The sequence below is a fragment of the Aerococcus mictus genome (assembly GCF_003286595.3).
Lineage (GTDB): Bacteria > Bacillota > Bacilli > Lactobacillales > Aerococcaceae > Aerococcus > Aerococcus mictus.
This window is the reverse complement of the sequence record NZ_CP132985.1, coordinates 1-115,343: the sequence shown is the minus strand read 5'-3', so window position 1 is coordinate 115,343 and position 115,343 is coordinate 1. Positions and strand designations below refer to the sequence as shown.

Below are 115,343 nucleotides of genomic sequence, written 5' to 3'. Positions count from 1 at the left end.
AGCATTTTCATTTGGATAGGGGTTGACACCAAAAGTGAAGCCAAAATTACCACTATTTAATAATTGTTTATCTGTATCTAAATTATTTATATTATATTTATCCCTAAAGGAAATAGTAGTTTCTTTATTATTTACATTATTAATATGTTTTAGGTCTTCTTGACTCAAAGTAGAGTTAATATTTCTCTGAGGTCCATTAGCGTCAATCCTAGCACCTTCAGTTGGTTTATAATCGACATTTTTACCATTTAAAGCTGTAGAAGACCCCACATTTTCAAATTCTACAGTTCTATTAGTTCTAACTGGTGCATTCAGTTTAGAATCAGTGAAAGAAACATGATTATAAGTCCTCTCAGAATCATTCCGGTCAAATGAGATATCAATCCCATAAGTTCTCTTATCATCTGAACTTGCTGAAGGATTGGTAACGACATGGCTTACCCCTTCAGTCTTACCAGATTGTTCCGTAGCAGTATGAGTAATCCCATTATTAGCCATTTCTGACTGCCGGTAGGTACCAACATTTTTCTCATCTTCCGAATAGTTTACATTGTCTGGATTCGTCACACTCGCTGGCACAATCGGCATATTGACAGTATCCGCAGGTAGGCCGGACGTGCTAGCGGCATCACCGGAAGCGGGTTGGTCAGTGTTGACTGCTGCCCCTTCTGCGGCGTAGAAGCCAGCTTGGTCAGCTGGATTCACTGCATCAACTGCCAGGGCCGAACTTGGCTGACTAGGCTGTTCTGCAGCTTGCACTTCTTGGCCTTGACCAGCTAAGAAGGCAGCAATGGCGACACTTCCCACCCCCAAGGTGGTTTTTCTTATTGCATATCTATAATTCTTCTCCATTGTTCTCCTCCATGCAATCGAAGACTTTAACTTATACAATATTACACTAATGATATAAGTTAATTTAGTTAAACTATATATTAACATCTTAAAAGCATAATTAAATTCTTTTTTTATTTATATTAAAGCTACAGTGGTTCCACTGTATAATTAGCCCTAATAATACCCCAAATAATACTAAGAAAACAATTTTTTAGCTTAAGTTGACAGTAAATAAACAATATTTGTTCTAGTCAGTCTTTTATTACATCTTTTTCAGGAACAAAGGCAAAGAATCCAACAAAAAATGCCACACCCAAGCGGATGTGACATTGTTGTTATCTACCGATAAAGTACATTAACGTTTATCTAATTCTTGTTTTAAGAGTTTATTCAAGACTTGTGGGTTAGCTTGACCCTTGGTTTGTTTCATTAATTGGCCAACTAAGTAACCCATGGCTTTCTTCTTACCAGCCCGGTAGTCTTCGAGGGATTGTGGGTTGTTGTCAATGACTTCGTTAATCATTGGTAGCAAGGTTTCTGGGTCAGAAATTTGCACCAGACCTTCTTTTTCCACATATTCCTTGGCAGAGCCGCCATTTTCGGCTAGGTGCTTGAAGACTTTCTTACCAATTTTTGAAGAAATGGTTCCGTTGGCAATCAAGTCGATCATTTCGGTCAAGTTTTCTGGGGTAAGACCAATTTCATCTAAGGTCTTTTCATTGTCATTCATGTAGGCGGACACTTCACCCATCAACCAGTTGGAGACTTGCTTAGGATCGCCACCCAGTTTAACCGCTTCATCGAAGAAGTCGGACATGACTAGGGTTTGGGTTAAGACCATAGCGTCATAGTCTGGTAAGTCGTATTCTTCTACATAACGTTTCCGACGTTCAGCCGGCATTTCTGGGATAGATTTTCTAATTTCGTCCAACCATTCTTCACTGACGGTAAATTCAGGAAGGTCAGGTTCTGGGAAATAACGGTAGTCAGCTTCCCCTTCTTTCACCCGCATGAGGACGGTTTTTTGGTTATCCTTGTCCCAACGGAGGGTGGACTGAACGACCCGGTCACCACGGTTTAAGACTTGGGCTTGGCGTTTTTCTTCATAAGCTAAACCACGACGGACGTTGGAGAAGGAGTTAAGGTTCTTAATTTCGGTTTTGGTTCCGAATTCTTCTTGGCCATAAGGGCGCAAGGAGATGTTGGCGTCACAACGCATGGACCCTTCTTCCATCTTCACGTCAGAAACATCGATAAACATCATGGTTTCGCGGATTTTTTCCAGGTAAGCGTAGGCTTCTTCTGGTGAACGCATGTCAGCTTCAGAAACGATTTCCACGAGCGGAGTCCCTTGGCGGTTTAAGTCCACTAAGGTATCGCCTTCATCGTGGATACTCTTCCCAGCGTCTTCTTCCAAGTGGATCCGTTCAATGCGGATACGTTTGGTTTCCCCGTTTTCGAGTTCAATATCCACATAGCCGTGTTCCCCTAAAGGGCGGTCTAATTGGGTAATTTGGTAGGCCTTAGGGTTGTCAGGATAGAAGTAATTCTTCCGGTCAAAGCTTTGGACCGGGTTCACTTCACAGTTCAAAGCCAAAGCAGCCCGTAAGCCAAATTCAACGGCGTGGTGGTTGGTTACTGGTAGGACACCTGGGTAACCCCAGTCAATAACGTTGGTTTGGGTATTAGGATCGGCACCAAAACTGGTGGGTGTTGGGGAGAAAACTTTGGATTGAGTTTTTAATTCCACGTGGATCTCTAAGCCAATAACTGATTCATAATTCATGTAATAATCTCCCTTCTACTCTGGATGTTTGGTATGGTGGTCGGTAGCTTGTTCGTAGGCATAAGCGGTCTTGTACAAGGTCGCTTCATCGAAGTAGTTACCAATTAATTGTAGACCAATTGGTAAGTTATCGCTGTCAAAGCCACAAGGCACCGAAATACTTGGTAGGCCGGCCAAGTTCACAGGAACAGTTAAGAGGTCAGCTAAGTACATTTCGATTGGGTCGTCGGATTTTTCGCCGAATTTGAAGGCGGTTGAAGTGGTTACTGGACCAGCAACAACATCATATTTTTCAAAGAGTTCTTCAAATTCTTGACGGATCATGGTACGGACCTTACCGGCTTTCTTGAAGTAAGCATCATAGTAACCTGATGATAGGGAGAAGGTCCCTAACATAATCCGCATTTTCACTTCGTCACCGAAGCCTTCTGAACGGCTGCGGACATAGAGGTCTTCCAAGTCTTGGATATCGTCAGCGCGGTAGCCGTAGCGAACGCCGTCAAAACGTTGCAAGTTGGAAGAAGCTTCTGAAGAAGCCACAATGTAGTAAACTGGAATCCCGTATTTTAAGAGTGGGAAGTGAACTTTTTCCACGATGGCTCCCATGGATTCAAGTTGGTCAATGGCTTTTTCTACGCGGTCTTGGACGTCAGCTTCGATCCCGTTGGTGAAGAATTCTTCAGGAACAGCGATCCGTAAACCTTCGATACTGTCGCCTAATTGGGCGGTGAAGTCAGGCACTTCAATGTCGGCTGTGGTGGAGTCACGGTGGTCATGGCCGGCAATAGCATTAAGCACTAAGGCGTTATCTTCAACGGTTCTAGTCATTGGCCCAATTTGGTCTAAGGAAGACCCGAAGGCAATTAAACCCCAGCGTGATACCCGACCATAAGTAGGTTTCATCCCTACAATCCCGTTATAGGCGGCTGGTTGGCGGATAGAACCACCGGTATCAGAACCTAGGGAAGCAACGACTTCACCACTGGCCACAGCGGCTGCAGAACCACCGGAAGAACCACCTGGTACCCGGCTGGTGTCCCAAGGGTTTTTACTTGGTCCAAAGTATGAAGTTTCCGTAGAAGACCCCATAGCAAATTCGTCCAAGTTTAGCTTACCAATAGTAATGGCTCCAGCGGCTTCTAAGGCTTCCACCACAGCAGATTGGTAAACGGGGACGAAGCCTTCCAAGATATGGGAAGAAGCGGTCGTTTCAATCCCTTCGGTAATGATGTTATCCTTAATCCCGATCGGAATCCCTTGTAGGGGACGGTCGGTGGAATAACCTTTTTCATCACTGGCTTTTGCAGCTGCAAGAGCGCCTTCTTCGTCTAAGCAAAGAAAGGCCTTGTAAGTTTCATCAAGTTCCTTAATACGGTCAATGGTAGACTGTACCAATTCAACGGCAGTGATTTCTCCATCGACCAATTGTTGGTTTAAGCCTTTAATGCTTTCATCAAATCGACTCATATGGATTAATCCTCACTTTCATCAAAACTGGCTGGTACGACGATAAAGCCATCCCGTTTGGTTGGCGCATTTTTTAACATTAAGTCGCGATCGGTACCTGCTTCAGCTTGGTCATCACGCATAATATTTTTTAAGTTAATGCCGTGGGTCATGACTTCAACCCCTTCGGTATCCACTTCAGAGAGTTGTTCAACCATGTCGAGGATTTCAGTAAAGCGGTCGTTCATGGGACCTACCTCTTCGTCAGAAAAGGATAGTTTTGCAAGTTGTGCCACGTGTTTAAAGTCTTGTTCGCTGATAGACATAATGGCCTCCTTTTTTCTTTTTCAAAATATTTACTGTTCTATTTTAACATAAGTTCTTAGGGCATTTTTACTGACTTACTTATTCTTGTAAAAAAATCTCACAAATTAAGGGTGGAGTGTGACTGTCGCACTCTATTCAAACCTGCTCCAGTCACAGGACGAACGTCCGCTTCAAAAACTGGTAACGCTCAGCTTAGCTGAGCTCGTACGCCAGCCTTGAAGTCACTTCAGAAAATTCCAACGCACAGTCTTGCTGTGCTTATGGTATTTTCTTCCAGTGATTCAAGTCTTTAACGGCGTCCTCACATCCTTATCACTGAGCTTATCCCAGTTTTCTCCAGCGGTTTCGTCCTTTATTGTGACTGTCGCACTCTATTAATACACTGTATATTGAAACTTACCTTGGCCAGACAAGCGGGTGATGTTGGCGGTCATTCGGCTTGGGCCTTCGACGGTTACCTGCATTTGCACGTCTTTGGGATAGATGGCATCCAGACTAGCGATGACGTGTTGGACCAGGGCGATGTTTTCGGTATAACCGTCAAATGGGGTGTTGATATGGAAGTCAATCCCATTGAGCTTGCCGTTATCGTATTGGCCAACACCCACAATCCCGCTCAATTCTGGGAAGAAGGACTCGATTTCACCACGGAAACGGCTGAATGAGGTATTATCTTCCTCGCGTGGGGCTTGGTCGACCCCGTAGACCACGTATTGGCGGTTGTATTCCTTCCACTTACCTAGGCCCGCTCCGGGTTCAGCAATAGCTTCTGCCATATAAGCCCCGCCCCCGAGACTGTTCTGCTTATCATTATAGAAAAGGGCGATTTGAATCGGTGTTTGGCCGTATTTGCCTTCTTGGCGGATACGCTCCACGATAGTTTGGGCCATGGCCTTGCCTTCTTGGAGGGCTTGGTCCCGGCTAATTTCTATGGTTTCTTCACTATCTTTGTTTTGGAAGCGGTCTTCGGCATTCATGGCCAGGCCGAGACTGATGACTTTCAGGTCATAGTCATCCCCATTTTCTTGCATTAAATTATATTCCAAGATGGAATTCAGGTAACGGGGTTGGAATTGATCGCGGTCGCTCGCGGCGCTGGCTTCGGGGTTAAGCCCTTCAGGATTGTCATTTGACTTGGGCTTGAGCCAGGAAGTGATCTTGTCTTTGGATAGGACCTGGCCTTCCGCCAAGGAATACTCATCGGTCGGATAGGCATTCTTCATTAATTCATAGAGGCCCCGTTCCATATTTTCCAGGTTGGCCTGGCTGGTTCGACTAGACAGGGTCCCCCGGCTGTTACTCAAGGGATAGCTGCCATCTTTGATAGCGGCAGGATAGTAAGCCTCGGTAAGGGTATTCTTCTTACCACTTTCTTCCTCTTCACTACTTGATTCTTCCGTGGTTTGGGTTTGCCCAGCGGTTGATTTGGGTTGGGCGTCCCTCCCACAAGCTACTAAAAGGCTCAGTGACGCTAAGCCAATCACGATCATATGTTGGATGCGTTTTTTCACGGTATGCTCTCCTTTATCACGATATCTGTAGAGTCCATACTATTCTAACACGAAATCAAGTGACTAAGCATCTTCTAGGTGACTCAACATCTCTTCTTCATCAAAAATTAAAATATCTAGGTCTTGGGCCTTGGTCAATTTACTGCCGGCATCTTCACCGGCCACGACCACATCGGTATTCTTGGAAACTGATCCGGTGACTTTTCCGCCCTGACCTTCAATGAGGGCCTTGGCTTCTTGTCGGCTATAGTGAGTCAGTTTACCGGTTAAGACCACGGTTTTGCCTTGCCAGAAGGAATCCACATTGGCCAAAGTTTGCGGGCTAGCGCCGAGGTAGGTCATATTAACCCCCCGCTCACTCAGGCAGTTGACTAAGGCAGTCACTTCATCGTTGGCAAAGTATTCCTCCACACTATCGGCAATGATTTCACCAATCCCATCAATGGCTGAAATCGCCTCCCGTTCAGCGGCTTGGATAGCTTCCATGGAGCCAAAAGTCATGGCAATGTCACGAGCTGCCTTGACGCCCACATGGCGAATACCTAATCCAAAGAGGAGCCGTTCCAAGGAATTTTCCCGGCTTTGGTCGATAGCTTGGAGGATGTTTTGGGCCGATTTTTCCTTAACCTTATCTAAGGTCAGCAAGGTATCTTCATCTAATTGGTAGAGATCACTAGGGTCTTTAACATAGCCCTTCTCGTACAATTGGGTAATGACCGCTGGCCCCACCCCGGTAATATCCATGGCATTACGGGAAACAAAGTGGAAAAGTTTCTCCTTGGCCTGGGCCGGACAGGCGGGATTGACGCAACGGAGGGCCACTTCATCTTCTAAGTGGACGAGGTCACTGTGACAAATTGGACAGGTCTCAGGTTCTGGATAGGGCTCACTATTAGCGTCCCGGTCTTCTGTCACCACGCTAACTACTTCAGGGATAATGTCCCCAGCCTTATGAATCATCACGGTGTCATTAAGGCGGATATCCTTGGCTTGGATCAAGTCCATATTATGGAGGGAAGCCCGTTGCACGGTCGACCCAGCCACTAGGACAGGATCCATGACGGCGGTAGGGGTCACTACCCCAGTCCGCCCCACGGTCCATTCAATATCACGGATGGTGGTATTGGCTTGTTCAGCGGGGAACTTATAGGCAATGGCCCAGCGTGGCGCCTTAACGGTATAGCCTAATTCTTCCTGTTGGTCGAAATCATTGACCTTGATCACAATCCCGTCAATATCATAGGCCAGGTCATGGCGGACCTGACTGACGTGTTCGACATAGTCCCAAATTTCTTCCTTACTGTGGGTCAACTTAAATTCTGGGTTCACTCGAAGGCCCCATTGAGGATAGCTGGTCAACAGTTCCGCTTGGCTATTGACCCCAGCCTCGGCGGGTAGGACACCGGTATAGAGAAAGACGTTCAAGTTTCTCTTGGCGGTCACTTTGGGGTCTAATTGGCGGACTGAACCCGCGGCTGAGTTACGCGGATTAGCAAAAGTCGCCAGCCCGGCAGCCTCCCGTTCTTCATTCAACTTGGCAAAGGAAGCCTTGGGCATATAAATTTCTCCCCGAACTTCCACATTTAGGGGTTCTTGTAAGCGGAGGGGAATGGAGGCGATGGTTTTAATGTTATTGGTAATATTTTCTCCTGTACTACCGTCGCCCCGGGTCGCTCCCCTGACCAAACGGCCGTCTTGGTAGAGGAGAGAAACAGACAAGCCGTCAATTTTCATCTCACAGACAAATTCAGTATCTGTTCCAAATTCCTTTTGGACCCCATCTACCCAGGCCATCAATTCTTCCTGGCTAAAGACATCGCCCAAGGACAGCATGGGATGGTCAAAGTGGACCTTGTCAAACTTTTCATTTAAGACATCCCCAACCCTTTGCGTGGGGGAGTCGCTTTGAATTAAGTCGGGATGGCTGGCTTCCAGTTCTTCGAGTTGGCGGTAGGTCTTGTCATAGAGGTCATCACTGACACTGGGTTGGTCTAAGACATAGTACTCATGGGCATAGTGGTTTAACTGGTCAACCAGTTCTGTCATTCTTTCCTGGACCGCTTGGCTATTTTCCTGAGCTTGCTCTTCTTTTGTCACAGCAAAACCTCCTAATCTTCTTTACTAATGGGTGCAAAGGCCGCTAACAAGCGCTTAATCCCCTGCCCCTTAAAGGCGATATCTAATTCTTGGTCATTGTCACTGCCGGTCACCTTGACCACAGTACCCACGCCCCAAACCTTATGGCGGGCCTTATCACCCACCTGCCATTCTACTTCTTCACTACTCTTGCCTTGAGACTGGCTGGGTCCCTTAGCAAAGATAGAACGTTTTTCTTGGGCTTTGGCAGCAGACTTGGAGACCCGACTTCTTTGATTATAGTAGGCCGGTCGGCTGGAAGAGAAGCTCCCCATTGAGAGCGGGCTATGGTCTTCCTTGGCTAAGAGATCATCGTCAATCTCCGTGATAAAACGCGATTCTGGATGGCTCTTATGTTGGCCGTAGAGCATGCGGGAGTAACTATTGGTGAGATAGAGCTCCTTTTCAGCCCGAGTAATGCCCACATAGGCTAGGCGGCGCTCTTCTTCTAATTCCTCATCGTCTTCACTAGCCCGAGAAAGAGGGAAGATGCCCTCTTCCATACCAATGATAAAGACGATGGGAAACTCCAGCCCCTTAGCGGCGTGGAGGGTCATGAGGTTAACTTGTCCCTCTTCTTCATTGGACTCACTATCATCCAAGTCAGAAACTAGGGAGAGGTCGGTAATAAAGGCCAAGAGAGCATCATCACTAGCATCCGCACCCGGATCTAAACCCAGCAAGGCTGCTTGACCAAGTCCGGCATCTAATTCTTCGGGGCTCAAGAGCGACACTTCCCCTGCTTGGTCAGCTTGGCTAGAATCCTCCATGATGTTCACCGGTTCAACAGGGTTGCCTGCTTGGTCAGTCTGGGTAATCTCCGCTAGGGCTTGGCGTTGGTCGGCTTCCTTCTCCCAGCGTTCGTCAAAGGCTCTAGTTACAGACAGGAATTCTTCAATATTTTCAATCCGGGCCGTTGCTTCCAAGGTCTTTTGGGCCTTGAGGTCGGCTAAATAACCCGACTTATCTAAGACCTCTTCAGTAAGATCGGTGATGGTGAGGAATTCTCTTTGTTTTTGCAGGTTAGTCATCATATCCGCAAATTTCTTGAGCGACTTGGCCCCTTTTCCTGAAATGGGCGCATAGTCTACCTTTTGAGCGGCCTGTAAGAGGGTTAGGCCGTGCTCACTAGCAAAGTAGCGTAACTTATCCAGGGTCCCTGGTCCTATCCCCCGTTTCGGGACATTAATAATCCGGGTGAAAGACAGATTATCTTGGGGATTAGTTAACAGACGCAAGTAAGCCAGGACGTCCTTAATTTCCTTACGGTCATAGAACTTGAGTCCGCCGACAATCCGGTAAGGGATATTAGCCTTGACCAGAGCTTCTTCCATGGTCCGTGACTGGGCATTGGTCCGGTAGAGAATGGCAATGTCCTTGTATTGGTAGTTCTTGTCAGTCGTGGCTTGACGGATCTTATCCAAGACATAGTGGCTCTCATCTTGTTCGTTTTGGGCCCGGTAATAGTTAATCTTGCCACCGTCCTGGTTATCGGTCCAGAGTTTCTTGGCTTGGCGGTGGACATTATTTTGAATCACTTCATTGGCCGCCTTGAGGATGGTCTTGGTGGACCGGTAGTTTTGTTCGAGGAGAATCACCTTGGCTTGGGGGTAGTCTTTTTCAAAGTTAAGGATGTTCTCCATATTGGCTCCCCGCCAGCCGTAGATACTTTGGTCAGCGTCCCCCACCACACAGATATTCTTGAAGTAATCCGCTAAAAGTTTGACCAAGCGGTATTGGGCTTCATTGGTATCTTGGTATTCATCCACGTGAATATAGTGGAATTTTTGTTGGTAGTAGGAAAGAATCTCTGGTTGTTCCTTAAATAAGCGGACCGTCAACATAATCAAATCATCAAAGTCCAAGGACTGGGCGGCTTGGAGGCCAGCTTGGTAGTCTTCATAGAGGTCAGCCACAATATTCTCAATAAAACCGGTATATTCTTGGCGGTATTCCTTGGGCCCTAAGAGATTATTCTTGGCGTCAGAAATTTTGCCTAGGATCATCTTGGGCTTGAATTGCGTGGTATCGAGATTATGGTCCTTCATGATCCGTTTAATTAAACTTTGTTGTTCGGCCGGATCAGCAATAGTAAAAGACCGAGAGAGACCGATAGCTTCTGCTTCCCGGCGTAAAATCCGCACACACATGGAGTGGAAGGTACTTACCCACATGGTATCTGCGGCTTCGCCGACTAGGTTTTTCACCCGTTCTTTCATTTCATTGGCAGCCTTATTGGTAAAGGTAATGGCCAGGATATTCCAAGGCCGGACCGATTTTTCTTCTAATAAGTAGGCCATGCGGTGGGTGAGGACCCGGGTTTTTCCTGATCCCGCCCCGGCCATGATTAAGAGGGGACCTTCTGTATATTGAACTGCTGCTTTTTGTTGTGGATTGAGACCGTCGATTAATTGATTAATATTGGTCATACCAAACCTCCGTTCTGATATTCTTTAATAGTCTATCACTTCTATAACCCACCATCAAACAGTTTAGATATATAGTGTGAGCTGACGACAAAAAAGTGAAACGCTGGAAGAAATATGAGGTAATCCTTGAAAAGGATTGCCAAATATTTCTGAAGCGGAGTTCACTTTTGTCAGCGAGCAGGTTTGAATAGAGTGTGACGGGTGCGCCAAAGATCGATAGAGCTACACATACTATATCTGTAACTCGCTCTTCGCTTCGAACAGCTATGGCAATTGGAGCACGTTTAAGCTAGATGCATTAAAATGGAAAAAGGCTGGATTTGAGTCCAACCTCTCTTGTATTTTGTTTAACTTGTTTACTAAATCGTCTTAGTGAGCATTAAAAGCTATGACGAGATGAACACTCTAATCAAAACGTGCTCCAGTCACAGGGCGAACGTCCGCTTCAAAAACTGGTAACGCTCAGCTTCACTGAGCTTATCCCAGTTTTCTCCAGCGATTTCGTCCTTTGGTGTGACTGTCGCACTCTGTCTTAATAATTAATTTGTTGCAGGATCAGTTTATTAATCCACATGCGGATATACTTGTTAGCCTGTGGGTAGTCGCCGTCTTTGAGGGCCTGGATGAAGGGTGGGTAGATATTCTGCATGTCTTCTAACTCCGCTAAGAAGCGTTCTTCCCGTTTCTTGGCTTCGTTAATATAGAGTTCATGCAGGTTTAAGACTGTATCCAAGGTTACCCGGCGGAAGTAAGCATTGGAATGATAAGAAACCAAGAGCTGAAAGAGCTTGGCTTCGGCATCATAATAGTCATTAATCTGGTCAATGGTCTTATCCCACTTTAAATGGTGGGCGATTTCGTCTAACTGCTTGGTATTTACCGTGATGCCCTTGTTTTCCATTTGCTTAAAGAGGGCCGTCACTAAGAGCTCAATAAATTGAAGCCGTTCCACAATCGCCTTGGAATTAAGGGTATTCTTACAAACCACGGCCCCCTTATAGGGCTCAATCCGGACATATTTTTCCTTGGCCAGTTGGTCCAAGGCCTTGCGAATGGGGGTGCGCGACATATCCAATTGTTTAGCTAAATCATTTTCTTTTAAATGAGTTCCTGCTAACAACACGTTATTATCAATTTGTTCTTTCAAATAGCGATAAGCTTTCTCCTTATAACTCATAGACTTAGCCATTCTTGCTTCCTCCCTCGCAAACGTTAAATTTCTTTTTAATGATACCAAAAATTATTAGCTAAATATATTCCTTTTTTTGCTTAGGGATCAAATTGCATGAGACCGTAACTTTCAATTAAGTGGTTCAATTTGTCCGCATAGCCTGGATCTGTCGCATAACCCGCCTCAGCCAAAGCCTTGGTCGCCTGACGATAATGACGCGCTTGTCTGACACCTAAGTAGAGGTCGGGGTTCCAATCGGTGCCATTAACCATTAAATTGCCATGGTCAATCACCGCACTCTGCCAGTCGGGATAGACCTTAAAGTGATCGGTAATGGTTACCCAGCCCCCTGGACCATATTCCTGAGTCGACAGGGCCACACTGGGTTCCCCTGCACCGGCCTTACGCCCAAAGAGATTCCCATACTGGCTGGCCAACTGGCTCTTGCCAAAATCCGATTCCAGAATGGCTTGGGCAATGACTACACTAGGTAGGACTTGGGACTGTGGGTAATTGAGGGTGGCATAATTACCGATTTGGTTGATAAAAGCCGCCTCTTGATCACTCATTTCCTTATCCTTCCATTGGTAGGCAGAAAAATTAAAATAAGGCAAGTAGTGATTGGCACAGTAGGTCAAACCAAGTAAAGAGAGGGCCACTAAGATCATCACAGCCACTCGCTGCCTTTTTTTCTTGGGCCAAAAGCGCTTTTTAAGTCTTACTTTAGGCCGTTTCTTTCTTTTACGCGCCACCGGGCCTCCCCTTTCACTTTTTAAGTCGAGTGGTTGATTTTTTTAGCCACGACTTATTGATCTATCTTTAATTGTATCATTTTCCCCAGCCTAAGCCCATTAATTTCCCAAGAAGATCAAAATCGTCAAGAAAAGGGCTTTTTATTAAATGACATTAATAAGCATTCGTTCTGCTTTTTGAAATTGGGGCGTTTAAACTTTGAGGGTCAATAACGGCTACCGCCGTTTTGTACTTTATCCGTAAGTCGCTAAAGCTCCAACGGCTAAAACAGCACCGGTTCGGGCAGCTATAGCTCTTAGAGCAAAGCGACCTAGAGATATAGTTCAAGGTTGCGCATGCAACGTTGCTCCCTTTTCCTTCCCTCGCCTAGCGAGCTTCAAACGGCTTGTATAGCTAATCGCCTACAAGCCGTAATTCACATCGAGTTGAGTTCGGTCTGGCAGCTTTCGTGTCACTTCACAAGTCCCCTCTACAGTCTTGCAGACTGCTTTGGTGACTTGCTCCAGTGAACGAAAGCTAAGCACCAGCCCTCACACCCTGATGCTTGCTTGTTCATGGCTAATGCCCCATTTCAAAGCGCCACTACTGCTCAAATCCATTTACAAAATAAGTTTTATTAAACAACTATTCTTAATAGTAAAAATCACAGAATCTAAAAAGGGCTGTGTTTGATCACAGTCCCTTTTCGTAAACTAATATGTTTTAACCTTCATTGCTCTTCCTTGAGGTATTCAATAATTTCAGCGCCACTTTCTTCAATGGACTTGTACTCAATATCAATGACATGGGCACCTAATTCCCGGTACAAGTCATTGGCGGTCACCAATTCATATTTTATCCGTTCCAACTGGCTATACTTAGCGGTTGATGTGAGTCCCAAATATTTCAAGCGGTTGGTTCGGATATTCATAATGTATTGGGGTGACGCCATGAGGCCAAAGACCTTATTAGGGTCAAGCTGGTAGAGTTCTTCTGGATAGCGGACCTCTGGAATCAAGGGATAGTTAGCCACCCGGTAACCCCGGTTAGCCAAATAGAGCGACAACGGGGTTTTTGATGACCGTGACACGCCCAGGATAACAATATCCGCTTGGGCGAAGGCCTTCTTGGGATAGTTCCCATCGTCATACTTAATGGCAAATTCCACTGCCGACATCCGGGCCAGGTAAGCGTCATCTACCTTACGTAAGCCCCCAGCCTGTTCCTTAGGGCTTAGACCAGTGGCTTGGCCAATCCCCTGGATCAGCTCCTGGAGGAAGTTAATGTAGGTGAGCTGGTGGTCCTTGGCATATTGGCGGGCAAAGCGGTCCAAGTCGTCATTGACAAAGGTCGCTGCCACAATGGCTTTTTCTGCCTGGGCATCACGAAGAATTTCGCCTAATTCCTCCTGGGTCTTCACAAAGGGATAGCGGCGCAAGTCGCTCTTCAAGTCGGGAGCGAATTGAGCTAAAGCCGCCCGAGTGACCTGCCGGGCTGTTTCTCCAACAGCGTCCGATATGATAAAAAATACTTGCTTGGCTTGTGTCATAAGTCTCCCTCACTCGCTAAGGTATTAACAAAAAATTCGACTAAATGGCTTTTGGTGATCTTACCAAGAACTTGGTATTCCTCACGGTTATTGACGACCGGTAGGGAATCCACCTTATGGTCTACTAGGAGCTTACCCGCTTCCAGGACTAGGGTCTCTTTTTCCACGACCACAATGTTGGGCATCCGGGTCATGATCAAGGCCACCGCAGGAGATTCACTTTGACCCTTAGTCGCCAAGGACCGCAATAAGTCTTTTCTAGAAACTAGGCCTTGGAGGTGTTGATCATCGTCGGTCACATACAAGGACCCATTATCATAGAGAAACATGGTGGTAATGGCCTCGTAAACCGTGGTCTTGGCTGAAATATTGACTGGACTGGCCATAAGTTCTGCCACCTTGACCTCGCTCAGTTTCTGATCTAATAAGGGATCAAAACCCAGGCCGGTATAAAAGTAGCCCACTTTAGGACGGGCATCCAAGATCCCAGTCATGGTCAGTAAGGCCAAGTCACTTCTTAGGGTCGATTTAGACAGGCCAAATTGCTTGGCAATGGCCTCCCCACTAATGGGTTCTTGGTCTTTGACAATGGCAATGATTTCTTTTTGTCGGTCAGTGAATTGCATAGCATACCTCTATTCTGCCAATGAACTTAGCCCCTGATCCTATTTTTTCTAATGACTTCTTTCCGCTTGCCTAATAGCGGATTGGGCGGCTGCTAATTGAGCCAGGGGCACCCGGTAAGGCGAACAGGAGACATAGTCCAAGCCCACTTGGTCAAAGAAGTGAATCGAAGCTGGATCGCCACCGAGTTCCCCACAGACCCCAATCTTGAGCCCGGCTTTAGCCTGGCGGGCCTTGTCGACCGCAATTTTGACTAGGGCGCCTACTCCTTCAGGATCGATGGTTTGGAAGGGATCTTGTTTTAGGGTACCGTCTTCTAGGTACTGGTTAATGAATTTCCCGGCATCATCCCGTGAAAAGCCATAGGTCATTTGGGTCAGGTCATTGGTTCCAAAACTGAAGAAATCCGCCTCTTGGGCTAATTGATCGGCAATGAAACAGGCTCTAGGAATCTCTATCATTGTACCAATTGTATAAGCGATTGTCACATTTTCCTGGGCTAGGAGCCGGTCAATGACTTGGCTGAGGCGCTTACGTAAGCGATTTAACTCGGGCTCTACACTCACCAAAGGAATCATGATCTCTACTTGAGGATCCAAACCCTCTGATCTAGCGGCAATGGCCCCGTAAATAATGGCTTCCACTTGGCGGTCGTAGAGCTCAGGATAGGTCATAGCTAAGCGGCATCCCCGGTGGCCCAACATGGGGTTGACTTCAGCCAGTTGCACCATCCGGCTGCGTAACTCCGCTTCACTGATGCCTTGGTCAGCCGCCACTTCGGCCACTTCACGGTCACTTTTGGGCATAAATTCGTGGAGCGGTGGGTCCAGTAGGCGAATTACCGCGGGAGCCTCTTGTGACAATTGGAAAATCTTAGTAAAGTCTTCCACCTGGTAGTCACGGATCTTCTCCAGGGCAGCCTGACGTTGGTCTTCATCGACTGAGAGAATAAAGCGGCGGATCTCCCGCAGGCGCTCGGTCTTAAAGAACATGTGCTCAGTCCGAACTAAACCAATCCCATCCGCTCCAAAGCTAAAGCCAGTTTGAATATCTTCAGGGGTTTCAGCATTCATCCGCACCTTGAGCCGGCTATATTTTCTCGCCCATGCCATCATTTTTTGATAGTTTTCATCAGTGTTAGAGAGAGCGGTAGGGATTTCTCCCAGGTAGAGTTTCCCTTGACTGCCGTCCACTGAGATGGTGTCACCTTCCTGCAATTGACCAGTGGGATAATGAACCACCTTAGCCGCTTCATCAATAGTCAAGTCACTACAGCCACTAACGCAGCATTTTCCCATCCCCCGAGCGACCACGGCAGCATGGGAGGTCATCCCTCCATGGGCAGTAACGATGGCTTCTGCTGCAGACATGCCTTCGATGTCTTCTGGCGAGGTTTCATTGCGCATCAGAATGACTTTTTTACCAGATGCCTGCCACTCTTTGGCCTTTTGAGCACTGAAGACAATTTGTCCTGACCCAGCGCCCGGGCTAGCCGCCAAACCTAGACTTGAGAAGGCCTCTGCCTGGGCCAGGGCTTTGGGGTCAAAGGAAGGATGGAGCAATTGGTCAATCATGGATGGTTCAATCCGCAAGAGGGCCTCTTTTTCCTCGATCAGACCTTCTTCCACCATGTCGACAGCAATCTTAACGGCAGCCTTCGCCGTCCGTTTCCCATTCCGAGTTTGTAGGAAGTAGAGTTTGCCTTTTTCAACGGTAAATTCAATGTCCTGCATATCATGGTAGTAGCCTTCCAATTGTTTGGCCAGGTCATGGATTTCTTGGTAAATTTCAGGCATATCTGCTTTCAAATCTTCAATAACCGCTGGGGTACGAATACCAGCAACCACATCTTCCCCTTGGGCATTGACCAGATATTCACCAAAGAGCTTGCTTTCCCCAGTAGCGGGATTACGGGTGAAGAGGACCCCAGTCCCACTTTCTTGACCGCTATTACCAAAGACCATTTCCTGAATATTGACGGCGGTTCCTAGGTCATGGGGAATATGGTTCATCTCCCGGTAGACCCGGGCCCGGTGGTTGTTCCAGGATTTGAAAACAGCCTTGACTGCTTCATAAATTTGTGTCTTAACCTCTTGGGGGAAGTCAAAACCTAGTTGATCTTGGTAAACCTTTTTATAGGCAGCCACTAATTCTTTCAATTGGTCTACCTTTAATTCATGGTCAAAGCGCACTTGAGCCTTGTTTTTTTCTTGGGCCAAGTGCTCTTCAAAGAGTTGACTATCTAAGCCGTAGACCACATTGCCATACATTTGCAAGAGACGGCGGTAGCAGTCATAGGCGAAGCGGTCATCTTGAGTGATTTGGGCCAGACTTTCCACATTGCGGTCGTTCAGACCCACATTGAGGATGGTATCCATCATCCCAGGCATAGATTCTCTGGCTCCGGACCGCACCGACACCAAGAGTAAGTTCTCAGGATCATTAAAGGCCTTGTCAGTAGCGGCTTCCAAGTCAGCTAGCGCTTGGTCGATGGCCTCTATGACGGGATCACTTAATTCTTCACTATCTTCCTGGGCTAAGTAATCTAAGCAAGCCTCAGTTGTCAGGGTAAACCCCTTAGGAACCGGAAAACCTAGTCGGGTCATTTCCGACAGGTTAGCGCCCTTGCCTCCCAAGAGATCACGCATCTTGGCAGACCCCTGGTTAAAAGCATAAATCACTTGTTTCATTGGACTTCCTCCTTTTATAAGACGGCTTATTAAGATATATAGTGTGTACTATTAGATTATATAGTGCATCATATATAATTAGCAAGCGCTTGCTTATTAAGGAATCCTTAATTTGGGTCTGTAAAATAAATTTTAACAAATAGCTTTATGAGCATTCGTTCTGCTTTTACATTTGGTCATTGAAAAGCCATGGCACCGGCTCGAGCACAAGGTCTCTCGCCTAGCGAGCTTCAAACGGCTAGTACGGCTAATGCCTACTATCCGGCTACGCATACTGAATCCGTAACTCGCTTCGCTTCGAACGGTTTCAGCATATTTCACATCGCTTGCTTATTCATGGCTAATGACCAATTTCAAAGCGCCACTCCTGCTCAAAGTTGCCTATTAAAATTAGTTTTGATTAATAACTAGTCATCAAGAAAAGATTATAGAAAGAATAACAAAACCCTTAGTCACTGTGAGGATTGCCACAGCGGCTAAGGGTTTTATGCTAGGTCTATATTATTTAGCTCAGGAAGGTTTTAAGCTCCCAGGTATGCTTTTTGAACCACTTCAGAAGACAGGAGTTCTTTCCCAGTTCCGGAAGCGGTAATTTTACCCACTTCGAGGACGTGGGCGTGGTCAGAGATTTCTAAGGCCGCCTTAGCGTTCTGTTCGATCAGTAAGACGGTGGTATTCAACTCACTATTAATGGTTTGAATAATTTCAAAAATTTGTTGGATGTAAATCGGCGCTAAACCCATAGAAGGTTCATCTAAGAGCAAGAGCTTAGGACGTGCCATGAGAGCCCGAGCCATAGCCAGCATCTGTTGCTCCCCACCGGATAAAGTCGCCGCGTCCTGGTTGAAACGTTCTTTCAGAATCGGGAAATAATCAAAGTAACGTTCCATATCGCTGGCTAAGTTGTCCCGGTCCTTACGGGTATAAGCTCCCATCAGTAGATTTTCCTTGACGGACATGCCACTGAAGACATGACGGCCTTCAGGAACTTGGGAGACCCCGGCTTGGACAATTTGGGCACAGGACTTGGTTTGTAAAGGTTCATGGTTGTAGAGAATTTCCCCTTGGGTCGGTTTCAAGAGTCCAGAAATCGTCTTTAGAATGGTTGACTTTCCGGCCCCATTGGCCCCAATCAGAGAAACAATTTCCCCTTCATTAACGGTAAAGGAAATGCCCTTGATGGCTTGGATCATCCCATAGGCAACCTTGATATTTTTGATTTCTAACATGGACTAGGCACCTCCTAGGTAGGCTTCGATAACTTTCGGATTGCTTTGAATTTCGCTTGGTGTCCCTTCAGCGATTACTTTTCCATATTCCAAAACATAGATCCGCTCACAAATATCCATCACCAAAGACATATCGTGTTCGATCAGAACGACAGAAATCCCAAACTCTTTTTGGATCTTACGGATGGTCTGTTTCAAGTCCGTGGTTTCATTAGGGTTCATCCCGGCAGCGGGTTCATCCAAGAAAAGGATCTTAGGTTCAGTCGCCAAGGCCCGAACGATCTCCAAGGCCCGTTGTTGGCCATAAGGCAGGTTCTTGGCTTTTTCGTTGGCGTAGCCTTCCAGACCGAAGATGGCCAATAATTCCATCCCCTTAGCATGGAGGGCGTCCCGGTTTTGGTAGTACTTGGGCGTTCTTAGGAGACTGTGCCAAACTCCTACTCCGCGTTTGTTGTGCATAGCAATAAGCACATTGTCCAAGACCGAACGGTTGGCAAAGAGGCGGATATTTTGGAAGGTCCGGGCCACCCCCATTTCATTAATCTTATCTGGACGTTGACCTGCTAGAGACTGACTGCCTTGGTCGGTTTCTAATTCAATCGAGCCAGAAGTCGGTGTATAAACCCCAGTAATCAAGTTAAATAGGGTGGTTTTCCCGGCCCCATTAGGACCAATCAAACCGATCAATTCATCCGCTTCCACATGGATACTGACATCGGAAACGGCGGTTAGGCCCCCAAAGGACTTGCTGAGATGGCTTAAGCTTAAGATACTCATACTATTGGTCCTCACTTTCTTCTTTGGCTACGGCTTGTGATTGCCCTCGTTTGCGGTTAAAGAGCTTGGAGAATTGGAATTCATATTCACCCATTAATCCCGAAGGCTTGAAGATCATAATTAAGATCAAAGCGGCGGCATAGAGGATGGGACGCACTTGACCAAAAGGCGCTAGGAAGGTATTCAATAGTCCCAATAAGATCGAAGCCACGAAACTCCCGGAAATAGATCCAATCCCTCCGAAAACCACGATCACTAAGATGTCGATCGATTTTTGGAAGGTAAACTGACTAGGGTTAATCACACCAAAGTAGCAGGCATAGAGGGTACCAGCAATACTTGCGGTTACCGCCCCGATCACAAAGGCCAAGGTCTTGTAAGTGGTGGTGTGAATCCCCACTGATTCGGCCGCAATCTCATCTTCACGTACCGCAATAGTCGCCCGACCAGGACTGGAGTAAATGTAGTTAACCACTAATAAGGTAGTAATCACCACAAAGACATACATGGTAATCCAGGTCACATGACGGGGAACACCAGAAATCCCGGCAGCCCCATTGGTAATCTCTAAGTTCATAATGGTAATTCGGATAATTTCAGAAACCCCAAGGGTGGCGATAGCTAGGTAGTCCCCCCGTAAACGCAGGGTAGGAATCCCCACGATCAAGGCCACTACGGCGGTCACTACCATACCAGCTAGTAAACCGGCTAAGAAACCGGCTTGGCCAGGAATTTCTTGGGAAACGATGGCTCCCACATAAGCCCCGATCGCCATAAAACCAGCATGGCCTAGGGAGAACTGGCCGGCATAACCAACCACTAAGTTAAGCCCTACGGAAAGAATAATATTAATGGCAATATTCATAATAATGTTTTGGGTGTAGGCCGAAACTAAACCGGCAATGTAGGACGCTGCCATTAAGACAAAGCCGAGCACGATGACTCCAATCCAAGCTAAAGTGGTCTTGGTGAAAAACTGATTGAACCAAGAAGTTTTGTTTTCTTTCATCTTTGCCACCTACACTTTCTCTACTTGTGGTTTACCGAGCAAGCCGGTTGGTTTGACCAGTAAAATAATAATCAAAATAATATAAACTGCGGCGTCTTTCCAAGTGGAGAGACCAATCATGGAGACGAAGGTTTCTACAATACCGATAATTAAGCCCCCGAGAACGGCACCAGGGATCGATCCAATCCCGCCGACCACAGCTGCAACAAAGGTCTTAGTCCCAATATTGACACCCATTAATGGTGAAATGGAATTATAGTAAATCCCTACTAACACCCCTGCTGCACCTGCTAAGGCTGAACCAATTAAGAAGGTAAAGGAAATAATGGTGTTGGCATTAATCCCCATCAATTGAGCCGCATCTGGGTCAACCGAAACCGCCCGCATGGCTTGGCCTAACTTGGTCTTTTGTACGATCACTTGTAAGGCAATCATTAAAACAATAGTTACCGCTAAGATCAGAATTTGTTGGGAGTTAATGGTAAAGGCTCCCAATTGTAAGGACCAGTCAGGCAGATCTGCTGGAAAAGCTCGTACTTCAGGCCCTCTGAGGAAGATCATCACATTTTGTAGGAGCATGGATACCCCGATCGCGGTAATCAAAGCGGCAATCCGGGTCGCCCCACGCAAGGGTTTATAAGCCACCCGCTCAATAATAACCCCTAATACTGCAGTAAATAACATAGCTAAAATTAAAGCCGGGAAAACACCCATTCCGACATTAGTAATCAAGGTGAAACCGACAAAGGCCCCCACCATATAAATATCCCCATGGGCAAAGTTAATCAAACCAATAATCCCATAAACCATGGTATAACCCAAGGCCATCAAGGCATAGATGCTTCCTAGCGCCACGCCATTGATTAATTGTTGAATGACATTATTCACACTTCTCACTCCATCCTATTTCAATAATTTTTAGACCTAGATATAAACATTTTTTGCTTTAAAGCCCTTACATCCTATTAACAAACAGTAAGCAGAGTCATCCCCTGGACAACTCTGCTTGCTTTAATTTTTAAATATTAAACTTTTTCACTATTTAGCCGCTTCAATGGCTTGAGAACCAACCACTTGGCCGTCTTTTACCTCTTGGATAAAGACAGTCTTAGAAGGATTGTGTTTTTCATCCATGGAGAAGTTCCCAGTGACTCCGGTAAAGTCCTTGGTTTCAGCCAGAGCTTTTTGGACCGCTTCACCATCTGTAGTGCCTGCACGCTCGATCGCGTCAAAGGCCAGGTTAGCCGCATCATAAGCTAGAGCTGCGAACATATCTGGTTCAGATTGGTAGGTCTCCCGGTACTTGGCTAAGAAGTCTTTGACTTCTTGAGGAGAGTCTTCGTTTTCAACGAAGTGGGCAGCATAGTAAATGTTATCCCAGTTTTCTTCCCCTGCTAAGTTAATAATTTCCTTATTCCCAAAGCCGTCTGGACCAAGAATTGGCAGGTCAATGCCCATTTCGCGCGCTTGTTTAATAATTGGACCAGCTTCTTCATAATAACCAGCAACGAAGATCACTTGGGCATCTGAATTCTTAATATTGCTCAAAATACTGTTAAAGTCAGATTCCTTAGCCACATAGGATTCTTCCCGAACCACTTCACCATCAAAGTGCTTGTGGAATTCGTCAGATAGGTTTTGACCATAGTCAGAAGAATTATCCTTGATGATCGCTGCCTTAGTATAGCCTTCCTTGTTAGAGAATTCCGCTAAGGAGCCTCCTTGCAAGGAATCTTGGAAGCAGATTCTAAAGATATAATCCAAGACATTGCCCTCTTGGTCAAGGGTAATATTATCAGCAGTGGCAGTGGCTGAAATCAAAGGGGTCTTGGCCCGGGTTACCGTTGAAATCGTCGCTTCCGTATTATTGGTGGTAGAAGGCCCAATAATTACTGCCGCGTTTTCATCAACGAGTTTTTCCGCACCAGAAACCGCTTCTTCAGTCGTGGATTTATTATCATATTCTAAGTAGTTGATCTTCTTATCGAGAAGGCCGCCAGCTTGATTTTTTTCATCTACGGCGAGCTTGATCGCATTGTTCTGTACAACACCATAAGCAGAAACATTGCCCGATAACTCCCAGTTCCCCCCAATACGAATTTCATCTGCATTTTCAGCGGATTGATTAGTCGTTTCAGTCAAGGAACCCGAACCGCAGCCGGCTAAGGCCATGACACTCCCCAATGTCACAAAGGCTTTCAACCATTTCTTATTCATGCTAACTCCTCCTCATTAAAATTTGACAAAAGAATAAGTATTCAATTGCTGATACTCAATATTCTAAAATAGTCTGACAATTCTGTCAAACACTTTTTTATTTTTTTGGAATTATTTATCAAACTTTGGTGAGGGTCAATAAACTTAGTAATATAACAAAGAGTCTTTAGGTCAATTTTCAATGAACAAAGTCTAATTTAAAAATTCTTGGATTAAAAGGATTATTTAACTACTTCAGTATCGACCACTTGGCCACCTTGAAGTTCTTGGACAAAGACTTCTTTGACTGGGTTATGGTCTTTATCAAAGGAGAATTTACCAGTCACCCCTTGGAAGTCCTTGGTTTCAGCTAAGGCTTTTTGAACCGCTTCGCTATCTGTTGAACCAGCTTTTTCCATAGCTTGGGCGATGAGGTTGGTTGCATCATAAGCTAGAGCAGCAAAGTGGTCAGGTGAAGTCCCGTAAGCATCTTCATATTTCTTGATGAATTCTTTGACGTTTTCAGGTGAGTCTTCATTATGGGAGAAGTGGGTCACGAAGAAGACATCGTGGGCATTTTCTGGGCCAGCTAAATCGATGAGTTTTTGGTTACCGAAGCCGTCAGGTCCTAAGACCGCTGCGTTCACGCCCATTTCCCGTAATTGTTTGATGATTAAGCCACCTTCTTGGTAGTAACCAGCGATAAAGACAACATCCGGTGAATTTTGTTTTAAGTTGGTTAAGAGAGCCTTAAAGTCGGTATCTCCACTGGTGTAAGACTCTTCGCCAACCACTTGACCGCCATGTTCTTCAAAGGAAGCCTTGAAGTCATTGGCCACGTTTTGACCGTAGTCAGAGGAATTGTCTTTTAAGACGGCAACCTTCTTCCAACCTTTTTGAGCGGCATACTTTCCTAATTCCTTACTTTGGTAAGCATCTTCGAAACAAGTTCTAAAGACGTAGTCGTAGAGGTTACCGTTATCGTCGAGGGTCAAGCCATTCCCAGTAGCTGCAGGAGCGACCATAGGCACCTTAAATTGTTGAGCGACTGGAATTTGCGCTTCACAGTTCCCTGTGGTGTCTGAACCTACCAGAACATTAACACCTTCTTGTTCCACTAAGCGGGTGGCTTGGGAAGTCGATTCAGCGTTGTCGGATTTGTTATCGGCACTGACGTATTCCACTTTCTTGCCTAAGACCCCACCATTATCGTTGAGGTTTTGAACGGCAACTTTGACCCCGTTGTCGTGAGGAGTTCCGTAGGCAGAATATTGCCCAGACAAGGACCAGTTCCCACCAATCTTCACTACATCACTGTTAGCAGAATCATTCTTAGCGGTCTCGGTCATCGATCCACAGGCCCCTAGCATCATAGCAGTTCCAAATAAGGCGGCTAATTTCTTCATTTTTTTCTTCATTTTTAAAACCCTTTCTCAAGTATTGCTCACGGCAATTTCCTTAGAATCATCAAACGCTGATTTGTTGGCCAACAGAGAAGCGTTACATAACAATTATTTCAAGTCAGTAGCCATAGAAAAAGCCACCCATCTTAGAATGAATGGGTGGCTTTATTGTTTATCCAAGTCCCATTCATTTAACAAGCACGAATAGGACTTAGTCTGTTTTTTATTGAAACAGCGTTAAGCCCTGGTATTAATAATAATAATAATTGCTTGATGAGAGCTAAACATGGATAAACTTCCTTTCGAAATAATCTTGAACTTATTCTAGCAGGGCTTTCCATAGAAAGCAAGCCCTTTTGTGATAATTGTCTGAATTTTTAAAATGTTGGCTAATTAAAAGATATAAAGAATATTTAAAATAGACTGCGACAAGAGCGTTAAAGCCCCCTTAATCAATAGTTCTGAGCTTTCTTTTTGCGATTAAATTTAGGGATAAAAAAAGCCACGACAAAAGTCATGGCTTCAGCGTGCTAATCCTTTAAGGTTCAATTGGGGTGGTGTCAACAATTTCCCCGTGGTCCACCTTTTGCACATAGGCAGTCTTAATCGGATTATGTTGGTCGTTAATGGTAAAGTTCCCGGTAATCCCTGAGAAGTCCTTGGTATCTGCTAGGGCTTGGTTGATAGCCTTACTATCCACCGATTGGGCCCGTTCAATGGCATCAAAGGCTAGACGCGCCCCATCATAGGCCAAGGCAGCAAACATATCAGGAGCATGGCCAAATTTCTCTTGGTAGGCCTCCATAAACTTCTTGAGTTCAGGACTAGGATCATTAGTGGTGTAGTGGGCCGTGTAATAGACATTGGTCATATTGTCCTTACCAGCAAGATCAATAATCTCTTGGTTACCAAAACCATCCGGCCCCAGAATCGCTGCCTTAACCCCTTGTTCACGAGCTTGCTTAATCAGGGGACCGGCTTCCTCATAGTAACCGGCCACAAAAATCACATCGGGTTCCTTGGCCTTCAAGCGGGTAACCAGGGAGTTGAAGTCGGTATCCTTAGCATTATAAGCTAATTCATCAACAACCTCACCTTGGAAATACTTCTTAAATTCATTGGTCAAGTTTTGCCCATAGTCGGTCGAATTGTCCCGGATTAAAACGGCTTTCTTGAACTGGTTATCGTTAGAAAACTTAGCCAAAGCTTGCCCTTGGAAGGCGTCTTGGAAACAAACCCGGAAGACATTGTTTAAGACTTTGCCGGAGCTATCAGTAGTCAAGCTGTCGCCGGTTGCCATAGGCGCAATCACGGGCAGGGAGGAGGCGCTAGAGATCTGCGCTTCCATTAAGCCGGTGGTAGCTGGACCAATGATTAAGGATACTTGGTCATTAGAGATTAACCGCGAAGTATTGGCCGTGGTTTCTTCACTAGTAGACTTATTGTCCAAAGATACGTATTCCACTTGTTTGCCAAGTATTCCGCCCGCCTGGTTGACCTGGTCGACGGCTAATTCCACCCCTTCATTTCCTGGGCTACCATAGCCTGCTGTGGCACCAGAGAGTTCCCAGTTGCCGCCAATCTTAATCACATCTGCTTGGTCGTTAGACTTTTCCTGAGTTTGGGTTAAAGACCCGCAAGCAGTCATCATTAAGCAGCTGACGACGAGGGCCAACCCCTTTATATTGTGCTTGATCTTCATAGCTCATCCTCCTTTTCTCTACTAATTGATTAATAAATATCAGACAATTCTGTCTTTAATTTATTTTTTATTGTATTTTATTTATCTATCCCTGTCAATCATATTTTATGACTTAAAGAATGGAATAAAAAAGAGCCGAGACAAAAATCTCAGCTCTTAAGGTCTGACTGTCGCACTCTCTAGTTGAGCTCGAACGCCAGCCTTGAAGTCGCTTCAGAAAATTCCAACGCACAGTTTCCTGTGCTTATGGAATTTTCTTCCAGCGATTCAAGTCTCTGACGGCGTCCTCACATCCTTACTAAACCTGCTCCAAGCGCGAGGTGAGCTCCATTTCAGAAGTCCTTACAAATCCTCTATGAGGATTTACTGCGCACTTCTTCAAATTGCTATAGCTGTTCGAAGCGAAGCGAGTTACAGATATAGTATGCGTAGCTCTCTCCCCTCTTTTTGCGCTTGTCGCACTCTTTTCTTTTATTCCACACCTTTCAGGGCTTCTACCATGTCGACGTGTTTGAGTTTGACATGCATGATTCCCATGACTATCAGGGTAAAGAGATAGGTTAGGGCAATGGAATAGAGGTAGGAGGTCCAGTGGATAGTGTGTGGGAAGATTAAATTATCTACTTCCACGGTTTTTAAGATATACCCAGTCAAACCGTAGCCCATCAAGAGGCCAAAGAGAATGCCTGCTGTAGTCAGCAGTAGGGTCTCCCTAAAGATGTACATGGTCACTTCATTAGGATAGGCACCGAGGACCTTGATGGTGGATAATTCCCGTATCCGTTCAGACACATTAATATTGGTTAAACTATAGAGCACAATAAAGGCGAGTAGGGCGGCGGCAATAATAAGAATTAAAGTCACCACATTTAAACTTTCAATGGTGTCATTAAAGGCGTCACGGAGACTTTGACTAGCGTAGGCAGCCAGGACATGGTCGGTATTTTGTAAGTCTTCCAAGACCTGCCCTTCACTGGCTGACTGGTTTAATTGGATTTGCCCCATATTCGGCGCCGGCAAGTCCTTGGCAATTAGATTCTTATAGGTGTTCTCATTGATAAAGCAATCATGGAAGATATAAGATTCTACAATTCCTCCGACCGGCAAGCTAATGGTTTGCCCGGATTCATTGGCCAGTTCAATCGTATCCCCTTCAGAAAGTCCCAGTAATCGCGCCAATTTCTGGCTTATGAGGGCTTCATTATCCTTTAAATCATAAGCTTTTTCCGGGTCATCCACGGCATTGAAAGCATAAAAGTCATGGTAGGGACTGTCAGAGTTAAATACCCGGAGACGGACGGTTTGGGTATTAACATTGGGATCGGTGGTTTCCAAGTTAGTGGTATAGGAATGGAGAACCTGGTCGACGCCATCAGTAGCTTCCACCGCTTCTCGGACGGCTTGGTTATCCTCGGCATTCAAGTCATTGGCGTATTGGGCTACGACATCATAGGACTCAATCACGGTATATTGGCGGTCAGCCAGACCTGAAATCGAGTCAGAAATGCCAAAACCAGTCAATACCAAGGCGGTACTCCCAGCCACCCCAATGACGGTCATCAAGTTCCTGCCCTTATAACGGAACAGGTTACGGAGGGTAATCTTCATCGAGAAGTTGAGATGACTCCAGAACCAGCGCCATTTCTCTAAGAGGATATGTTCCCCTTGCTTAGGTGGTTTAGGCCGCATTAATTGGGCGGCGTTCTCTTGGAGCAAGTGGCTGGTGGTAAAGATGGCCGGTCCGACTGTGGTTAAGAGAGCTATGCCTAGGGCTAGGAGGATATCTTTCAGGTAGAAACCGTACTGGATATCCGGCAGGGTATACATCATCCGATAAGCATTGTAGATAATATTAGGGAAGAGGAAGTTACCAATTCCTACCCCGATCACGGTTCCTAAGAGACTGGCTAAACTGGCATAGAGGAGAAACTGCATGGCAATGTCTCCTGACCCGTAGCCAATCGCCTTCATGGTCCCCACTTGTGAGCGTTGCTCGTCCACCATTCTTGACATGGAGGTGTAGGACACCAGGGCAGCCACCAAGAAGAAGATCCACGGGAAGACTTGGGCGATGGCTGAAATCCGTTCGGCATTATCCCCGTATTCACTAATTCCTGATAAGGCGCTACGGTCATTGACCAGGTAAGTGGGGGCTTGGAGTTCTTCTAACTGCTTGGCTTGCTCGTCGAGGTCTTTAGTTTTTTGGTCGATTTCTTCCTTAGCCGATTGCATTTGCTCTTGGCCTTGGGAGAGCTGATCTTTCTCCTGGTTGAGCCGGTCTTGGTTGGCTTGGAATTGGCCAGCCACTTGGCCCAAGCCAGCTTCTTCTAGGCTCATGCCAGCGGGCAACTGACGCTTGATGCCTTGGATTTCTTGGTCCAAATGGCCTTGGGCTTGGTCTAAAGCCGACTTGGCCTGGTCAAGTTCACCCTTTTTACTGTTTAAGTCATCTTGCGCCTGGTTGAGCTGTTTGCGGCCCTCATCAACGGCTTCTTGGCCATCACTTTTTGCTTCTTGGAGTAAGTGGTTAGGCCGGTCTTCAAGAGCAGACTCGACCTCCGCTTTTTTATCGGCAACCACTTGGTCATAGTCATCACTATAGCCGTGATATTGACGGGCCTCGGGGATGCGGATAGAAACGGCTGAATCGTATTCACCTTCAAAGGCATCCGGGCTCACTACTGCAAAGGCATCCAAAGCCCCATCGCCGATACTGGTTTGTCCCCGGATTAACTTATCAATATACATGGGAGAGTCGACAAAGCCCACCACAGTGAAGCTATCCTGCTTGAGCTTGGGAGCCTTGTCATCATCCGTCTTGCCGGCTTGGTTGAAGGTGATGGTGTCCCCAATGGCAATATCTACCTGGTTTTCAGCAATTAACATATGGTCAAGAGCAATCTCTTTCTCATTTTCAGGTAGGCGGCCTTCCCTCACTTTAAAATGATTGACTTCGGCATCTAAAGCATTGAAATTAGGGAAGATCCGGTAGAGCAGTTCCGAGTCTTCCGACTGGCGGTCGACGGTCTTATAAGACAAACTATCGATCCCATCCACTGTATCTAAAGCATCCAGGTCTTCGGGGCGAATTCCCCAGGTCGATTGGAGGGAGAGATCTTCTAAGTGATAATCGTCATAATATTGGTTGGAAGTGTTCAGCATATTTGGTGCTGCGGCCCGGATTCCCACAAAGAAACCCGTTCCTAATAAGATAATTCCAAAGAGGGCCAAAAAACGCGCCCAAGAATTTCTAATTTCGCGCCAAGCATTCTTCCATAAAGCTGTTTTTTTCATGCTTACCACTCAATCTCTTCTACTTGCTTAGGGTCATCCTGAGTGATATTGGATTCTACCTGGCCGTTCTTAATCCGGATCACCCGGTCAGCCATGTGGGCAATGTTTTGGTTGTGGGTAATCACCACGACTGTTGTGCCATTGTCTACTGACTGCTTTTGCAGGAGCTTGAGCACTTGTTGGCCGGTGTCATTATCCAAGGCCCCAGTAGGTTCATCGCAGAGTAAGAGTTTAGGATTCTTGGCAATAGCCCGAGCAATCGATACCCTTTGCTGTTCCCCACCAGAAAGTTGGGCGGGGAAGTTATTTTCCCGGTCTGCCAAGTTGACTTCCTTTAAAACCTCACTAGCGGTAAAGGATTGGTCGGCAATCTGCTCTGCCATTTCCACATTTTCCTTAGCGGTAAGGTTAGGAATTAAATTATAAAACTGAAAAACAAAACCCACATTATCGCGGCGATAAGCGGTGAGCTCACGTTCATTAAAGTTGGCAATATTTTTACCGGCTACCCAGATTTCCCCACTGGTTGCCTGGTCCATGCCGCCTAAAATATTTAAAACGGTTGACTTACCGGCCCCTGAAGGTCCCAGAATCACCACGAATTCGCCTTCTTCAATGGTGAAGGAGACATGATCGTTTGCAAGCACTTGGCTATTGCCTTGGCCATAGCTCTTGCAAACATCTTTTAGTTCAATATAAGACAAGTTGACCACCCTTTTTGTACAAAATACTTCTTATTAATATAATTATACTAATTTCTCACGAAAGGAACAAAAAAGCAACTGATATCGTTCGCTGAAAATAGCCTCCCTATCGAGAATATGATAGAGTAAAACTAAATCAATCGAATAAAGAAGAGGAGATTTTTACATGCCCAACTTAGAAAATGTCCGCCTCATTGCTATCGATATGGATAAGACCCTGATTACCGATAGTGGCGAGCTTCCCGACCGCTTTACCAGCCTGGTGAAAGACCTCGCCCAAGTCGATGTCTTAGTCGCTATTGCTAGTGGGCGCCCCAATTATACCTTAAAAGCTATGTTTCCTCACTTAGAGGACCAAGTGGCCTTTATCTCTGATAACGGCGGTTATGTCAGCTACCAAGACCGCCCCCTTTACCAAGAATTAATCGACCCTAAGGACTACCAAACCATGGCCCGCTTTACCGAAGCCATCCCCAATAACATTGGAGTCTTGTGTGGTTTAGACGGGGCCTATGTGGCTAAGGAAGCCAAGCGCTATGATGACGCCTTGCGCTATTACTACTACCAACTGAATTATGTGGATGACTTGACCCAACTGGACCTTCCAGCCAATAAATTCACCATTTACCTACCTAATAATAATAGTAAGGCCCACCATGACCAAGACTATGCCCCAAAATTTGGGGATGACTTCTCAGTGGCGGTCTCAGGCTTAGACTGGATTGATATCACTGCTCCCGGTGTCGACAAGGGCCAAGGCATTAGCCATCTGGGCCAAGCCGAGGGAATCTCTCCCCATCAAATGCTAGCCATTGGTGATAATTATAACGATATCCCCATGCTAGAAGTCGCCGCATACAGCTATGCCGTTGATAACGCCCATGACGATATTAAGGCGGTTGCCAAATACCTAGCCCCCTCTAACAATGACCAGGGAGTGATCCAGGTCATGGACCAAGTCCTCCAAGCGAAACAAGCTTAAGCCATCAAAAAATGCCCAGCTCATTCTAGAAAGGTAAGCAAGATGTTGAAGAAATATCAACTAGCTTGCTTTGACCTGCTTCCACAGAATCAGCTTGGGCATTTTTTATTTTTATTCATCAGCTAATTTGGCAAAGATCATCTTCCCAGCATTGGTCTGAATGGCACTAGTCACTTCGACTTCAAGCTCTTCATCCATATGCAAGCGTCCTTCTTCCACCACAATCATGGTGCCATCATCCAAGTAACCGACCCCTTGTTGGCGTTCGGTCCCCTTTTTAATGATATGGACTTGCATGCGGTCACCAGGAATAACCACGGTCTTCATGGCATTGGCTAATTCATTTAAGTTAAGAACCTTAATTTGATGGAAATGGCTGACCTTGTTGAGATTATAGTCGTTAGTCACTACCACCCCATTGACTTCCTTAGCCAGTAGCAGCAACTTCAAATCAACTTCTTCCTCTTCTTCAAAGTCGCCCGCATAAAATTCCACCGGCAAGTCATCTAAGGCTTGGATAGCATTTAAGACATCCAAACCCCGCCGGCCCCGGACCCGCTTAGAGGCATCGGAAGAATCGGCAATGTATTGAAGTTCCTTGAGGACAAAGTTGGGCACTAAAATTGTCCCTTCGATAATCCCAGTCTTTAAGACATCCAGAATCCGACCATCAATAATGACACTGGTATCCAATATCTTATAAGGCTTGAAGTTTTCCCATGCTGCGCTCTCTTGACCCGACTCCTTATCGGACTTGGCTGGACTAGGCTCACTTTCAGCTTCCTCTTCATCACTAGCCGTCTCCTTATCTTGGACACGGTCCCGTAAATTACTGATACGAATATTACGGAAGAAGGCCAATATCTCATCACTCTTCACCCAAAGGACAAAATACCCTAAAAAAGCAAAGAGAATGGTCAGAACAACCGGCAAGACATTACTGATAAAGTAAATATCCAAGGCAATCAAAGGAATATTAATCAACCAAGCCAGAATCAGCCCCATAACAATCCCTAAGAGGGCGATGAGGATATTGCTGATCGGTAGATCGCGAATCTCCTTCTCTAAACGTCTGACCAGTTTCTTTTCAAGCGGTTCTAATAATTTAATAAGAATTAGAAAAATAAGTGCTCCAATGATGATATTAATCCACGCTTGATTAATAAAGGTGTGGGACAAATTGGTCCACCGCCATAAGATGGGGAGGAGATAGTAACCAAAGCCTGCGCCCACTAATAACCACAGAAAATCAATAATCTTGGCCCATACATCTAATCGTTTCATCTTGTCACCTCCTTTCAATAACTATTATTTTATTTTCTATTACATTATACACAATATATCTTTTAAGTGTTAGTTAATTATACTCCCTATTTTCCTTGAGGGGGAAAGACTTCTTTGAGAACTTGAGTCAGGGTCTTAGCGCCAATAATTTCAATAGCTTGACTATCGGTCGCCAGGCCTTGCAGGTTCCCATAGGGGATAAAAATTCGTTTAAAACCTAATTTTTCCGCTTCTTGGATCCGTTCATTAATCCGGGAAATCCGGCGAATTTCACCGGTTAGGCCAATCTCACCCACAAAGCAATCACTGGCCTGGGTCTCCTTCTCCCAGTAACTGGAAGCCACAGCTATAGCAATAGCTAGGTCAATGGCTGGTTCATCCAGTTTAACTCCACCGGTTGACTTGAGATAGGCATCTTGGTTCTGCAGCATGAGATGGGCTCGCTTCTCTAAGACCGCCATAATGAGAGTCACCCGGGAATAGTCCAAACCACTGGCGGTACGGCGGGCATTACCAAAGGCTGTGGCAGACAAGAGAGCTTGGATTTCGGTTAGGATCGGACGGGTTCCTTCCATGGAAGCAACCACTGCCGACCCATTGGCTCCCATGAGCCGTTCTTCTAAAAAGAGCTGGCTAGGGTTGGTGACCTCTTCCAGGCCCTGACTTTTCATGTCAAAAACTCCGATTTCATTGGTCGACCCAAAACGGTTTTTGACCGCTCTGAGGATTCGGAAGGTGTTATGTTTCTCCCCTTCCAAGTACAAGACCGTGTCCACCATGTGTTCGAGAATCCGCGGCCCGGCAATATTACCTTCCTTGGTTACATGGCCGACCACAAAGATGGCGATCCCAGAGCTCTTGGCAATATGCATAAGTTCCCCGGTCGCTTCTCTGACCTGACTGACACTGCCGGCTAAGGATTCATTATTGGGATGGACCATGGTTTGGATGGAATCAATCACCACAAAGTCGGCCTGGGTATCAGAAATCGCCGCTTCAATGGCTAAGAGGTCGGTTTCCGCATAAACAAAAAAGTCCGCATCCTGGTAGCCTAGGCGGTCAGCCCGCATCTTGATTTGATGTAAGCTTTCTTCACCGGAAACATAGAGGACCCGGCCACCATTATCACTTAATTGCTTAGCTACCTGGAGGAGCAGGGTCGACTTCCCAATGCCGGGGTCTCCACCAATCAGGACCAAAGACCCAGGGACTACCCCGCCACCGAGGACCCGGTTGAACTCGCCTAAGCCAGTCTTTACCCGTTTTTCTTCCGCCTGGCTGACTTCCTTGAGGCGTTCAGGCTTGGCTTTTTTCTGATGGACCTCTGTCCCAGCTTGGCGGATAGGCTTACCAGCAATCACTTCCTCTTCCAGGGTATTCCAAGCCCCACATTGGGGACATTTCCCATACCACTGAGGTGATTCATAGCCACAGGCCTGGCAGGTGTAGACAGTTTTTCGCTTCTTTTTAGCCATTCCTTCCCTCTACTTTCTCTTATTGTCCGGAACTTCCAAAACCACCACTCCGCTCCTTCAGACCACCACTATCTTGGTCAGTCTTCAGGTAGGGGGTAAAAATTCCCTGGGCAATCCGCTCGCCCTTCTCAATCACCACATCTTCCAAGCCAAAGTTGAGCAGTTGGACATAAATATGGCCTTCATTATTGGCATTATTATAGTAGTCACTATCAATAATCCCCACCCCATTAGGCAGGGTGAGGTTACGTTTCCAAGGGTTACTGGACCGGGAAATAATTTGCAGGTATTCATCGTGAGGCATATAGGCCTTGAGCCCGGTCGGGACCAGGCTAGGTTGGGTAATCTTCGCTAAATCGCCTTCTCCCTGACCCGCAGCCGCTTTGACTGCCGCCGACCAAAAGGACGGTAAAATCACCCGCTCAGCGGCCTCAATATCATAGCCAGCCGCAGAAGTGGTTTGCCTTTGGGGCAGGTTAATTCCTTGATCTTTGTAGGAACTGACAATTTCAAATCCTCTTTTTGCCATTACTTTCTTCACGCTCCGCTTCTTTTATCCATTATATAATGGAAGAACCACTTCCCAAAACAAAAGCCAAAGCCTTAAACAAATTTTATCCTTCTTTGCCTAGGCAAAATTTTCCCTTACAATGATTAAGAAATACATCGTCTATAAGCAATAATAAAGGAGTTTACTATGAATCGTTATACTGTTGCCTTCATTTTTGGCTTGATTGCCTTCGCCATTGCCCTCTACCGTCTCTTCAAGACCCGGGTGTCTGGTAAGGAAAAGCTCGACCATTATTTAAAAATTTCTTTCTGGGTCTTTATCGGTCTGGCCATTATTGCCGCTTCCTTCGGCCAATATCTGGGGTTGAATTAAAAAATCATATTGATGAGCATGCGTTCTGCTTTTGAAATTTGGTCGTTAGAAAGCTATGGCTAAGGCCCAATTTCAAAGCGCCACTCACCCCTGCTCATAACTAACTAATATATGAATATAATTTTATAAATAGTTATCTGCTATAAACAGTAAAAGATAAAAAGCGAGCCTAGGTATTAAATCCTAAGCTCACTGGGAGACTAGGTCCTCAGTTAATGGGGACTAATCCCTCTTTAATTCTCTTAATTGGTCAAAGAGTTCGTGGTTGGCTTGCAACTTGTCACGGTTTCCATAAACTACAATTTTAGCTTCTTCCATCACTTGACTGACGGTATCATTGAGCGCCAATAAGTCTTCTTGCTGGGTATGGATGAGGTCAGAGAATTCCTGGTCTAAGTCAGACTTGCTTTGCTTACAGAAGTAACGCTTTAATTTGAGGGCATTGACTTCTTTAGGGGTTAGCGGATACTGATAATGGGTCAGGGAACCAATAATCCGCTGCTCGACAAAGTCTGAGTTTAAGTCTAAGTCCTTAAAGGATTGGTCCATATTTTGGTAGACGGCTAGACTTTGTTTCAGATGAGGGTCGCGGTAGGAATAAGCTAAGACCCCGCCAGCAGGACTCATAGAAAGCCCCGCCCCATAGGCTCCCGCTTGGGCGCGGATTTTTTCATGGAGGATTTCATTACTCATTATATTAGTAAAGACTGGGAGTTGACCTCTTTGATTTGCCTTTAAGTCTTTTAGGGGACCACCTTGAACCACATATTGAACATTACTATTGGACATCAACCCAATATTACCCGCTTCATGTAAGGGAGCGGGATTTTTCATATGGTCTAGTTCGGCTTGGGCGCTTTGCGGCAAGTCAGCTAAAAAGTCGTGGACTTGGTCGATCAAGCGGTCTCTATCAGCTGGACTGGCTGTCACCGCGACGGTTGCCGTATTGGAAGAGAGCACTTGCTCATGGAAATGGGCTAAGTCTTCAAGGAGACCAGGGAGAGCCTGGTCAAAGTCAGCCAAGAAATCAGCTAATTGGTCATAGTAATCTAAGCCACCCAGGGCTTGACTAGTGGCTTGGGCCGGTGAATATTGGGCTTTGAGTAGTCCCATGGCTAATTGATGGCCGGCTTGGTCAAATTGTTGCTCCATTTGGTATTTGACCCGGTCAAGGATATTCTTAATCCGTTTATGGTCTTCAAAGCGGGTGCTAGTTAAGATCTCTTTGACTAAGTTCAAAGCAGCTTGGCTCTTATCTGCCATGGCCGCAAAGCTGGCTTGGACCTGCAAGTTAAAGTGGCCTGGCTCTTGGCTATCCAGATAAATTTTTGGTCGGATGGTTAGACCAGCCGTTAACTGGATTAATTGGACTTCAATTTGATCATAAGTATAGGAAGCCGTTCCCAAGGCCCCTAGGAGAATGGTCCAAGTCTTTAATAAAAAGAGCTGGTCACTGGTTAAATGGTTGGCTGAAAAACTGAAATTAAAGTAGGCAATCCCTTGGCTAGCGGCTTGGGGATGGTAGAGCACCTTACCTAAGGTCGGGTGATTGATCGCTTCTTCACTGGCATCGGTAATTCCCGCTTCAATATCAGCTAAGGTCAGTTTTGGTAGACTAGCTTGGGCTTCTGGACTATCGGGAGCTTCTTGGTAAGCCTTCAAATCAGCATTTTCTTGAATCAAAGCCTCAAGCTCACGGTCACTGGCTTGGGCCTTTTCTTGGGCCAGACTTTGGGCCAGGTCTTGGTCTTTGGCTTGGTGGTACCCCTGCTTAGGAAGGTGGACAATAACCAAGCGCGAGTTGAAATCAACGAGGCGGTCTCGGATTAAATCCTCAAGCTGAGCAGATGAGAGAACTTGGTCCAAGTGACTGAGAATTTGCTCATAGGACAAGACCTCGATAGGCCGGTCCAGATAGCGCCAAGCCGACATTAATTGGATAAAGGTCTTGACTCCCCGTGAAGAACCGCCCTTTTCCCGGAGCTGGAGCTCGGTTTGGTTGAGGCAGGCCTTGACTAAGTCACGGTCTAGACCCTGGTCGGCGATTTTCTTTAAAGTCTTTTCAATCACTTCAATAATGGTATCAACCTGGTCAGGATCAACCTTTTCTAAAACTAGGGAAAAGTCATTGTAATAAGTCCCTGAACTATAGACCGACACATCCTGGCAGTAGCCGCCCTCAACTAGGGCCTTATGGAGTGGACTGGACTCGCCGTTAGCTAGGGCGTTCATAATAATCCCATACAAAAAGCCATCTTCAACCGACTTATTTTTGGAAAAGGGAATATTATAGGATAAGTAGGCCAGCCCCTCAGCCTCCTGCTTGTCATCAGCATCAAAATAAAGGGTCATTCGCCGGTCGCCAGCAGCTAGGTCAGCTAATTCTAATTGGATCTGGTCATCACTAGGTTCGAAGTGTGAGAAGTATTCACTATCCAACTGGTCCAGGACCCGGTCGATATTGACATCGCCATAGACAACCACTAAGGCATTATCCGGCCGGTAATGTTTCTTATGGAAGGCAAGAAAATCTTGGTAGGAAAGCTTAGGGATGTCATAGGGATAACCACCCGATTCATAAGCCACGCTCGTCTTGGGATGGAAGTTGGCGTCAATTTGCTGGCAGACTTCCGCATCCGCATCGGAGTAAACGCCCCGCATTTCATTGTAGACCACCCCGGTAATGGTGATGGGATCTTCCAGATTATGGAGCTCCTTATGGTAGCCTTCTTGGCGGAAAATATTTTCTTCTTCGTACATCCGCGGGAAAAAGACCGCATCCAAATAAATCGACATTAAGTTCTCAAAGTCAATCTCATTCATGGATGAAATCGGGAAGAGGGTCATGTCCTTATAAGTCATGGCATTTAAAAAAGTATTCATGGAGCTTTTGAGCATGTACATGAAGGGGTCTTTGACGGGATACTTCCGCGAGCCAGACAAGACCGTATGCTCAACAATATGGGCCACCCCGGTAGAATCCTTGGCTGGGGTTAAAAAACCGATTCCAAAGGCCCGGTGGGGGTCATCATTTGCAATCCAAATCACTTGGCCCCCTGAAGCCGGATGGCTGAATTGGTGGATGACCGCTCCTTGCTCTTTTGAAACGATTTTTTCACTTTCAACAAAACCATGGTTTTCCTTATTCACAACAAGCACTCCTCTTAAAGAATCTTTCCCTAGTATAACAAATTTTCCCTAGAGTCACTATCCAGGAAATCTGATCAAATGTGGGGAATAAACCCTAAGGATTGCGGGCGGAAAAAAATCCCCTTATAATAAGCAAGATACTTTGGCATTATTATATAGAAGGAAGTGTTCCTGATGTCTATTCATTACTATCACAATGACCCCCACTTGCAAATGGGGATCACCCTAAGAGACCCCGACCTGCCCGAAGCAGGCAATATGGGGATCCATTCCTACCAGGACTTGGATGCCGTCCTGGCTAACCGGCGATCCTTTTTCCAAACGGCCAATATAAGTCCCGACCACTTTGTCCAAGCCCATCAGACTCACTCCAAACGGGCTGTAGAGGTTAGCTTGGCTGACGGCGGCAAGGGTGCCTTATCCAATGACACAGCTATCCCCCAAACCGACGCCCTCTACAGCTTTGACGAGGAGCTCATGTTAGGGATTTTCACTGCTGACTGCGTTCCTATTCTCTTCTACGACCAAAAGACTCCCCTGATTGGCGTCATCCATTCCGGTTGGCGGGGCACGGTCCAAAACATTACCCAAGTGACCTTTGAGCAAATCTTTGCCGATCATCCTGAGGTCAAAGCAGAAAATATCCACGTTCAAATTGGTCCAGCCTTATCCCAAAAACACTTTGAAGTCGATGAGGATGTTTATCTTCAATTCAAGAACCTGGAGGGCTCAGCAGGCAATATCTCCTACCAAGCAGACACTAGTAAGTGGCACATTGATAACCAAGCCGTTGTCAAAAACCAATGTCTCCATTTAGGTATCCGACCCGAGAACATCCAAGTGGACCCCATGGATACCTATACCAGCCCCCAAGGCTTCTCCTACCGCCAAAACCAAACCAAAGGCCGTCACATGGGCTTCATCTGGCAAAAGAACCGTGTGAATTAATAAAATTCTGATAATAAAAGAAAAAGTCTGGGACAAATGTCTCAGACTCTTTTCAAAATACGAACTATCTAATCAAAACGTGTTCCAAAAGTCAGCCCTGACGTCCACTTCACGAACTATGTGCGATAGGCTTGCACCTATCTTCCATAGTTTGTTCCAGTTGCTATAGCTGTTCGAAGCGAAGAGCGAGTTACAGATATAGTATGCGTAGCTCTTCAGGGCTCTTTTGACTTTTGTCACACTCTCTTTTCTATCTATACAAGAGGCATTTCTTACTTATTCTTAATTGGCTCTGGAGCCTTACCATAACCTTGGTAAGCTGCCCGCATCATGGCCATCATATCAGGAACTAATGGCAGACGAGGGTTTAATGGGGTACATTGGTCTTCATAAGCATCATAAGCCAGTTGTTCTAAGGCCTTTTCCCATTCTTTCTTGTCAAGACCTTGGGCTTGGTAGCTCATTGGGAGACCGACTTTTTCACCGAGTTCATAGCAGGCTTGGGCCAGGGAAGCAACGGCTTCATCGACCGTATTGGCCTTTAAGCCTAGCATACGGGCAATGTCTTGGTAACGTTCGCCAGCCTTGTAGTAGTTGTATTTTGGCCAGGTAGAAAGTTTGCCTGGTTTTTCCCCGTTGTAGCGGATCACATAAGGCAGGAGGATCGCGTTGTTTTCTCCGTGAACGGTATGGAAGACCCCTCCGATCTTATGGGACATGGAGTGAACAATTCCCAGGAAGGCGTTACCGAAGGCCATCCCCGCCATGGTTGCCGCATTATGCATCTTCTCTCTAGCTAGCGGGTCAAAGTCTTTGACTGATTTTTCCAAGTAGTCAAAGACAATCTTAATGACTTGGAGGGAGAGTCCATCGGTATAGTCTGAGGCAAAGATCGATACATAAGCTTCAATAGCGTGGGTTAAGACGTCCATCCCGGTAGCGGCAGTCACCCGACTTGGTACCTTTTCGACAAAGCTGGAATCCACGATAGCCACCTTAGGTAAGAGGGCGTAGTCAGCAAGCGGGTACTTCTTATTGTTCTTCTTATCTGAAATGACCGCAAAAGGCGTTACTTCGGAACCTGTCCCTGAGGTGGTTGGGATAGCCACTAATTGGGCTTTTTCACCGAGGGCTGGGAAACGGAAGGCCCGTTTTCTAATGTCCATGAATTTTTGAACCAGGTCACGGAAGTCAACGTCAGGACGTTCATAGAAGAGCCACATGATCTTAGCGGAGTCCATAACCGATCCCCCACCAATGGCAATAATGGTATCAGGTTGGAAGGCACGAATGGCGTCAGCACCCGCTTGAACCGTGGAAATATCTGGATCCGGTTCAATGTTATCAAAGACATCATAGACCACCTTATTTTGCCGTTGTTGGAGTTGGTCAATGACTTTTTGGACAAAGCCGAGTTTGGCGATGCCTTTATCAGAAATAATCGATACCCGTTCCACATGGTCTAATTCTTGTAAGTATTTAATGGAATTCTTTTCGAAGTAAACCCGAGGGACTTTAAACCATTGCATGTTATTTTGCCGCTCCCCTACTCGTTTAATATTAATCAAATCCAAAGGTCCCACGTTACCAGCTACAGAGTTATGTCCATAAGACCCACAGCCTAGGGTTAAGGAAGGAATAAAGTAGTTATAAACATCCCCAATTCCCCCAAAGGTTGACGGTGCATTGACAATGACCCGGGCCACTTTCACCCGTTTGGCGTATTCGATTTCTAAGTCGTGGTTATTGGTATGAATGGCGGCGGAGTGACCTAGGCCATTAAATTCCACCATAGCTTCGGCCTTAGCCATCCCATCTTCAGTCGTCTCAGCCTTTAAGATGGCTAGGACAGGGGATAATTTTTCTCGGGTAAGAGGTTGGGCAGGACCCACTTCAGGAACTTCTGCTGCTAGGATGACGGTTTCTTCAGGGACTTCAAAGCCGGCTTCTTTAGCAATCCAAACCGCTGATTTTCCGACAATATCGGCATTGAGTTTGGCTTGGTCAACCGCCTCACTATTGGCTTTAGCTCCAAAGCAGAATTCTTCTAAGAGGGCTTTTTCCTTTTGGTTGACAAAGTAAACATGGTAGGACTTCATTTCTTTAATGAAGGCGGGGTAGATTTCTTTGTCAACAATGGCAGCTTGTTCTGAAGCACAAACCATCCCATTATCGAAGGCCTTACTCATGACAATATCATTCACGGCTTGCTTGAGGTTGGCCGTTTTTTCAACATAGGCAGGCACATTCCCTGGTCCCACACCCAAAGCAGGTTTCCCACAAGAATAAGCAGCCTTAACCATAGCAGATCCCCCAGTGGCTAAAATGGTAGCGACATCAGGGTGGTTCATCAGTAAATTGGTGGCTTCCATGGACGCATGTTTTGAATCGATCCATTGGATACAGTTTTCAGGTGCCCCTGCCGCAATCGCTGCATCACGCACCACTTTGGCCGCATGGATAGAAGATTCCAGCGCTTGAGGGTGGAAGGAGAAGACAATTGGATTACGGGTCTTCAAGGAAATCAAGGACTTAAAGATTGCTGTCGATGTTGGGTTGGTAGTAGGGACAATCCCACAAATTACCCCGACCGGTTCAGCAATATAGGTCAATCCCTTGGCCTCATCACGATCAATAATACCTACTGTTTTCAAGTGGCGCATGTGGTTGGTCACATGTTCACAGGCAAATAAGTTCTTGGTTGCCTTATCTTCAAACACACCCCGTCCCGTGTCTTCAACGGCATGTTTGGCTAAGACCCCATGTTGGTCTAAGGCAGCAATCGATGCCTTGGTGACAATATGGTCGATTTGTTCTTGGTCTAAGGCCATAAAATCCTCTAAGGCCTGTTTAGCCTTAGCCACTGTCTCATCGATAAATTGTGGAATATCTACTTTTTGTTCTTTTCCTTTAGCCATTGTTCTTCCTAACCTTTCCTTTGATTTTTAATGACTTTCATCTTTATGGCTATTATGTTAAGTTATTCACAAATAAAAAGCAAGTGATTTTTTGTTTTTCTTTTTAGCTATAACCGCTTACAATTACTGAAACATTAGTAATTTAACCTTGTAATCGCTTACAACTTTTGAAATAATATTTTTATATTTTAATTAAAAAGAGAAAATATGTGTTTATTTTCACAAACTTAAAAAATATGCTCTTGACTAAAAACAGTTCCCCACTTTTCCAAAATATAGAAAAAAGGCCATGACAAGTTATCATGACCCTTATCGGTGTACAGATACTCTTCCCCTAGCAAGTCTAGCCTCGTGGAAGGGTTGAAAGACTAGAAATTATTTGCTAGGGGAAGTTAAGGCAATTAATCGTCATTGGGGTAATAAGTCAAGAGGCCAAAGCCATGGTTCAAGGGGCCACTCCCCTGACCTAGATCTAATTGATCTTTAAGGGCCAGGCTGAGATAGGTCTTAGCCCGGGCAATGGCAGTAACTAAGTCATCCCCCTTGGCTAGGTTGCTGGCAATGGCACTGGATAGGGTACAGCCAGTACCATGGGTATTGGGGTTATCAACCCGCTCGCCCTTAAACCAGTGGACCTCGCCCTCAGGGGTAACCAGGACATCATTAGCATCATTAACCCGGTGGCCACCCTTACAGAGGACAGCGACTTGGTAGGTCTGACTAATTTTCTTAGCGGCGGCTTCCATATCGGCTGCCGAATGGATGTCTTGTCCCGCTAAAACCTGGCTTTCAGGAATATTGGGAGTAATTAAGCAAGCGAGAGGAAAGACCTGGTCAGACAAGACCTGTACCGCTTGGTCTTGGATCAAGTTGGATCCGCTCGTTGCGACCATGACCGGGTCTACTACGACATGTTTAGCCTGATAGTTTTTAAGGGCTTTGGCAATTTCCTTCACTAAATCTACTTGGGAGACCATGCCAATCTTGACGCTAGCCGGAGGAATATCCTCAAAAACAGCCTGAAGTTGACTAGCCAAGGCCTCAGGACTGAGGTCATAGACCCCGGTCACACCCCTAGTATTTTGGGCGGTCACTGAAGTAATGGCACTCATGCCAAAGACTCCATTGGCCTGCATGGTCTTGAGGTCTGCTTGAATACCAGCTCCCCCACTAGAGTCTGAGCCGGCAATAGTGAGGACGGCTTGGAGTTTAAAGAGCTTTTCAGCCGCTTTACGGATTTCTTGAGTCGCTTGGTAGGGGTCTTCCGCCTTAAATAAAGCAGAAATCAGAGCCACCCCGGCCAGCCCCTGGTCCCGTAAATTGGCCATATTATCTAAGTTAATCCCACCAATGCCTACAATGGGAATATTCACCCCTTGGGCAATAGCTCTCAGGGTAGTCAGACTGGTGGCTTGGGCATTGGCCTTAGACTGGGTCGGATAGAGGGCGCCAACTCCCAAGTAGTCTGCACCAGCCGCCTGGGCATTTAGAGCGGCATTCAAACTCTTAGCCGAAGCCCCGATAATTTTTTCCGGGCCGAGTAGTTCTCTAGCCTGGTCAACTGGCAGGTCATCTTCTCCAACATGGAGGCCGTCAGCATCTACCGCCAGGGCCAGTTCATAGTCATCATCGATAATAAAGGGGACACCTGCTTCTTGGCAGAGGGCTTTGATTGTTTTAGTTAGACCCAGCTTCTCCTCTTGGTCTTTAAAGGGATGGTCCTTCAAACGTAGCTGTAAAATCGTCGCCCCTCCTGCTAAGACCTCTTTGACTTGCTGGATTAATTCGTCATGGTCAAAACGATCGGGCGTAATGGCATAGACCAATAAATCATTTTTATTGAATGTCATACTTGGCTCTCCTTTCTAATTCTTTGGCCTCTAATAAGAAAACCTGGTCAATCACCCGGTTGGAATAAGTGGCATTGCCCTCATAAGGCTGGAGGACTTGGGCAGCAATTTCTCCCGCCACCCCATAGCTAATCACGGCTGCTGTAGCTAGGTAAAAAGGATCCTCATCCGGATTACCGGCTAAAAAGCTAGCTAGGACGCCGCTTAACTGGCAACCTGACCCCGTATAGGAAGCCATCCAGGGGTGGCCATTTTCAATGACTGCCAGCCGCTTGCCGTCTGTCACTAAGTCAATCGGACCCGACATGGCTAGGATAATTCTTTTTTCTTGGGCATAAGCTTTAAAGTCCGGAGCAAAATCAGCCAGGTTGGCTAAGGTTACCTCGTCTCCAGGACCCAGGTCGACCCCAGATCCTTGGCTTTTTTCAAAAAGGAGACTTCGAATTTCCGAAGCATTCCCCTTCACCGCTGTCACTAACCCCTGGTCAATCAGATCTTGACAGAGCTTTAATTTAGACGGCATCGCTGAAACCCCCACTGGGTCTAAGACCACGGGATGGTGATCATTTTTCGCTGTGGTGGCGAGGTCCAACAATTCCTGATTAGGTCTGGGACTAGCGGCATTCAATAGCAAAAGGTCAGCTGTCTTGACTACATCCTGACTATTAGGTAAGTTATCGGTCATCACGGGACGCCCGCCACTGGCCAAAATCACATTGGCCACATCATGTATGGTGACATAATTATTTAAGACTTGGATCAGCGGGGCTTTCTCCTTGACCTGCTGACTATATTTCGCAAAGGGAAGGCTTATTTTTTTAGACATTGACTCATCTCTCTTATTCTGTTTAGATTACACATTTTATCTGCAGGTCTTTTACTTCTAGACAGAAAAAAGCCCTGCAAAGTATACTCCACTCGTGTACTTTGCAGGACTTCTTATCGTAAGGCTTTAGCAAAAGCTTGATTGTACCTTATAACGATATTTGAATTCTCACATCCCTACGCAAGTCTTAACTTTCTCAGGTTCAAAGAGTCCAGGTTTCCACCTATCTCAGCAAAAGCACCTCTTGTGAGTACTTTCTAACTATAACAGAAACCGCTTACCTATTCAAGACGAAGCACTTAGAGCCCTTTTTGAAAGCTGAGATAAATAAAAAACTCCAGCCCAGTATGGTGACCCCAATAAGTTGGACTTTATATATAGTGAGTTGGCCTTTGGCCAGCTCTTTTTTGTTGCTTACAGTTCTTGCTTATTTCTTGCCGACACATTTACTCAGAAATTTAAACTTGTCAAGAGGAAGAGCGTAGCGGCTCTTGATAAGTTTAAAGTTTATGTGTAATCATTAAGCGGCGAAAGAAGCGTGATGAAGACGAAATTCTATAGGACTCCTAAAATCTAATTTTTCTTTGATTCTTTCACCATTGTAATAGATTATAAAATCTTCAATCGCTTGTGCTAATTCTTCAAAGGAATGATAAGTCCGACCATAGTAGACTTCTTGTTTTAGTAGACTAAAGAAATTCTCCATTGGCGAATTATCTAAGCAATTTCCTTTACGAGACATACTTTGAAAAATTCGGTGATCCTTCAAGAGCCGGGTGTAACTTTTCATTTGATAGGCCCAGCCCTGATCAGAATGAAAGGTTCTTCTGTATGGACATAATTTACTTGCTTCAATGGCAGCTTGTAGCCCCTCCAACATGCTTTGTCCATTAGGCTGATGTGTTATCTTAAAAGAAATAATTTCTCGATTAAATAGATCCATGTAAGGATCTAAATAGAGTTTTCCAGTTTGATAATTCCCAGAATCATCGGCATAGTAGTATTTAAATTCTGTTGTGTCTGTTGTTATTTTTTGATAAGGAATGGTCGAATCAAACCGCCGGTTGATACGATTTGGCGCTATCTCTCCAATCGTTCCTTTGTAGGAATTATATTTTCTTGTCTTTCTAGTATAGCTAGTGACCTGTATCCCCATAATTTTCATTAGGCGTTGAACTTTGTTTTTACTGACCTTATAACCACGGGAAAGCAGTTCAGCTCGCATTCTTCGATAACCATAATCCTTATGGGTTTCTCTGATGTCTTTCATTTCCTCTTTTAAATCGGCATCCTTATCAATTTCCTCATCTTTATTTTTCCAATAAAAGTAGGTCGATTTAGGAAACTTTAAAACGCTAAGAATATCTTTTAAAGCATATTTTTCATCATGGAGACGTGTGATTTCGGTCACTATTTCTTCTTTTCTCGCTTGACTCTTTGAGCCACACGTCTCCTCAATCCTTTTAAAAATTTGTTCTCAATTTCTAAATCCGTAATCCGTTGTTCAAGTTCCTTTATTTTTGCTTCACTTAACTGATTGGTTTCGCTGCTATCCTTTATTTGATTGATTTGTGATTTCTTTTTAGACACTTTAGGTGGCCTTCCTTTCCTCGCGGAAAGGCCATCAAGTCCTCTTTCATGATAAGCTCTTCGCCAATTAGCGATTAGACTTGGATTATTCATGTTTAATGAATTGGCCAATTCGCGATAACTCATTTCCGTACTTTCATACAATTCTATCGCATTTAATTTGAATTCAACAGTATAAACCTGTTGAGTCCGCCTTTTCTTTAAACCATCTACACCAAATTCATAATAGTTATTAACCCACCTTCGTAAAATAGAAGGATCTATTCCTGCTTTATTAGCTAAGGTTCGATAACTTCCTTTTTTCGCAATATAGTCTCCTACTAAATTCAGTTTAAATTCTAATGAATATTTAGACATAAAAATAACCCCCAAAAGTTGAATTCTTAGTCCAACTTTTGGGGGTCACTACACAGTGAGCCGGAGTTAATTGAGGAGTCTGAAACAAAAGTCTCAGTTTTTTGACTTTTGTCACACTCTTTTCAAACGTGTTCCAAGCGCAGAGCAAGCGTCCGCTTCAGAAAAAGGCGCTAAATTCTCTTTGAAAATTTAGACGCCTTTTTCTTCCAGCGGTCTTGCTCTTTGACGCGCTTGTCACACTCTTTTCAAACGTGTTCCAGTCACAGGACGAACGTTCACTTCAAAAACTGGGAACGCTCAGCTTCACTGAGCTTATCCCAGTTTTTTTCAGTGGTTTCGTCCTTTAATGTGACTGTCACACTCTTTTTTTATCTTAGTACCAACCGTTAGCGTTCCAGAATGCTAAAGCGTTGTCCCATGAACCGTAACGACCGGCTACGTATTGGTCAGCCACACGTTCTTGGTTAGCTGGGGAGTAGTCACCATTTAAGTAAGAAGCGCTTAATTGGTAACGTCCGATGTATTGGCCGTTAGTTGCTGAGTATGAACCACCAGATTCACGTTGAGCAATGATTTCTTTAGCGGATGAAGAAGAACCAGTGTAAGCGCTTTGTGCTGGAGCTGGAGCTGGTGCAGGTGCTGGAGCAGCAGCTGGTGCAGCTTGAACAGTTGCAGGTGCTTGGTAAGTTTGACCAGCAGTTTCATCAACGGTGTAAACTTGAGCTGCTTGACCTTGTTTTTCTACTTCAACTTCATTAACCTTACCTGATTGGTCAGATTTGAAGGTTAATTTAGTTCCTGGGAAGATTAAGTTAGCATTTTCGATGTTGTTGATTTCAGCTAATTCTTTGGTGTTCACGTCTGCTGCTTGAGCAATAGCGTTTAAGGTGTCACCAGATTTAATGACATAAACTTTTTCGTTGTCATCTAATTTTTGGAAGTCAGCTTTGATTTCTTCAACTGAACGTGCTTGCCATTCAGCTGCGTGTGCTTCAGTCGTTTCCCCAGCAGCAAAACTTACTAAGGCTGATAAAGCGATTGAGGTACCTACTAAAACTTTCTTCATATTCATGTGTAATAAAAATCCTTTCTTCTATACAAAGTTCATTCTTTTTTCTATTTAATATGATTAAGCCTGTTAATCATTCAGATTCATTTTTATCTCTCAACGAGGTCTTTCCCTCGTCGACATGAAATATACTATCATGGCTTCCAGACGAAGAAAAGGGATTTTCTGACTTGTTAAGGCCCTTTAATTACTTTGACATTTTAAAAGGATTTTCTGAAATATTTCTGTCGCCTTGTAACCTTGCTGTAACAAAAGTTAGGGCAAAACTTGAGCTATGGGTAGTAAAAATCAAGGATTTCTGCCTCAAGAGGCCAGACCTACTTCCTAACTTTCAAATGTTTGAGGGACAAATCTAAGATTCCGGCCGAATGGGTAATGGCCCCACTAGAAATATAGTCAATGGCTAGGTCCTTATAATCTGCGACATTGTCCCAGGTAAAGTTTCCTGAAGCTTCTATAATCGCTTGACCGTTAATGATCGCAATGGCTTCCTCCATGGTGTCATGGTCCATATTATCGAGCATAATAATATCGGCTCCAGCCTCCACTGCCGCTCTGACCATGTCCAGGTCCTCGACTTCAATTTCAATCTTCTTCACAAAAGGCGCATAGGCCTTAGCCGCTTGGATAGCTTCTTTGACCCCACCGGCAGCAGCAACATGGTTATCCTTGAGCATAATTTGGTCAGAGAGTGAGTAACGATGGTTATAGCCGCCCCCTACCCGGACTGCATATTTTTCCAAGGGACGGTAAACCGGGGTAGTTTTACGGGTATCCAGTAACTTTATCCCACTGCCTTCTAAGGCGTCTACAAAACGACGGGTAGCCGTAGCAATCCCACTCATTCTTTGAAGGAAGTTAAGGGCAATGCGTTCCCCACTTAAGAGGGTATTGACGGAGGCCTTGATCACCATTAGGGTCTCTTGATTAGCCACCCGGTCACCATCTCGGACCAGGCTCTCAAATTGAACCTCAGGATCTAAATGTAAGAAAACCCGCTTGAAGAGATCCAAACCACAAATCACTCCTGCTTGCTTAGCTAAGAGCTCTACCTGGGCTGCTTGCCCCTGGTAAATAGCATTGGTCGACAGGTCTTCATAGGGAATATCTTCCTTAAAAGCGAGGGTAATTAATTCATCAATAATATCTTGGTTCAGATTTATAAAATTAGACACTTGTTTTGGATTAGCCATCACTAAACCGCCTCCTCATTTTTCTATCCTGATTCTCTGACTAGCCACTTTCAGCCAACCAAAGCGGACTGACTTTCCTGATCTTAAAAAGCCCAAGAAAGCTGATACTGTTTTTACCTATCATACCATAAGCCAAGGCAGCAAAAACCCCTAGCCTTATGCGAAAAGTGATCGATTTAGACAGACTTGACAAAAATAAGGGCTAAGCTTATGATAATTTTTAAATTTTTATCATTATTTGGTTTTATACCGCTTATATTAGGACTCATTCTTCAAGGAGGATTACAATGAAAGAAAGTATTTCACTTAGCAAAAAAAATACAGGCAAAATGACTACCGTAGCCTTACTAACAGCCATCGGTATCATTATCCCTATGATTAGTCCCATTAAAATCGCTTTTGGTCCCTTTTCCTGGACCCTGGGCTCTCATATCGCCATTGATATGGCGCTCTTTATTTCACCAGCCTCAGCCGCTTTTGTGGCCCTAGCAACCTCATTTGGTTTCTTGATGGCAGGATTCCCCTTACCAGTGGTCTTCCGGGCGGTTTCCCACCTCTTATTTACCCTGGTGGGTGCCTATACTCTGCAACGGTCCAACCAATTTGTTTTGAACCCTTGGAAGAGAACCCTCTTTAACGCTGGGATTAACAGCTTACATGGTCTGGGAGAAATGATCGTTATCCATTGCTTTGTAACCGCCGGCTTAACCAGTTTGGATGGTCAATACGGTTACTGGGCTTCCCTCTTTATTCTCTTCGGTGTATCGTCACTCTTCCATGGGATGATGGACTTTGAATTGGGTTACCTCTTCCTCAAGTACCTCAACAAGCACCTCCCTTATAAATTCCCCCGCTTTCCAATTAAATAACACACAAAAAACTCCCTCAGTTCTTTCTCTATTTGGAAAGGACTAAGGGAGTTTTGTGATTTTTATCAATTAATATGCTTAGCGTGTCTTCTCTCCGTCAACTGAAAGCAAAAAAAAGACTGCACGTTCTCGTACAGTCTCAATTAACTGGGGTAGCTGGATTCGAACCAACGCATGACAGAGTCAAAGTCTGTTGCCTTACCGCTTGGCGATACCCCAATATGATTAGAAATGGAGGGAAGAGGATTCGAACCTCTGAACCCGAAGGAACGGATTTACAGTCCGCTGCGTTTGGCCGCTTCGCTATCCCTCCAAATCAGTACTCAATTAATATACCACTATTTCCCTATAAAATGCAAGGGTTATTGGCGATTTTTTTCATTTATCATAAAATTTTCGCTTTGCTGCTATTTTTTAAGCCAGCACGCCCCCGTCTATTCTCCCCACTATCCATAATTTAAGAAAGACCTAAAGCCTGGTCAGACAGTGTCTATGGTATACTTATTAATGAATTTAAAACATCACTAATAGGAGGGAAAACGATGGATTGGGAATCAATTTTCAGCTGGTCACACGCCTTTGACCTGATCGATATCTTGATTGTTTGGCTCATCATCTATCAGTTGCTCAAGTTAATCCGGGGCACGCGGGCGGTCAATATCTTTAATGGCATCATTATCTTTTTACTTTTTAAAATGGTTTCGACCGTCTTTCAATTAGAAACCATCGACTGGATTATGAATAGTATTATCCAGTGGTCAGTCATCGGGATTATCATTATTTTTCAACCGGAAATTAGAAACGGCCTCGACCATCTCGGCCAAAGTTTACGAATGAGAAATTTACGAAATACCCAAAATGACCCCATTGAGCAAATGATTGAAGAAATTATCCGGGCTTGCCAGTACATGGCTAAGCGGCGGATCGGCGCTTTAATCTCCATTGAAGATACCCAATCGCTTACCGAATATGCCAACACGGGAATCAAATTGGATGCGGATATTACTGAACAACTCCTCATTAATATCTTCATTCCCAACACCCCGCTCCATGACGGGTCGGTGGTGATCCAAGATATGAAGATTAGCTCAGCAGCCAGTTTCCTCCCCCTCTCGGAAAATCCTGAAATTCCTAAGGAACTAGGGACCCGCCACCGGGCTGCGGTTGGCCTCAGTGAAGTCACCGATGCGGTAGTGGTAGTGGTTTCTGAAGAGACTGGTGACATTTCCCTCACCTATAAAGGAAAAATTATGCGCGACCTTTCTGAAGAAGAAATCCGCGAGACCCTCCGCCAACATTTTGCTGAGAGCGAAGACGGCGATTCCATCATTGAAGGCAACCACTTCTTGAAGAATATCTTCCAAAAGAAAAATGGAGGTGACAAAGATGAATAAGCTCTATGAAAATAAAGCCGTTATGATTTTTTTCTCACTCTTATTAGCGCTTTTCCTCTTTATCTTTGTCAAAGCGGAACGTTACAATAATAATCCGGTCAGTTTCTTCACTAACATCAGTGAAACCAAGTCAGAAACCATTTCCGACGTCCCCGTTTATGTGAGTGGCGACGTGGATGACTACTATATTACTGGCCTCCCTGAAACCGTCTCTGTGGAAATTTCAGGTCCAAGTAATATCATCGACCAAACCCTTCAAGCCCGGGAATTTAAGGTCGTGACTGAAAACTTGGAAGAACTCGGCGAAGGGTCACACTATGTACAACTCACCATGACTAATATTTCTAAAGACCTCAATTATCGGATCTCACCTTCTAGTGTGGAAATCAATATTGCTCAACTGCAAAGTCAAAAATACCCGGTAGAAATCCATGTTAATCCGACCAACTTGGCCCCGGGTTATGAAATTCATGCAACCAAGGCCACTCCGGCAGAAGTCACCTTGACAGGTTCAGCTGAAAGCCTCAGCAAGATTTCCTCAGTAAGCGTCGACGTCAGCCTCCCTAACAATACTAATTCTGATTACCACGGCAGCGGCCGGGTCATTGTCAAGGATCGCGAAGGTAATATCTTAAACATTACCGCCAACCCAAGTCAAGTCGGCGTTGATATTGCCATTGGTAAGCAGGGGAGCTCAGTCCCTATCCAAATCGACCTCGATAATCCCAATGATGACTACACTTATGACTTAAGTAACTGGTCCACCCGGCAAGTAACCCTCTTTGGCGATGAGAAAGCCCTCGCCGCTATCCAAGCGGTAGTCGGTCATATTGACGTTAGCGGAATTACCCAGAGTCAACGGGTCCAAGTGGCTCTAGAACGCCCCGATAATGTTGAAGCTATGGAGCCTGAGTCCATCACTCTTACCGTTACCGCCCGACCCAAAAACAGCGGCCAAAGAAGTGAAGCCTCTAGTGATTCTTCTAGCCAGGCAAGGCAGGAGACTAGCAAGGATGAGAGCCAGCCAGCCACTAACCGGCAAAGGGAATCTAGCAGTCAAGCAGAGGCTAAATCGAGTTCACCCTAATTTGGCAAAGACTTGAAATCGTGGTAGTATATTGAATTGTTAATAAGATTGGTAAATCAAAGGAGTATATCATGTTAAAATATTTTGGAACTGACGGTGTTCGCGGAGAAGCCAATAAGGAACTTACCCCTGAACTGGCCTTTAAATTAGGTCGCTTTGGTGGCTATGTCTTGCTCCAACACGCCAAGGAAGAACAAGAACATCCCCGTGTCCTCGTTGCACGTGATACACGGATTTCTGGTCAGTTATTAGAACACGCCTTAATTTCAGGGCTTTTATCTGTCGGCATTGAAGTGTTACAACTAGGCGTCATCACCACACCAGCTGTCGCTTATCTCACCCGGACTACTGGGGTAACTGCTGGGGTAATGATCTCAGCCAGCCACAATCCTGCCAAGGATAACGGCATCAAATTCTTTGGTAGTGACGGCTTTAAATTATCGGATGACCAAGAAGCTGAAATTGAATACTACTTAGACCAAGAAGAGGACAGCTTACCTCGTCCTAGCGCCCAAGGCTTAGGGACGGTCAGTGAGTATCCAGAAGGGGTAGCCAAGTACCTCGAATTTCTCCAAACCACCATTAGTAATGATTTATCCGGCTTAAAACTCTGTATTGACGCCGCTAATGGTTCCGCTGCACCTTTAGTCAACCGTCTCTTTGCTGATTTAAATGCCGACTTCTACGCCCGAGCTACCCGTCCTGATGGCCTAAACATTAACGACGACTGCGGCTCTACCCACCCTGGTGAACTCCAAAAACTGGTCCTCGAACAAGGGGCTGACGCTGGGGTTGCCTTTGATGGGGACGCTGACCGCTGCATTGCTGTTGATGACAAGGGTCGTTTAGTAGATGGCGACCATATCATGTACATCTGTGGTAAATACCTCAAAGACCATGGCAAATTAAAAGACGACACCATTGTTGCTACCGTCATGTCCAATTTAGGTTTCCATAAGGCCGTTGAAGCTGCAGGGATGAATGATAAAGTTACCAAGGTAGGCGACCGTTATGTGGTTGAAGAAATGCGTAAGGGCGACTACACTCTAGGAGGCGAACAATCGGGTCACGTTATCTTTATGAACCATAACACGACCGGTGACGGCCTCTTAACCGCCATCCAATTACTCTTCGTCCTCAAACAATCTGGTAAGAAACTCAGCGAATTAGCTGATGAAATGCCAACCTATCCTCAAGAGCTTATCAATGTCAAAGTGACCCGCGCCGGCAAGGAAGAAGCCATGAACAACGCAGAAGTCAAAGCAGAAATTGATGCGGTTGAGAGCGAATTAGGAGAAGAAGGTCGGGTCTTAGTCCGTCCTAGCGGTACCGAAAACTTACTCCGGGTCATGGTCGAAGCCCAAAGTGATGACCTAGCCTTGACCTATGCCCAACGCATCGCTGACAAAGTCGCTGACATTTACGGAGTAGAAGAATAAAAGATTTCATAATAAAAGGAGTCCTCAATGAGGGGACTCCTTTTTTGATTGCTACTATTTGATTAAAGGATGTTTCAAGCGTCAGCTGTGACTGTCGCACTCTTCTAGTTGAGTTCGAACGCCAGTCTTGAAGTCACTTCAGAAAATTCCAACGCACAGACTTACTGTGCTTATGGTATTTTCTTCCAGTTGCTATAGCTGTTCGAAGCGTCAGCGAGTTACAGATATAGTATGCGTAGCTCTCTCCCCTCTTTTTGCGCTTGTCGCACTCTATTATTTCTTACTTAACTTGGCTAGGGCTTGGCGTTCTTTAGGGCTGACTTCTTGGTCATTGCGTTTGAGGCTGAAATGATCGGGTACTGGGTCGACGCCGCCGCGGGCATAGGGTTGGCAGCGTAGAATTCGGGCCAGTCCCATCAGCGTCCCCTTGAAAAAGCCATGCTTTTCTAGAGCTCTAAGCATATAAGTCGAGCAAGTGGGATAGTAACGGCAAGACGGCGGTAAGGCAGGCGAAATAAAACGCTGGTAAAATCTTACCAGCGCTTTTAGTAAATAAGTAAACATTAAGCCTTAACCGCTGCTTCAACATTAGGAATTAAGAGCGCCTTAGCCACTTGGTCATGGACTTCTTGGCCCTTCAATTGCCGCACAATTTCAAGAGCAAAGTAATAAGCCGTTGCGGGACCTTGTGAGGTAATCACTTGGTGGTCTTGGTCATTGACAACGATCTCATCGGCCACATATTCCTTAAAGGTCACTTGGTCACTAAGGGCTGGGAAAATAGTCCCACGAATTTCTTGGGAAATGCCCGCCTTATCTAGGACTCTTGGTGACGCACAGATGCTGGCAATATAACCAGAATCTGATTGGTATTGTTCCTTGAGGAGGTCGATGACTTTATCGTTTTCTCTAAGGGCATTGGTCCCTCCGACACCACCAGGGGTGATCACGATATCATAGTCCGATCCCTTAATATCTTCTAAGAGATAGTCCGCTCGGATAGTGATATTGTGGTCTCCCACCGTATCAAGATCACCTTCAGTAGCCACCACGTCAATGTCGATTTCAGCCCGACGTAAAATGTCAATCACTGCGACTGCTTCGGTTTCTTCATAATCCTTACTTAATAAGATCATTGCTTTCATCCGCTATACCCCTCCATTTGTTGCTTTGTCAAAGCTTACTATCTCTATTGTAGGCTCATTTTCATAAAGTGTAAAGAAAGTAGTGATTAATCCTAACTGAATTAGTCTTTATCTTGGCCTTGTTTTTGGTAGTTAATAAAGTCGTATTTTTGGGGTTGGCGTTTAAATTTTTCTACCACATAAGGGCAGCTGGCTAAGATGTATTTATCTTCCTGCTTCATGTAGTCCACCAAGTGATCGAGTAACTGACCAGCCACTCCCTTTCCTCTAAGAGAAGGATGGGTCCAAGTGTGGTCAGCAATCACAAATTTTTCTGCCGGACTCCAAGTAATTTCACCAATTCTTTGGCCATCTTCACCTTCAATAATAAAAGCATTACCGTCTTTTTTTATTTCGTAAGCCATAATTATCCCTCGTTTCCTAGTTCATTCTTTTTGCGCTTGTCACACTCTCGTTCACTAAGATCAGAATATCATGAATTCACCATATTTTCTAATAAGGTGATGTAACGCTTAGCAAAGGGGGATGTTTTCCGATAGCGGGCTTCGATGTAACCAATTTTATTGGGCTTATTATCCTGCCCTTCGATAGGAATGATGCGTTCTAAATCAGCAAAGGGGGAAGTCACTAGTCCGGACCCAATCAAATAAGCCTGAGTATTGGCTAAAACATTAATGACAGTAGCCCGGTCAGAAGCATAAACAACCTCTTGGCCTTCAAAATCAGGCTCCAAAGATTCTTCGGTAAATTGCATAGAAGAGCCCCGGCTTTGTTCAAATTTAATCACGGGGTATTGGCTCAATTCTTCTAAAGACACCTGGTCACGGTCTGCTAAAGGGTGCTTAGTCCCCACAAAGGCATGGGGGTAGAAGTTTCCCAATTGATGAAAGACCAACTCATAGCGGTTGAGGTATTGCTCGATGACCCGCTGGTTTTTATCATTCATGTATAGGAGCCCTAACTCAGAATAAGACCGTTTGACATCTTCTAAGACTTGACTGGTTGACGTTTCCAAAAAACGAAAATCCCAACCATTCCCGCTCTCTTCAGCAATTAATTGGCTAAATGCCTCACAAGCAAAGTCATAATGCTGACCTGAGACAGAAAACAAGCGCCGTTCATTATCTTCCAAATAGCGGTTCTCTAAAGTTTCAACCTGTGAGAGAATATCCTCGGCATAAGAGAGGAATTCGCTTCCCTCATTGGTAATGAATACTCCCCGCTTAGTACGCTCAAAAATTTGAATTTGGTACTCTTCCTCTAATTCTTTAATCGCGGTAGACAAACTAGATTGTGCCATATACAAGCGGCGGCTAGCTTCACGAAAGGAACCACTGTTGGCAACTACCACGGCATATTTTAATTTTTGAAAATTCATATGGATTCCTCTTTTATCAATAATTAACTAACGTATCTGATCAAATGCATTCCTTAGGTCCTTGACTAAGTCTTGGCCATTTTCAATGCCGACTGATAAGCGGACAATCCCATCATTGAGGCCATATTTAAGCCGTAATTCTTCTGGAATATCGGCATGGGTCTGGGTCTTTGGGTAAGTGACTAAACTCTCTACCCCACCCAAACTTTCTGCAAAGGTAAATATTTTAACGGCATGTAACCAATCATTGATTTTACTTTGGTCGGCCATTTCAAAGGTTACCATGCCACCTTTACCGGTATAGAAGACTTGGGAAACTAACGACTCGGTTTTTAAGTAGTCAACAATGGCTTGGGCATTAGACTGGTGTTGGTTCATCCGTAAGGCTAAAGTTTTGAGCCCACGAATGGTTAACCAACAATCAAATGGGTCTAGAGTTGCTCCTGTTGTATTTAACTGGAAGGCTAGAGCTTCACCAATGGCTTCGCCCCTACAGGCTACCAAGCCAGCTAAAACATCATTATGTCCGGCAAGATACTTGGTGGCAGAATGAACCACAATATCTGCCCCTTGGCGGAGAGGTTGCTGTAAGACGGGGGTATAGAAGGTGTTATCCACAACAACCAAGGCCCCCACGGCATGCGCCTTATCAGCGATGGCTTGGATATCGAATTCCGTCATCATTGGATTGGTTGGCGTCTCAATGAAGACTAATTGAACATCATCATTTAAGGCCTGGTCAATTTCTTCTGCGCTTAAACAGTAAGTAAAGCGATATTGGCCCCGTTCTTCTAAGACATGGAAGTAGCGGTAGGTGCCTCCATATAAGTCTTGCAAGGTAACAACATAGTCGCCCGCTTCTAAAAGTCCTTCAATGACGAGTTGGATGGCTGCCATCCCTGAACTCGTGGCAAAACCATAATCGCCCGCTTCTAAATTTTTAATCCCCTCTTGTAGGATATTTCGAGTCGGGTTGGCTGTCCGTGAATAATCGAATCCGGTTGACTCGCCCAAACCCGGGTGAGCGTAGGCGGTACTTAAATAAATTGGTGTATTAACGGCTCCAGTACGTTGATCGCTGCGGTTACCAAGCTGAGCAAGGTAGGTTTCAATATGTTCCATATATACAGACTCCTTCACATCTTTCCTATCATCATACCATGCTAGAGACGGTTTTTGCCTAAGAATAACAGAACACAGCTGTTCGCCACAAGCGATCATTTTCATTTTAATCAATTAACTCAATAAAAAAAGAGAATGTCAACGAAAACATTCTCCCTTACTAAGTCATTTAAAACGATTATATAAGCAATAAAAAAAGCTACTGACGGGATTCGAACCCGTGACCTCCGCCTTACCAAGGCGACGCTCTACCAACTGAGCTACAGCAGCAAAAATATTCCTAAAAAAATAACTCCGCAAGTAGGACTCGAACCTACGACATCTTGATTAACAGTCAAGCGCTACTACCAACTGAGCTATTGCGGAATAAAATAAGATTGCACGGCAACGTCCTAGTCTCACAGGGGGCAACCCCCAACTACATTCGGCGCTAAGAAGCTTAACTGCTGTGTTCGGGATGGATACAGGTGGGTCCTTCTTGCCATCGTCACCGTACAATTTATTTTTTGAGCTTGTTCGCTCAAAACTGAATCTATCATGCCTTCCTTAAACCTCATACAACCTTATCCTTTGGATAAGTCCTCGACCGATTAGTATTTGTCCGCTCCACTTATTGCTAAGCTTCCACTCCAAACCTATCAACCTGATCGTCTTTCAGGGGTCTTACTACTTTAAAAGTATGGGAAATCTCATCTTGAGGGGGGCTTCACGCTTAGATGCTTTCAGCGCTTATCCCGTCCACACATAGCTACCCAGCCATGCTCCTGGTGGAACAACTGGTACACCAGCGGTGTGTCCATCCCGGTCCTCTCGTACTAAGGACAGCTCCTCTCAAATTTCCAACGCCCGCGACGGATAGGGACCGAACTGTCTCACGACGTTCTGAACCCAGCTCGCGTACCGCTTTAATGGGCGAACAGCCCAACCCTTGGGACCGACTTCAGCCCCAGGATGCGATGAGCCGACATCGAGGTGCCAAACCTCCCCGTCGATGTGAACTCTTGGGGGAGATAAGCCTGTTATCCCCAGGGTAGCTTTTATCCGTTGAGCGATGGCCCTTCCATGCGGAACCACCGGATCACTAAGCCCGACTTTCGTCCCTGCTCGACTTGTAGGTCTCGCAGTCAAGCTCCCTTCTGCCTTTACACTCTGCGAATGATTTCCAACCATTCTGAGGGAACCTTTGGGCGCCTCCGTTACACTTTAGGAGGCGACCGCCCCAGTCAAACTGCCTGACTGACACTGTCTCCCGACCAGCTAATGGTCGCGGGTTAGAATGGTCATCCCACAAGGGTAGTATCCCACCAGTGCCTCCATCGAGACTAGCGTCCCGACTTCGATGGCTCCTACCTATCCTGTACATGTGGCACAAACATTCAATATCAACCTACAGTAAAGCTCCATGGGGTCTTTCCGTCCTGTCGCGGGTAACCAGCATCTTCACTGGTACTACAATTTCACCGAGCCTCTCGTTGAGACAGTGCCCAAATCGTTACGCCTTTCGTGCGGGTCAGAACTTACCTGACAAGGAATTTCGCTACCTTAGGACCGTTATAGTTACGGCCGCCGTTTACTGGGGCTTCAATTCAGAGCTTCGCTTACGCTAACCCTTCCTCTTAACCTTCCAGCACCGGGCAGGCGTCAGCCTCTATACATCATCTTTCGATTTGGCAGAGACCTATGTTTTTGATAAACAGTCGCTTGGGCCTATTCACTGCGGCTGACCTTGCGGTCAGCACCCCTTCTCCCGAAGTTACGGGGTCATTTTGCCGAGTTCCTTAACGAGAGTTCGCTCGCTCACCTTAGTGTTCTCCACTCGACTACCTGTGTCGGTTTGCGGTACGGGTTGTTTGATTCTCACTAGAAACTTTTCTTGACAGCGTGACGTCGGCGGCTTCGGTACTAAATTTCCCTCCCCGTCACAACTCATGAAGTCTGAGGCAAGCCTTTCACTCACCTTCTCACTTATTGCTTGGACGCGTTTTTCCATCTCCGCGCTCCGCTTAGCCTTCTGTGTCCTTCCATCGCTCAAACAAATCAAACAAGTACAGGAATCTCAACCTGTTGTCCATCGCCTATCCCTTTCGGTCTCGGCTTAGGTCCCGACTAACCCTGGGAGGACGAGCCTTCCCCAGGAAACCTTAGTCATTCGGTGGACGGGATTCTCACCCGTCTTTCGCTACTCATACCGGCATTCTCACTTCTATACGCTCCACATGTCCTCACGATCATGCTTCTCTGCCTATAGAACGCTCTCCTACCATCCTATGGATCCACAGCTTCGGTGTTCAGTTTAGCCCCGGTACATTTTCGGCGCAGGGTCACTCGACTAGTGAGCTATTACGCACTCTTTCAATGATGGCTGCTTCTAAGCCAACATCCTAGTTGTCTAAGCAACCCCACATCCTTTTCCACTTAACTGAAACTTTGGGACCTTAGCTGGTGGTCTGGGCTCTTTCCCTTTCGACTACGGATCTTATCACTCGCAGTCTGACTCCCGGACTAAACTATTTGGCATTCGGAGTTTATCAGATGTCGGTAATCCAGGATGGACCCCTCGATCAAACAGTGCTCTACCTCCAATAGTCATCATCCGAGGCTAGCCCTAAAGCTATTTCGGAGAGAACCAGCTATCTCCAAGTTCGATTGGAATTTCACCGCTACCCACACCTCATCCCCGCCTTTTTCAACAGACGTGGGTTCGGCCCTCCAGTGTGTTTTACCACACCTTCAGCCTGGACATGAGTAGATCACTTGGTTTCGGGTCGACGACAACAAACTCAACGCCCTCTTCAGACTCGCTTTCGCTGTGGCTCCGCTTCTTCAGCTTAACCTTGCTTGCTATCGTCACTCGCCGGTCCGTTCTACAAAAAGTACGCCATCACCCCTTAACGGGCTCTGACTGCTTGTAGGCATACGGTTTCAGGTACTCTTTCACTCCCCTTCCGGGGTGCTTTTCACCTTTCCCTCACGGTACTGGTTCACTATCGGTCACTAGGGAGTATTTAGGCTTGCCAGATGGTCCTGGCGGATTCCGACGGAATTTCACGTGTACCGCCGTACTCAGGATACTGAATGAGGTGGCTGAGCTTTCGCCTACGGGATTGTCACCCTCTCTGATCGCCCTTTCCATGGCGTTCGACTAGCTCATTCACTCCCGTCCATCAGTCCTACAACCCCAGCATGCAAGCACGCTGGTTTGGCCTCTTTCCGTTTCGCTCGCCGCTACTCGGGAAATCGATTTTTCTTTCTCTTCCTGTGGCTACTGAGATGTTTCAGTTCACCACGTCTACCTTCCACTCAGCTATGTGTTCACTGCGTGGACCATTGTCGATAAAAACAATGAGGTTCCCCCATTCGGAAATCTCCGGATCAAAGCTTACTTACAGCTCCCCGAAGCATATCGGTGTTCGTCCCGTCCTTCATCGGCTCCTAGTGCCAAGGCATTCACCGTACGCCCTTATTCACTTAACCACCGGTTAAGTTGTATGATGCGAAAAGTTTTAAAACTCTTTCTTTTTCGGTTTTTACGCTTGGTAAAATTGGTTTATTGACATTTCTATCTCGCAAAAAATAGAAATGCGGAATGTTATGATAGTATTCAGTTTTCAAAGAACAATCTGCAACGTTTCCGTTGCAATGGAGGATAGCGGGATCGAACCGCTGACCTCCTGCTTGCAAAGCAGGCGCTCTCCCAGCTGAGCTAATCCCCCGGGTATGAGTTATGGTCAGATAATAAACATGTAATGGGCCTGAATGGACTCGAACCATCGACCTCACCCTTATCAGGGGTGCGCTCTAACCAGCTGAGCTACAGGCCCGGTTAAATCCATCAACCATGTGGATATACCTCTCAAAACTAAACAAAGAAGACTCCAATATGTATTCCGAATATATCCTTAGAAAGGAGGTGATCCAGCCGCAGGTTCACCTACGGCTACCTTGTTACGACTTCACCCCAATCATCTGTCCCACCTTCGGCGGCTGGCTCCAAAGGTTACCTCACCGACTTCAGGTGTTACAAACTCTCGTGGTGTGACGGGCGGTGTGTACAAGACCCGGGAACGTATTCACCGCGGCGTGCTGATCCGCGATTACTAGCGATTCCGGCTTCATGTAGTCGAGTTGCAGACTACAATCCGAACTGAGAATGGCTTTAAGAGATTCGCTTGCTTTCACAAGGTCGCTGCTCGTTGTACCATCCATTGTAGCACGTGTGTAGCCCAAGTCATAAGGGGCATGATGATTTGACGTCATCCCCGCCTTCCTCCGGTTTGTCACCGGCAGTCTCGCTAGAGTGCCCAACTGAATGCTGGCAACTAACAATAAGGGTTGCGCTCGTTGCGGGACTTAACCCAACATCTCACGACACGAGCTGACGACAACCATGCACCACCTGTCACTTTGTCCCCGAAGGGAAAGCTCTATCTCTAGAGTGGTCAAAGGATGTCAAGACTTGGTAAGGTTCTTCGCGTTGCTTCGAATTAAACCACATGCTCCACCGCTTGTGCGGGTCCCCGTCAATTCCTTTGAGTTTCAGCCTTGCGGCCGTACTCCCCAGGCGGAGTGCTTAATGCGTTAACTCCGGCACTGAAGGGTGGAAACCCTCCAACACCTAGCACTCATCGTTTACGGCGTGGACTACCAGGGTATCTAATCCTGTTTGCTACCCACGCTTTCGGGCCTCAGCGTCAGTGACAGACCAGAAAGTCGCCTTCGCCACTGGTGTTCTTCCATATATCTACGCATTCCACCGCTACACATGGAGTTCCACTCTCCTCTTCTGTACTCAAGTTTCCCAGTTTCCAATGCACTTCCACGGTTAAGCCGTGGGCTTTCACATCAGACTTAAGAAACCGCCTGCGCCCCCTTTACGCCCAATAAATCCGGACAACGCTTGCCACCTACGTATTACCGCGGCTGCTGGCACGTAGTTAGCCGTGGCTTTCTGGTAAGATACCGTCAAGACTGGAGCAGTTACTCTCCAATTTGTTCTTCTCTTACAACAGAGCTTTACGATCCGAAAACCTTCTTCACTCACGCGGCGTTGCTCCGTCAGGCTTGCGCCCATTGCGGAAGATTCCCTACTGCTGCCTCCCGTAGGAGTTTGGGCCGTGTCTCAGTCCCAATGTGGCCGATTACCCTCTCAGGTCGGCTATGCATCATTGCCTTGGTAGGCCGTTACCCCACCAACGAGCTAATGCACCGCAAGGCCATCGATAAGTGACAGCAAAGCCGTCTTTCCAAATGTCACCATGTGGTGACATTTCCTATGCGGTATTAGCACCCGTTTCCGGATGTTGTCCCCCGCTTATCGGTAGGTTCCTTACGTGTTACTCACCCGTCCGCCGCTAACGTCAGAAGTGCAAGCACTTCGTCGGTTCGCTCGACTTGCATGTATTAGGCACGCCGCCAGCGTTCGTCCTGAGCCAGGATCAAACTCTCATGAAAGAATCATGAGCGTTGATAGCTCATTGTTTGCTGACTAGTTATAGTCTGGTCTAGACTTATTGTTTGAATTGTTGGTCCATCAACAAAAATGTTGATGCCCTACACATTTGGTTCGTCTTCTTTGTTCAGTTTTCAAAGGTCTATAATTTATAACCGCTGTCCTTTTGACAACTATTATATATTATCACATGATGATGTTGATGTCAACATGTTTTTTAAAATATTTTTTTGAAGCGCTTGGCTTACAAATAATATTCGCGTTGCTTCTTAAAAGAAACAACTCAATTAGTATATCTTGTTTCCATCGAGATGTCAACAAGTTTTTTAAATCTTTTTTGCCTTGCCCCTGGAAGTTGTTTCCCCTGGAAGAAAGGCACGAGTAAAATACTATCACAGCTTACGAGGTTTGGCAAGAGCTTTTTTAATCTTTTATATAATGATTTCGCAAGCCCTGGTATTCTCCTTGGATCCGCTGCTTTTGATTGGCTTGGTACCAGAGGCGCATCTGCTCCCCATAAAGGTGAATTTGTTGGGCAACTGGAGAACTTTTGCGGTCGCTTAGAAATTGTAAGACGACCTGCTTGCCCTTTTCTAAAGGATATGAAAAACGAGTAAAGAGGGCATTGGCGATCACATTATTGACATTATCCTGCCAATGGTCAACAGGTCTCGCTTCATCACTAATATGTAGGAAACCCAGGGCCAGGCCAGCAAGTAAATAGTAGTCTAAGTCATTAGCTAAAGTATCTGTTTGGCCCAGACAAAGATTAAAGAAAGTAACAAGTTCACCATTTAAGTGGTTGAGCTGGGCCAGTTCTTCCTGAGATAACCGATAGGACCAGCTTAGCCCCGTCTTATCTCCCTGATAGGACTGAACAAAGGAAGGAAAGTGACGTTTGAAGACCGGGTCCTCGATCGGATAATCTGCGTTAGCTGGAATAGGACGTACCCTCTCGTAGCTATCATTGTAGACAAAGTGAGGTGGGGTGGTCTTGGTAGAGAACTGCATGTCGGCTCCCAGGGGATAACGGTAAATAAAAGCAATGGCAGGCTCAAGGGCTAGGACTTGTTCATAGCTGACTAGTTTGGCCTGGGAATGTTTCAGAGAAGTGGTGGTATCTGCCTGGCTTAAAAAACGCCAGCCGCTATCATTGGTTAATGCGGGGGCTTCTCGCCAAGCCCACAACAGCGGGGCCTTTCTTTGAAAGAAATTGGTGGACACCAGCGATAGCTTTCCTTCTGGTAGCCATTCATTCATATCACATTCGCTCCTTGTACTCTTTATGCCTAAGCTCATTTCTGCATCCATTAAAAAACATTTTCCTTAGCCCGTCAATAGGCATTCCGCAACGAAGTCTCCCTCTATATAGTAAGAACCGGCCCAAAAGCCGGTTTTCCCTTCAATTCATTCGCAAGCAACTAGGACAGGTACATCGGGATCGTCGCAATAAAGTTATTGATAAAGTGAACCGTCATTGCGGCTTCAATCCGCCCGGTCCGGTAATAAGTCCAGGCCAGTGCCATCCCCATGGCATAGTAACCCAGCCAATGAATCCAAAGATTTGAGGCATGGAGGGTAGCAAAGAAAGCGGCCGCTAAAACCATCCCCAAGAAGGGGTGCTTAGGAACAAAGTAGCGCATGATTAGGCCCCGGGTCAGAATCTCTTCACTAATCGCCGGTAGGATACAGAAGCAAAGGAAGATCTTCCAATTGGTCATCTGGTTAGCCGAGTTCATCAAAATGGTCTGGTTCACTGAATCAACCTGTTCAGGATAGAGCCATTGGGTCAAGCCTCCAATCAACCATTGAAAGGCAAAAATTAAGACCACTCCAATTAAGACGTCAAAGAAAAACTTGCTAGTCACTTTCTGCCGGCTAAAGAACTTGAGCCCACAAGCACTCAATCCCCATATAAAGAGAGCAATCCAGATGATATCTAAGATAATATAGATTGTGGGATAGGAATTTAACAAGAGCAGGACATCCATAGCCGAGTCAATATTTTGCTTGGAGCCTAGAAAGAATAAGGTTAGGCCCTGGATGATGGTTTCACCAACAAAATAAGCGATAATACTAAAAATAACCAACCATTTACGGGACTTTCCTGGATAGGGGTCTTGATACCAAGTCTCATTCATCATAACCATCCTTTACTTGGGCACGGGGCCATTTTTTTTGATTGTTTTTTTACTACATGATTATTTTATCAAGGTCTAAGAGGCTTGGCTATCTGGGGCCCTTATAACCAAACTTATTTGTCTTTATTCAATAAAGCACCTATAATAAGTTTATCTTAACATAAGATAACAAATTACCAAGGAGGAAAAAATATGAGTCAATTGTTAGATACACTCTATGAAAAACTAGAGGAAAAGAATGACCGTATGATTGAAATTCGTCGTGAACTTCACGAACATGCGGAAAAATCTTTTGAAGAGGAATGGACTTCAGATTATATTGCTGACTTCTATAAAGATCTAGATTGTCAGGTTGAACGTAATGTCGGTAATGGTTATGGAATCGTGGTAACAATTGATTCAGGCAAGGAAGGCAAGACCGTGGCCCTACGCGCCGACTTCGACGCCCTACCTATTAAAGAAGACACTGGCCTTGACTTCGCTTCAAAAACCGATGCCATGCATGCCTGCGGACATGACGGTCATACGGCTTACTTATTGATCCTCGCTGAGACCTTTATCGAATTAAAAGACCTCTGGCAAGGAAAGATTGTCATCCTGCACCAAAACGCTGAAGAAGAAGGCCCTGGTGGTGCGAAATCCATGGTGGAAGCTGGCTGTTTAGACGGGGTAGATAATGTCTTCGGTATGCACGTGATGAGTAACATGCCAGTAGGTGGTATCTACTATAAAGAAGGTAATGCCCAAACTGGTCGCGATAACTTCTTCCTTACCATTAAAGGGGAAGGTGGACACGCTTCCTCACCACACACTTCTAACGATGCCATCGTTGCCGGTGCTTATTTCGTTACCCAAGTACAAAGTATCGTCTCCCGCCGCCTCAATCCTTTCGATGTAGGATCCATTACCATCGGAAACTTCGACGCTGCCGGTGCCGCTAATGCCATCAATGGCCAAGTCAAAATCTCTGGCGACGTCCGTTCCATGTCACCGGAAGTCGGCGATACCATTGAAAAAGAAATCAAGGCTAAAGTTAAAGGCTTAGAAGCCAGCTTTGGTGTCACTGTCGAACTCGAATACCTCAAAGGTTACCCAGTACTCTACAATGACCCTGAAGTGACTGAATTTGCGGTGAAAGCCCTAGAAGATAACAAGTATCCTGAATTGAAGAAAGTGGAATCTACCCAACCGCAACCACCTTCCGAAGACTTTGCCTTCTATGCGAAAGAGGTCCCAAGTGCCTTCTTATGGGTTGGCTGTGCCAGTGATGACCAAGACGCTCACCCCGCTTACCCTCACCACCATCCAAAATTCTTTATGGATGAAGGCGCGCTTATCGTTGCTGCCAAAGGGATGGCCACCATTGTTTCCAGCTATATTGAAAACGACGGCATCAAAGCCTAAGCAAAACCAATCCATAATAAAAAGGTCAGCTAAGACCCTGAAGAGGTCTCGAGCTGGCCTTTTTTTGTGTTTGAATCATTTACTTAAATTTCATCCGGCGGTTACGGCGAATAAATTTAGGCAGGTGTTGGTTGAAGATGATAGATACCAGAGTATCAGTGGTGAAAACCGCTAAAGCAATAGCTAAGGCAATAAAGAGAGTGGTCGATAATTCCGACAGCCCTCGAGACATATCCCCTTGGAAAAGGAAGAAGGCGGTCCGGTACATGCCACCCCCAGGCACCAAGGTAAAGAAGCCTGGGATAAAGAAGACCGTCACCGGTTCATGGAAGAGCCGGGCAAACCAGTGAGACATCCCAGCAATCAAAAGGCCGGCAATATAGGTAGCTAAAACCGTCCCTACATTGAAGAAGTCCAGGCACAATAAATATAAGGCCCAGCCAGCGGTATCAATAATTGAGGTTTTTAAAATCATCTTACGGGGCTCTTCGACAGAAATGGAGCAAGAAATACCGACAAAATAAGCAGCAATCAGTTGGATAAGATAATTAGACATGTGATAACCCCCCTAAAATCGCTAAACCGACCACGGAACCAATAGCAATCATCAAGGCTTCAAAAAAGGCCTCCATGGCCCGTGCCGATCCCGCAATATAGTCTTCCCGGAAAATATCCCGCAAGGAGTTAGTAATCGCCGTCCCCGGCACCATGGGCATAAGGGTAGCCACAATAACGGTGGCCACATTCATTTCTGGGAAGAGATGGAAGAGCATTAAATAAGCCGCCAAAGTGACTACCAAGGACTGGATCACATTGGAGAGGGCATGGTTGATGTAATACTTGTCAGTAAGGATGGTCATCAAGGAGAGGATCACTCCATTGATTCCGGAAGCGATAAATTCTTCCAGCCCACCTTCAAATAAAATCGAAAAACTTAAAGCTAAGCCAATAATTCCCAAGGAAGATACCCAGGTTGAATATTGATTGGAGGCTTGGCGGATGATCGTGAGCTCTTGGTAGGCTTCATCCATGCTGATCTTGCCACCAAGCAAGGCCCGGGAAACGGTATTCACCTTGGAGATTTTATTGAGGTTATTGGACCGGGAAGTAATCCGCTTGATCCCAGCAAAGCCCCCGCTGGCATAATTAGGGTCATCTAGAATGGCATAAATACTGGTAGAGAATGAGACCGCAACGGCATAAGAGGCCTTGGAATAGGTCAAAATCCGGTTCATAGTATCCTCCACCCGGTAAGACTCTGCATTACTCTCACACATGATCTGTCCGGCTAAGAGAGCAGTTTCTAGAATCTTCTTTTGCATCGTTGGTGTTTGCTTAGTGGTTCTTTCTTGCAATTGAGCACCCCTTTTCTAACTTTTCCCATCGATTGTAACATATCTAGGAAAAGATGGGAGAAATTAGCCCCCCGAAATCTCCCCCACTTAAAATCCTGGTCTCATCTACTTTATTTTAAGAACGACAAGCACTTAAAAAGAGGCCATGACCCCAGTCATAGCCTCGGCAAAAATCTAAAATATTTGAGCATTCGTTCCGCTTTTGAAATTTGGCCATTGAAGAGCCATGGCACCGGTTCGGGCTAAGATCCCTCACCTAGCGAGCCTCAAATGGTTCGTAAGGCTAGCGCCAACGATCCATAATTCGCATCGCTTGCCTGTTCATGGCTAATGGCCAATTTCAAAGCTCCACTACTGCTCAAAATATATTTTGTTCAGCCGTCTGCTAGCATTTATAAAATAAAAGAACTTTTTTATTAAGACACTTTTTCTAAGTTTAGAGAATAAATTTTTTTAACTGTAACAAGGTATGTTTGATTAATTATTTTCATAATACTATGTAACGCCTAGTAGCGAGATACGGCCTTAATTGGCATTTGGATCACCTTAACCTTTCTGTTGAGAAATGATTGGGCTTAATTCCAAATCCTTCACTCCCTTCCTAGAACAAAGAAAAAACGAGCTCATTCAGATCAAGCTCGTTAAAATCTCTTTATTCATTGGTGTTAAAAAAGGCAATAGCTCTCCTAGCAATCCTGGCGCGCATTGGAAAGTATTATGCTTAAAGACCACCATGATCGTCACCTCTTCATCGGCTTCACTTTGGAGAGTTACTGTAATTTCATTATAGCCAGACTTCCAAGATTTGTAAAAGAATAAGCTGACTAAATCAATTCATCCTCACCTGACCGCTTGCCATCAATAAGTACCTTGGCAATCCGCCAGCTATCCCGGAAAGGATGGTAGTGGGTGGTCCGGTCCTCTTCATAGACCGTTTCAATGGTCTCTTCTAAGTAGGGAAGTTCCCGCTTCGCCATCACGATCAACATATTCATTTCATACTCGAACTTAGACCCAGGTAAATCGATCAACCAAAGCAATTCTTTGGCGTTAATTCCTCGTAAACCGGTTTGGGTATCGGTAATCCAGTAACCAAAGAGCCAGTCAAAGAAGCGGGTTGTGGTTTTATTGCCTAAGCGGCTCAAAAAAGGCACCTGGTCTTGGTCAAAATCCCGCTTGCCCAAGACAAAGGACACATCCGGATGGTCTACCAAAACTTTTCCAATATTTAAGACATCTTTGACGGTATGTTGGCCATCCGCATCCGCAGTGACAAAGCCATTATAGTCTTGGCCATGTTTCAATTCAAAATCAAAGGCGGTCTTTAAGGCAGTTCCCTTCCCACGATTAATAAGATGGGTCAAAACGTCTACCCGCTCACGTTCAGCGAGTTGGTCGAAGATGGTTTGGCAGTCTTCTGGGCTCCCATCATTAACGACCACTACTTGCGGGACGCCGGCTTGGAGCAATTGGTCGACATAGGGGACCAAGTCTTGGGTGGGTTTATAGGCTGGAATGATAACCGCAAATTCTTGCATACTTTAGACTCCTTATGGCAAAATTCTTAACCTCTATTATGGCACAGTTCCCCCTAAAAGTGAATTTTCAAAGCGGATCTTAAGGAAAATTCAGCATTTATTGCATTATTTTAGTCCTAAAGCTTATAATGCTAAGTGGAAAAACAACGAAAGGATGCGATCCCATGAAAAAGACACAAAAACTCGCTGAAAAGCTGTTCTTTTCCTGTTTACTGACCATGTCCAGTGGGGGACAAACAGCCTATTCTTATCTCAACCATAAGGGGGTTTTTGCTGGTTTTCAAAGTGGGAACCTCATCCGCATGGCAGTCAACTTGGGACAGGGGCATTTTGCTGACCTACCCCCCTATTTCGTCTCGATTATTTTCTTTATGATCGGCACTGTCCTGACCCGCATCCTTCATTTTCATTATGATGATCCTTCTCACGAGATCAGGCGTAATGCCCTAGTCTTGATTATTTCCTTTTTAGCCATGGCTGTCGTGGCCTGGATTAGTCAAACTGGCCACCACCTGCTCGCTACGGCTTTCTTGACTATTTCAACTGCAGCCCAATTTGAGGAATTCCGCTCTCTGGAAGGGACTAACTACACCCCGACCATGATGTCGGGTAACTTTAAACGGCTCACTGAAAACCTCTTTGACTACTTCCTCTACCCTAACGCTACCGTCAAAGCTAGCGCCAAAAGTAATATTTTTTATTTTATCGCTATTATTCTCTCCTACTTTACCGGCGTCTTAGCCATCAGTCTGGGCCAAAATTGGCTGGGCATCTGGACCATTTTCATTCCTATGGCACTCACCGCCCTAGGGATCTGCCTTCTCTTCCTCCAGGCCTACACTAACCACAGCCAGGCCTAAACACTTTTATAGAAGGAAAGCAATTCACTTAGGGGCTTAAGTCTCCACTTGTTTGCGGTCCAGCGGGGCCTTGGCTCTCACCGGTCAGGTAATCAATAGTAATTCCGGGTTGGCGATTAGGGACAAAGATATGGAACTGGACTTGCCCCTGGTCTTCAATGGAATAACCCTCCATATAGACCCCCGAAGCTAATTGGTTAAACTGGTTAAAGACCGGCGTCACCCGGTACCTGACATGATGGTTAGTCTCTTCAAGATAGGCCGCCACATAGTTTTCAATCGGTAGCATGCCTTCAGTATTAAACCAGCGCGTTCCCGTCATCAAATTCTTGGAATTGGCATTCTCACCCGTTAACTGGTAGCCGATCAAATGGCAGCGGTTATAGAGCCAACCACCCGGGACATTGACATAGGACCTCTGCCGCCAACCGGTAGGCGTCACACTGGTCAGGGGCTCGCGAGCATCATCAGGCATGAGTTCCACCCCCAAGAGACCTTCAGCTCCAGTCACCCGCTGCAAGAAATCCAAGTCCCCGTAGTTAGCATAGGGTCTAGTCAGCTCCAACTCACTGCTGGTAAAGAGGGGGACATTATTATTGACCACCAGAAAAGTCTGTCCCTCTGGCACTTGAGGAATGCTGTGGTGGATTTCCTCGCGCAAGGCCTGAACTTCTTCATCACTATGTTGGGCGTTAGGACTAGCCTGACTTTCTTTGGGAAAGGGGTTTTCAGCTTGGCCCGACGCTCTATCCTCCTGACTTGAAGAAGTGGTCTGAGACTGGCTCCCTTCCCCGCCCGGGTCATTAGTCTGACTAGGTTCCACATACAGGGCCAGAGCCACTAAGCCCAAAACGAAAAGACTAGAAATAATTTTTTGTTGTTTTTTTGATAGCTTTTTCTTGAATAAGTTTTTAGGTAGCACAAAGGCGGACAATACTAGTAAAACGACCACCATAATGGCTAGCAACCAGGACATCTTATCACTCTCCCTTAAAAAAGCATAAGCGATGATTACTTAAAAGGCAATTATTCTTCTTTTCGGGCGGAAACTGTCCCAATCTATTACTTTCTGGTTACAAAAATGACTTGCTAGCCTCACAATACAAAGGCATGCTTTATAATAAGGAAAAACATTTGCAAAAAGTACCTTATAGGGAGGATTATAATGAAGAGAGCCTTAATTAACGTCGACTATACCAATGATTTTGTGGCGAGTGATGGTAGTCTCACTTGCGGGGAACCTGCCCAAGCCATTGAAGAGGCCATTACTCGACTCAGTGAAGAATTTATCCAAGCGGGAGACTTCCTAGTCTTTGCCATTGATGCCCACCATAAGGGTGACCCCTACCATCCAGAGACTAAACTTTTCCCACCCCATAATATTGTGGGAAGCCACGGCCAAGCCCTCTATGGGAAATTAGCTCAGGTTTATGAGGACAACAAGGACAATAGCCAGGTCTATTTCATGCCTAAGACCCGCTATTCAGCCTTTGCGGGAACCGATTTATTGATCAAATTACGGGAACGCCATATTGAAGAGTTGCATATTGTGGGAGTCTGCACCGATATTTGTGTCCTCCATACCGCCATTGATGCTTATAATTTAGGCTTCAAGATCGTTATTCATAAGGACTGTGTAGCCAGCTTCAACCCCCAAGGGCATGAGTGGGCCTTGAACCATTTTCAAAGCTGCTTGAATGCCGAAGTGATTTAAAATATTGAAATATAAAAACTGAGCATTTTCCTCAAATGAAAAGGAAAAGTGCTCAGTTTTTTGAATGAGCTTTAAAAAAAGGGATTATTTTAAATAGTCTGACAAATTAGCGCTAGGATTAAGAAAGAAAAATTATTTATAAATATATTTGACAATTATTTTAATTGTCCCTATAATAATCTCAAATTAATCATAGAATCGATGAAGCAAAGAGTACCGCTAGAGGATTTGTAAAGTGAGGAACGTTAGTGGAAAGTTCCCAAAGACCTAGTGGGAAGCGCATTGCTGAGATGACTTAGTGAATACTTAGCTAAGTCCGCCACCCAGGCGTTACCATGTCAAGCATTGCAAGTATTTTGTGATATTAGAGTGGTACCGTGGATAAGTCCGCCTCTTGTTAGAGGTGGGCTTTTTTCATTTTAGTCCCTCAATAAAGATTCGATGAGAGTTTTGGTCCTAGCCGGCTAAAGGGCACCATAACAAGAGAAATTTTAGAAATTTAAGGAGGATTTTCCATGAAAGCAAAGGTTAAAAAAGTGTTACTCGCCTATTCCGGAGGTTTAGATACCTCAGTCACCATCACTTGGTTAAAAGAAAATTATGATAACTGTGAAGTCATTGCCATGACCGCCAATGTCGGCCAAGAAGATGACTTTGATTTCATCCATGACAAGGCCCTTCAATGCGGGGCTTCCAAGATTTATATTGAAGACCTCCGCCAAGAACTCATTACCGACTACATCTACCCTGCAGTCCGTGCGGGTGGCAAGTACGAAAACAAATATCTCTTAGGAACCGCTTTAGCCCGTCCTTTGATTGCTAAACGGATGGTAGAAATTGCCCACCAAGAGGGTTGCGATGCTATCGCCCACGGTTGTACCGGTAAGGGCAATGACCAAGTCCGCTTTGAACTAGGGATCCGGGAATTCGACCCAGATATGACCATCATCGCTCCATGGCGGGAATGGGAAATTTCTTCTCGTGAAGAAGCCTTTGACTATGCCGAAGCCCACAATATTCCCCTACCTATCACCCGGGAAACCAACTATTCCAAAGATGAAAACCTCTGGCACCTCTCCCATGAAGGGCTGGACTTGGAAGACCCTGGCCAAAAACCTGACTATGAAGCCATTTTAGAGTTGGGTGTAAGTCCCAAACAAGCGCCCGACCAAGCCACTCCGATCACCATCGACTTTGAAGCGGGTAACCCAGTGGCCGTTAACGGAAAGAAATTAGACCCGATTACCTTAATCCAAACCCTCAACCAATTAGGTGGGGCTAATGGGATTGGTATCCTCGACCTGGTGGAAAACCGTTTAGTGGGTATGAAATCCAGAGGAGTCTATGAAACTCCAGGGGGAACTATCCTCTTCCATGCCCATGAGAAGCTGGAAGAACTGACCCTGGACCGGGATACCCTACACTTTAAGCAAATTCTGGCCTTGAAATACAGCGAACTCATCTATAACGGGCTCTGGTTCTCCCCACTCCGTCAAGCCATGCAAGCCTTTGTTGACCATACCCAAAGTCATGTCAACGGCCAAGTCAAACTGGAACTCTATAAGGGCAACATCATTGATGCTGGGGTAACTAGTCCTGATAGCCTTTACCGGGAAGAACTAGCCACCTTTAATGAAGATTCCATTTATAACCAAAATGATGCAGAAGGCTTTATCAAGCTCTTCGGTCTGCCCCAAAGTGCCCGGGTGAAGAAGTAAAAACTAGGCCTTTTAGGGATTACGCTTTAATTAAGCAAAAATATAATTTATAAATTTTAAAATTTTCCTTGACTCCGCTGGCTAAACTGGCTATGATATTAGCAAGATTTAACAAGGAGGTCACATCATGAAGAACGCATTCCAAAGCTGGCAAAAATGGCATAGGAAGTGAGCGAACTTTTATCGGTTTAGACTCACTTTATTTACCTTGAATGTAAAGGAGTCTATGCCGAGTGTGACCCAATCAACCACGACCGCATAGAAAGTCTATGCGGTTTTTTTGTTGTCTCCATGCGTCTTAGACTCCTAGTAAGAACAGTTTAAAAGTAAGATTTGGAGGAAATCGAGATGACAGAAATTAATAACGGTTTTTATGGTGAATTTGGTGGCTGCTATGTCCCTGAAGTGGTGAAGGAAGAGTTGGACCGGATTGCCGACTTCTATGAAGACATCAAGGACGATCCCGACTTCAAACAAGAACTCGCCCTCTACCTACGCGACTATGTCGGTCGGGAGAACCCGCTCTACTATGCTGAAAACTTCAGTAAGCATTTAGGCGGACCCAAAATTTACCTCAAACGTGAAGATCTCAACCACTTAGGCGCCCACAAGGTCAATAACACCATCGGCCAAGTCCTGATCGCTAAACGCATGGGCAAGAAACGGCTCATCGCTGAAACCGGAGCCGGCCAACACGGGGTCGCCACAGCAGCCGTAGCCGCTAAATTTGGCATGGAGTGTACGGTTTACATGGGGCAAAAGGACGTGGAACGGCAGAAATTAAATGTCTTCCGAATGGAACTGATGGGAACCAAGGTCGTTGGCGTCAAACGCGGCGCCCAATCTCTGAAAGAAGCCGTAGATGCCGCCTTTGAAGACCTAATTGACAATTACCAAGACACCTATTACTTAGTCGGATCAGCGGTGGGTCCTCATCCTTATCCCAGCATGGTCAAACACTTCCAAAGTGTTATTAGCCAGGAAAGTAAGGCCCAAATCCTGGAACGTGAGGGCCGCTTACCTGACGCGGTAGTCGCCTGCATCGGAGGCGGGTCTAACGCCATCGGGTCTTTCGCCCATTACTTAGACGAGCCTAGCGTTAAACTCTACGGAGCTGAAGGAGGCGGTAAGGGCCTAGACAGCGATCAGACGGCAGCGACCTTGAATCTCGGCTCCATCAAGATCGAACACGGGATGAATACCTACTGCCTAGTCGATGAGGAAGGCAATACCAAGCCAAGTTATTCCATCTCAGCCGGCCTCGACTATGTGGCTATAGGACCGGAACACGCCTACCTCAAAGACAGTCACCGGGCTGAATATATCGCCATCACTGACGATGAAGCCCTGGCTGCCTTCCAACTGCTTTCCCATACAGAAGGAATCATCCCAGCCCTAGAGTCTTCCCATGCCCTAGCCCTAGCCGCTAAACTCGCACCCCAATACACAGCCGATCAAATCCTCCTCGTCACCCTTTCCGGACGCGGCGATAAGGATGTCGACCAAGTTCTCAGAATACTCGAAAGCTAGGAAAGAGAGTGCGACAGTCACAAAAAAAGACGAAACAGTTTATAACTAATTTTTCTTAAATCAATAAGACATTTTCTTCCTCATTAAAAACGAAGCCAAGAAAAATACCCTCCCCCCATAGGAGAGTGGGAGCAGGGTTAGCAAGGCTTCGTTTTTTATTGTTAATAGCCTTAGTGACTTGGTCTAATTGACTATCCTCAATTTATCGCCTATCTTTGATATAAGGAGGATTTCGATGGCAAAATTAAAAAGAAAAACCTATGAAGAAAATTCAGAAGCAGAGGATATCGTGGTCAAGATCGGTCCCCTGCGTTTATATTTTCAGAATGTCTATACCATTATTTCATTAATTAATGATATTTTTACCGGGAGTCTTTATTTTATTGGCTCGATTTGTAATTTCTTTGGCGCACCCGCTATTTATGGCAATACCCTCTATTTGATTGGGGGCTTCTCTTTTGTCATGCGGCCAATCATCAAACTTATCCATAATATTCATATCTATAAGCAGGATAAGGTCAAACGCCAACGTGATGAAGCCCAAATGAATCCTGAAAAGGTCTTCCAAGTTCACCACAGCCAAGCTAGTCCCGAACAAGAAGGCGACTACCTGGGTGCTGCCTACAATCATGAATACTATGAAGCTGATGACCATCAATCCCATTAAAAAAGCCCCTGTCGCATTGTAGTGACCCCCAAAAGTTGGACTAAGAATTCAACTTTTGGGGGTTATTTTTATGTCTAAATATTCATTAGAATTTAAACTGAATTTAGTAGGAGACTATATTGCGAAAAAAGGAAGTTATCGAACCTTAGCTAATAAAGCAGGAATAGATCCTTCTATTTTACGAAGGTGGGTTAATAACTATTATGAATTTGGTGTAGATGGTTTAAAGAAAAGGCGGACTCAACAGGTTTATACTGTTGAATTCAAATTAAATGCGATAGAATTGTATGAAAGTACGGAAATGAGTTATCGCGAATTGGCCAATTCATTAAACATGAATAATCCAAGTCTAATCGCTAATTGGCGAAGAGCTTATCATGAAAGAGGACTTGATGGCCTTTCCGCGAGGAAAGGAAGGCCACCTAAAGTGTCTAAAAAGAAATCACAAATCAATCAAATAAAGGATAGCAGCGAAACCAATCAGTTAAGTGAAGCAAAAATAAAGGAACTTGAACAACGGATTACGGATTTAGAAATTGAGAACAAATTTTTAAAAGGATTGAGGAGACGTGTGGCTCAAAGAGTCAAGCGAGAAAAGAAGAAATAGTGACCGAAATCACACGTCTCCATGATGAAAAATATGCTTTAAAAGATATTCTTAGCGTTTTAAAGTTTCCTAAATCGACCTACTTTTATTGGAAAAATAAAGATGAGGAAATTGATAAGGATGCCGATTTAAAAGAGGAAATGAAAGACATCAGAGAAACCCATAAGGATTATGGTTATCGAAGAATGCGAGCTGAACTGCTTTCCCGTGGTTATAAGGTCAGTAAAAACAAAGTTCAACGCCTAATGAAAATTATGGGGATACAGGTCACTAGCTATACTAGAAAGACAAGAAAATATAATTCCTACAAAGGAACGATTGGAGAGATAGCGCCAAATCGTATCAACCGGCGGTTTGATTCGACCATTCCTTATCAAAAAATAACAACAGACACAACAGAATTTAAATACTACTATGCCGATGATTCTGGGAATTATCAAACTGGAAAACTCTATTTAGATCCTTACATGGATCTATTTAATCGAGAAATTATTTCTTTTAAGATAACACATCAGCCTAATGGACAAAGCATGTTGGAGGGGCTACAAGCTGCCATTGAAGCAAGTAAATTATGTCCATACAGAAGAACCTTTCATTCTGATCAGGGCTGGGCCTATCAAATGAAAAGTTACACCCGGCTCTTGAAGGATCACCGAATTTTTCAAAGTATGTCTCGTAAAGGAAATTGCTTAGATAATTCGCCAATGGAGAATTTCTTTAGTCTACTAAAACAAGAAGTCTACTATGGTCGGACTTATCATTCCTTTGAAGAATTAGCACAAGCGATTGAAGATTTTATAATCTATTACAATGGTGAAAGAATCAAAGAAAAATTAGATTTTAGGAGTCCTATAGAATTTCGTCTTCATCACGCTTCTTTCGCCGCTTAATGATTACACATAAACTTTAAACTTATCAAGAGCCGCTACGCTCTTCCTCTTGACAAGTTTAAATTTCTGAGTAAATGTGTCGGCAAGAAATAAGCAAGAACTGTAAGCAACAAAAAAGAGCTGGCCAAAGGCCAACTCACTATATATAAAGTCCAACTTATTGGGGTCACCATACATGGGGAGGGTTGCAACAGAAGCGGTATAAGATAACCTTTTCTCAAACATTAAATAATTTGCCAATCATTTAAAGAAGGACACTTGAGAAAATAGAGGTCGAATAATCTTACAACCTTACTTTAGCATTCGATTGTAAATTTATAGTAAATATTAGATGTTGTTTATGTAAATAAATAAACAAAAGTACATTTTTAATGTGAAAAAGCCCATTAAGCACTTAAATTTCATAGACCCGCTACAGGCAGGGTCTTTTTAAATAGAAAGAGCTAGCCAAAAAAGAGAAATAGTGGAAAATCACTTCCCAAGCCTTACTCTAATGGGCTAGCTGTATTCGAATGACCTCAATTATATAAAAGATTTAATAAAAAGTTCTACATCAGACTTTGATAGAGTTCAATGACTTCATCTAATTGGGCTGGGCGTGGGTTACCTGGCGTGCAGACATCCGCCATGGCATCCTTAGCCACTAAAGGAATGTCCTCAGCCTTGACACCCAAGTCGCTTAACTTAGCGATCATGCCAACATCTTCAGCAATGGATAAGGTGGCTTGACAAGCGGCATCACGGGCTTCTTCAATGGTCATCTTATCGGTGCCTTCTACACCCAGTGCCTTAGCGATGTCGCGGTATTTTTCTCCGGTGTAGTCTTTGTTATAGCGCATCACGACCGGCAGAAGAATCGCATTGGCTTGACCATGAGGAATGCCGTACCAAGCACTTAGTGGGTGGGACATCCCGTGAACCAGGCCTAAACCAACATTAGAGTAACCCATGGCTGCAATATATTGAGCGCTTGCCATATCTTCTTTGGCTTTCGGATCTCCTTCAACCGCCTTGCGGATGGACCGGCCGATCATTTCAATGGCTTTGATATGGACCATGTCACTCATTTCCCAGGCACCGGGGGTAATGTAGCCTTCAATAGCGTGGGTCAAGGCATCCATCCCCGTAGCGGCCGTTAACTTCTCAGGCATGGACATCATCATTTCACTATCCACAAAGGCGATATCAGGAATATCATTAGGGTCAACGCAGACGAATTTCCGTTTCTTTTCGGTGTCGGTAATCACGTAATTAATGGTGACTTCCGCCCCAGTTCCTGCTGTGGTTGGTACCGCAAAGGTCATCATAGCCTTGTTCTTAGTCGGTGCAGTTCCTTCTAATGAAACCACATCAGCAAATTCTGGGTTTTCGATAATGATTCCGACTGCCTTAGAAGTATCCATGGAGGATCCCCCACCAATAGCAATAATGCAGTCCGCCCCACTTTCTTTGACAAAGTCGACGCCAGCCTTTACCGTATTGACACTTGGGTTGGCTTCCACTTGGTCAAAAACATCATAGGGAATATCATTTTCATCTAATAAGTCAGTAACTTTTCTTACCACACCTGCATCCACCAAACCCCGGTCAGTAATGACAGCCGCCTTGGTTAAATCCTTGCCACGAAACTCTTCTGGAATATGTTGGATAGCTCCCGGCCCAAAATAAGAACGCTCATTAAGAATCATACGATAAGTCATGATAAGACTCCTTTCACATTTTCCTTTATGTATCCGTTTTCATTTATTATGTTATATCTTTCACATGAAAAAGTAAAGCAATGTTTTAAAGGACTTAAAGAGCCAAAGCATGTGAGTTAAGACCATTTCATTCGACTTAATAATTGCGCTTAATAGCTATAAATACGAAAAGAGGTAGCCTATTGAAATACCCAAGGAAAATTTTCATCAGATACCAACAAGCTACCCTTATTCGAATGACCACAATGAATATGGTATAGTGACAGCGAACTGTCACCTCTATATGTTACAACTTTCACATGAAAAAGTAAAGAGAAACTTTACTTAATATAAGAAAACTTTATTGTCCAAGGAGAGTGATTTTTGACGATTGGACACACTCGACCAGTAGCGATAGGATAAACCTGCTTTTTCTTTTTGATCATCTTGTTGCCTGCTTACTAGCGTGATATAATAAAAGTAAAAGTTGGGTGCACTAAGTGCCCGTTTTGTGGAATTACTATAGCATTGTTATAAGTTGAATCAAAACAATTGCAAGTCTAATAATTGCCGTTATTAGCCCAATGTATGCAATTGATAGTTTAATGCTTGAGCGGTCTTTAGGCCGCTTTTTTCTATGTAAATTCAGGGATATCAATGCCAAAATCCTATTATTAGTACAAATAAGCTAATGCTGGTATAACATTGGTAAATAGTTATGATAAAGGGGCTTGTCTATATGTCTAGAATTAACATAAGGATGGATGATGAATTAAAAGAAAAAGTAGGAGAGTTACCGGACAAACCGGCAACAAAGAAGAAAATTGAGAACAGGCAAGCACGGGCAGAAGCAGAAGGCAACCAACTAAAAACTTATGATAATGTTGATGACTTACTAGAGGCATTAAATGAGTAAAATTAGATTCATTAGATCTTACAGACATGATATAATAAAAACAAGGGACGGGACTAGCGTACTAGCCTCGTAAGAAAATGATTAAAGATTTTTGATTAAGTCTATTAGTGTAAGGATTAGCTCAATAACCGCAATGGTTAAGCCTATTATATCTTTACCGCTGATAGGCTTTTTCTTTTAGCCCAAAATAGAACAGAATTGCAATAAAAAAGCCCTCTTGGGGCAATTATTTAAGTAGTCTATATTTTTAAGTCAGCGATGGGTGGAAATGTCTTCCGTCTTTTCTTCCGTCCTAAACGGAAAAATTTACTTTCTAAAATTTCAAGATATCTATTATACCAGCTATACCAACGTTTCCATTACTTTACCTTACTGATCTACCCTTATAAACAAAAACAGCGCGCTAACAAGCTTTTTAAGTACTTGTTAGCGCGCTCTGTCTTATAAATGGATCCTGAGGGGCTCGAACCCTCGACCCACGGATTAAGAGTCCGTTGCTCTACCAACTGAGCTAAGGATCCGTTGACTACCTTTATAATGTTACTCCTGTTTGACCTAAAATGCAAGACTTTTTTTCATTTTAGGAGGAAAAAGTAGCCATAATTCGCAATTTCCTTATAGGATAGCGGAATTTCAATAAAATTACTTCCAATCAAAGGTCAGTGATTAGACCATTTCTTCATCCCTAAAGCTTACTGAAGAGAATTTATTGAACTCTTTGGTAAAGATCAACTTGACGGTTCCCCGAGCCCCGGCCCGGTTCTTTTCAATGATGACTTCTATGATATTATTCTCATCCTGGTCTTCACCCTCTTCTCCATCTTCGCGCTCGTAATAGTCTTCGCGGTAGAGGAAGGCCACGATATCGGCATCTTGTTCAATGGATCCCGATTCCCGGATATCACTAAGAACTGGACGTTTATCTTGTCTCTGTTCCACAGACCGAGATAATTGGGATAAGGCAACCACAGGACAAGACAGTTCTTTGGCTAATTTCTTTAATTGCCGGGAAATTTCAGAAACCTCTTGTTGGCGGTTCTCGCTCCGCCGGCTTCCTTCAATCAACTGCAAGTAGTCAATCACAATCAGGTCCAACCTGCCCTTGTCTTGGTATAGACGACGGGACTTAGCTCGGATTTCTGCCATCCGGTTTCCGGGAGTATCATCGATATAGATCTCAGAAGACCCCAAGGCCCCCATGGCCACAATTAAATCAGACCACTCTTGTTCCAGCAATTGCCCCGTCCGCAAGCGGCCCGCATCAATACTGCCCTCGGCACATAACATCCGGTTCACCAAGGATTCTGCCCCCATTTCCAAGGAGAAGAGGGCTACCACTGCGCCTTGTTTAGTGGCAACGTTTTGAGCGATATTTAAGGCGAAAGCCGTCTTCCCTACCCCAGGACGGGCGGCGATAATAATCAATTCGTCTTCATGGAGCCCCGCCGTCATGCGGTCTAAATCAGGATAACCTGTGGCTAGCCCCGTAATTGACTTCTTATTCTTGGATAATTCTTCGATAGTATCCAAGGACTGGTTCAAGACCTTACCAATATGGACAAAGCCACTGCGGTTACGGCTCTGAGAAACATCTAAAATCGAGCGTTCGGCATGGTCCAAGATATCCATGACATCCGATTGCTCTTCGTAGCTCTCTCTTGAGATTTCATTGGAGGCATGGATTAATTTCCGTAAGATCGATTTTTGTTCTACAATCTGGGCATAGTATTCCGCGTGAGCGGCAGTTGGGGTATTGGTCGCCAGTTCGAAGAGGTAGTCTGCCCCACCGACGTTGTCCAGCATGCCTTGACTTAAGAGGCTATCCTGAACCGTGATCACGTCAATCCCCTCTTGGTCTTCGTTCAGCTGCCGCATGCTTTCAAAGATGAGTTGGTGGGCCCGTTTATAGAAGTCTTGGGGTTCGATATATTCGTTGACAGCAGGAAAAACCTCAGGATCCAAGAACACCGACCCTAAGACTGCCTGTTCCGCTTCAATACTTTGAGGCGGAATGCGCTCGATTAAATTATCATCTGCCATCGCTTCAGACCATCCTTTCTCATCCGATCCCTACTATTATACATGAACTTTTGCGAATACCATATACTAATCCTTCTTAGTCAAAAAGACAAGAAAAAGAGCCAGTGAGGTAAAATCCCCCGATCCTGGCTCTCAAAGACGGCGACTAATTATTCTTCAACAATGTGGACACGGATAGTTGCTTCCACATCCGTATGCAATTTAACCGGAACATTCCGGTAACCGAAAGCCCGGATTGGTTCTGGCAGGTCAATTTTACGCTTGTCTACCTTGATATCATATTGTTTCTTCAAGGCCTGGGCGATTTGTTTAGAAGTCACCGAACCGAAGAGACGGCCATCTTCGCCACCCTTGGCTTTGACTTCCACAACAGTCTCTTCATCTTCCAATTTTTTCTTCAATTCCTTAGCTTCTGCAAGTTCTTCAGCAGCTTCCTTAGCTTGGGCTTTCTTCTTCCCTTCTAAGGCAGAAACGGCTGACTTGGTGGCTTCCTTGGCTAAACCTTTCTTGAAGAGGAAGTTTTGCGCATAGCCGGTATTAACCTCTTTGATTTCGCCTTTTTTACCTTGGCCTTTCACATCTTGTAGAAAAATGACTTTCATTGTTAAGCCTCCTTGTGTAATTTCATTGTCTCATAGCTAACAGGCTTTGTGTATCGGGCCTGTTCACGAATAAACATAATCTTATTCTAATAAAGAATTGACCAGAGCTCAAGCTTTGGCCTTGTCTTCCACTTACTTATCGGAGGAATGCCGGCGAATCAAGAGCTCGCGGTCGGTAAAGAACTTCCGATAAGTTAATAAGGAAGACACAAAAGTGGTAATTGCCGCTGTCGATAGGGTCATGAACATGACAATACTTTGATAGAGGACCGCTGTCATGGGGTCAACGCCCGCAAAGAGCAGCCCCATCATCATCCCAGGTAAAGTGACAATCCCTGTGGTCTTGGCCCCATCAATGGTCGGAATCATCCCATCAGCAATAGTTTGCCGGATTAATCCCTGGGAAGCTTGCCGGGGAGTGGCGCCCAATGCCAAACGTTCTAGAATGGCCTGTGATTGGTCACTAAAATAGGTCAACAGGTCCGAAAAGACTAAACCTACCGCATTCATGGCGTTACCAATAATCATCCCGGAAATGGGAATCACTTGGGACGGGGTCCATTGCACCGCTCCTGAGCCCACGAAGACAAAGAGCGTCACCCCTTCTGTCACCATCAGGGTCACCAGAGCAATCCAAAAGCGTCCCTTGATCTGCCCGCCTCGCTTAGAGGCATTCCAAGCTGCGATCACTAACATTACCAGTAATAAGAGGGCAGATAAATAAAAATTATCCTTAGTAAAAATAAATTGAAAAATCAATGCTGCAATCGACAATTGGATAACAATTCTAATCCCCGCCGTCAAGATCGCCTTCTCTAACTTCAATTGGTTAAAATAGGAAATCGCTAAACTAATCAATACTAAAGAAAAAGAAAAGGCTAGGGCTATTGGAGTCATGCTTACATTTTCCATACTATTCCTCCTCTTAATCGCGACTATGGGCGCTAAATTTTAAGCGTTGCCGGTCATCAAAGAAACTCTGATAAGCAAAGTGGGTGGCCACGTAAGAAGCGATGGTTGCCGTTGAGATATGGGTAAACATGATCATCATCTGGTACATAATGGCAGTCTTGGGCTCTACCCCAGCAAAGAGCAAACCATTCATAGTTCCCGGAAAGGTCACAATTCCCACTGCATAGGCCTTGTCCAAGGTTGGCCGCATCCCCTTTTGCATGGCTTGGCGGATAATTCCCATGGACGCCTGCTTGGGATTGGCTCCTAAGGCTAAGCGTTCTTGGATCTTCTGGCTGTCTTGGTCGAAAGTGGTCAGTAAATGTCCATAGGCTAGACCCAGTGCCGTCATGGAATTACCAGCAATGGTTCCGCCCAAGGCAATCACCTGAGAAGGGGTAAAAGCCAGGGCCCCAGCTAGGACCAGTAAGGACAGCGTCCCGACTACCGTAAAGCTAATGGCTAAGAGCGAGATCCAAAAAACATGGTCAATCCCCTGGCCCCGTTTGGCCGCGTGAAAGGCCGCATTAATAATAATCAGACCAATTAAAGTGGCGGTCAGGAGGGGGTGGTTGATATCAAAAATAAAGGAAAGGACCAGACCCACGAGGTAGAGTTGCAGGACCACTCGAAAAGCGGAAGTGACCAGTTCGCCCTCTAAGCCTAAACGTTGGCGGTAGGAAATGTAAAGACTAATCACCACCAGACCCGCACTGAGAACTAGGGAAAGGGGGTTAGCTTGGAGCATACTATTCACCCACTTCACCCCCTGCCTTTTCTTGGCTGGCTGATTCTTCTTCATCAGCTGGTGCTTTTTCTGTCGCTGATAAAGTCAACGTCCGGTCGGTCATCTCATGTTCGGAATCAATGTGAGAAACCATCAAGTAGGTCACCTGGTGTTTAGCGCGGTAATCTTTTAGCCAGGACCAGACCAGGTCACGGGACTTAGCATCCAGGGCACTAGTAATCTCATCTAATAAAAGCACCCGAGGTTCAAAAAAGAGGTTCCGAATTAAAGCGACCCGCTGCTTCTCCCCGCCAGATAAGGTATCAATTTCCTTATCGATAAAATGCCTATCCAGAGCCATGGCTTCTAAACCACGCTTAGCCAAGTCTTCATCAAAGTCTTCCCCACGTATTTCAAAGGGGAAGGCCAGGTTTTCCCTGACGGTATGGCCAAATAATTGTGGCGATTGGAAACAGTAGGAAACTTGTTTACGAATAGTCGTTGGTGGGTAATCCTCGATCGCTTGACCATTTAATTGGTAGCTTCCGGAAACCTGTAAAGCTGGGTCATATAATTGGGCCAAGTATTTCAATAAGGTACTCTTCCCTGACCCGGAAGGCCCTTTGACCCCGACAAATTCACCCGCTTCAATGGTAAAAGATAAGTCCTTAATAATATCCCCTTGGTCACTGGCAATAGTTAAATGGTCGACTTGGATAATATTCTCTTTCATAATTACCTACTTTCCTGATAAAGAAAATAATCAACAAGAGCCTGATTGTCCCATGTTGATTATCTTCCTTTCTATATAATAAATAATAAAAGTTAAAACCCTTCTGTTTTAACAGTCTTCTTGCTTAGTCTTCCTCACTTTGTTTCTTAATCACATCAATTAGTAACTCACGGGCTTGACTGACTGTCACATCAGAAATTTGGGTAGCGGCATTAGACAAGTGACCACCACCACCAAGTTCTTCCATAACGGTTTGCACATTGACATTCCCCATACTACGAGCAGAGATCCCTACCCGCTTGTCTTCCCTTAAGAAGACCACGAAGGAAGCCACAATGCCATTCATGGAGAGTAAGGAGTCAGCCGCCTGAGCCGCAGTCACTGTGGAATAGACCGTGTCATCGTCCCCCGCAGCGATCCCATAGTAAGGGGGCATGATGTCGACGCTTTCGATCAATTCATTCCGTTTAATGTATTCGGACAAGTCCTCCTTGAGGAACTCTTGAATCAGGATTGAATCGGCTCCACAGGATTTTAAGTAAGAAGCCGCGTCAAAGGTCCGTGATCCCGTTCTTAGGGTAAAGTTTCTGGAGTCAATAATAATCCCAGCTAACATGGTTGTTGCTTCGATCCGGTTAATGGATTTAGAGGAAGCATTTTGATATTCAAAGAATTCGGTGATCAGTTCACAGGTTGATGAGGCATAAGGTTCAATATACTCTAGAAGGACATTCTCAGGATATTCTTCCCCTTTACGATGGTGGTCGATAACCACTACCCCATTCACCATATCAATCAACTTCGGTGCGGTAGTAATGGAAGGCCGGTGAACATCAACGATAAAGAGTAAGGAATTGTGTTCGATCAGCTCTTCAGCCTCTTGGGGACTAATGATCGCTTCATTAATGACCTCGTCCTTACGTAATTCCACCAGTAACTTCTCAATATCAGAATTGATCCGCGATTCATCAATAATAATATGACACTTGCGATCATTCATCTCGGCAATACGGCGGATCCCAATGCAGGCCCCGATAGCATCCATATCCGGATAATCATGCCCCATAACAAAGATGGATTCGTTTTGTTGCATCATTTGAGCGATAGTGGTGGCGATTTGGCGAGATCGAACGTGTGTTCTCTTCACCATCGGGTTGGTTTTCCCACCATAGTAACGAGCTTTTTCGCTTTCAATCTTAATTACCACCTGGTCTCCCCCACGACTGAGAGCTAAATCCAAGTTAGATTGGGCAATTTCATTAATTTTACCAATATCGGGCGCTTCATCATCCTCTTCTTGGTAAGAAATCCCCATGGAAATGGTCAAGGGGAAGTTGCCCTTAGAGGTGGTCTCGCGAATGGTATCAATCACTGAAAAGCGATCTTCTTCCATTTCCATCAATTCCCCATAAGTAGTGACTAAGAGGAAACGGTCATCGTCCAGGCGCTTGATAAAAGAGCCAAATTTCTTAGCCCAAGCGAATAATTGCTTAGTCATAAAGTTATCCACTGTGGATTTCCGCCGGTCGGAATAGGAAGCGATGGTTTCGTCATAGTTGTCAATTAAGATGTTGGCAATGACTAGACGGTTCTTGTCAGCCACATCTGCAATACGACCGTATTCAGTGATATCTAGCATGTACATGGCATTTTGATCTTCCAAAAGTCCCACCGAGAGATAGTGGTCATCCCAGGAAATGGGGTGACCAGTGACATCATCTTCATCCGTTTCTTTTAATTGGTGGTAGATATCGGATAACACGCTATCCACGTCATCAATCTTATTGCCTAAAGTATCACTACTATTAAAGTAATTTTGCATATAGGGATTCATCCAACGTATGGTGTCATCCTCTTCAAACAAAATAATTCCTAGAGGAATCTGTAAGAGAATTTCATTTTCAATGGTTTGAATATCGTCAGTGAGGTTATAGACCTGCTTATTCAGTTCCTGTTCAATCAGCCTAAAAGCCACATAAACCAGAATAATAGCAAAAATAACCAAAAGAAATGAAATCATAGCTATTAAGGGATTGTTATGCATTAACATCCCTACCGCTAGGAAAACTAAGATGGCAGCAATAACCAAAGGCACAAAAATATTGGATTGATTTAAGATATTGGACAGACGTCCACTATGTTTATTATCTTTCATATTTTTCTCCTTTGTAGTTAACGATAAAAGTATACATACATCCTCTATTTTACCATATTTTTAATAAATTCTAAAGATTTCCTATTCTTGGGCTATAGGAGTCGGTGAGGGATCGGTACAGGAAAGCATTAGTGTCATTGAAAGAGCTGACATCGGAGTAAGGTAAGTTTTAAGAGGTCAAGCCTAGATTTCATAATCAATACAAGTTATTAAACTTGAACGGTAGAAATATCTTCTATTTTATATAAGAAGATATAAAAGAAGCCCTATCAAGGGATCCATTTTGATGTTTTCACACAAATGTTTCACGTGAAACATACTTTCTTATTTCTGAATTTGCAAATAAATTAAAAGCGATATAAATAGAACATCCAGTTCTATTTTCTATATAACCCTAGCTTAAATTTATCATCAGTTGTATAAAGCTAGAAAGACTTCAAACCTTAAGTATATAAAAGGGCCGCCTATCAATAATCTCCTTACATAGGTCTATCCATAAGAAGCAAATTAGTAGATACTATAAGTTATTTACCTTAATCAAGAAACACGAAATTAAGCATTTAGCTTTATAAAACTGCAAGCAAAGTTATAAATGCAACAAAGCTACACTCATATAATTAATTTATAAAGACTTATATACGAATACCTACTGCAAAAAGAAATTAAAATATGCAGAAATTTTCTGGCTTTCTATTCTATTGTTTAGGTTAGTTAATAGGTAGAGTAATTTATCAATTATAGCCTTTTTAGAATGAATGGATGATTAGATTAGTTATTAATATCCGCATGTAGGGAGAAAATTGCTAGCTACATAATGGAATGTTTCACGTAAAACATTCTGAAAATAGACGATTGATTACTCTCATTACTTAGCTTTAGCTAACAATAGCTCCCTCGAGAGAGCGTATATGAATATGAGTATATGAGCTGCTAACTTTATTAAAAATCTTGAAAACTTTGCTCCTATTATAATTTATTGAGAACATATTCATTGTTTCACGTGAAACAATAGCAGCAATTTGAGAGGTTTTATTTAAAATACCCATCTGTTTATACCTCTTGTTTCACACTTTTTAACTGTTCCATAGCTTATTCCCTCAACACTAAGGCGTACAAGCCTGTATTACAAGATCTATAAGACACAAAAACACCACAAATGGGTAAACTTAACACTAAAAAAGTATGCCTCTTTATTTTATAACTATTGATTCGTTTAAAATCTAGCCACTATATAGATAAACAAGTCCTCAAATAACTGATGTTTCACGTGAAACATTATTATATATGTGATTTTAAATCTGTTAAACAGAGAATTTTATGTTTCACGTGGAACAATTCTGTAAAACAAATAGATATTCAACTATATTGGTGTATTTATATAGACATATTCAGTCCTTATAGCAGTCTGATATACCTTTCTAGTTAGAGCAGAGATATTGTTGGGCATAAGGGTTCTTACAAAAGGCATCAAAATGTATTAAGTCGTAAGGTAGAAATAAGGTAAAGGCGCAAATTAACCCACCCAAGTAGAAGAGCAAATCAAATAAAACAGTTTAGTCATTTTATGAGGTAAACAAGTTTTAAAGGAACATAATGACAATGACTTAGTAGGATAAAAAGGAATTTATATAATTAAGCAAAGGCTCCGCCTCTAAAGGGTTAAAATTAAATTGTAAAAAAGAATTCAAAGTAAAGAGAAAGATGTTTCACGTGAAACATAAGTCAGTTTAGTTAGGCAGAGGACACCCGTATTAAAAAGTAAACTACGGCTTATTCTTGAAAAAATTTTCAATTAAATGCTTTCCTTATAATTACTAGCTTAATCAAAATATTAATAAAGTCATTAACTCACGAACAAAAGAAAAAGGTATTTCATAGCTAATAGCTATATCTATTTAATTTAGTAATTACAGGTTCATCTTAAATGAAAAGAGAGTAGTATATAAAGCTAATAACCATATCCCAGCTAATATTATTAATAAAGCACAGCTTGTACTCAATCAATCATCTCTTATTTACTAATTAATAAAGAAAGTACTCTACAAATAAGCAAAACAATAGCTAAAAAGAATAGTCAAGTTATAAAGAAGTCACTATGCAGAAATAACCATTACATCCATCTAGCCATAGACTAGACGATGAATATGAATAGGTTTCAACCTAGACGGGTTTCCTTTGAGTCAATCTTATAGCTTATCCACAAGCCTAATAATTAAAATACTCCTCACTCTATCCACTGTGTGTAAATGATATCCACTTGTGGATAAGACCACCGAAAAGAGTTTTATTCCTAGCAGAACACTTATAAGCCGAACACTTATCCACAATGACAAAAGGCTTAGTAGCAAGATTTCAAGCTAGAACATTCGTTTTATTAACAGATTTATCCACAAGTGAAAATCTACTGTTTTTTTGTTTCACGTGAAACACTTATCCACAAAAAAAGCCTAGCACACTCAGGCTAGGCTTCTTCTAATTCTTATTCAATTATTTATCCACAGATCCTTTTCATATTAAGAATCCTCATATTTCTTTAATAAATGCATATTCATATAATACATAAAGAGATAAAAAGTAACTGTCGCTACCAAGAGAAAAACAACTTCTCTCAGGCCAAATTGTACAGCAACTTCTCTAACCTTTTGCCCTAAGCTCTGAAATAGGAAAAGGATAATCCCATAGATAAGGGAACTTTTGGCGGTTTTCTTTCTTATCCGTTTTTTATTGGCTGAGTAATCAGAGGCATCAATTTCCTTAACCAGAATGCCTAATTTCATCGAAAAGACCAGGATATAGACCATAGTCAGAACGATGCCCAATAAAGATCCCCATAGGATGAAATTAAAGGCGATCGATGACTGGTCTGCTGGGAAGAAGAGGGCAATTAAAAATAGGATGGCTTCCCAGAACCATAGAAAAATAAAACACTTGTTTCCCATACGCTCACATTGAACAAGCCGATATTCATCCATTTCTTCAACGCCATAAAAGAATTTTAAGAAACGAATATAGAGACTATTCTTCTTTCTCATCATCATCTTCCTCCCAAAATAAAGCATTTAAATCAGTATCTAAGGCTTTGGCTAAGGCAATGCAGAGCTCTAGACTTGGATTATAACGGTCATTTTCAATCATATTCACGGTTTGACGAGCAACGCCAATCTCTTCAGCTAGAGCTTTTTGCGATAATCCCGACCGTGTGCGGTAATATTTTAAGCGATTCATCGTTCACCTCACCCATTTCACAACGATGTCAGTTATATACGACAGTATAATCGAATTTTTTTATTTTGTCAATTATAATAGACAAATTATCTTTAGATTTTCTTTTTCCACAAGTGGATAAGTTTTTCTCATTAGAATCATGCTTGGCAACTTTCGTCCGCTCAGCAGAAAAGAGCCAAATAAAAAAGACTGCGATAGTAGTTATCACAGCCTCCTTTATAATTTTATTATTCAGCAACGGTAAATGGCAATAGGGCCATAATCCGTGCACGTTTGATTGCTGAAGTTAAGGTACGTTGGTGTTTAGCACAGGTACCAGTTACGCGACGTGGTAAGATCTTACCCTTGTCAGAAACGTAACGACTTAGCAAATCGGTATCTTTATAATCAATAAAGTCCATATGGTTAGCGCAGAAGAAACATACTTTTCTACGTCTGCGTCCACCACGGCGACGATTTTGTGCCATGTTCATTATCCTCCTTTGTCCATTCCACTAGAATGGAAGATCATCATCAGCGATATTGATCGATCCGTCATTATCATTTGATGGGAAAGGATTATTGTTTCCACCAGCAAATGGGTCATTGGATCCACCAAAGCTGTTATCATTCATTGAAGGGGAATCTTGTTGATTATTATAGCCGCCAAAGCTTTGATTAGAGCCAAAAGAGTCATTAGCAAAATTATTGCCTGGGTTGGCAAAGTTATTGCCATTGTCACTGGCTTGTGGGCGTTGTTCAGTGACACTCTTAGGTTCCAGTAAGCTAAAGTTATTTGCTAAGACTTCAGTCACATAAACACGTTGGCCTTGTTGGTTTTCGTAGTTACGGGTTTGAATATTGCCTTCAATCCCTACCAAAGAACCTTTCCGTGTAAATTTAGCAAAGTTTTCAGCAGCTTTACGCCACATCACACAATTGATGAAATCTGTTTGGGTTTCACCTTGGGCATTGCGGTAGTTACGGTCACAAGCTACAGTAAAGTTGGCTACTGCAGTTCCACTTTGGGTATAACGTAGATCAACTTCCCGAGTTAATCGGCCGACTAAGACGACATTATTAATCATACAATGACCCCTCTCTTAAGACTTACTTCTTATCACTAAGCTTCAACTTTTGTAATCATATGACGTAAAATGTCGTCATTAATCTTGGCAAGACGGTTGAATTCATCAATTCCGGCTGCGTCTTCAGCTTCGCATTCGATCAAGTGGTAAACACCTTCACGGAAATCATTGATTTCATATGCGAAACGCAATTTTTGCCAATCTTCTGATTTAGTGATTGTTGTGCCGTTTGAAGTTAGGATATCGTCAAAACGTTTCACTAAAGCCTCTTTAGCTTCGCTGTCAATGTTTGGACGGATAATGTATAACACTTCATATTTTGTTACATTTTCACTCATCAGTTCGCACCTCCTTTTGGTCTATAAGGTTCTTAATTCAATTAAGAACAAGGAGAGTAATTTTCATACTCACAGTTTTTAATCATAGCAAAAAACACTAGGAATAACAAGGATAAAATCTGTAATTCAGTAAATTTTTGCCAAAGTACTTGAATGGGAGGCGAGGATAAAAGTCCTATCCTCTTTTCAAAATACCAAAATGCGTTCCAAGCGCAGAGCAAGCGTCCGCTTCAGGAAATGGCATCAATAATCTCTAGTTGAGTTCGTACGCCAGTCTTGAAGTCACTTCAGAAAAATTCCAACGCACAGTTTAGTTGAGTTCGGAAGGGGTAGGGGATGTCCTTTCAGAAAAGTTGAACGATCAAGCAAGTTGAGTTCGAACACCAGCCTTGAAGTCACTTCAGAAAATACCAACGCACAGCCTTGCTGCGCTTATGGTATTTTCCTCCAGTGATTCAAGGCTTTTATGGCGTTCTCACATCCTTATTTCTGATCTTATCATCTTTTCTTCCAAGGAATCTCCCTCCCTGATCCTTCCTCACATCCTTATAGCTGTGCTTATGGTATTTTCTTCCAGCGATTCAAGTCTTTGACGGCGTCCTCTCATCCTTTTTAAGAATTTTGCCGTTATTTCCTTCCAGCGGTCTTGCTCTTTAGCGCGCTTGTCACACTCTCTAGGTCTATTCTAGCAGTTATTTCCAAAATCTGCTGGAAGGAAGGTCAGGTTCTAAAAGCATCTGACTAGTCATAAGCTTTCTACTATTAGAGGAAATTAGTGAAGGGGCTATGCTATAATAAATGGATAAAAAAAGAAAGATGAGGGAGGAATCACTATGTCAGAAATGACATTGGCCCAAGAGCTATCGGCCATGCGCCGGTATTACCACCGTTTCCCTGAGCCGGCTTGGATGGAATACCAAACCACCATCAGTATTATCAGCCGCTTGAAGGCGCTTGGCTATGAGGTCAAGTACGGTAAGTCCATCCACAATCCAGACTGTATGATGGGGCAACCCAAAAAAGACCTGGCTCAGGCCTACGCTGCTACGATTAAGGAAGACGTTGATTTTGACATTCAAGAGATCCTAGCAGGTTATACCGGGGCCGTCTGTGAATTGGATACAGGACGTCCCGGCCCAAGTATTGCCATGCGCTTTGATATTGACGGTTTAGCCATTAAGGAGAGTAAGAGTAAGAAACACCTGCCCAACCGCTATGGTTTTGCCTCTAAACACAAGGGGTATATGCATGCTTGCGGCCATGATGGTCATATTACCGTCGGACTTTACCTGGCCCAATGGTTAAAGGACCACCAAGACCAGTTGACCGGAAAGTACTTGTTGATCTTCCAACCGGCTGAAGAAGGGGTTAAGGGCGGCAAGTCTATGGTCAATACCGGCCTGGTAGATGGTTATGATTACTTCCTTTCCGGGCATATCGGCATGGGAGCTCCTGCTGATAGCGTGACTATTGGTACGGATGGTTTTCTCGCTACTACGAAAACAGACATCCAGTTTTCTGGTTTATCTGCCCATGCGGGTGCCAGCCCAGAAAAGGGCCATAATGCCATTTTGGCTGCTGCTTCCGCCTTATTAAACCTGGAAACCCTGCCCCAATATTCTACCGGGGCCGCCAGAGTCAATGTCGGCAAGATCCAAGGTGGGGCAGGGCGAAATATTATTGCCAATTCCTGCCGCTTAGAAATGGAAACCCGAGGCTCCTCATCAGCCATCAATGACCATTTAAACAAGCGGGTAAAAGAGGTCGTTGCAGGGGCAGCCATGCAATACCAATGCAAGTACCAACTCCAACAAGTCGGAGAAGCACCTGCTTTAAACCACCGGGATGAGGCCTTCTACCAAGAACTCCATCAGCTCCTAGACCAAGCAAATATTTCTAATGCTATTGGCTTTCATTTTGGGGCCTCAGAAGATGTGGTCTTCTTTATGAACCGGGTGGCTGAACTGGGAGGCAAGGCTTGCTTTTTCCTCTTTGGTAGCGAGTTAGCCAAGGAAAACGGCCACCACAATTCTCAATTTGACTTTGAAGAATCCGTCTTAGTAACCATGGTGGAGACCTATACCCACTTATTAATGCATTTTGGACAGCAAGAGAAGGAGGAATTCCATGACTAAATCACGTTTACGCCGCTTTAAAATGCCCAATTCCCTAGTGGTCTTATTTATCTTATTAGTTGTTATTGCCGGACTGACCTATATCATTCCCGCCGGAGAGTTTGCTACCATGACCCTACCATCCGGGCAAGAAGTGGCTAATCCCGAGCAATTTAACTATGTTCCTAGCAATCCCACCAGCTTTACTGACTTTTGGAATGCCATTCCTAAGGGCTTCACCAAGAGTGCCAGCGTGATTGCCTTTACCTTAATTATTGCTGGTACCGTGGAAGTCTTAAAGAAAACCGGGCTCATTGATGGTATTGTCACTAATCTCTCAGCCCGCTTCTCCGATAACGGGGTCCTAGTGATTCCGATTTTGATGTTTTTCTTTGCCTTGATTGCGGCTTTTATAGGGACAGCGGAGTTAAGTTTAGTTTACCTACCCATTATTATGCCCCTGATTTTAAGCCTAGGCTTTGATAAATTAACGGCAGCGGGCGTAGTCCTCATTTCCACTACCTGCGTGGGCTTCTCCTCCGGTTTTACCAATCCCTTTACCGTAGGGATTTCTCATCAGATTGCCGGTCTTCCCATGTTCTCTGGGATGGGTTACCGGGTCTTGGTCTTTATTGTTTTCTATATGATTTCTAGTCTCTATCTCATGAGATATGCCAAGAAAATCCAACGCGACCCTGAAATCGTCCTCAAAGAAGCCTACCAAGAGGGCCTCTTGGAGTCTGAGGAGCAAAAGATTGGTCAAAACAGCCAAGCCGTCCGCCTCACTGGCCGACAAAAACTTATCGGTATCGTTTTGATCCTGCTCTTTGCCTATATGATTTACAATGTCCTGGTGAAGGGTTGGGGCATGATTGAGATGGCTGGACTCTTTGTCATGATTGCCGTTATCAGCGCCCTGATTGACCGGATGCCAACCAATGACTTGATCCAAGCCTTTATGGAAGGCTGTTCCAGTGTCCTATCGGGTGCTATCTTAATTGCGGTAGCCAATGGCGTCTCGGTCTTGATGAACGAGGCGAAAATCTTGGATACCGTAGTCCACCAATTTGGTAATTTACTCCAAGGTCTTCCGGTTTATCTGTCTGCCTTAGCTATTTTTCTCTTTATTACTTTATTCAATTTCTTCGTCACCTCGGGGTCGGGTAAGGCTATTGTTGCTATGCCGATCATCTCACCCTTAGCGCGGATGGTGGGACTCAACCAACAAGTGGCCGTCTTAGCCTACACCTTAGGGGATGGCTTAACCAATGTTTTCTATCCGACTTCGGGTTACTTTATGGCGACTATTGCTAATGCCAAGATTGAGTGGGGCGACTGGGCCAAGTTCTTCCTGCCGCTCTTAGGGATTCTTTTCCTTGCCAGCATGGCCTTAATTAGCATTGCCCAAATGATTGGCTACGGGCCTTTCTAGACCATTGTGACGACCAGTATCAAGTAAAAAAGGAGGCAACAGATGTCAAATAAACGTATTGTGTTAATTAATTTAGGCGGGACCATCACCAGTGTCCATACCCAAGCTGGGGGATTACAGTCAGGCTCCTTAACCGGGGCCGAACTGTTGAAGGATATGGACCTGTCAAACTTAACCGTTGACCTCAAGATTAAAGAAGTCAAAAGTATTCCTTCTAACGAAATGAGCTTAGCCGATATGGCCGATATTGCCCAAGCCATTGAAGCGGAAATCGACCAGGGTGCCCAAGGGATTGTTCTCACCCACGGGACCGATACCATGGAGGAGACCTCTTATTTTGTCGACTTGCTCCTAGATACCCCCGTTCCCGTCGTCTTTACCGGCAGCCAGTTATCCAGCCAAGACTTGGGTTATGATGGCTTTTCCAATATCCGGGATGCCGTCTTGACCGCTGCCAGTGATGATAGCGCCGGCAAGGGGACCCTCCTGGTCTTTAACCAATGTATCTTTACCGTGAATGATGTCGTGAAAAACAATAGTATCGGTCTCCATGCCTTTGAATCAGTTAATGCTGGACCTCTAGGCGTGACCTATGGGGCCCGGGTCCACTATTTCCGCGACTATCACCCGGTCAATAAATTCCCGGTTCACTTAGAGCAAAGCTTCAGCCCCAATGTCTACCTGGTCAAGGCCAGCTTGGACTTCAATCCTAAGATGGTTACTGCCTTGGTTGAAGCGGGGGCCGAGGGCTTTGTTTTAGAAGGCTTTGGGGTAGGGTCCTTGCCACCAGCCCTCCAAGATATCCTCGCCCAAGTTATCCAAGCAGGGATTCCGGTCGTCTTAGTCGCTAAAGCCAACCGCGGCGGTGTCCATAAGGTCTATGCCAGCAAAGGCGCCGCCATTCAATTAGAACAAGTCGGCGTCATCTTAGACCAAGGCTACCTCAACGGTCAACACGCCCGCCTAAAACTCATTGCCATGCTCAATAGTCCCTTAAAGGACGATATTGCCGGCAACTGGAACAAGTACTAATAGTTACTTCAAACGCTTGAGGAGGCCTTTAAAAAGATTCTCAAGCGTTTTTTTGAAGGGGACTTAAGCTTAAAAGCTGGTAAAATGTTATCTTTTATCAGTCCCCTTGATTTTTTCCTTTACATTTACCCAAGTTTAGGCATACAATAGTAACATCGCGCAGGCGTGGCGGAACGGCAGACGCGCTGTCTTCAGGCGGCAGTTTCTTTGAAGTGTGGGTTCAAATCCCATCGCCTGCATAAAACGCTTCTATGCGCTTCTATGCTCTTTCAAAAGCTTGATATAACAACGTTTTAGCTTTTACTTACTTTTAGTTATTTCTAAGAAATCACGCAAATATCACGTAAATTTCACGCAAATAAAAAATACATCTATATGCTCTCAAGCTTTGTGAAAGAAATAAGCACCTTAGTTATCCACTAGGTGCTTTTTATTTGCTCTTTATATCGTTTTAAAAAATTATCTAAGGCTTGGTTCATTAATACATTAGCTTGGGTCTTACCATAACCAACTTCATAAGCAACAACTTTCATTGGTTGCCCTTGTATGTAACGTAAATCTAACATAGTCGCATAAGGCTCCTGCAAAGAATAGATTATGTCTAATTCTCGATCAATCTCCATCACTAAGTTCATGATTTGCTTTTGCTTATGCTCAACAAGGGTGATCATATTTACTAGCTTTTGTTCGTGATGGTTATATTTACTTGTAACCACTTTAGTTGGGCTAATTTCTGAAGTGCGAACGGTCGCCTCTTGTTCTCTTAAACGCTCAATATCACGGGTAAGGCGCTTTATATTGTTTTGCTTACGTTTAATATCTTTTAAAATCTTCTTTGCTTCATGCATAGTTCTCGCTCCTTACCTGCTATCTTTTCTAAAGCGTTCAAATACATAGTTAATCCCTTTTTAGGGTGTCACTTTTGTCACTATCTCAAAGTTTAGCCTTTTTAGGGGCGCCGAAATCGACGATTACTATAAAAGCTAATCACGCTCTAAAGGCTAACAAAGGCCAAAATATAGCCATTCTTCTTTTTAGTGTGTCCGATTTGTTCTCTTTTTTAATCACTAACTAAACAAACTAAAAGCCATCACGCTATATTAAAACGTGATGGTTATTTTTAAGATAGGTTCTTTAATCGATCCACCAATAAGCCATGTATTACTTCAAGTTTATTATCTGAACCTAGTTTTAAACAATCATATTGATCTCTCATTTTTAATACTTTATTGTAAGCTTGTTTTAGCTCTTCATAGGTCTGTATTTCAAAAGGCAAGAGGTTGTTAACGGCTTGTTTTATGTTCTCTATTTCTTCGAGCGTATGAACAATAGTTTCTGTCTCTTGCTTAGATAGTTTTACCTCTTCGCTCATTTCTAATCAATTCTCTCCTTTTCTTTTTGATCGAAATCTAGTGTAAGCTGAATGTTGTGAGGCCTCCAATAGGCGTTCAACAAGTCGCTATATTCTTGTATTAGCCCTATATCTCCTTGTTTTATAGCGCTTGCGGTCTTGCTCATGCTTTTTATTTGGGCATCGATTGACCTAGCGCCTATCTCTTTTTCTTCTTCATTAGTCGCTAAGTAAAAACCACATTGATTTTGATACCTTAAGCCACCAATAGGCACGCGATATTTAATTCTCCAATCGCTAATAATTTGATTTATATGCCTCACGTCATAGCCTAAAATAGCTTGAATCTCATTACTAGTAATAGGTTTCTCCATCCCCTTGGGTAGTAACATGAAGACTTGTTTATAGGAATCGGGTAATGAAGTAATCTTCTCTTTTAATGCTTTATCCATAGCCTTAACCCTTTCTAGAAATTACTCTATTTAGCTCTCAAAAATAAACATATTCCTTACATCATGAAAAGATAGCTTGAAGTGTTTTAGGAACAGAACTAATTCCTTGCCACTCATTCACCTTTTGCTTAATGACTTTCATTAACTGTTCCCTTGATTGGCCATAGTCATTATATAACCCGTTCAAGACCTTACTATTCTCTTCATCATTGCTAAATTGAGTACCTAAGGATTGATTAATATAGTCAAGGTAATCCCTTTTTAAAGCCTTGCAAATCTCGCCATAATGAGAAGAAGAATCATTAGCCTTGTCCTCTATGTCTTGACCAACTTGGTCGCTTTGTTTCCCTTGGTTAATCTTAGTTTGGTTATGTTGGTTCTTTTCGGTTACGTTGTTCTTAGCTATGCTAGACTCTGTTAAGTTAGGCTTAGCTATGTTATGTTCTGTTATGTTATGTTGAGGATCCATCTTGGATCCAATTTGGTTCCATTGGCTATCATCATCATTACTCTTTAAAAAATAAACCTTATTTCTTTCTTCAACTTGTGCGAACTCACCTTGAAATAGTGTTTCACTATATCTATCGTTTTGAAGCGTATTATTTAATTTCCAATGCCTAATACAAATTACTCCACTAGCAAAGTTAATAATAAACGCTGAATCGATTAAGGCTTGTAAATCCTCTTTGCTAGCTCCTATCATTCGCATAGTCATTTTATAGTTATTTAAAAAACCATCGTCATCGCCTTGCATGTTTAAGTGAAAATAGAGGCTTTGGGCGCTTAATGGCAAGTCCAAGAATTGATCTGTTTGAGTAACTTGCTTTGAAAACATTCGCTTATTCGCCATCTTGGTCACCGTACTTATTTAGGGCACCTTGGTCATCATGGTAATACCCGTTAAAAAGGTCTTCAAAGTCCGATAAAACTCTAAATAATGAGTTATCTGCTAAGTAAAGTAAATCTTGATAGTGACGGGCTAAGCTAGCTAGGCTCGTTAGCATGGTTTTATCAGATTTGGCACTATTTACTTTATTTAAGTAGTCTTCTGCTTCATTTATGGCACTCCTAATAGGCGATAGGTCATTATAAACATTCTCTACTTGGTTAATAAGCTTTCTTGCTTTCATCTTCTTACCTCTTCTTTCGTTTATGCTAAAATAAGAGGGTATAGGCATAAACTACAATCAAATTGCCTTGCCATTGCTGAATTTGTCCTTAGCAATGGCTTTTTTTATACCCTCTAAAAATTTCTTCTTTCATAAAGCTTGGGAGCGTTCTATTCTTCTTTTAAGCCTGTTTAAAGACTGATTTTAGACTTAATACATACTTTTCCCTTAGTGATGCTTAACGGGCTAAATACCCTTGTAAAATGCATTTATAAGGCAAGTATATCGATTGAAGCTTATTTTTTAGCTTACATTAATAGCAATCTATCCATTTACTAAAGTTCATCTTTTTCACCTCCTAAAAAAGGTAATAAATAATTAAAATGACTATTCATGACTGTTTCTGTCTAAAAAAATATCATTTAATGTTAAATTAGGAATTTTATTCGTATAAATCTTTAAAATATCGATCATTTCTTTTTCTTTAAATTGATTTAAACCTCTTTCTTTATTTCTATATGCAACAATGCCTATATTTAATTTTTGAGCCATTTCTTGTTGAGTTATGCCTAGCATTTTTCTATACCCTAGAACTTTGTTCATCTCATCACCTCCAATTTTCGTCATGAATAGTCACAGATCTCTATAACTATAATTTAGCATTAAAAAAATCCATCGTCAATAATTAAATGACTATTTATGACGGTTTTCTATTCATATTTAAGTCAACCTAATGTATAATCAAACTACAAGGAGGAGGTTTTATGAAGATAAAGAGCGTAGATTTGGGGTTACGCATTGAGTCTATAAGAAGAAATTTAGGGCTCAATAAAACAGAATTTGGCAAATTATTTAAAGCTACAGGTAGCCTTGTTAATAAATGGGAAACTGGTCAAGTAATACCCAATGAAGAACGTATTAAAGACATTGCAGACCTAGGAAATATTTCTGTTAATGAATTACTATATGGTAATATTGATTCTTTTATTTTTGAAACCTTAACAGACGAAATTGAAAGGGATAGTCGTCTAAGAGAATTAGCTATAGACTTTATGAATCACGCTATGACACGCGTTTTTATAACAGGAGAAGAAAAAAAATATATTCCTGCAAAGTTTAATGACGTTGATAAGAAAAATTTTTTTCAAACGGATGACCTTGTTTTTATGCTAAGCGGCGAAATAGGAGATATAGTAGATTGGATAAAAGAATTTTATAAAGAAGATCCTGTTCCTTATGACGCAGAAAAAATTATTCGCTATGGGTGTATGTATTTTGAACAAAAGATTTCCCGCCGACAAACTCTTGACTTAGTAGAAAAATATGTTCATATAAAATCTTTTTTAAAACAAAATTCCTATTCCAACATTTTTGAGGACAAAAGCCTAGAAAATATCCTTAATTACTATATTGAGCAGGAAGACGGACTTGAAGATGATTATAAAACGGACTTAGAAACCATTAAAAGGGTCGCCATAGAAGAGTACTATGAATCTCAACTATCCTCACTAACCGATACCTATTTAAAGAAATCGGGAGAAATTATTTCTGAGTACATTAAACAAAAAGATGAATTATAGACACGATTTTCTTCTTTCATAAAGCTTGGGAGCATATAGTGAAAGGAGATCAACATGGCTACTTATAAGCAATATAGCAATTCCAAAGGTAAATTTTGGGAGGTTAAAGCTTATTTAGGCCTTGATGAGGAAACAGGTAAGCAAGTACAAATTTCTAAAAGAGGCTTCAAAACAAAAAAGCAAGCCGTTGATTACTACAAACAGCGACAAAACTTGTTTGATAGCGATCTGGACTTGCAAAATAATTCTTTAAATGTAGAACAATTATATCATGAATGGCTAGATCAATATAAGCTTGACGTGCAGAAGAGTACCTTAAGAGTAACAATGACTAATTTTAAATTGCATATCTTACCATCACTTGGAAAAATAAAAATTGACAAGCTTAAAACGCGAACTATTCAAAATCTCGTCAATGAATGGCACAAGAGATATAAAAAACACAAGGAGATTTTTAACTTACTCAAGCGATTAATGAAATACGCTGTAACCATGGATTATATTTTTACTAATCCTTGCGATAAAGTCATCATTCCTAAGAAAAAAATAGAGTATTATTCGCCTAGTCGTGATCGGGATTTCTACAATAAAGACGAACTAGAGGAATTCCTAAGAATCCTTGAAAAATCAAATAAGCCTATGTGGTATTGCTTTTTTAGAATATTAGCTTTTACAGGGCTAAGACGTGGTGAAGCCTTAGCGCTGACTTGGAATGATATTAACTTTAAAGAATCAACTTTATCAGTCAACAAGTCGCTAAGCCGTGGTAATGACGGTCTATACATAGGCAGACCTAAAAACGAAAGTAGTATAAGGACAATAGGCATTGATCAAAACACGCTATCCGTTATTCACCAATGGAAAAAGAAACAAGCTCAAGAGTTTTTAAAGTTAGGGCAAAATCTACTAAGTTCCGATCAGTTCCTATTCAGAAAAGCAGATATAAATTTTCCAATTAATCAATCTGCTCCTAGAAATTTTCTTTACCGCTTTTGTAAAAGTAATGAATTACCTATGATTAATATACATGGCTTTAGGCATACGCATTGTTCTTTGCTCTTTGAGTCTGGTGTTCCAATAAAAGAGGTTATGGAAAGACTAGGCCATGCCGATATCCAAACCACCATGAATATATACACGCACGTTACACCACAAAGTAGAGAAAAATCAGCTAATAAATTCGCTAAATACGTCAATTTTTAGATTTATCACGTAAATATCACGCAAATTTTAGAATACTAATCATATAATTGCTTATAAACCTTGTTATGATAGCCTTTTTAATAGATATGGGTTCAAATCCCATCGCCTGCATAAATAGAGTGCGACGGGTGCACTAAAGATCGATACCACTGGAGTTAAAGAGCAAAAATTCTTGAAAAGAATTTCTTGCTCTTTAGTGAAGTGGAGATCGATCTGCACCCGGAGCACGTTTGATAAGGATGTGAGGACGCCGTCAGAAACTTGAATCATTGGAGGAAAATACCATAAGCACAGCAAGTCTGTGCGTTGGAATTTTTTGAAATGACTTCAAGTTTGGCGTCCGAACTCAACTAAAGAGTGTGACAGTCACACCAAGACACAAAAAGGAGAGGCTTCAAAGTCTCTCCTTTTTGCATACCTTAAATATGTTTTTCCAAATAGACAGTATCTAGCCACTGGTCAAATTTATAGCCCACCTGGTGCAAGTGACCCACTAATTGGTAACCATTTTTTTGGTGGAAGTTGATACTGACCTGGTTATCCGCAGTTACTAGAGCCAAGATGGTTTTTATCCCTTGGGCCTTCAAATCCCGCTCCACCGTCTGATAGAGGGCGGTACCTAGTCCTTTCTCGCTTTTATTGACTTGGCTGTAGATGGAGATCTCAGCGCTATAGCGGTAGGCAGAACGCTCATGGAAGGGGTGGGCATAGGCGTAGGCCAAGACCTGTCCTTGGTCATTACAAGCAACATAGTAGGGAAAATCTTGGGCAATTGAATGAATCCGCTCAGCCATTTCCTCACTAGTTGGCGGCACTTCTTCAAAGGTAAAAGTAGTCTCCTCCACATAATAACGATAAATATCCGCTAAAGCCTGACTATCCTCTTTTCTCACCGGTCTGATTTGCATCATAATCCTCCCTCATTGTTTTTAATCTCCTATAGTGTAACCCTTTGCCAATAAAATTACCCGATAAAATAGAAAAACCATGTAAGTTTTTACCTACATGGTTTTTTGTTTACGTTTTGAGTGCTTGATTATTTAGTATTGACTTGGCGTTCGCTCTTCCAGAGAGAAATGGATTGCTTGAAGGTATCCCAAGGTCCCTTATCACTGTAAGCCAAGACATTGCTCTTGTAGAGGGTAGTGGCAAAGATAAAGATCAGTACCATGGTTATTAGAGAAACCACAATGGCCATAATGACTCCCGGCCATTCCACTGAATGATCCGCTAAACGGAAAGGCATCACGAAAGGCGTAAAGAAAGGAATCTGTGAGGAGATCCGGTAGAAGGCGGTATCGGTTCCAGCCTGTTGGCCAAAGATTCCAATATAGAAACCGATCAGACCTAACCAGATCACGGGTTGGGACACCTTTTGGGCATCTTCGGTCTTGGTCACCAAGGAGCCTAGGAAAGCAGCTAAGGCAATATAGGTCACAATCCCCATCAAAGCGAGGAGCCCGCTGATCAGTAACATGGTCAAGTTATTGGAGAGGAAGGCTTTGATATCAAAGGCCTGGGTAATTTCCTCCGGTAGGCTGAGAATGCCGAATTGGGTGGATAAGATCCGCCATAGGATAAAGAGGAGGACATAGATCCCAACTTGGGTCAGGATCATGAGTACCACTCCCAAGAGTTTGCCGTAGAAATGAGTCTTAGCAGGAATACTGGAGAGGATAATTTCCATAATCCGTGAGCCTTTTTCGGCTGCCACTTCTTGGATGATGATATTAATAAAGAACATCAGGAAGTAGAAGATGATAAAGGCAGCCATGGAAGCGACCCCAGTCCGTCCCATCTCATTCATGGCGTCCTTGTTTTCTTCAGCAACGCTGCCGTCCTCTTTGACATTGATGGAGACTTCTTCAATCGGTACTTGGGCAGTCATCAGACTTTGGAGTTGGTCAGGGGCAATCCCAGCAGCCTGGGCATTGACCATCATTTGGTACTGGCTCAAGGTTTGTTGCAGGTTCACCTTGGCATTTTGGCCTAGATTGCTCTTCCCGTAATAAGTCGCTTTGAGCTGACCATCTTCCTGGTTCAACTTCAGCATCCCATCGACTTCGCCGTCAGCTAGGGCTTGACGGGCTTGGTCTTGATTTTGGTCAAAGTTGAAGGCCACGTTATGATTATCCATGGTCTTGAGGACTTGGACCATCCCAGGGTCTGCATCAACAACTGCAATTTGGTCCGGCGAACTCGTTTCACTCTGGGAAACAAAGTAGGCCACCGCAGCAATAATCCCGATAAAGATAAGGGGAGAGAGGACCATAAAGATAAAGGATCCTGATTTGACATTCTTACGATAGACTTGGCGAATAACGACCCATAATTTACTCATTGTGTCCACCTGCTTTCATTTTGAAGATTTCTTCCAGTGTTGGTGGTTGTTGGCTGAAGTGGCGGATATAGTTGCCATGGGTCAGCGTTTGGAAGATAGCTGGTCCATAAGACTCATCAGTCAGGTAGAGGCGGTAGTAGTTATCTTCCTTGATCCCCACATGGTCGACCCCTTCCAGAGCTTGTAACTGGTCCTTGGTCCAATCCGGCGCTTCCACTTCAATCCGGGTCCGGCCGAAGCTTTCCCGAATTTCGCGGATCTTTCCGTAGAGGACTTGCTCGCCGTCATGGATCATCAGCATATCGTCACAAATGGCCTCGACATTATTCATATTGTGACTGGAGAAAATAATCGATGAGCCCTTATCACGCAGGTACAAGATCCCAGCCTTCAAGAGGTCCGCGTTGACTGGGTCCAAACCGGAAAAGGGTTCGTCCAAGATAATAAAGGCGGGTTCGTGGATCAAGGTCGCAATCAATTGAACCTTTTGTTGGTTCCCCTTAGACAGACTATTGATCTTATCCGTCCGCTTACCTTTAACCTCAAAACGATCCATCCACTCATCAATACGGTCAAGAACCTCCTGTTTCTCCATTCCCCGCAGCTGGGCAAAGTACAGAATTTGTTGCTCAATGGTCATCTTCTCATAGAGCCCCCGTTCTTCGGGGAGGTAACCAATAGTCTCATAAACCTGGTCACTCATAGGTTGGTCGTTCCATAAGACTTCCCCACCATTCTCTGGGGTTAAAAAGTTTAAGATCAAGCGGAAAATAGTAGTCTTTCCTGACCCGTTTCGACCGATCATGCCCAAGATTTTGCCTTGTTCAAGATCGAAAGAAACATCATCCACCGCCACTAAATCGCCAAAAGTCTTACGTAAATGACGTGCTTTTAACATGGGCAATGTTCCCTCCTTAATAATCATTCGATAAAACCGCTTACATATCCATCACTATTTTATTACGATAGAAAAGGAAAATCTATTCATAGCCTAAGCATGGATAAATAGTCAGTATTACGGAATAAATATACTTTATTAGTTAATTTTTGTCATATATATCTGACTAAGTTCAGTGTAAAGGACTTGAGAAACAAAGTCAACAAGTAATCGGTTATTATTTGTTATAAGCCACAATTTCCTTGTTAATCATTATAATTGAGCCTTTATCTCCCCAACAAGTTGCAACAAAAAAAGAGTGCTCCTAAAGTTGATAAAAATACAACTTTTAGGAACACTCCAGATTTTATCATCACTCAGTCATGTGATTTTTATTTAATTAGTCTTCATCGGATCTTTGACTATCATCTTCCTCTAAGAGTTGATTAGAGAAGTCTTGCATTTTGCTTTGGATGTGGTCTTGGCTGAGACGGGCTGTATCTTGGTCGTCACCTGAATCAATATCAGGGTCACTTAAGCCGGTTTCGGTGGCGTATTGACCTTGTTGGTCTGGATCAGCTTCCACAGTCTCTGCCTCTTCCAATGCTTCCTCATCGTCCTCTGGATCAACAACGGCCATGGTGGACACGTGAGCAGCATCATCTAAGCGCATCAGTCGAACGCCTTGGGTGGCCCGACCGGTTTGGGAGATATCAACGGAATGGAAGCGAATCACGACGCCTTCATCGGTCATCAGCATGATATCTTCATCCAAGTCAACGGTAGCTAAGCCAACTAGGGGACCGTTCTTTTCGGTAATATTGACGGTCTTAACCCCCTTACCGCCCCGGTGTTTGATGCTGTACTCATCGGCAGGCGTCCGTTTGCCGTAACCCTTTTCTGTGACGATCAAGACATCTTGATCAGGGCCTAAAATCGACGCCCCAACCACATAGTCGTCCTTATCAAGGCGGATACCACGAACACCCGTCGCCGTCCGCCCCATAGAGCGGACATCGTCTTCAGCAAAGGAGACCGCATAACCTTGGTGGGAACCGAGAATAATATTATCTTGGCCACTGGTTTGTAAAACAGCGACTAATTCATCGTCATCACGGAGGTTAATGGCAATCAGACCGTTATTTCGGATATTGAAGTATTCCTCAATCGGGGTCCGTTTGACCGTACCTTGTTTGGTGACAAAGAAGAAGTAGTCTTCTGTATTAGCGGCCTTGTTATTTGGGTTCACATTAATGACCCCGCGGACTTGTTCATCTTCTTGGAGATTGAGCAAGTTAACAATGGGGAGACCCTTGGCTGCCCGACCGTATTCAGGGATTTCATAGCCCTTAATTTGAAAGACCCGGCCGCGGTCAGTAAAGCAGAGGATGACATCGTGGGTCGAGGTCGACAGCATGGCATCAATATAGTCGCCATCCTGTAAGGCCATGCCCTTCACGCCACGTCCGCCCCGGTTTTGGGTCCGGTATTCAGAGTCTTCCACCCGCTTGATATAACCCTTACGTGAGAGGGTGATGAGGACATTGCTTTCTTCAATTAAGTCTTCATCTTCTAAATTAGTAATTTCACCCACGCGAATTTCGGTTCGACGTTCGTCACCGAAACGTTTTTCAATTTCTAAGAGTTCTTGGTAGATAATTTCATAACGTTTTTCTTCGCTGGCTAAGACTTCATTCAAGTAGGCAATTTCTTCCATCAAGTCTTGATGTTCATTATCGATCTTTTCCCGTTCCAAGCCGGTCAAGCGGACTAAACGCATGTCGAGGATGGCTTGGGCTTGCTTATCGGAGAGACCATATTGGTCCATAAAGATGGTCTTGGCCTGGTCACCGGTCTTGGATGATCGTAAGATGTTGACGATCTCATCAATGTGGTCTAAGGCGATCTGTAAGCCTTCTAAGATATGGGCTCTAGCTTCAGCCTTTTCCTTTTCAAAGATGGACCGGCGTCGGATAATTTCTTCTTGGTGGTCCAAGTAACGGTTGAGGATTTGCTTGAGACTAAGGGTCCGAGGTACGCCTTGGTCAATGGCCACCATATTAAAGTTAAAGTTGGTTTGCATTTGCGTTTGCTTGAAGAGGTTGTTCAAGATCACGCTAGCGCTGGCATCTTTACGGCATTCAATCACAATCCGCATACCTTGACGGCCGGTTTCATCACGGACCGCGGTAATCCCGTCAATCCGTTTGTCACGCGCCAAGTCGGCAATCCGTTCCACTAACTTGGCCTTGTTGACCATGTAAGGAATTTCGCTGACGATAATGCGTTCCTTACCGCTGGCCATGGTGTCAATTTCTGCCCGGGCGCGGACGATAATCCGGCCTTTCCCGGTTTCATAGGCCTTCTTAATCCCAGCCTTGCCAATCACAATCCCCGCAGTCGGAAAATCAGGACCAGGAATCGCTTCCATCAGGTCTTGGGTCGTTGCCTTGGGGTTCTTCATCAGAATATGGAGGGCCTGGATCACTTCACTTAAATTATGAGGGGGAATATTGGTGGTCATCCCCACCGCAATCCCAGTGGCTCCGTTAACTAAGAGGTTAGGGAAACGAGAGGGGAGGACTTCGGGTTCACGTTCTTCCCCGTCATAGTTAGGGATAAAGTCCACGGTTTTCTTATTGATATCGCGGACCATTTCCAAGGCGATCTTACTGAGCCGGGCCTCGGTATAACGCATGGCCGCGGCTTGGTCACCGTCGACCGAACCAAAGTTCCCGTGCCCATCAACTAACATGTAACGGTAGGAGAAGTCTTGGGCCATCCGCACCATGGATTCATAAATCGCTGAGTCCCCATGGGGGTGGTACTTACCCATAACGTCCCCGACAATCCGGGCTGACTTCTTATAGGGTTTGTCCGGGGTGACCCCGAGTTCATTCATCCCATAGAGAATCCGGCGGTGGACGGGTTTGAGACCGTCACGCACATCGGGGAGGGCCCGGGCGACGATAACACTCATGGCATAATCCAGGAAGGAGTTACGCATTTCATGTGATATTTCACGTGGCGCGGGTTGTTTATGTTCTTCAACCATTGATTATCAACCTTCCTTTCTATAAGTCGATAGTGGCATAAGTCGCATTGTTCTCGATAAAATCACGCCGTGGTGCGACTAAGTCCCCCATCAGCATGGAGATATTCCGGTCCGCTTCCTGAGCATCATCAACCGTCACTTGCAGCATTTGCCGTTGGGTTGGGTCCATGGTGGTTTCCCATAATTGTTCAGCGTCCATTTCCCCCAGCCCCTTATAGCGTTGGACGCTAGGACGAGGACGTTCCGCTAGGGTCTTCATGTAATCATTGAGTTCTTGGTCACTGTTGACATAGTGGATGTTCTTGCCTTGGCGGACTTGGTAAAGCGGTGGCACCGCAATATAGATATAGCCCGCATCGAGAAGGGGGCGCATGTAGCGATAAATCAGGGTTAATAAGAGGGTCCGGATATGGGCCCCGTCGACGTCGGCATCGGTCATAATCACTAGCTTATGATAACGGGCCTTGGTCACATCAAAATCATTGCCCCAACCGGTTCCCATAGCAGTAAAGAGGGAGCGAATTTCCTCATTGGCCAGGATCCGATCCATGGAGGCCTTCTCCACATTCAAGATCTTCCCACGAATAGGTAAGATGGCTTGGAAGTGACGGTCCCGGCCTAATTTGGCTGAGCCGCCCGCAGAATTCCCTTCGACGATGAAGAGTTCGCATTCTTCTGGCACCCGGCTAGAACAGTCAGCTAATTTACCCGGCAGGTTAGAGATCTCTAAACCTGACTTCTTCCGGGTCATTTCCCGGGCCCGTTTAGCCGCTTGCCGAGCCTTAGAAGCCAAAATTCCTTTATCAACAATTTGCCGGGCAATGTTTGGGGTCTCATATAGGAATTGTTCCAAATGTTGACCAAAGAGACGGTCAGTAATGGTCCGAACTTCCGAGTTCCCCAGTTTCATCTTGGTTTGCCCTTCAAATTGAGGATTAGGGTGGCGAATCGAGACAATCAGGGTTAAGCCTTCACGGACATCTTCCCCGGACAAGTTATCATCTTTTTCTTTGAGCAGGTTCTGACTGCGGGCATAATCGTTGATGGTCCGGGTGAGGGCGGTCTTAATCCCCGACTCATGGGTCCCGCCTTCAAAGGTATGGATATTGTTGGCAAAGGACATGAAATTGCTATGATAGCCAGCCGTATATTGGAAGGCGACTTCCACTTCAATATCATCCATTTGTCCTTCCAAGTAAACCGGTTCTTCAAAGAGGATTTCCTTATTTTCATTCAGATATTGGACGTATTCTTTAATCCCACCTTCATATTGGTAGGCGACTTCCTGGGAATCTTCCTCGCGGCGGTCTTCCAGGGTAATATGCAGGCCCTTATTCAGGAAGGCCAGCTCCCGAACCCGTTTATTGAGGGTTTGGAAATCATAGTCCGTGGTATCGGTAAAAATCTCAGGATCGGCCACAAAATTTACCACGGTACCGGTCTTATCGCTTTCACCGACGACTTTCAAGTCGGAAACGATATGTCCGCGGCTATATTCTTGCTGGTAAATCTTACCATCCCGGTAAACTTCGACCCGGAGCTTGGTTGAGAGCGCGTTAACAACGGAAGCTCCCACACCGTGTAAGCCCCCGGAGACCTTATAACCGCCACCGCCAAATTTACCCCCGGCATGGAGGACGGTAAAGACGGTTTCTACCGCGGGACGGCCGGTTTTTTCCTGGATATCGACCGGAATTCCCCGACCATTGTCGATGACGGTAATGGAACCATCACTTTCAATCTTGATATCAATCTTGTCCGCATAACCAGCCAGGGCTTCGTCAATGGAATTATCGACAATTTCCCAGACTAGGTGGTGGAGACCAGGAGCCCCGGTTGAGCCGATATACATTCCGGGCCGCTTACGCACCGCTTCTAAGCCTTCGAGGACTTGGATTTGACTGGCGTTATATTCTCCGGCCTGGTTGGGCTGATTCTTATCTTTGGGATTATGGTTTTGAGGTTGTTCGTGTTCGGAATTATTTGCTTGATTTTCTGCCATCTTGCTTGATTCACTCCTTCAATTCCACCCGACCCGCCTTAATGGTAAAGAGGTCAGGATCATCAATCTTATCTGCCTGAATGCCTTCCATACTGGTTGTAGTCAGGAAGGTTTGGACTTTTTTCTCAATAGTTTTCAGCAGATGGGTTTGACGCTGGTCGTCCAATTCACTTAAGACATCATCTAATAATAGTATGGGGTATTCCCCGAGGGTTTCGTGCATACATTCAATCTCTGCCAACTTCAAACTCAAAACCGTGGTCCGCTGTTGGCCTTGGGATCCGTATTGTTGAACGACTTTATCATTAATCATTAATTTTAAATCATCACGTTGGGGACCGATTTGAGTAGAGCCCACTTCAATTTCACGTTCTTGGATGGACTGAAATTTGTCCATGAGCTCGGTTTTTAGTTGGTCCACCGTGGACGTCTCATCGACAGTGAGGCTGGCTTGGTAGGCCAGGGTCAGAGTCTCCTTATCCATGGATAATTGGGCATGGATAGGCTTGGCATAAGCTTCCAATTTCTGAATGAATTGGAAACGTTGGACCATCATCCGACTGGCAAAGTCCACCAGCTGTTCGGTTAAGACATTCAAATACAACTTATCATGGGCTTCCCGCCGCTGCAGCTGCTTCAAATAAGTATTGCGCTGCTTGAGCAGGTGCTGGTAATTACTGGAGTCATAGAGGTAAGTCGGGTTCATTTGACTGAGTTCCCGATCAATAAAGGTACGGCGCAGTTGCGGAGCACCCTTGACCAGTTCCAGGTCTTCCGGGGCAAAAAGCACCACATTGAAGGCCCCAATATAGTCACTCAGCCGCTCTTGTTGCAGGCGGTTGAGCTTGGCGATCTTGCCTTTTTTAGTCATGGTCAGAGATAAAGGAATCTCCCCATTCTTCTTGGCGACCCGGCCTTCAATCCGGGCAAAATCAGCGCCAAAGCGGATCACTTCCCGCTCCTTAGCCGTCCGATGACTCCGAGCCAAAGACAGCATATAAATGGCTTCGATCAGGTTGGTCTTGCCTTGGGCGTTGTCGCCGATAAAGACATTGATTCCCGGATCAAAGTCCATGGTGACCTGGTCGTAATTACGGAAGTCCTTTAAGTAAAGTGACTTAAGGTGCATGGTGATCTGCTAGTGGATCGCTTTCGCTAGCCCCTCGAATGGCGTAAATGGCTCCTTCATGCGGAAATTCAACCACTGAGCCGGGATAAAGTTTCTTGCCCCGTCTTTGTTCCTCCTGACCGTCTAAGATCACTGGGTAACTGGCCAGGTAAATTTTCGCCTGGCCTCCGGTTTGGATATAACCCAGTGCCTTCAATAACTGCCCGAGCGTAATATACTCGGTATCGATGGCGACAATATCTACGTCTGACATCACACACCGCCTCCCTTTACTTTAAACTAAAAAAGCGTACTCCAATTCGGTCTCTTAGAGTACGATTTGTCTCCCTTATTCAAGTAATATTATACCCCAAATCCTCTATATAAGCAAAAAGAGGCCCTATTTTCCAATAGAGCCTCTTTTAGTCACTTCCTACTAATGCTTTTTAGAAGTCCATTAAAGCCTAAAAATGAAAGTTTGACATGTGAAATGGACTTTAACGACGAAGAAATAAAAAGATTTAGCAGAGAGTCTTGCGAGCATTCGTTCTGCTTTTGAAATTAGCCATAAAAAAAGCTGGGATAGTCTCCCAGCTTCATTTGCTTTCAATTATCCTTTTTACTCGTCTACTTCAATAACCCGGCCTGGGTTGAGGAGGTTATTGGGGTCAAGGGCTTTTTTAATGGCTTTCATGGTAGCTAATTCCGTTTCAGAGAAGAAGATGGGCATGAATTTCACCCGTTCGAGACCAATTCCATGTTCTCCAGAAGGGAGGCCGCCGTTTTCAGCTAAGAAGTCATAAAGGCGGAGGTCATATTGGTGGAGTCGGTCTTCCCATTCTTGGTCACTGAGTTCCTTCTTCATGAGACAGATATGGATATTACCATCGCCGGCATGACCAAAGAAAGTAGAGGCAATCCCTAGGTCATCGGCAATCTCTTTGGATTTATTGATGGCTTGGGTGATCTTATTGACCGGAACGACAGGGTCATCTAAGCGCATGGGGCCTGCCTTATAAATCCCTGAGAGGATATGGTCACGGATGTCCCAGACGCCTTTTTCCACTTCTCCGCTTAAGAGTTCAGTCGCTAAAGCACCCGCTTTTTGAGCGATTTCTTCCAAGTTTTCCAGATCTTTTTGGATGGCCGCTTCCTGGTTACCACTGAGGGTGACTAAAAGGAAGGCTTGACCAGTTTTACTTGGCATTTCCTTACCGAGCAATTCTTCAGCATAGGTGATGGCATCGTGTTCAAACATTTCCAAGGCGGTAGGTGCCACAGAGGAATGCAAGATTTCATAAATGACCGGTCCTAGTTCTTCTAAGCGTTCGAAACCGATTAAGAGGGAATTTTCATACTGGGGTTCCACCCGCAATTTCAATTGTAACTGACTGATAATGCCCAAGGTCCCTTCTGAACCGATGAAGAGGTCCTTCAAGTCGTAGCCAGAAGAATCCTTATTATTCAAGCTACCGGCATTAATCACTTCACCATTAGCCAAAACCACCCGCATGGAACGGATATTGTCCCGGGTCACTCCATATTTAATGGCCCGCATCCCACCGGCATTAGTGGCCGCATTTCCCGCTACAGTGGCCCGTTTTTCACCAGGGTCAGGGGCATAGAAGTAGCCACTACCCGCTAAGTAGTCGCGCACTTGGTTGAGGGTCACGCCCGCTTCCACGGTCAAGGTCAAGGTTTCCTTATCGAGGTCGAGGATTTGATTCATTTTTTCTAGGTTTAAGAGGATTTCACCTTGAGGATAGGTCCCACCAGCTAGGGCCGTATGCCCACCAATGGTCACGAGTTTCTTGCCCTCAGCTTGGGCTTTCTTTACGGCTTCAACGATTTCTTCTTCATTTTCAGGATAGATAATCCCTTCCGCATGGCCGGCTTCTGATTCATGGATAAAGGTAGTGAGATATTTGTCGTCAACTTGTCTTTCAATTGTCATTGTTATGCCTCCTTTTGTTAACTTTATAGTAAAGTAATCGGTTTCAGCATGCAATGAAAACGCTTGTCTAAAACTGAGCAAGATAAGCTTTTGAAAGAGAAAAAAATTCCAGTAAAAAACGCCCCAATCCTCGCTTGAGAATCAGAGCGTTCCTATTAGTAGATCACTTAGTTACCAGGTGTCCGGATTGGGGTGATGAGTTGAACCATGTTAAATTCATCTTCATCTTCACTTGGGGTCAAGATAAAGGAGTGGGTCGGGTTAACGAAACGAATGACCACATCTTGGCCGCCAAAACTCCGCAAAGCTTCCCGTAAGTAGTCAGGGTTAAAGGAAATTTCCAAGTCGTCGCCTTCAAAGCTTAAAAGACTGAGTCTTTCCTTAACATAACCAATCTCAGAAGAGTGACCGGAAAGAATGGCTTCTTCTTGGGAGAGGGAAAGTTTAACCACATTGTTCTTGCCTTGGTGGCTTAAGATTAAAGCCCGTTCTACCGCGTGAACCAGTTCTTGGGCGTCAACTTTAATTTTAGTGTTGTAGTCCAAGCTCAACAAGCGGTCGGTATCGGGATAGTTCCCTTCCAATAATCTGGAATAGAGGTAGACATTATCAATCTTAAAGAGGACTTGGTTATCGGTGACCATCATTTCAATATCTTCATTATCATCCACTAAACGGGTGAGTTCGGTCAGGGTTTGACCAGGAATATTGATCTCTAAAGCTTTACCTCGGCTTTCTTCCGGCATGGTCAAAGGCACAATCCGTTGACTGAGCCGGTGGGAGTCGGTTGATACCGCTTTCAGTTGCTCGTCGGCCAGGATAAAGTGAACCCCGGTAAAGAGTGGGCGGATTTGTTGGTTAGATACCGAAATAATGGTGTGGTTAACCACCCGCTTAAAGAGATGGCCCGGTAAGACATAGGTTGAATCGGCATCAATCTCAGGTAAGGTAGGGTATTCACTACCGGCCGTCCCATTAAGGTTAAAGACGGATTCTCCCGAGCGGATAACGGTTTGTAAGTTATCTTGGACTTCCAAGGTCAGTTGGTCTTCAGGTAATTTTTTGACAATGTCACCGAGAAAACGGGAAGGAAGAACAATAGACCCTGTCTCAGCAATCGATAACTGGTTACTTTCATCTTCTTTAGAAATATAAATTTCAATCGAAATGGTTGAATCACTACCAGTAAGGATGATTCCTGAATCCAGAACAGCGATTTTAATTCCGGTTAGTATCGGAATCGTTGTCCGTGAGGAAATCGCTCGTTGGACATTGTTTAAATGATCAACAAAGATGGAACGTTTAATTGTAAATTTCATAAAAAGCTCCTTTGCTGGATGCGTGCTTATTTATATATATATTAATAGTATAGTAATAGTAGTAGGTCATGTGGAAGCTGTTGAAAACTTCCTCAAAGAAGTGATCTTAAAACTTTTCCACTTGTGGATAAGTTGTGGGTAGGCTTGTGCCTAACATAGGTATTTATCCACAGGCCTTTTTCTCTTATTAGTTTAGCATAAAAAGCTCACTTTGCCTGCCTCGATGATAGAAGAGTCGGCTAGGTGCCTAACGTTTGAGTAAATTTTGAATACTTTCGACATTTTCCTTAATCTCAGTGGCTGATTTCATGGCTTCTGAGATTTTTTCATGGGCATGGAGGACTGTGGTATGGTCTTTGCCGCCGAATTCTTGGCCAATCTTAGGCAAAGAGGCATCAGTAATTTCCCGCGAGAGGAACATGGCAATTTGCCGGGGGACGACAATGTCCCGTTTCCGTTTCTTCCCTTTTAAATCGGCAACAGTCAGGTCAAAGTAATCGGCCACGGTTTCTTGAATTTCAGCAATACTTGGTACCTTTTTGGTATTGGCGTCGCGATAATTGGATAAGGCTCGCGCGGCGACATCCGGACTGAGTTCTTCTTGGTTCATGACCGCATAGGCTTGGACACTGGTGAGGGCTCCCTCTAGCTCGCGAATATTGGTATCAATTTGACCAGCGATATAGGAGAGGGTCTCGTCTGGGATATCAATGCCGTTCACCTTGGCTTTGTTGCGCAAAATGGCAATCCGCGTTTCCAAGTCGGGTGGGGTGATATCCGTCGATAAACCTTGTTTAAAACGGGAAACCAACCGGTCTTCTAACTCAGGAATTTGACTGGCATCGCGGTCACTGGTGAGGACGATGTGCTTATTATTATTGTAGAGAGCGTTAAAGGTATGGAAGAACTCTTCCTGGGTTGACTGCTTGTTACCGATAAATTGAATATCATCGACTAAGAGCATGTCTACATGACGGTAGGCTTGGTGGAAGTCCGGCATGGTATTGGTCCGAATCGCTTCAATAAAGTCGTTGGTAAAGGTCTCACTGGTGACGTATTTGACAATAGCATCAGGATGAGTCCGTAAGACTTCGTGGCCAATGGCTTGCATGAGATGGGTTTTCCCTAGTCCTACACCCCCATAGAAGAAGAGGGGATTGTAGTCCCGTCCCGGCCCTTCAGCTACGGCTAGGGCAGCGGCGTGGGCCATTTTATTCCCTTCACCTACCACAAAGTTTTCGAAGGTGTATTTAGGGTTTAAGTCGCTATGCCGATTAGCTGGTCGGCTATCAGCTGGGGCACTGGTCGGGCTAACGGCTTGACCGAAGTCTAAGTGATTGCTCCCCGCTTGTTGGTTGTCGAGTGTAATTTCGATCCGAATTTCTCGGCCCAGATAGTCATAAATAACCTGTTGCAGCTGCATCATATAATTGGATTCAATGTGTTTTTTGTGCAGTTGGGAAACAGCTTCGATGTATAAGACATCATGATCCATCCGGAGGGGCTTGAGGCCCAAAATCCAGGTATCGAAACTTCCCTTGGTCAAGTGTTCACGAAAATATTCGCTCACCACTTGCCAAAGTTCCTGTAAAGGATCCAT

At 44.4% G+C, this 115,343-nt stretch carries 90 protein-coding genes, 8 tRNA genes, 3 rRNA genes, 1 riboswitch and 1 other annotated feature (1 of these 103 running past the window's edge); of the genes, 21 read left to right on the top strand and 80 right to left on the bottom strand.

What is annotated here, in order from left to right; all coding sequences use genetic code 11:
• The 21 genes from DBT49_RS00505 to DBT49_RS00405 all read right to left on the bottom strand — a co-directional run.
• On the bottom strand, nucleotides 1–852 hold the 5' portion of the coding sequence (locus DBT49_RS00505; RefSeq protein WP_181646019.1) for a G5 domain-containing protein. 3,684 nt of this gene lie to the left of the window's left edge; 852 of the gene's 4,536 nt are visible here — the first part of the coding sequence; its start codon is at nucleotides 850–852; its stop codon lies beyond the left edge, outside the window.
• Nucleotides 853–1,189: 337 nt separating this feature from the next.
• Nucleotides 1,190–2,620, bottom strand: a complete 1,431-nt coding sequence (gene gatB / locus DBT49_RS00500; RefSeq protein WP_060777541.1) for an Asp-tRNA(Asn)/Glu-tRNA(Gln) amidotransferase subunit GatB — start codon at nucleotides 2,618–2,620, stop codon at nucleotides 1,190–1,192.
• A 15-nt stretch (nucleotides 2,621–2,635) separates the two neighbouring features.
• The gene (gene gatA, locus DBT49_RS00495) at nucleotides 2,636–4,087 is read right to left on the bottom strand and encodes an Asp-tRNA(Asn)/Glu-tRNA(Gln) amidotransferase subunit GatA (protein ID WP_070559657.1); all 1,452 of its coding nucleotides are present in this window, start codon (nucleotides 4,085–4,087) and stop codon (nucleotides 2,636–2,638) included.
• A 5-nt stretch (nucleotides 4,088–4,092) separates the two neighbouring features.
• Entirely contained in the window at nucleotides 4,093–4,392 is a 300-nt protein-coding gene (gene gatC, locus DBT49_RS00490; RefSeq protein ID WP_070559658.1) for an Asp-tRNA(Asn)/Glu-tRNA(Gln) amidotransferase subunit GatC, read from the bottom strand.
• A gap of 375 nt (nucleotides 4,393–4,767) precedes the next feature.
• Nucleotides 4,768–5,904: a CamS family sex pheromone protein gene (locus DBT49_RS00485; RefSeq protein ID WP_111846157.1), complete on the bottom strand. Its 1,137-nt coding sequence runs from the start codon at nucleotides 5,902–5,904 to the stop codon at nucleotides 4,768–4,770.
• A 63-nt stretch (nucleotides 5,905–5,967) separates the two neighbouring features.
• A complete protein-coding gene (gene ligA, locus DBT49_RS00480; protein WP_070559697.1) occupies nucleotides 5,968–7,950 on the bottom strand; it encodes an NAD-dependent DNA ligase LigA in 1,983 nt (660 codons plus the stop codon).
• 62 nt (nucleotides 7,951–8,012) lie between these two features.
• Nucleotides 8,013–10,469 (bottom strand): UvrD-helicase domain-containing protein, encoded by a 2,457-nt coding sequence (locus DBT49_RS00475; RefSeq protein WP_070559660.1) that lies wholly within the window; start codon nucleotides 10,467–10,469, stop codon nucleotides 8,013–8,015.
• Nucleotides 10,470–11,001: 532 nt separating this feature from the next.
• Nucleotides 11,002–11,658, bottom strand: a complete 657-nt coding sequence (locus DBT49_RS00470) for a GntR family transcriptional regulator (RefSeq protein WP_060777536.1) — start codon at nucleotides 11,656–11,658, stop codon at nucleotides 11,002–11,004.
• An 80-nt stretch (nucleotides 11,659–11,738) separates the two neighbouring features.
• Nucleotides 11,739–12,392 carry a glycoside hydrolase family 73 protein gene (locus DBT49_RS00465; protein WP_083300490.1) on the bottom strand — a complete coding sequence of 218 codons (654 nt, stop codon included), beginning with the start codon at nucleotides 12,390–12,392 and terminating at the stop codon, nucleotides 11,739–11,741.
• 710 nt (nucleotides 12,393–13,102) lie between these two features.
• Complete coding sequence (locus tag DBT49_RS00460; RefSeq protein WP_070559661.1) at nucleotides 13,103–13,921, bottom strand: pyruvate, water dikinase regulatory protein; 819 nt, start codon at nucleotides 13,919–13,921, stop codon at nucleotides 13,103–13,105.
• Nucleotides 13,918–14,547 (bottom strand): helix-turn-helix transcriptional regulator, encoded by a 630-nt coding sequence (locus tag DBT49_RS00455; RefSeq protein WP_070559662.1) that lies wholly within the window; start codon nucleotides 14,545–14,547, stop codon nucleotides 13,918–13,920. Before DBT49_RS00455 ends, DBT49_RS00460 begins: the two co-directional genes overlap by 4 nt.
• A gap of 48 nt (nucleotides 14,548–14,595) precedes the next feature.
• Nucleotides 14,596–17,235, bottom strand: coding sequence for a pyruvate, phosphate dikinase (ppdK, locus tag DBT49_RS00450; RefSeq protein ID WP_070559663.1), 2,640 nt, complete (start codon nucleotides 17,233–17,235; stop codon nucleotides 14,596–14,598).
• A 521-nt stretch (nucleotides 17,236–17,756) separates the two neighbouring features.
• Complete coding sequence (locus tag DBT49_RS00445) at nucleotides 17,757–18,464, bottom strand: ABC transporter ATP-binding protein (RefSeq protein WP_064292701.1); 708 nt, start codon at nucleotides 18,462–18,464, stop codon at nucleotides 17,757–17,759.
• A gap of 3 nt (nucleotides 18,465–18,467) precedes the next feature.
• Nucleotides 18,468–19,241 (bottom strand): ABC transporter ATP-binding protein, encoded by a 774-nt coding sequence (locus DBT49_RS00440; protein WP_070559664.1) that lies wholly within the window; start codon nucleotides 19,239–19,241, stop codon nucleotides 18,468–18,470.
• Between the two features lies 1 nt (nucleotide 19,242).
• Nucleotides 19,243–20,250 carry a branched-chain amino acid ABC transporter permease gene (locus DBT49_RS00435; RefSeq protein ID WP_070559665.1) on the bottom strand — a complete coding sequence of 336 codons (1,008 nt, stop codon included), beginning with the start codon at nucleotides 20,248–20,250 and terminating at the stop codon, nucleotides 19,243–19,245.
• A 9-nt stretch (nucleotides 20,251–20,259) separates the two neighbouring features.
• Nucleotides 20,260–21,138, bottom strand: coding sequence for a branched-chain amino acid ABC transporter permease (locus DBT49_RS00430; protein ID WP_076340191.1), 879 nt, complete (start codon nucleotides 21,136–21,138; stop codon nucleotides 20,260–20,262).
• A 150-nt stretch (nucleotides 21,139–21,288) separates the two neighbouring features.
• Nucleotides 21,289–22,467: an ABC transporter substrate-binding protein gene (locus DBT49_RS00425; RefSeq protein WP_070559666.1), complete on the bottom strand. Its 1,179-nt coding sequence runs from the start codon at nucleotides 22,465–22,467 to the stop codon at nucleotides 21,289–21,291.
• Between the two features lie 221 nt (nucleotides 22,468–22,688).
• Nucleotides 22,689–23,864 (bottom strand): ABC transporter substrate-binding protein, encoded by a 1,176-nt coding sequence (locus tag DBT49_RS00420; protein ID WP_064292697.1) that lies wholly within the window; start codon nucleotides 23,862–23,864, stop codon nucleotides 22,689–22,691.
• Between the two features lie 523 nt (nucleotides 23,865–24,387).
• A complete protein-coding gene (locus DBT49_RS00415) occupies nucleotides 24,388–25,551 on the bottom strand; it encodes an ABC transporter substrate-binding protein (protein ID WP_070559668.1) in 1,164 nt (387 codons plus the stop codon).
• Between the two features lie 471 nt (nucleotides 25,552–26,022).
• On the bottom strand, nucleotides 26,023–28,845 hold the full coding sequence (locus tag DBT49_RS00410; protein WP_070559669.1) for an FtsX-like permease family protein: 2,823 nt from the start codon (nucleotides 28,843–28,845) through the stop codon (nucleotides 26,023–26,025).
• A gap of 2 nt (nucleotides 28,846–28,847) precedes the next feature.
• Entirely contained in the window at nucleotides 28,848–29,549 is a 702-nt protein-coding gene (locus DBT49_RS00405; protein WP_070559670.1) for an ABC transporter ATP-binding protein, read from the bottom strand.
• Between the two features lie 166 nt (nucleotides 29,550–29,715).
• On the opposite strand from DBT49_RS00405, the gene DBT49_RS00400 reads away from it, so the two are divergent.
• Nucleotides 29,716–30,531 carry a Cof-type HAD-IIB family hydrolase gene (locus tag DBT49_RS00400; protein WP_070559671.1) on the top strand — a complete coding sequence of 272 codons (816 nt, stop codon included), beginning with the start codon at nucleotides 29,716–29,718 and terminating at the stop codon, nucleotides 30,529–30,531.
• Between the two features lie 111 nt (nucleotides 30,532–30,642).
• Here the strand turns inward: DBT49_RS00400 and DBT49_RS00395 are convergent, their stop codons facing one another.
• The 3 genes from DBT49_RS00395 to DBT49_RS00385 all read right to left on the bottom strand — a co-directional run bounded on the left by DBT49_RS00395 (nucleotide 30,643) and on the right by DBT49_RS00385 (nucleotide 33,819).
• Nucleotides 30,643–31,815 carry a PIN/TRAM domain-containing protein gene (locus DBT49_RS00395; protein WP_070559672.1) on the bottom strand — a complete coding sequence of 391 codons (1,173 nt, stop codon included), beginning with the start codon at nucleotides 31,813–31,815 and terminating at the stop codon, nucleotides 30,643–30,645.
• 86 nt (nucleotides 31,816–31,901) lie between these two features.
• Complete coding sequence (gene radA, locus DBT49_RS00390) at nucleotides 31,902–33,290, bottom strand: DNA repair protein RadA (RefSeq protein WP_070559673.1); 1,389 nt, start codon at nucleotides 33,288–33,290, stop codon at nucleotides 31,902–31,904.
• Between the two features lie 19 nt (nucleotides 33,291–33,309).
• A complete protein-coding gene (locus tag DBT49_RS00385; RefSeq protein ID WP_070559700.1) occupies nucleotides 33,310–33,819 on the bottom strand; it encodes a dCTP deaminase/dUTPase family protein in 510 nt (169 codons plus the stop codon).
• Between the two features lie 168 nt (nucleotides 33,820–33,987).
• Here DBT49_RS00385 and DBT49_RS00380 point away from each other — a divergent pair, with 168 nt between their 5' ends.
• Complete coding sequence (locus tag DBT49_RS00380) at nucleotides 33,988–34,173, top strand: hypothetical protein (RefSeq protein WP_101560497.1); 186 nt, start codon at nucleotides 33,988–33,990, stop codon at nucleotides 34,171–34,173.
• Between the two features lie 222 nt (nucleotides 34,174–34,395).
• On the opposite strand, the gene DBT49_RS00375 is transcribed toward DBT49_RS00380, so the two are convergent.
• Nucleotides 34,396–37,323 carry an insulinase family protein gene (locus tag DBT49_RS00375; protein ID WP_070558324.1) on the bottom strand — a complete coding sequence of 976 codons (2,928 nt, stop codon included), beginning with the start codon at nucleotides 37,321–37,323 and terminating at the stop codon, nucleotides 34,396–34,398.
• Nucleotides 37,324–37,497: 174 nt separating this feature from the next.
• Here DBT49_RS00375 and pgeF point away from each other — a divergent pair, with 174 nt between their 5' ends.
• Nucleotides 37,498–38,271, top strand: coding sequence for a peptidoglycan editing factor PgeF (gene pgeF, locus DBT49_RS00370; RefSeq protein ID WP_070558322.1), 774 nt, complete (start codon nucleotides 37,498–37,500; stop codon nucleotides 38,269–38,271).
• A 272-nt stretch (nucleotides 38,272–38,543) separates the two neighbouring features.
• On the opposite strand, the gene adhE is transcribed toward pgeF, so the two are convergent.
• From adhE to nadC, 6 genes are all read right to left on the bottom strand, one after another.
• On the bottom strand, nucleotides 38,544–41,189 hold the full coding sequence (gene adhE / locus DBT49_RS00365; protein ID WP_070558320.1) for a bifunctional acetaldehyde-CoA/alcohol dehydrogenase: 2,646 nt from the start codon (nucleotides 41,187–41,189) through the stop codon (nucleotides 38,544–38,546).
• Nucleotides 41,190–41,590: 401 nt separating this feature from the next.
• Complete coding sequence (gene thiD / locus DBT49_RS00360) at nucleotides 41,591–43,039, bottom strand: bifunctional hydroxymethylpyrimidine kinase/phosphomethylpyrimidine kinase (protein ID WP_070558318.1); 1,449 nt, start codon at nucleotides 43,037–43,039, stop codon at nucleotides 41,591–41,593.
• Nucleotides 43,026–43,865: a hydroxyethylthiazole kinase gene (locus DBT49_RS00355; protein WP_070558316.1), complete on the bottom strand. Its 840-nt coding sequence runs from the start codon at nucleotides 43,863–43,865 to the stop codon at nucleotides 43,026–43,028. Before DBT49_RS00355 ends, thiD begins: the two co-directional genes overlap by 14 nt.
• Nucleotides 43,866–44,021: 156 nt before the next feature.
• Nucleotides 44,022–44,120: riboswitch (TPP riboswitch) on the bottom strand.
• Between the two features lie 265 nt (nucleotides 44,121–44,385).
• Nucleotides 44,386–45,812 (bottom strand): IS3 family transposase gene (locus DBT49_RS00350; RefSeq protein ID WP_101560582.1). Its coding sequence is split into 2 segments (ribosomal slippage): nucleotides 44,386–45,302 and nucleotides 45,302–45,812, totalling 1,428 coding nucleotides; the frame shifts between segments, so codons are not numbered across the junction.
• A gap of 373 nt (nucleotides 45,813–46,185) precedes the next feature.
• Entirely contained in the window at nucleotides 46,186–46,884 is a 699-nt protein-coding gene (apf, locus tag DBT49_RS00345) for an aggregation-promoting factor (RefSeq protein ID WP_060777514.1), read from the bottom strand.
• A 314-nt stretch (nucleotides 46,885–47,198) separates the two neighbouring features.
• Entirely contained in the window at nucleotides 47,199–48,074 is an 876-nt protein-coding gene (gene nadC / locus DBT49_RS00340) for a carboxylating nicotinate-nucleotide diphosphorylase (RefSeq protein WP_070558326.1), read from the bottom strand.
• Between the two features lie 287 nt (nucleotides 48,075–48,361).
• Between nadC and DBT49_RS00335 the strand changes: the two genes are divergently transcribed.
• A complete protein-coding gene (locus DBT49_RS00335) occupies nucleotides 48,362–48,943 on the top strand; it encodes a hypothetical protein (RefSeq protein ID WP_070558315.1) in 582 nt (193 codons plus the stop codon).
• Between the two features lie 147 nt (nucleotides 48,944–49,090).
• Here DBT49_RS00335 and DBT49_RS00330 read toward each other — a convergent pair.
• Both DBT49_RS00330 and DBT49_RS00325 read right to left on the bottom strand, forming a co-directional pair.
• Nucleotides 49,091–49,162, bottom strand: a tRNA-Gln gene (locus DBT49_RS00330).
• A gap of 13 nt (nucleotides 49,163–49,175) precedes the next feature.
• Nucleotides 49,176–49,256: transfer RNA gene (locus DBT49_RS00325), tRNA-Tyr, on the bottom strand.
• 229 nt (nucleotides 49,257–49,485) lie between these two features.
• Here DBT49_RS00325 and cdaA point away from each other — a divergent pair.
• The 3 genes from cdaA to glmM all read left to right on the top strand — a co-directional run bounded on the left by cdaA (nucleotide 49,486) and on the right by glmM (nucleotide 52,863).
• Nucleotides 49,486–50,337 (top strand): diadenylate cyclase CdaA, encoded by an 852-nt coding sequence (cdaA, locus tag DBT49_RS00320; protein WP_070558313.1) that lies wholly within the window; start codon nucleotides 49,486–49,488, stop codon nucleotides 50,335–50,337.
• Nucleotides 50,330–51,424: a CdaR family protein gene (locus DBT49_RS00315; RefSeq protein ID WP_070558311.1), complete on the top strand. Its 1,095-nt coding sequence runs from the start codon at nucleotides 50,330–50,332 to the stop codon at nucleotides 51,422–51,424. Before cdaA ends, DBT49_RS00315 begins: the two co-directional genes overlap by 8 nt.
• Nucleotides 51,425–51,495: 71 nt before the next feature.
• A complete protein-coding gene (gene glmM, locus DBT49_RS00310) occupies nucleotides 51,496–52,863 on the top strand; it encodes a phosphoglucosamine mutase (protein WP_070558309.1) in 1,368 nt (455 codons plus the stop codon).
• A gap of 273 nt (nucleotides 52,864–53,136) precedes the next feature.
• On the opposite strand, the gene yidD is transcribed toward glmM, so the two are convergent.
• From yidD to DBT49_RS00240, 14 genes are all read right to left on the bottom strand, one after another.
• Nucleotides 53,137–53,427, bottom strand: coding sequence for a membrane protein insertion efficiency factor YidD (gene yidD, locus DBT49_RS00305; RefSeq protein ID WP_070558307.1), 291 nt, complete (start codon nucleotides 53,425–53,427; stop codon nucleotides 53,137–53,139).
• Nucleotides 53,427–54,008: a DJ-1 family glyoxalase III gene (locus DBT49_RS00300; RefSeq protein ID WP_070558305.1), complete on the bottom strand. Its 582-nt coding sequence runs from the start codon at nucleotides 54,006–54,008 to the stop codon at nucleotides 53,427–53,429. The genes yidD and DBT49_RS00300 overlap by 1 nt, the downstream gene beginning before the upstream one ends.
• Before the next feature lie 101 nt (nucleotides 54,009–54,109).
• Nucleotides 54,110–54,412: a GNAT family N-acetyltransferase gene (locus DBT49_RS00295; protein ID WP_070558303.1), complete on the bottom strand. Its 303-nt coding sequence runs from the start codon at nucleotides 54,410–54,412 to the stop codon at nucleotides 54,110–54,112.
• A 68-nt stretch (nucleotides 54,413–54,480) separates the two neighbouring features.
• The gene (locus tag DBT49_RS00290) at nucleotides 54,481–55,386 is read right to left on the bottom strand and encodes a LysR family transcriptional regulator (protein WP_013669238.1); all 906 of its coding nucleotides are present in this window, start codon (nucleotides 55,384–55,386) and stop codon (nucleotides 54,481–54,483) included.
• 27 nt (nucleotides 55,387–55,413) lie between these two features.
• Nucleotides 55,414–56,508, bottom strand: a complete 1,095-nt coding sequence (locus tag DBT49_RS00285) for an aminotransferase class V-fold PLP-dependent enzyme (RefSeq protein WP_070558301.1) — start codon at nucleotides 56,506–56,508, stop codon at nucleotides 55,414–55,416.
• A 197-nt stretch (nucleotides 56,509–56,705) separates the two neighbouring features.
• Nucleotides 56,706–56,778: transfer RNA gene (locus DBT49_RS00280), tRNA-Thr, on the bottom strand.
• 22 nt (nucleotides 56,779–56,800) lie between these two features.
• Nucleotides 56,801–56,874 (bottom strand) — tRNA-Asn (locus DBT49_RS00275).
• A gap of 13 nt (nucleotides 56,875–56,887) precedes the next feature.
• A 5S ribosomal RNA gene (gene rrf / locus DBT49_RS00270) occupies nucleotides 56,888–57,003 on the bottom strand.
• 75 nt (nucleotides 57,004–57,078) lie between these two features.
• Nucleotides 57,079–59,982: ribosomal RNA gene (locus DBT49_RS00265) — 23S ribosomal RNA — on the bottom strand.
• A gap of 166 nt (nucleotides 59,983–60,148) precedes the next feature.
• Nucleotides 60,149–60,221 (bottom strand) — tRNA-Ala (locus DBT49_RS00260).
• Nucleotides 60,222–60,255: 34 nt separating this feature from the next.
• Nucleotides 60,256–60,329: transfer RNA gene (locus DBT49_RS00255), tRNA-Ile, on the bottom strand.
• An 82-nt stretch (nucleotides 60,330–60,411) separates the two neighbouring features.
• Nucleotides 60,412–61,959 (bottom strand): 16S ribosomal RNA (locus tag DBT49_RS00250).
• Together the 16S, 23S and 5S rRNA genes with 4 tRNA genes alongside form the textbook arrangement of a ribosomal RNA operon.
• 421 nt (nucleotides 61,960–62,380) lie before the next feature.
• Nucleotides 62,381–63,217, bottom strand: a complete 837-nt coding sequence (locus tag DBT49_RS00245) for an immunity protein Imm33 domain-containing protein (protein ID WP_070558867.1) — start codon at nucleotides 63,215–63,217, stop codon at nucleotides 62,381–62,383.
• 161 nt (nucleotides 63,218–63,378) lie between these two features.
• Complete coding sequence (locus DBT49_RS00240) at nucleotides 63,379–64,098, bottom strand: CPBP family intramembrane glutamic endopeptidase (protein WP_070558865.1); 720 nt, start codon at nucleotides 64,096–64,098, stop codon at nucleotides 63,379–63,381.
• Nucleotides 64,099–64,290: 192 nt separating this feature from the next.
• Here DBT49_RS00240 and DBT49_RS00235 point away from each other — a divergent pair, with 192 nt between their 5' ends.
• Complete coding sequence (locus DBT49_RS00235; protein WP_070558863.1) at nucleotides 64,291–65,502, top strand: amidohydrolase; 1,212 nt, start codon at nucleotides 64,291–64,293, stop codon at nucleotides 65,500–65,502.
• Between the two features lie 79 nt (nucleotides 65,503–65,581).
• Here DBT49_RS00235 and DBT49_RS00230 read toward each other — a convergent pair whose 3' ends face one another.
• The 3 genes from DBT49_RS00230 to DBT49_RS00220 form a co-directional block, all read right to left on the bottom strand.
• Nucleotides 65,582–66,058, bottom strand: a complete 477-nt coding sequence (locus DBT49_RS00230) for a threonine/serine exporter family protein (protein ID WP_013669129.1) — start codon at nucleotides 66,056–66,058, stop codon at nucleotides 65,582–65,584.
• The gene (locus tag DBT49_RS00225; protein ID WP_082888595.1) at nucleotides 66,051–66,857 is read right to left on the bottom strand and encodes a threonine/serine exporter family protein; all 807 of its coding nucleotides are present in this window, start codon (nucleotides 66,855–66,857) and stop codon (nucleotides 66,051–66,053) included. Before DBT49_RS00225 ends, DBT49_RS00230 begins: the two co-directional genes overlap by 8 nt.
• An 824-nt stretch (nucleotides 66,858–67,681) precedes the next feature.
• Nucleotides 67,682–68,395 carry a glycosyltransferase family 2 protein gene (locus DBT49_RS00220; RefSeq protein ID WP_070558861.1) on the bottom strand — a complete coding sequence of 238 codons (714 nt, stop codon included), beginning with the start codon at nucleotides 68,393–68,395 and terminating at the stop codon, nucleotides 67,682–67,684.
• Between the two features lie 164 nt (nucleotides 68,396–68,559).
• Between DBT49_RS00220 and DBT49_RS00215 the strand changes: the two genes are divergently transcribed.
• Nucleotides 68,560–69,255 carry a YoaK family protein gene (locus tag DBT49_RS00215; RefSeq protein WP_070558859.1) on the top strand — a complete coding sequence of 232 codons (696 nt, stop codon included), beginning with the start codon at nucleotides 68,560–68,562 and terminating at the stop codon, nucleotides 69,253–69,255.
• Nucleotides 69,256–69,283: 28 nt separating this feature from the next.
• Here DBT49_RS00215 and DBT49_RS00210 read toward each other — a convergent pair whose 3' ends face one another.
• A complete protein-coding gene (locus DBT49_RS00210) occupies nucleotides 69,284–70,231 on the bottom strand; it encodes a DNA/RNA non-specific endonuclease (RefSeq protein ID WP_070558857.1) in 948 nt (315 codons plus the stop codon).
• Between the two features lie 189 nt (nucleotides 70,232–70,420).
• Between DBT49_RS00210 and DBT49_RS00205 the strand changes: the two genes are divergently transcribed.
• From DBT49_RS00205 to DBT49_RS00185, 5 genes are all read left to right on the top strand, one after another.
• Complete coding sequence (locus DBT49_RS00205; protein WP_070558855.1) at nucleotides 70,421–70,969, top strand: cysteine hydrolase family protein; 549 nt, start codon at nucleotides 70,421–70,423, stop codon at nucleotides 70,967–70,969.
• Nucleotides 70,970–71,161: 192 nt separating this feature from the next.
• Nucleotides 71,162–71,367: a binding site (T-box leader), on the top strand.
• A 117-nt stretch (nucleotides 71,368–71,484) separates the two neighbouring features.
• On the top strand, nucleotides 71,485–72,687 hold the full coding sequence (locus tag DBT49_RS00200; RefSeq protein ID WP_070558853.1) for an argininosuccinate synthase: 1,203 nt from the start codon (nucleotides 71,485–71,487) through the stop codon (nucleotides 72,685–72,687).
• A 348-nt stretch (nucleotides 72,688–73,035) separates the two neighbouring features.
• The gene (trpB, locus tag DBT49_RS00195) at nucleotides 73,036–74,217 is read left to right on the top strand and encodes a tryptophan synthase subunit beta (protein WP_070558851.1); all 1,182 of its coding nucleotides are present in this window, start codon (nucleotides 73,036–73,038) and stop codon (nucleotides 74,215–74,217) included.
• 235 nt (nucleotides 74,218–74,452) lie between these two features.
• Nucleotides 74,453–74,884, top strand: a complete 432-nt coding sequence (locus DBT49_RS00190; protein WP_070558849.1) for a YrhK family protein — start codon at nucleotides 74,453–74,455, stop codon at nucleotides 74,882–74,884.
• Nucleotides 74,885–74,954: 70 nt separating this feature from the next.
• A protein-coding gene (locus DBT49_RS00185; RefSeq protein ID WP_101560582.1) for an IS3 family transposase occupies nucleotides 74,955–76,381 on the top strand; the annotation gives its coding sequence in 2 pieces (ribosomal slippage) (nucleotides 74,955–75,465 and nucleotides 75,465–76,381; 1,428 coding nt in all).
• 548 nt (nucleotides 76,382–76,929) lie between these two features.
• On the opposite strand, the gene fucO is transcribed toward DBT49_RS00185, so the two are convergent.
• Complete coding sequence (gene fucO, locus DBT49_RS00180; protein ID WP_070558847.1) at nucleotides 76,930–78,081, bottom strand: lactaldehyde reductase; 1,152 nt, start codon at nucleotides 78,079–78,081, stop codon at nucleotides 76,930–76,932.
• Nucleotides 78,082–78,799: 718 nt separating this feature from the next.
• Between fucO and DBT49_RS00175 the strand changes: the two genes are divergently transcribed.
• Entirely contained in the window at nucleotides 78,800–78,976 is a 177-nt protein-coding gene (locus tag DBT49_RS00175) for a hypothetical protein (protein ID WP_168163181.1), read from the top strand.
• A gap of 448 nt (nucleotides 78,977–79,424) precedes the next feature.
• Here DBT49_RS00175 and DBT49_RS00170 read toward each other — a convergent pair.
• From DBT49_RS00170 to rpsF, 12 genes are all read right to left on the bottom strand, one after another.
• Nucleotides 79,425–79,497 (bottom strand) — tRNA-Lys (locus tag DBT49_RS00170).
• A gap of 145 nt (nucleotides 79,498–79,642) precedes the next feature.
• Nucleotides 79,643–81,016: a replicative DNA helicase gene (gene dnaB, locus DBT49_RS00165; RefSeq protein ID WP_070558845.1), complete on the bottom strand. Its 1,374-nt coding sequence runs from the start codon at nucleotides 81,014–81,016 to the stop codon at nucleotides 79,643–79,645.
• A 149-nt stretch (nucleotides 81,017–81,165) separates the two neighbouring features.
• Nucleotides 81,166–81,618 carry a 50S ribosomal protein L9 gene (gene rplI / locus DBT49_RS00160; protein ID WP_060779022.1) on the bottom strand — a complete coding sequence of 151 codons (453 nt, stop codon included), beginning with the start codon at nucleotides 81,616–81,618 and terminating at the stop codon, nucleotides 81,166–81,168.
• 132 nt (nucleotides 81,619–81,750) lie between these two features.
• Nucleotides 81,751–82,530 carry an ABC transporter permease gene (locus DBT49_RS00155; protein ID WP_070558843.1) on the bottom strand — a complete coding sequence of 260 codons (780 nt, stop codon included), beginning with the start codon at nucleotides 82,528–82,530 and terminating at the stop codon, nucleotides 81,751–81,753.
• Nucleotides 82,531–82,543: 13 nt separating this feature from the next.
• Nucleotides 82,544–83,317, bottom strand: a complete 774-nt coding sequence (locus DBT49_RS00150) for an ABC transporter permease (RefSeq protein ID WP_070558875.1) — start codon at nucleotides 83,315–83,317, stop codon at nucleotides 82,544–82,546.
• A gap of 1 nt (nucleotide 83,318) precedes the next feature.
• On the bottom strand, nucleotides 83,319–84,029 hold the full coding sequence (locus DBT49_RS00145) for an ABC transporter ATP-binding protein (RefSeq protein ID WP_070558841.1): 711 nt from the start codon (nucleotides 84,027–84,029) through the stop codon (nucleotides 83,319–83,321).
• A gap of 124 nt (nucleotides 84,030–84,153) precedes the next feature.
• Nucleotides 84,154–86,184, bottom strand: coding sequence for a DHH family phosphoesterase (locus tag DBT49_RS00140; protein WP_070558840.1), 2,031 nt, complete (start codon nucleotides 86,182–86,184; stop codon nucleotides 84,154–84,156).
• A gap of 2,513 nt (nucleotides 86,185–88,697) precedes the next feature.
• Complete coding sequence (locus tag DBT49_RS00135; RefSeq protein ID WP_168163179.1) at nucleotides 88,698–89,219, bottom strand: DUF3278 domain-containing protein; 522 nt, start codon at nucleotides 89,217–89,219, stop codon at nucleotides 88,698–88,700.
• Nucleotides 89,200–89,409 carry a helix-turn-helix transcriptional regulator gene (locus DBT49_RS00130; RefSeq protein ID WP_013669762.1) on the bottom strand — a complete coding sequence of 70 codons (210 nt, stop codon included), beginning with the start codon at nucleotides 89,407–89,409 and terminating at the stop codon, nucleotides 89,200–89,202. Before DBT49_RS00130 ends, DBT49_RS00135 begins: the two co-directional genes overlap by 20 nt.
• A gap of 227 nt (nucleotides 89,410–89,636) precedes the next feature.
• Nucleotides 89,637–89,876 (bottom strand): 30S ribosomal protein S18, encoded by a 240-nt coding sequence (gene rpsR / locus DBT49_RS00125; RefSeq protein WP_013669454.1) that lies wholly within the window; start codon nucleotides 89,874–89,876, stop codon nucleotides 89,637–89,639.
• Nucleotides 89,877–89,903: 27 nt separating this feature from the next.
• On the bottom strand, nucleotides 89,904–90,476 hold the full coding sequence (ssb, locus tag DBT49_RS00120) for a single-stranded DNA-binding protein (protein WP_060779015.1): 573 nt from the start codon (nucleotides 90,474–90,476) through the stop codon (nucleotides 89,904–89,906).
• A gap of 35 nt (nucleotides 90,477–90,511) precedes the next feature.
• Nucleotides 90,512–90,814, bottom strand: coding sequence for a 30S ribosomal protein S6 (gene rpsF, locus DBT49_RS00115; protein WP_013669618.1), 303 nt, complete (start codon nucleotides 90,812–90,814; stop codon nucleotides 90,512–90,514).
• A gap of 833 nt (nucleotides 90,815–91,647) precedes the next feature.
• On the opposite strand from rpsF, the gene DBT49_RS00110 reads away from it, so the two are divergent.
• From DBT49_RS00110 to DBT49_RS00095, 4 genes are all read left to right on the top strand, one after another.
• Nucleotides 91,648–92,949 (top strand): amidohydrolase, encoded by a 1,302-nt coding sequence (locus DBT49_RS00110; protein WP_070558834.1) that lies wholly within the window; start codon nucleotides 91,648–91,650, stop codon nucleotides 92,947–92,949.
• Nucleotides 92,942–94,360, top strand: a complete 1,419-nt coding sequence (locus DBT49_RS00105; RefSeq protein ID WP_070558832.1) for a YfcC family protein — start codon at nucleotides 92,942–92,944, stop codon at nucleotides 94,358–94,360. The genes DBT49_RS00110 and DBT49_RS00105 overlap by 8 nt, the downstream gene beginning before the upstream one ends.
• 42 nt (nucleotides 94,361–94,402) lie before the next feature.
• Nucleotides 94,403–95,392, top strand: a complete 990-nt coding sequence (locus DBT49_RS00100; RefSeq protein ID WP_111846301.1) for an asparaginase — start codon at nucleotides 94,403–94,405, stop codon at nucleotides 95,390–95,392.
• Between the two features lie 159 nt (nucleotides 95,393–95,551).
• Nucleotides 95,552–95,631 (top strand) — tRNA-Leu (locus DBT49_RS00095).
• Between the two features lie 180 nt (nucleotides 95,632–95,811).
• Here DBT49_RS00095 and DBT49_RS00090 read toward each other — a convergent pair.
• From DBT49_RS00090 to DBT49_RS00065, 6 genes are all read right to left on the bottom strand, one after another.
• Complete coding sequence (locus DBT49_RS00090; protein WP_070558828.1) at nucleotides 95,812–96,240, bottom strand: hypothetical protein; 429 nt, start codon at nucleotides 96,238–96,240, stop codon at nucleotides 95,812–95,814.
• A 272-nt stretch (nucleotides 96,241–96,512) separates the two neighbouring features.
• Nucleotides 96,513–96,764, bottom strand: coding sequence for a hypothetical protein (locus DBT49_RS00085; protein ID WP_070558826.1), 252 nt, complete (start codon nucleotides 96,762–96,764; stop codon nucleotides 96,513–96,515).
• A 2-nt stretch (nucleotides 96,765–96,766) separates the two neighbouring features.
• On the bottom strand, nucleotides 96,767–97,195 hold the full coding sequence (locus DBT49_RS00080; RefSeq protein ID WP_070558824.1) for a hypothetical protein: 429 nt from the start codon (nucleotides 97,193–97,195) through the stop codon (nucleotides 96,767–96,769).
• Between the two features lie 61 nt (nucleotides 97,196–97,256).
• Nucleotides 97,257–98,030, bottom strand: coding sequence for a eukaryotic translation initiation factor eIF-2-beta/eIF-5 family protein (locus DBT49_RS00075; protein WP_181565450.1), 774 nt, complete (start codon nucleotides 98,028–98,030; stop codon nucleotides 97,257–97,259).
• A 4-nt stretch (nucleotides 98,031–98,034) separates the two neighbouring features.
• Nucleotides 98,035–98,325, bottom strand: coding sequence for a hypothetical protein (locus tag DBT49_RS00070; protein ID WP_070558821.1), 291 nt, complete (start codon nucleotides 98,323–98,325; stop codon nucleotides 98,035–98,037).
• 366 nt (nucleotides 98,326–98,691) lie between these two features.
• Nucleotides 98,692–98,907, bottom strand: a complete 216-nt coding sequence (locus DBT49_RS00065; RefSeq protein ID WP_070558873.1) for a helix-turn-helix domain-containing protein — start codon at nucleotides 98,905–98,907, stop codon at nucleotides 98,692–98,694.
• Nucleotides 98,908–99,068: 161 nt separating this feature from the next.
• On the opposite strand from DBT49_RS00065, the gene DBT49_RS00060 reads away from it, so the two are divergent.
• Entirely contained in the window at nucleotides 99,069–99,884 is an 816-nt protein-coding gene (locus DBT49_RS00060) for a helix-turn-helix domain-containing protein (RefSeq protein ID WP_070558819.1), read from the top strand.
• Nucleotides 99,885–99,938: 54 nt separating this feature from the next.
• Nucleotides 99,939–101,087, top strand: coding sequence for a tyrosine-type recombinase/integrase (locus DBT49_RS00055; RefSeq protein ID WP_070558817.1), 1,149 nt, complete (start codon nucleotides 99,939–99,941; stop codon nucleotides 101,085–101,087).
• 419 nt (nucleotides 101,088–101,506) lie between these two features.
• Here DBT49_RS00055 and DBT49_RS00050 read toward each other — a convergent pair whose 3' ends face one another.
• The 10 genes from DBT49_RS00050 to dnaA form a co-directional block, all read right to left on the bottom strand.
• Nucleotides 101,507–101,998 (bottom strand): GNAT family N-acetyltransferase, encoded by a 492-nt coding sequence (locus tag DBT49_RS00050; RefSeq protein WP_070558815.1) that lies wholly within the window; start codon nucleotides 101,996–101,998, stop codon nucleotides 101,507–101,509.
• Nucleotides 101,999–102,123: 125 nt separating this feature from the next.
• Nucleotides 102,124–103,428: an ABC transporter permease gene (locus DBT49_RS00045; protein WP_070558813.1), complete on the bottom strand. Its 1,305-nt coding sequence runs from the start codon at nucleotides 103,426–103,428 to the stop codon at nucleotides 102,124–102,126.
• Nucleotides 103,421–104,326: an ABC transporter ATP-binding protein gene (locus DBT49_RS00040; RefSeq protein WP_070558811.1), complete on the bottom strand. Its 906-nt coding sequence runs from the start codon at nucleotides 104,324–104,326 to the stop codon at nucleotides 103,421–103,423. The genes DBT49_RS00045 and DBT49_RS00040 overlap by 8 nt, the downstream gene beginning before the upstream one ends.
• A 379-nt stretch (nucleotides 104,327–104,705) precedes the next feature.
• Nucleotides 104,706–107,360, bottom strand: a complete 2,655-nt coding sequence (gene gyrA / locus DBT49_RS00035) for a DNA gyrase subunit A (RefSeq protein ID WP_111846200.1) — start codon at nucleotides 107,358–107,360, stop codon at nucleotides 104,706–104,708.
• A gap of 19 nt (nucleotides 107,361–107,379) precedes the next feature.
• Nucleotides 107,380–109,362: a DNA topoisomerase (ATP-hydrolyzing) subunit B gene (gene gyrB, locus DBT49_RS00030; protein ID WP_111846199.1), complete on the bottom strand. Its 1,983-nt coding sequence runs from the start codon at nucleotides 109,360–109,362 to the stop codon at nucleotides 107,380–107,382.
• A 10-nt stretch (nucleotides 109,363–109,372) separates the two neighbouring features.
• Nucleotides 109,373–110,491, bottom strand: coding sequence for a DNA replication/repair protein RecF (gene recF, locus DBT49_RS00025; protein ID WP_111846198.1), 1,119 nt, complete (start codon nucleotides 110,489–110,491; stop codon nucleotides 109,373–109,375).
• Nucleotides 110,481–110,744: a S4 domain-containing protein YaaA gene (yaaA, locus tag DBT49_RS00020; RefSeq protein ID WP_070558807.1), complete on the bottom strand. Its 264-nt coding sequence runs from the start codon at nucleotides 110,742–110,744 to the stop codon at nucleotides 110,481–110,483. Before yaaA ends, recF begins: the two co-directional genes overlap by 11 nt.
• 345 nt (nucleotides 110,745–111,089) lie before the next feature.
• The gene (locus DBT49_RS00015; RefSeq protein WP_070558805.1) at nucleotides 111,090–112,424 is read right to left on the bottom strand and encodes an FAD-binding oxidoreductase; all 1,335 of its coding nucleotides are present in this window, start codon (nucleotides 112,422–112,424) and stop codon (nucleotides 111,090–111,092) included.
• A 167-nt stretch (nucleotides 112,425–112,591) separates the two neighbouring features.
• Nucleotides 112,592–113,743 (bottom strand): DNA polymerase III subunit beta, encoded by a 1,152-nt coding sequence (gene dnaN / locus DBT49_RS00010; RefSeq protein ID WP_070558803.1) that lies wholly within the window; start codon nucleotides 113,741–113,743, stop codon nucleotides 112,592–112,594.
• Nucleotides 113,744–113,990: 247 nt separating this feature from the next.
• On the bottom strand, nucleotides 113,991–115,343 hold the full coding sequence (dnaA, locus tag DBT49_RS00005; protein ID WP_064292855.1) for a chromosomal replication initiator protein DnaA: 1,353 nt from the start codon (nucleotides 115,341–115,343) through the stop codon (nucleotides 113,991–113,993).

Excerpts from the sequence above, each read along its gene's own strand:
- DBT49_RS00040 (WP_070558811.1), bottom strand. The coding sequence starts at position 104,326 with ATGTTAAAAGCACGTCATTTACGTAAGACTTTTGGCGATTTAGTGGCG.
- rplI (WP_060779022.1), bottom strand. The coding sequence starts at position 81,618 with ATGAAAGTCATTTTTCTACAAGATGTGAAAGGCCAAGGTAAAAAAGGC.
- DBT49_RS00245 (WP_070558867.1), bottom strand. The coding sequence starts at position 63,217 with ATGAATGAATGGCTACCAGAAGGAAAGCTATCGCTGGTGTCCACCAAT.
- DBT49_RS00215 (WP_070558859.1), top strand. The coding sequence starts at position 68,560 with ATGAAAAAGACACAAAAACTCGCTGAAAAGCTGTTCTTTTCCTGTTTA.
- DBT49_RS00075 (WP_181565450.1), bottom strand. The coding sequence starts at position 98,030 with ATGTTTTCAAAGCAAGTTACTCAAACAGATCAATTCTTGGACTTGCCA.
- DBT49_RS00460 (WP_070559661.1), bottom strand. The coding sequence starts at position 13,921 with ATGACACAAGCCAAGCAAGTATTTTTTATCATATCGGACGCTGTTGGA.
- DBT49_RS00085 (WP_070558826.1), bottom strand. The coding sequence starts at position 96,764 with ATGAGCGAAGAGGTAAAACTATCTAAGCAAGAGACAGAAACTATTGTT.
- DBT49_RS00315 (WP_070558311.1), top strand. The coding sequence starts at position 50,330 with ATGAATAAGCTCTATGAAAATAAAGCCGTTATGATTTTTTTCTCACTC.
- apf (WP_060777514.1), bottom strand. The coding sequence starts at position 46,884 with ATGAATATGAAGAAAGTTTTAGTAGGTACCTCAATCGCTTTATCAGCC.
- DBT49_RS00470 (WP_060777536.1), bottom strand. The coding sequence starts at position 11,658 with ATGGCTAAGTCTATGAGTTATAAGGAGAAAGCTTATCGCTATTTGAAA.
- DBT49_RS00055 (WP_070558817.1), top strand. The coding sequence starts at position 99,939 with ATGGCTACTTATAAGCAATATAGCAATTCCAAAGGTAAATTTTGGGAG.
- DBT49_RS00140 (WP_070558840.1), bottom strand. The coding sequence starts at position 86,184 with ATGAAAGATAATAAACATAGTGGACGTCTGTCCAATATCTTAAATCAA.
- DBT49_RS00145 (WP_070558841.1), bottom strand. The coding sequence starts at position 84,029 with ATGAAAGAGAATATTATCCAAGTCGACCATTTAACTATTGCCAGTGAC.
- DBT49_RS00230 (WP_013669129.1), bottom strand. The coding sequence starts at position 66,058 with ATGTCTAATTATCTTATCCAACTGATTGCTGCTTATTTTGTCGGTATT.
- DBT49_RS00410 (WP_070559669.1), bottom strand. The coding sequence starts at position 28,845 with ATGAAAAAAACAGCTTTATGGAAGAATGCTTGGCGCGAAATTAGAAAT.
- DBT49_RS00415 (WP_070559668.1), bottom strand. The coding sequence starts at position 25,551 with ATGAAGATCAAGCACAATATAAAGGGGTTGGCCCTCGTCGTCAGCTGC.
- DBT49_RS00435 (WP_070559665.1), bottom strand. The coding sequence starts at position 20,250 with ATGAAAGAAAACAAAACTTCTTGGTTCAATCAGTTTTTCACCAAGACC.
- gatA (WP_070559657.1), bottom strand. The coding sequence starts at position 4,087 with ATGAGTCGATTTGATGAAAGCATTAAAGGCTTAAACCAACAATTGGTC.
- fucO (WP_070558847.1), bottom strand. The coding sequence starts at position 78,081 with ATGACTTATCGTATGATTCTTAATGAGCGTTCTTATTTTGGGCCGGGA.
- DBT49_RS00155 (WP_070558843.1), bottom strand. The coding sequence starts at position 82,530 with ATGGAAAATGTAAGCATGACTCCAATAGCCCTAGCCTTTTCTTTTTCT.
- DBT49_RS00235 (WP_070558863.1), top strand. The coding sequence starts at position 64,291 with ATGAGTCAATTGTTAGATACACTCTATGAAAAACTAGAGGAAAAGAAT.
- DBT49_RS00015 (WP_070558805.1), bottom strand. The coding sequence starts at position 112,424 with ATGACAATTGAAAGACAAGTTGACGACAAATATCTCACTACCTTTATC.
- DBT49_RS00135 (WP_168163179.1), bottom strand. The coding sequence starts at position 89,219 with ATGATGAGAAAGAAGAATAGTCTCTATATTCGTTTCTTAAAATTCTTT.
- ssb (WP_060779015.1), bottom strand. The coding sequence starts at position 90,476 with ATGATTAATAATGTCGTCTTAGTCGGCCGATTAACTCGGGAAGTTGAT.
- DBT49_RS00440 (WP_070559664.1), bottom strand. The coding sequence starts at position 19,241 with ATGAGTATCTTAAGCTTAAGCCATCTCAGCAAGTCCTTTGGGGGCCTA.
- DBT49_RS00190 (WP_070558849.1), top strand. The coding sequence starts at position 74,453 with ATGGCAAAATTAAAAAGAAAAACCTATGAAGAAAATTCAGAAGCAGAG.
- DBT49_RS00220 (WP_070558861.1), bottom strand. The coding sequence starts at position 68,395 with ATGCAAGAATTTGCGGTTATCATTCCAGCCTATAAACCCACCCAAGAC.
- DBT49_RS00420 (WP_064292697.1), bottom strand. The coding sequence starts at position 23,864 with ATGAAGAAAAAAATGAAGAAATTAGCCGCCTTATTTGGAACTGCTATG.
- DBT49_RS00295 (WP_070558303.1), bottom strand. The coding sequence starts at position 54,412 with ATGGCTTACGAAATAAAAAAAGACGGTAATGCTTTTATTATTGAAGGT.
- DBT49_RS00335 (WP_070558315.1), top strand. The coding sequence starts at position 48,362 with ATGAAAGAAAGTATTTCACTTAGCAAAAAAAATACAGGCAAAATGACT.
- DBT49_RS00290 (WP_013669238.1), bottom strand. The coding sequence starts at position 55,386 with ATGAATTTTCAAAAATTAAAATATGCCGTGGTAGTTGCCAACAGTGGT.
- radA (WP_070559673.1), bottom strand. The coding sequence starts at position 33,290 with ATGGCTAAAAAGAAGCGAAAAACTGTCTACACCTGCCAGGCCTGTGGC.
- DBT49_RS00150 (WP_070558875.1), bottom strand. The coding sequence starts at position 83,317 with ATGCTCCAAGCTAACCCCCTTTCCCTAGTTCTCAGTGCGGGTCTGGTG.
- nadC (WP_070558326.1), bottom strand. The coding sequence starts at position 48,074 with ATGGCTAATCCAAAACAAGTGTCTAATTTTATAAATCTGAACCAAGAT.
- gyrA (WP_111846200.1), bottom strand. The coding sequence starts at position 107,360 with ATGGTTGAAGAACATAAACAACCCGCGCCACGTGAAATATCACATGAA.
- pgeF (WP_070558322.1), top strand. The coding sequence starts at position 37,498 with ATGTCTATTCATTACTATCACAATGACCCCCACTTGCAAATGGGGATC.
- DBT49_RS00070 (WP_070558821.1), bottom strand. The coding sequence starts at position 98,325 with ATGAAAGCAAGAAAGCTTATTAACCAAGTAGAGAATGTTTATAATGAC.
- DBT49_RS00100 (WP_111846301.1), top strand. The coding sequence starts at position 94,403 with ATGTCAAATAAACGTATTGTGTTAATTAATTTAGGCGGGACCATCACC.
- ppdK (WP_070559663.1), bottom strand. The coding sequence starts at position 17,235 with ATGAAACAAGTGATTTATGCTTTTAACCAGGGGTCTGCCAAGATGCGT.
- DBT49_RS00205 (WP_070558855.1), top strand. The coding sequence starts at position 70,421 with ATGAAGAGAGCCTTAATTAACGTCGACTATACCAATGATTTTGTGGCG.
- DBT49_RS00425 (WP_070559666.1), bottom strand. The coding sequence starts at position 22,467 with ATGAATAAGAAATGGTTGAAAGCCTTTGTGACATTGGGGAGTGTCATG.
- adhE (WP_070558320.1), bottom strand. The coding sequence starts at position 41,189 with ATGGCTAAAGGAAAAGAACAAAAAGTAGATATTCCACAATTTATCGAT.
- ligA (WP_070559697.1), bottom strand. The coding sequence starts at position 7,950 with ATGACAGAACTGGTTGACCAGTTAAACCACTATGCCCATGAGTACTAT.
- thiD (WP_070558318.1), bottom strand. The coding sequence starts at position 43,039 with ATGACATTCAATAAAAATGATTTATTGGTCTATGCCATTACGCCCGAT.
- dnaB (WP_070558845.1), bottom strand. The coding sequence starts at position 81,016 with ATGGCAGATGATAATTTAATCGAGCGCATTCCGCCTCAAAGTATTGAA.
- DBT49_RS00355 (WP_070558316.1), bottom strand. The coding sequence starts at position 43,865 with ATGTCTAAAAAAATAAGCCTTCCCTTTGCGAAATATAGTCAGCAGGTC.
- rpsR (WP_013669454.1), bottom strand. The coding sequence starts at position 89,876 with ATGGCACAAAATCGTCGCCGTGGTGGACGCAGACGTAGAAAAGTATGT.
- DBT49_RS00090 (WP_070558828.1), bottom strand. The coding sequence starts at position 96,240 with ATGCATGAAGCAAAGAAGATTTTAAAAGATATTAAACGTAAGCAAAAC.
- dnaN (WP_070558803.1), bottom strand. The coding sequence starts at position 113,743 with ATGAAATTTACAATTAAACGTTCCATCTTTGTTGATCATTTAAACAAT.
- DBT49_RS00050 (WP_070558815.1), bottom strand. The coding sequence starts at position 101,998 with ATGATGCAAATCAGACCGGTGAGAAAAGAGGATAGTCAGGCTTTAGCG.
- DBT49_RS00110 (WP_070558834.1), top strand. The coding sequence starts at position 91,648 with ATGTCAGAAATGACATTGGCCCAAGAGCTATCGGCCATGCGCCGGTAT.
- DBT49_RS00400 (WP_070559671.1), top strand. The coding sequence starts at position 29,716 with ATGCCCAACTTAGAAAATGTCCGCCTCATTGCTATCGATATGGATAAG.
- DBT49_RS00060 (WP_070558819.1), top strand. The coding sequence starts at position 99,069 with ATGAAGATAAAGAGCGTAGATTTGGGGTTACGCATTGAGTCTATAAGA.
- DBT49_RS00065 (WP_070558873.1), bottom strand. The coding sequence starts at position 98,907 with ATGAACAAAGTTCTAGGGTATAGAAAAATGCTAGGCATAACTCAACAA.
- DBT49_RS00175 (WP_168163181.1), top strand. The coding sequence starts at position 78,800 with ATGTCTAGAATTAACATAAGGATGGATGATGAATTAAAAGAAAAAGTA.
- DBT49_RS00240 (WP_070558865.1), bottom strand. The coding sequence starts at position 64,098 with ATGAATGAGACTTGGTATCAAGACCCCTATCCAGGAAAGTCCCGTAAA.
- DBT49_RS00200 (WP_070558853.1), top strand. The coding sequence starts at position 71,485 with ATGAAAGCAAAGGTTAAAAAAGTGTTACTCGCCTATTCCGGAGGTTTA.
- DBT49_RS00105 (WP_070558832.1), top strand. The coding sequence starts at position 92,942 with ATGACTAAATCACGTTTACGCCGCTTTAAAATGCCCAATTCCCTAGTG.
- DBT49_RS00300 (WP_070558305.1), bottom strand. The coding sequence starts at position 54,008 with ATGAAAGCAATGATCTTATTAAGTAAGGATTATGAAGAAACCGAAGCA.
- dnaA (WP_064292855.1), bottom strand. The coding sequence starts at position 115,343 with ATGGATCCTTTACAGGAACTTTGGCAAGTGGTGAGCGAATATTTTCGT.
- DBT49_RS00380 (WP_101560497.1), top strand. The coding sequence starts at position 33,988 with ATGAATCGTTATACTGTTGCCTTCATTTTTGGCTTGATTGCCTTCGCC.
- rpsF (WP_013669618.1), bottom strand. The coding sequence starts at position 90,814 with ATGAGTGAAAATGTAACAAAATATGAAGTGTTATACATTATCCGTCCA.
- gatC (WP_070559658.1), bottom strand. The coding sequence starts at position 4,392 with ATGTCTATCAGCGAACAAGACTTTAAACACGTGGCACAACTTGCAAAA.
- trpB (WP_070558851.1), top strand. The coding sequence starts at position 73,036 with ATGACAGAAATTAATAACGGTTTTTATGGTGAATTTGGTGGCTGCTAT.
- gatB (WP_060777541.1), bottom strand. The coding sequence starts at position 2,620 with ATGAATTATGAATCAGTTATTGGCTTAGAGATCCACGTGGAATTAAAA.
- DBT49_RS00385 (WP_070559700.1), bottom strand. The coding sequence starts at position 33,819 with ATGGCAAAAAGAGGATTTGAAATTGTCAGTTCCTACAAAGATCAAGGA.
- cdaA (WP_070558313.1), top strand. The coding sequence starts at position 49,486 with ATGGATTGGGAATCAATTTTCAGCTGGTCACACGCCTTTGACCTGATC.
- DBT49_RS00285 (WP_070558301.1), bottom strand. The coding sequence starts at position 56,508 with ATGGAACATATTGAAACCTACCTTGCTCAGCTTGGTAACCGCAGCGAT.
- gyrB (WP_111846199.1), bottom strand. The coding sequence starts at position 109,362 with ATGGCAGAAAATCAAGCAAATAATTCCGAACACGAACAACCTCAAAAC.
- DBT49_RS00045 (WP_070558813.1), bottom strand. The coding sequence starts at position 103,428 with ATGAGTAAATTATGGGTCGTTATTCGCCAAGTCTATCGTAAGAATGTC.
- DBT49_RS00475 (WP_070559660.1), bottom strand. The coding sequence starts at position 10,469 with ATGACCAATATTAATCAATTAATCGACGGTCTCAATCCACAACAAAAA.
- DBT49_RS00210 (WP_070558857.1), bottom strand. The coding sequence starts at position 70,231 with ATGTCCTGGTTGCTAGCCATTATGGTGGTCGTTTTACTAGTATTGTCC.
- glmM (WP_070558309.1), top strand. The coding sequence starts at position 51,496 with ATGTTAAAATATTTTGGAACTGACGGTGTTCGCGGAGAAGCCAATAAG.
- DBT49_RS00445 (WP_064292701.1), bottom strand. The coding sequence starts at position 18,464 with ATGTTAGAAATCAAAAATATCAAGGTTGCCTATGGGATGATCCAAGCC.
- yaaA (WP_070558807.1), bottom strand. The coding sequence starts at position 110,744 with ATGTCAGACGTAGATATTGTCGCCATCGATACCGAGTATATTACGCTC.
- yidD (WP_070558307.1), bottom strand. The coding sequence starts at position 53,427 with ATGTTTACTTATTTACTAAAAGCGCTGGTAAGATTTTACCAGCGTTTT.
- recF (WP_111846198.1), bottom strand. The coding sequence starts at position 110,491 with ATGCACCTTAAGTCACTTTACTTAAAGGACTTCCGTAATTACGACCAG.
- DBT49_RS00130 (WP_013669762.1), bottom strand. The coding sequence starts at position 89,409 with ATGAATCGCTTAAAATATTACCGCACACGGTCGGGATTATCGCAAAAA.
- DBT49_RS00395 (WP_070559672.1), bottom strand. The coding sequence starts at position 31,815 with ATGAAACGATTAGATGTATGGGCCAAGATTATTGATTTTCTGTGGTTA.
- DBT49_RS00455 (WP_070559662.1), bottom strand. The coding sequence starts at position 14,547 with ATGCAATTCACTGACCGACAAAAAGAAATCATTGCCATTGTCAAAGAC.
- DBT49_RS00080 (WP_070558824.1), bottom strand. The coding sequence starts at position 97,195 with ATGGATAAAGCATTAAAAGAGAAGATTACTTCATTACCCGATTCCTAT.